This window comes from Klebsiella sp. BIGb0149 (genome assembly GCF_004362605.1).
Lineage (GTDB): Bacteria > Pseudomonadota > Gammaproteobacteria > Enterobacterales > Enterobacteriaceae > Klebsiella > Klebsiella terrigena.
Map to the genome: position 1 here is coordinate 279,816 of NZ_SNYG01000003.1, position 115,343 is coordinate 395,158.

Annotated in this window: 101 protein-coding genes, 4 pseudogenes and 1 riboswitch (2 of these 106 cut by a window edge); of the genes and pseudogenes, 48 read left to right on the plus strand and 57 right to left on the minus strand. The window is 57.7% G+C overall.

Going from position 1 to position 115,343, the window contains the following annotated elements; all coding sequences use genetic code 11:
• Positions 1–465, minus strand: the start of a protein-coding gene (locus tag EDF75_RS13185) for an isopenicillin N synthase family dioxygenase (RefSeq protein WP_133599716.1). It extends 564 nt beyond the left edge of the window; the window shows 465 of its 1,029 coding nt (coding positions 1–465); it begins with the start codon at positions 463–465; its stop codon lies beyond the left edge, outside the window.
• 289 nt (positions 466–754) lie between these two features.
• Here EDF75_RS13185 and EDF75_RS13190 point away from each other — a divergent pair, with 289 nt between their 5' ends.
• Positions 755–1,042 carry a VF530 family protein gene (locus tag EDF75_RS13190; RefSeq protein ID WP_045858189.1) on the plus strand — a complete coding sequence of 96 codons (288 nt, stop codon included), beginning with the start codon at positions 755–757 and terminating at the stop codon, positions 1,040–1,042.
• Positions 1,043–1,086: 44 nt separating this feature from the next.
• On the opposite strand, the gene EDF75_RS13195 is transcribed toward EDF75_RS13190, so the two are convergent.
• The 3 genes from EDF75_RS13195 to EDF75_RS13205 form a co-directional block, all read right to left on the minus strand.
• Complete coding sequence (locus EDF75_RS13195) at positions 1,087–1,437, minus strand: DUF6404 family protein (protein WP_133599717.1); 351 nt, start codon at positions 1,435–1,437, stop codon at positions 1,087–1,089.
• A gap of 2 nt (positions 1,438–1,439) precedes the next feature.
• Positions 1,440–1,874, minus strand: coding sequence for a hypothetical protein (locus EDF75_RS13200; RefSeq protein ID WP_133599718.1), 435 nt, complete (start codon positions 1,872–1,874; stop codon positions 1,440–1,442).
• A 116-nt stretch (positions 1,875–1,990) separates the two neighbouring features.
• On the minus strand, positions 1,991–2,947 hold the full coding sequence (locus tag EDF75_RS13205; RefSeq protein ID WP_133599719.1) for an AraC family transcriptional regulator: 957 nt from the start codon (positions 2,945–2,947) through the stop codon (positions 1,991–1,993).
• A gap of 109 nt (positions 2,948–3,056) precedes the next feature.
• Here EDF75_RS13205 and EDF75_RS13210 point away from each other — a divergent pair, with 109 nt between their 5' ends.
• Complete coding sequence (locus EDF75_RS13210; protein WP_133599720.1) at positions 3,057–4,256, plus strand: MFS transporter; 1,200 nt, start codon at positions 3,057–3,059, stop codon at positions 4,254–4,256.
• Positions 4,257–4,294: 38 nt separating this feature from the next.
• On the opposite strand, the gene EDF75_RS13215 is transcribed toward EDF75_RS13210, so the two are convergent.
• Positions 4,295–4,744 (minus strand): helix-turn-helix domain-containing protein, encoded by a 450-nt coding sequence (locus EDF75_RS13215; RefSeq protein WP_133599721.1) that lies wholly within the window; start codon positions 4,742–4,744, stop codon positions 4,295–4,297.
• A gap of 69 nt (positions 4,745–4,813) precedes the next feature.
• On the opposite strand from EDF75_RS13215, the gene EDF75_RS13220 reads away from it, so the two are divergent.
• A complete protein-coding gene (locus tag EDF75_RS13220) occupies positions 4,814–6,040 on the plus strand; it encodes an MFS transporter (protein WP_133599722.1) in 1,227 nt (408 codons plus the stop codon).
• Between the two features lie 15 nt (positions 6,041–6,055).
• Here EDF75_RS13220 and EDF75_RS13225 read toward each other — a convergent pair whose 3' ends face one another.
• Both EDF75_RS13225 and EDF75_RS13230 read right to left on the minus strand, forming a co-directional pair.
• Positions 6,056–6,949 carry a dihydrodipicolinate synthase family protein gene (locus EDF75_RS13225; RefSeq protein ID WP_133599723.1) on the minus strand — a complete coding sequence of 298 codons (894 nt, stop codon included), beginning with the start codon at positions 6,947–6,949 and terminating at the stop codon, positions 6,056–6,058.
• A gap of 49 nt (positions 6,950–6,998) precedes the next feature.
• Positions 6,999–7,889: a DMT family transporter gene (locus tag EDF75_RS13230; protein ID WP_133599724.1), complete on the minus strand. Its 891-nt coding sequence runs from the start codon at positions 7,887–7,889 to the stop codon at positions 6,999–7,001.
• Positions 7,890–7,993: 104 nt separating this feature from the next.
• On the opposite strand from EDF75_RS13230, the gene EDF75_RS13235 reads away from it, so the two are divergent.
• Positions 7,994–9,328, plus strand: coding sequence for an aminotransferase-like domain-containing protein (locus EDF75_RS13235; RefSeq protein ID WP_133599725.1), 1,335 nt, complete (start codon positions 7,994–7,996; stop codon positions 9,326–9,328).
• 24 nt (positions 9,329–9,352) lie between these two features.
• Here EDF75_RS13235 and EDF75_RS13240 read toward each other — a convergent pair whose 3' ends face one another.
• On the minus strand, positions 9,353–9,898 hold the full coding sequence (locus EDF75_RS13240; RefSeq protein ID WP_133599726.1) for a dihydrofolate reductase family protein: 546 nt from the start codon (positions 9,896–9,898) through the stop codon (positions 9,353–9,355).
• A gap of 188 nt (positions 9,899–10,086) precedes the next feature.
• Between EDF75_RS13240 and EDF75_RS13245 the strand changes: the two are divergent.
• Positions 10,087–10,280, plus strand: a pseudogene (locus tag EDF75_RS13245) (riboflavin synthase); the annotation flags it as partial.
• Here EDF75_RS13245 and EDF75_RS13250 read toward each other — a convergent pair.
• The 6 genes from EDF75_RS13250 to EDF75_RS13275 form a co-directional block, all read right to left on the minus strand.
• Positions 10,277–11,260: an NAD(P)H-quinone oxidoreductase gene (locus EDF75_RS13250; RefSeq protein ID WP_208113318.1), complete on the minus strand. Its 984-nt coding sequence runs from the start codon at positions 11,258–11,260 to the stop codon at positions 10,277–10,279. The pseudogene EDF75_RS13245 and the gene EDF75_RS13250 overlap by 4 nt on opposite strands.
• Positions 11,261–11,348: 88 nt before the next feature.
• Complete coding sequence (gene hchA, locus EDF75_RS13255; RefSeq protein WP_133599728.1) at positions 11,349–12,224, minus strand: glyoxalase III HchA; 876 nt, start codon at positions 12,222–12,224, stop codon at positions 11,349–11,351.
• 181 nt (positions 12,225–12,405) lie between these two features.
• Positions 12,406–14,067: an ABC transporter ATP-binding protein/permease gene (locus EDF75_RS13260; protein ID WP_133599729.1), complete on the minus strand. Its 1,662-nt coding sequence runs from the start codon at positions 14,065–14,067 to the stop codon at positions 12,406–12,408.
• 73 nt (positions 14,068–14,140) lie between these two features.
• Positions 14,141–16,588 carry a TonB-dependent siderophore receptor gene (locus EDF75_RS13265; protein WP_133599730.1) on the minus strand — a complete coding sequence of 816 codons (2,448 nt, stop codon included), beginning with the start codon at positions 16,586–16,588 and terminating at the stop codon, positions 14,141–14,143.
• A 93-nt stretch (positions 16,589–16,681) separates the two neighbouring features.
• Positions 16,682–17,662, minus strand: a complete 981-nt coding sequence (locus tag EDF75_RS13270; protein ID WP_133599731.1) for a FecR domain-containing protein — start codon at positions 17,660–17,662, stop codon at positions 16,682–16,684.
• The gene (locus tag EDF75_RS13275) at positions 17,652–18,209 is read right to left on the minus strand and encodes a sigma-70 family RNA polymerase sigma factor (protein WP_133599732.1); all 558 of its coding nucleotides are present in this window, start codon (positions 18,207–18,209) and stop codon (positions 17,652–17,654) included. Before EDF75_RS13275 ends, EDF75_RS13270 begins: the two co-directional genes overlap by 11 nt.
• 613 nt (positions 18,210–18,822) lie before the next feature.
• On the opposite strand from EDF75_RS13275, the gene EDF75_RS13280 reads away from it, so the two are divergent.
• From EDF75_RS13280 to EDF75_RS13305, 6 genes are all read left to right on the plus strand, one after another.
• The gene (locus tag EDF75_RS13280; RefSeq protein WP_133599733.1) at positions 18,823–19,053 is read left to right on the plus strand and encodes a hypothetical protein; all 231 of its coding nucleotides are present in this window, start codon (positions 18,823–18,825) and stop codon (positions 19,051–19,053) included.
• A gap of 82 nt (positions 19,054–19,135) precedes the next feature.
• Positions 19,136–20,587, plus strand: a complete 1,452-nt coding sequence (locus EDF75_RS13285) for a circularly permuted type 2 ATP-grasp protein (protein ID WP_133599734.1) — start codon at positions 19,136–19,138, stop codon at positions 20,585–20,587.
• A 5-nt stretch (positions 20,588–20,592) separates the two neighbouring features.
• Positions 20,593–21,537 carry an alpha-E domain-containing protein gene (locus EDF75_RS13290; RefSeq protein ID WP_133599735.1) on the plus strand — a complete coding sequence of 315 codons (945 nt, stop codon included), beginning with the start codon at positions 20,593–20,595 and terminating at the stop codon, positions 21,535–21,537.
• Positions 21,534–24,878, plus strand: a complete 3,345-nt coding sequence (locus EDF75_RS13295) for a transglutaminase family protein (RefSeq protein ID WP_133599736.1) — start codon at positions 21,534–21,536, stop codon at positions 24,876–24,878. The genes EDF75_RS13290 and EDF75_RS13295 overlap by 4 nt, the downstream gene beginning before the upstream one ends.
• A 159-nt stretch (positions 24,879–25,037) precedes the next feature.
• Entirely contained in the window at positions 25,038–27,449 is a 2,412-nt protein-coding gene (locus tag EDF75_RS13300; RefSeq protein ID WP_208113315.1) for a circularly permuted type 2 ATP-grasp protein, read from the plus strand.
• Positions 27,446–28,339: a transglutaminase family protein gene (locus EDF75_RS13305; RefSeq protein ID WP_133599738.1), complete on the plus strand. Its 894-nt coding sequence runs from the start codon at positions 27,446–27,448 to the stop codon at positions 28,337–28,339. The genes EDF75_RS13300 and EDF75_RS13305 overlap by 4 nt, the downstream gene beginning before the upstream one ends.
• Before the next feature lie 90 nt (positions 28,340–28,429).
• Here the strand turns inward: EDF75_RS13305 and EDF75_RS13310 are convergent, their stop codons facing one another.
• From EDF75_RS13310 to EDF75_RS13325, 4 genes are all read right to left on the minus strand, one after another.
• Entirely contained in the window at positions 28,430–29,191 is a 762-nt protein-coding gene (locus EDF75_RS13310) for an amino acid ABC transporter ATP-binding protein (protein ID WP_133599739.1), read from the minus strand.
• 8 nt (positions 29,192–29,199) lie between these two features.
• Entirely contained in the window at positions 29,200–30,300 is a 1,101-nt protein-coding gene (locus tag EDF75_RS13315; RefSeq protein ID WP_133599740.1) for an amino acid ABC transporter permease, read from the minus strand.
• A gap of 15 nt (positions 30,301–30,315) precedes the next feature.
• Positions 30,316–31,494, minus strand: coding sequence for an amino acid ABC transporter permease (locus EDF75_RS13320; protein WP_133599741.1), 1,179 nt, complete (start codon positions 31,492–31,494; stop codon positions 30,316–30,318).
• A 65-nt stretch (positions 31,495–31,559) separates the two neighbouring features.
• Entirely contained in the window at positions 31,560–32,585 is a 1,026-nt protein-coding gene (locus tag EDF75_RS13325) for an amino acid ABC transporter substrate-binding protein (RefSeq protein ID WP_133599742.1), read from the minus strand.
• Between the two features lie 611 nt (positions 32,586–33,196).
• Between EDF75_RS13325 and EDF75_RS13330 the strand changes: the two genes are divergently transcribed.
• Positions 33,197–33,799, plus strand: a complete 603-nt coding sequence (locus tag EDF75_RS13330; RefSeq protein ID WP_133599743.1) for a DJ-1/PfpI family protein — start codon at positions 33,197–33,199, stop codon at positions 33,797–33,799.
• A 181-nt stretch (positions 33,800–33,980) separates the two neighbouring features.
• Here EDF75_RS13330 and EDF75_RS27360 read toward each other — a convergent pair whose 3' ends face one another.
• Positions 33,981–34,280 carry a hypothetical protein gene (locus tag EDF75_RS27360; protein WP_241783546.1) on the minus strand — a complete coding sequence of 100 codons (300 nt, stop codon included), beginning with the start codon at positions 34,278–34,280 and terminating at the stop codon, positions 33,981–33,983.
• Here EDF75_RS27360 and EDF75_RS13335 point away from each other — a divergent pair.
• The 9 genes from EDF75_RS13335 to EDF75_RS13375 all read left to right on the plus strand — a co-directional run bounded on the left by EDF75_RS13335 (position 34,189) and on the right by EDF75_RS13375 (position 40,997).
• Positions 34,189–34,884: an amino acid ABC transporter ATP-binding protein gene (locus tag EDF75_RS13335; RefSeq protein WP_241723731.1), complete on the plus strand. Its 696-nt coding sequence runs from the start codon at positions 34,189–34,191 to the stop codon at positions 34,882–34,884. The two genes, EDF75_RS27360 and EDF75_RS13335, sit on opposite strands and share 92 nt — an antisense overlap.
• 10 nt (positions 34,885–34,894) lie before the next feature.
• On the plus strand, positions 34,895–35,593 hold the full coding sequence (locus tag EDF75_RS13340; RefSeq protein WP_133599745.1) for an ABC transporter permease subunit: 699 nt from the start codon (positions 34,895–34,897) through the stop codon (positions 35,591–35,593).
• A 9-nt stretch (positions 35,594–35,602) separates the two neighbouring features.
• Positions 35,603–36,358, plus strand: coding sequence for an amino acid ABC transporter permease (locus EDF75_RS13345; protein ID WP_133599746.1), 756 nt, complete (start codon positions 35,603–35,605; stop codon positions 36,356–36,358).
• Positions 36,345–37,190 (plus strand): transporter substrate-binding domain-containing protein, encoded by an 846-nt coding sequence (locus tag EDF75_RS13350; protein ID WP_133599747.1) that lies wholly within the window; start codon positions 36,345–36,347, stop codon positions 37,188–37,190. Before EDF75_RS13345 ends, EDF75_RS13350 begins: the two co-directional genes overlap by 14 nt.
• A 23-nt stretch (positions 37,191–37,213) precedes the next feature.
• The gene (locus EDF75_RS13355; protein WP_133599748.1) at positions 37,214–37,735 is read left to right on the plus strand and encodes an L-2-amino-thiazoline-4-carboxylic acid hydrolase; all 522 of its coding nucleotides are present in this window, start codon (positions 37,214–37,216) and stop codon (positions 37,733–37,735) included.
• On the plus strand, positions 37,735–38,487 hold the full coding sequence (locus EDF75_RS13360; RefSeq protein ID WP_133599749.1) for a VOC family protein: 753 nt from the start codon (positions 37,735–37,737) through the stop codon (positions 38,485–38,487). Before EDF75_RS13355 ends, EDF75_RS13360 begins: the two co-directional genes overlap by 1 nt.
• Before the next feature lie 13 nt (positions 38,488–38,500).
• Entirely contained in the window at positions 38,501–39,304 is an 804-nt protein-coding gene (locus tag EDF75_RS13365; RefSeq protein ID WP_133599750.1) for a pyrroline-5-carboxylate reductase family protein, read from the plus strand.
• Positions 39,305–39,325: 21 nt separating this feature from the next.
• On the plus strand, positions 39,326–40,213 hold the full coding sequence (locus EDF75_RS13370) for an alpha/beta fold hydrolase (protein ID WP_241721469.1): 888 nt from the start codon (positions 39,326–39,328) through the stop codon (positions 40,211–40,213).
• 235 nt (positions 40,214–40,448) lie between these two features.
• On the plus strand, positions 40,449–40,997 hold the full coding sequence (locus tag EDF75_RS13375; RefSeq protein WP_241721470.1) for a hypothetical protein: 549 nt from the start codon (positions 40,449–40,451) through the stop codon (positions 40,995–40,997).
• Here the strand turns inward: EDF75_RS13375 and EDF75_RS27090 are convergent.
• A complete protein-coding gene (locus EDF75_RS27090; protein WP_166646177.1) occupies positions 40,990–41,151 on the minus strand; it encodes a hypothetical protein in 162 nt (53 codons plus the stop codon). The genes EDF75_RS13375 and EDF75_RS27090 overlap by 8 nt on opposite strands.
• A gap of 206 nt (positions 41,152–41,357) precedes the next feature.
• Here EDF75_RS27090 and EDF75_RS13380 point away from each other — a divergent pair, with 206 nt between their 5' ends.
• The 8 genes from EDF75_RS13380 (at position 41,358) to EDF75_RS13415 (ending at position 48,429) form a co-directional block, all read left to right on the plus strand.
• Positions 41,358–42,719 (plus strand): YncE family protein, encoded by a 1,362-nt coding sequence (locus tag EDF75_RS13380; RefSeq protein WP_133599751.1) that lies wholly within the window; start codon positions 41,358–41,360, stop codon positions 42,717–42,719.
• A gap of 395 nt (positions 42,720–43,114) precedes the next feature.
• Positions 43,115–44,086, plus strand: a complete 972-nt coding sequence (locus tag EDF75_RS13385; RefSeq protein WP_133599752.1) for a phosphotriesterase family protein — start codon at positions 43,115–43,117, stop codon at positions 44,084–44,086.
• 9 nt (positions 44,087–44,095) lie between these two features.
• On the plus strand, positions 44,096–44,857 hold the full coding sequence (locus EDF75_RS13390) for a creatininase family protein (protein WP_133599753.1): 762 nt from the start codon (positions 44,096–44,098) through the stop codon (positions 44,855–44,857).
• Positions 44,829–45,263, plus strand: coding sequence for a PTS sugar transporter subunit IIA (locus EDF75_RS13395; protein ID WP_133599754.1), 435 nt, complete (start codon positions 44,829–44,831; stop codon positions 45,261–45,263). Before EDF75_RS13390 ends, EDF75_RS13395 begins: the two co-directional genes overlap by 29 nt.
• Positions 45,264–45,308: 45 nt before the next feature.
• A complete protein-coding gene (locus tag EDF75_RS13400; RefSeq protein ID WP_133599755.1) occupies positions 45,309–45,596 on the plus strand; it encodes a PTS sugar transporter subunit IIB in 288 nt (95 codons plus the stop codon).
• Positions 45,593–46,903, plus strand: coding sequence for a PTS ascorbate transporter subunit IIC (locus EDF75_RS13405; protein WP_128878179.1), 1,311 nt, complete (start codon positions 45,593–45,595; stop codon positions 46,901–46,903). The genes EDF75_RS13400 and EDF75_RS13405 overlap by 4 nt, the downstream gene beginning before the upstream one ends.
• Before the next feature lie 16 nt (positions 46,904–46,919).
• Positions 46,920–47,660 carry a sugar isomerase domain-containing protein gene (locus tag EDF75_RS13410; RefSeq protein WP_133599756.1) on the plus strand — a complete coding sequence of 247 codons (741 nt, stop codon included), beginning with the start codon at positions 46,920–46,922 and terminating at the stop codon, positions 47,658–47,660.
• 13 nt (positions 47,661–47,673) lie between these two features.
• Positions 47,674–48,429 (plus strand): GntR family transcriptional regulator, encoded by a 756-nt coding sequence (locus EDF75_RS13415; RefSeq protein WP_133599757.1) that lies wholly within the window; start codon positions 47,674–47,676, stop codon positions 48,427–48,429.
• Between the two features lie 71 nt (positions 48,430–48,500).
• On the opposite strand, the gene EDF75_RS13420 is transcribed toward EDF75_RS13415, so the two are convergent.
• From EDF75_RS13420 to EDF75_RS13475, 13 genes and pseudogenes are all read right to left on the minus strand, one after another.
• On the minus strand, positions 48,501–49,490 hold the full coding sequence (locus EDF75_RS13420; protein WP_133599758.1) for an ABC transporter permease: 990 nt from the start codon (positions 49,488–49,490) through the stop codon (positions 48,501–48,503).
• Between the two features lie 2 nt (positions 49,491–49,492).
• Positions 49,493–50,422, minus strand: coding sequence for an ABC transporter permease (locus EDF75_RS13425; RefSeq protein WP_133599759.1), 930 nt, complete (start codon positions 50,420–50,422; stop codon positions 49,493–49,495).
• Positions 50,400–52,040 carry a dipeptide ABC transporter ATP-binding protein gene (locus EDF75_RS13430; RefSeq protein ID WP_133599760.1) on the minus strand — a complete coding sequence of 547 codons (1,641 nt, stop codon included), beginning with the start codon at positions 52,038–52,040 and terminating at the stop codon, positions 50,400–50,402. Before EDF75_RS13430 ends, EDF75_RS13425 begins: the two co-directional genes overlap by 23 nt.
• A 9-nt stretch (positions 52,041–52,049) precedes the next feature.
• Positions 52,050–53,804: an ABC transporter substrate-binding protein gene (locus EDF75_RS13435; RefSeq protein ID WP_133599761.1), complete on the minus strand. Its 1,755-nt coding sequence runs from the start codon at positions 53,802–53,804 to the stop codon at positions 52,050–52,052.
• 20 nt (positions 53,805–53,824) lie between these two features.
• Positions 53,825–55,033 (minus strand): GNAT family N-acetyltransferase, encoded by a 1,209-nt coding sequence (locus EDF75_RS13440; RefSeq protein ID WP_133599762.1) that lies wholly within the window; start codon positions 55,031–55,033, stop codon positions 53,825–53,827.
• A 10-nt stretch (positions 55,034–55,043) separates the two neighbouring features.
• Complete coding sequence (locus EDF75_RS13445) at positions 55,044–56,264, minus strand: acyl-CoA dehydrogenase family protein (RefSeq protein WP_133599763.1); 1,221 nt, start codon at positions 56,262–56,264, stop codon at positions 55,044–55,046.
• Positions 56,265–56,291: 27 nt separating this feature from the next.
• Positions 56,292–57,443 (minus strand): LLM class flavin-dependent oxidoreductase, encoded by a 1,152-nt coding sequence (locus EDF75_RS13450; protein ID WP_133599764.1) that lies wholly within the window; start codon positions 57,441–57,443, stop codon positions 56,292–56,294.
• A complete protein-coding gene (locus EDF75_RS13455) occupies positions 57,440–58,846 on the minus strand; it encodes an LLM class flavin-dependent oxidoreductase (protein WP_133599765.1) in 1,407 nt (468 codons plus the stop codon). Before EDF75_RS13455 ends, EDF75_RS13450 begins: the two co-directional genes overlap by 4 nt.
• 22 nt (positions 58,847–58,868) lie before the next feature.
• On the minus strand, positions 58,869–59,720 hold the full coding sequence (locus EDF75_RS27625) for an ABC transporter ATP-binding protein (protein WP_463671432.1): 852 nt from the start codon (positions 59,718–59,720) through the stop codon (positions 58,869–58,871).
• Between the two features lie 18 nt (positions 59,721–59,738).
• Positions 59,739–60,509: pseudogene (locus tag EDF75_RS27630) on the minus strand (ABC transporter ATP-binding protein); the annotation flags it as partial.
• 12 nt (positions 60,510–60,521) lie between these two features.
• Positions 60,522–61,358, minus strand: a complete 837-nt coding sequence (locus EDF75_RS13465; RefSeq protein ID WP_133599767.1) for an ABC transporter permease — start codon at positions 61,356–61,358, stop codon at positions 60,522–60,524.
• A gap of 2 nt (positions 61,359–61,360) precedes the next feature.
• Positions 61,361–62,314 (minus strand): ABC transporter permease, encoded by a 954-nt coding sequence (locus EDF75_RS13470; RefSeq protein ID WP_045858055.1) that lies wholly within the window; start codon positions 62,312–62,314, stop codon positions 61,361–61,363.
• Positions 62,311–63,828, minus strand: coding sequence for an ABC transporter substrate-binding protein (locus tag EDF75_RS13475; protein ID WP_241721480.1), 1,518 nt, complete (start codon positions 63,826–63,828; stop codon positions 62,311–62,313). The genes EDF75_RS13470 and EDF75_RS13475 overlap by 4 nt, the downstream gene beginning before the upstream one ends.
• Before the next feature lie 371 nt (positions 63,829–64,199).
• Between EDF75_RS13475 and EDF75_RS13480 the strand changes: the two genes are divergently transcribed.
• Positions 64,200–65,525, plus strand: a complete 1,326-nt coding sequence (locus tag EDF75_RS13480) for an LLM class flavin-dependent oxidoreductase (protein ID WP_243733535.1) — start codon at positions 64,200–64,202, stop codon at positions 65,523–65,525.
• 144 nt (positions 65,526–65,669) lie between these two features.
• Here EDF75_RS13480 and EDF75_RS27365 read toward each other — a convergent pair.
• From EDF75_RS27365 to EDF75_RS13495, 3 genes and pseudogenes are all read right to left on the minus strand, one after another.
• Positions 65,670–65,871, minus strand: a pseudogene (locus tag EDF75_RS27365) (helix-turn-helix domain-containing protein); the annotation flags it as partial.
• A gap of 273 nt (positions 65,872–66,144) precedes the next feature.
• Positions 66,145–66,939, minus strand: coding sequence for a PD-(D/E)XK nuclease domain-containing protein (locus EDF75_RS13490; RefSeq protein WP_133599770.1), 795 nt, complete (start codon positions 66,937–66,939; stop codon positions 66,145–66,147).
• Between the two features lie 229 nt (positions 66,940–67,168).
• A pseudogene (locus tag EDF75_RS13495) lies at positions 67,169–67,967 on the minus strand (helix-turn-helix domain-containing protein).
• Between the two features lie 638 nt (positions 67,968–68,605).
• On the opposite strand from EDF75_RS13495, the gene EDF75_RS27095 reads away from it, so the two are divergent.
• The 3 genes from EDF75_RS27095 (at position 68,606) to EDF75_RS13510 (ending at position 71,606) form a co-directional block, all read left to right on the plus strand.
• Positions 68,606–69,259, plus strand: coding sequence for a hypothetical protein (locus EDF75_RS27095; RefSeq protein ID WP_166646171.1), 654 nt, complete (start codon positions 68,606–68,608; stop codon positions 69,257–69,259).
• A 242-nt stretch (positions 69,260–69,501) separates the two neighbouring features.
• Entirely contained in the window at positions 69,502–70,254 is a 753-nt protein-coding gene (locus EDF75_RS13505) for a response regulator transcription factor (RefSeq protein ID WP_133599771.1), read from the plus strand.
• Entirely contained in the window at positions 70,242–71,606 is a 1,365-nt protein-coding gene (locus tag EDF75_RS13510; RefSeq protein WP_243733536.1) for an ATP-binding protein, read from the plus strand. Before EDF75_RS13505 ends, EDF75_RS13510 begins: the two co-directional genes overlap by 13 nt.
• Here the strand turns inward: EDF75_RS13510 and EDF75_RS13515 are convergent.
• Complete coding sequence (locus tag EDF75_RS13515) at positions 71,596–73,437, minus strand: TonB-dependent receptor domain-containing protein (protein ID WP_243733537.1); 1,842 nt, start codon at positions 73,435–73,437, stop codon at positions 71,596–71,598. The genes EDF75_RS13510 and EDF75_RS13515 overlap by 11 nt on opposite strands.
• Positions 73,438–73,744: 307 nt before the next feature.
• Here EDF75_RS13515 and EDF75_RS13520 point away from each other — a divergent pair, with 307 nt between their 5' ends.
• Positions 73,745–74,848: an NADH:flavin oxidoreductase/NADH oxidase gene (locus EDF75_RS13520; protein WP_133599773.1), complete on the plus strand. Its 1,104-nt coding sequence runs from the start codon at positions 73,745–73,747 to the stop codon at positions 74,846–74,848.
• 30 nt (positions 74,849–74,878) lie between these two features.
• Here the strand turns inward: EDF75_RS13520 and EDF75_RS13525 are convergent, their stop codons facing one another.
• Positions 74,879–75,889 (minus strand): LacI family DNA-binding transcriptional regulator, encoded by a 1,011-nt coding sequence (locus EDF75_RS13525; RefSeq protein WP_133599774.1) that lies wholly within the window; start codon positions 75,887–75,889, stop codon positions 74,879–74,881.
• 202 nt (positions 75,890–76,091) lie between these two features.
• On the opposite strand from EDF75_RS13525, the gene EDF75_RS13530 reads away from it, so the two are divergent.
• Complete coding sequence (locus EDF75_RS13530; RefSeq protein ID WP_133599775.1) at positions 76,092–77,216, plus strand: aryl-sulfate sulfotransferase; 1,125 nt, start codon at positions 76,092–76,094, stop codon at positions 77,214–77,216.
• A 54-nt stretch (positions 77,217–77,270) separates the two neighbouring features.
• Positions 77,271–78,596, plus strand: coding sequence for a uracil-xanthine permease family protein (locus tag EDF75_RS13535; RefSeq protein ID WP_133599776.1), 1,326 nt, complete (start codon positions 77,271–77,273; stop codon positions 78,594–78,596).
• A 22-nt stretch (positions 78,597–78,618) separates the two neighbouring features.
• Here EDF75_RS13535 and pgtA read toward each other — a convergent pair whose 3' ends face one another.
• The 3 genes from pgtA to EDF75_RS13550 are packed head-to-tail and all read right to left on the minus strand — an operon-like array spanning position 78,619 to position 83,112.
• The gene (gene pgtA, locus EDF75_RS13540; protein WP_133599777.1) at positions 78,619–79,863 is read right to left on the minus strand and encodes a two-component system response regulator PgtA; all 1,245 of its coding nucleotides are present in this window, start codon (positions 79,861–79,863) and stop codon (positions 78,619–78,621) included.
• Entirely contained in the window at positions 79,844–81,856 is a 2,013-nt protein-coding gene (pgtB, locus tag EDF75_RS13545; RefSeq protein WP_133599778.1) for a two-component system sensor histidine kinase PgtB, read from the minus strand. The genes pgtA and pgtB overlap by 20 nt, the downstream gene beginning before the upstream one ends.
• On the minus strand, positions 81,853–83,112 hold the full coding sequence (locus tag EDF75_RS13550; protein WP_374756743.1) for an ABC transporter substrate-binding protein: 1,260 nt from the start codon (positions 83,110–83,112) through the stop codon (positions 81,853–81,855). Before EDF75_RS13550 ends, pgtB begins: the two co-directional genes overlap by 4 nt.
• A gap of 469 nt (positions 83,113–83,581) precedes the next feature.
• On the opposite strand from EDF75_RS13550, the gene pgtP reads away from it, so the two are divergent.
• On the plus strand, positions 83,582–84,961 hold the full coding sequence (gene pgtP / locus EDF75_RS13555) for a phosphoglycerate transporter PgtP (RefSeq protein ID WP_123707916.1): 1,380 nt from the start codon (positions 83,582–83,584) through the stop codon (positions 84,959–84,961).
• Positions 84,962–85,014: 53 nt separating this feature from the next.
• Here pgtP and oxlT read toward each other — a convergent pair whose 3' ends face one another.
• Positions 85,015–86,289, minus strand: coding sequence for an oxalate/formate MFS antiporter (gene oxlT / locus EDF75_RS13560; RefSeq protein WP_133599779.1), 1,275 nt, complete (start codon positions 86,287–86,289; stop codon positions 85,015–85,017).
• A gap of 316 nt (positions 86,290–86,605) precedes the next feature.
• Between oxlT and EDF75_RS13565 the strand changes: the two genes are divergently transcribed.
• The 3 genes from EDF75_RS13565 (at position 86,606) to ppk2 (ending at position 89,912) form a co-directional block, all read left to right on the plus strand.
• A complete protein-coding gene (locus tag EDF75_RS13565) occupies positions 86,606–87,043 on the plus strand; it encodes a GNAT family N-acetyltransferase (RefSeq protein WP_133599780.1) in 438 nt (145 codons plus the stop codon).
• 320 nt (positions 87,044–87,363) lie between these two features.
• The gene (locus EDF75_RS13570) at positions 87,364–88,974 is read left to right on the plus strand and encodes an inorganic phosphate transporter (protein ID WP_133599781.1); all 1,611 of its coding nucleotides are present in this window, start codon (positions 87,364–87,366) and stop codon (positions 88,972–88,974) included.
• 23 nt (positions 88,975–88,997) lie between these two features.
• Positions 88,998–89,912, plus strand: coding sequence for a polyphosphate kinase 2 (ppk2, locus tag EDF75_RS13575; RefSeq protein ID WP_045855495.1), 915 nt, complete (start codon positions 88,998–89,000; stop codon positions 89,910–89,912).
• A gap of 102 nt (positions 89,913–90,014) precedes the next feature.
• Here the strand turns inward: ppk2 and glgP are convergent, their stop codons facing one another.
• The 5 genes from glgP to EDF75_RS13600 form a co-directional block, all read right to left on the minus strand.
• The gene (gene glgP / locus EDF75_RS13580; protein ID WP_133599782.1) at positions 90,015–92,462 is read right to left on the minus strand and encodes a glycogen phosphorylase; all 2,448 of its coding nucleotides are present in this window, start codon (positions 92,460–92,462) and stop codon (positions 90,015–90,017) included.
• 186 nt (positions 92,463–92,648) lie between these two features.
• Positions 92,649–93,932 carry a glucose-1-phosphate adenylyltransferase gene (glgC, locus tag EDF75_RS13585; protein WP_133599783.1) on the minus strand — a complete coding sequence of 428 codons (1,284 nt, stop codon included), beginning with the start codon at positions 93,930–93,932 and terminating at the stop codon, positions 92,649–92,651.
• 129 nt (positions 93,933–94,061) lie between these two features.
• Positions 94,062–96,254: a 1,4-alpha-glucan branching enzyme gene (gene glgB, locus EDF75_RS13590; RefSeq protein WP_133599784.1), complete on the minus strand. Its 2,193-nt coding sequence runs from the start codon at positions 96,252–96,254 to the stop codon at positions 94,062–94,064.
• A 452-nt stretch (positions 96,255–96,706) separates the two neighbouring features.
• Positions 96,707–98,236, minus strand: a complete 1,530-nt coding sequence (locus tag EDF75_RS13595; protein WP_133599785.1) for an EAL domain-containing protein — start codon at positions 98,234–98,236, stop codon at positions 96,707–96,709.
• 199 nt (positions 98,237–98,435) lie between these two features.
• Positions 98,436–99,311 carry an AraC family transcriptional regulator gene (locus EDF75_RS13600; protein ID WP_133599786.1) on the minus strand — a complete coding sequence of 292 codons (876 nt, stop codon included), beginning with the start codon at positions 99,309–99,311 and terminating at the stop codon, positions 98,436–98,438.
• 158 nt (positions 99,312–99,469) lie between these two features.
• On the opposite strand from EDF75_RS13600, the gene EDF75_RS13605 reads away from it, so the two are divergent.
• On the plus strand, positions 99,470–100,225 hold the full coding sequence (locus EDF75_RS13605) for an SDR family NAD(P)-dependent oxidoreductase (protein WP_133599787.1): 756 nt from the start codon (positions 99,470–99,472) through the stop codon (positions 100,223–100,225).
• Between the two features lie 29 nt (positions 100,226–100,254).
• On the opposite strand, the gene EDF75_RS13610 is transcribed toward EDF75_RS13605, so the two are convergent.
• Complete coding sequence (locus tag EDF75_RS13610) at positions 100,255–100,848, minus strand: TetR/AcrR family transcriptional regulator (protein WP_243733538.1); 594 nt, start codon at positions 100,846–100,848, stop codon at positions 100,255–100,257.
• A gap of 73 nt (positions 100,849–100,921) precedes the next feature.
• On the opposite strand from EDF75_RS13610, the gene bdcA reads away from it, so the two are divergent.
• From bdcA to EDF75_RS13625, 3 genes are all read left to right on the plus strand, one after another.
• Positions 100,922–101,635, plus strand: a complete 714-nt coding sequence (gene bdcA, locus EDF75_RS13615; RefSeq protein ID WP_133599789.1) for an SDR family oxidoreductase — start codon at positions 100,922–100,924, stop codon at positions 101,633–101,635.
• A 139-nt stretch (positions 101,636–101,774) separates the two neighbouring features.
• On the plus strand, positions 101,775–102,218 hold the full coding sequence (gene parS, locus EDF75_RS13620) for a type II RES/Xre toxin-antitoxin system antitoxin (RefSeq protein WP_045855354.1): 444 nt from the start codon (positions 101,775–101,777) through the stop codon (positions 102,216–102,218).
• Positions 102,215–102,676, plus strand: coding sequence for an RES family NAD+ phosphorylase (locus tag EDF75_RS13625; RefSeq protein WP_133599790.1), 462 nt, complete (start codon positions 102,215–102,217; stop codon positions 102,674–102,676). The genes parS and EDF75_RS13625 overlap by 4 nt, the downstream gene beginning before the upstream one ends.
• Before the next feature lie 57 nt (positions 102,677–102,733).
• Here the strand turns inward: EDF75_RS13625 and EDF75_RS13630 are convergent, their stop codons facing one another.
• The 3 genes from EDF75_RS13630 to EDF75_RS13640 form a co-directional block, all read right to left on the minus strand.
• Entirely contained in the window at positions 102,734–102,979 is a 246-nt protein-coding gene (locus tag EDF75_RS13630) for a DUF2543 family protein (protein ID WP_133599791.1), read from the minus strand.
• Positions 102,980–103,153: 174 nt separating this feature from the next.
• The gene (locus EDF75_RS13635) at positions 103,154–103,645 is read right to left on the minus strand and encodes a GNAT family N-acetyltransferase (protein WP_133599792.1); all 492 of its coding nucleotides are present in this window, start codon (positions 103,643–103,645) and stop codon (positions 103,154–103,156) included.
• A gap of 95 nt (positions 103,646–103,740) precedes the next feature.
• On the minus strand, positions 103,741–104,418 hold the full coding sequence (locus EDF75_RS13640) for a transporter substrate-binding domain-containing protein (RefSeq protein WP_133599793.1): 678 nt from the start codon (positions 104,416–104,418) through the stop codon (positions 103,741–103,743).
• Between the two features lie 259 nt (positions 104,419–104,677).
• Positions 104,678–104,752: riboswitch (Fluoride riboswitch) on the plus strand.
• Between the two features lie 40 nt (positions 104,753–104,792).
• Here EDF75_RS13640 and EDF75_RS13645 point away from each other — a divergent pair.
• Positions 104,793–105,734 (plus strand): DHH family phosphoesterase, encoded by a 942-nt coding sequence (locus EDF75_RS13645; RefSeq protein ID WP_243733539.1) that lies wholly within the window; start codon positions 104,793–104,795, stop codon positions 105,732–105,734.
• A gap of 40 nt (positions 105,735–105,774) precedes the next feature.
• Here the strand turns inward: EDF75_RS13645 and EDF75_RS13650 are convergent, their stop codons facing one another.
• The 6 genes from EDF75_RS13650 to EDF75_RS13675 form a co-directional block, all read right to left on the minus strand.
• Complete coding sequence (locus EDF75_RS13650) at positions 105,775–107,058, minus strand: citrate synthase (RefSeq protein WP_133599795.1); 1,284 nt, start codon at positions 107,056–107,058, stop codon at positions 105,775–105,777.
• A 173-nt stretch (positions 107,059–107,231) separates the two neighbouring features.
• Positions 107,232–107,948, minus strand: a complete 717-nt coding sequence (locus EDF75_RS13655; protein ID WP_041145495.1) for an ABC transporter ATP-binding protein — start codon at positions 107,946–107,948, stop codon at positions 107,232–107,234.
• A complete protein-coding gene (locus EDF75_RS13660) occupies positions 107,945–108,820 on the minus strand; it encodes an ABC transporter ATP-binding protein (RefSeq protein WP_133599796.1) in 876 nt (291 codons plus the stop codon). The genes EDF75_RS13655 and EDF75_RS13660 overlap by 4 nt, the downstream gene beginning before the upstream one ends.
• A complete protein-coding gene (livM, locus tag EDF75_RS13665; protein ID WP_133599797.1) occupies positions 108,817–110,103 on the minus strand; it encodes a high-affinity branched-chain amino acid ABC transporter permease LivM in 1,287 nt (428 codons plus the stop codon). Before livM ends, EDF75_RS13660 begins: the two co-directional genes overlap by 4 nt.
• Before the next feature lie 10 nt (positions 110,104–110,113).
• Positions 110,114–111,028 (minus strand): ABC transporter permease subunit, encoded by a 915-nt coding sequence (locus EDF75_RS13670; protein WP_133599798.1) that lies wholly within the window; start codon positions 111,026–111,028, stop codon positions 110,114–110,116.
• A 107-nt stretch (positions 111,029–111,135) separates the two neighbouring features.
• Positions 111,136–112,194 (minus strand): branched-chain amino acid ABC transporter substrate-binding protein, encoded by a 1,059-nt coding sequence (locus tag EDF75_RS13675; protein ID WP_181955413.1) that lies wholly within the window; start codon positions 112,192–112,194, stop codon positions 111,136–111,138.
• A gap of 653 nt (positions 112,195–112,847) precedes the next feature.
• On the opposite strand from EDF75_RS13675, the gene EDF75_RS13680 reads away from it, so the two are divergent.
• The 3 genes from EDF75_RS13680 to EDF75_RS13690 form a co-directional block, all read left to right on the plus strand.
• Entirely contained in the window at positions 112,848–114,170 is a 1,323-nt protein-coding gene (locus EDF75_RS13680) for a glycoside hydrolase family 10-like protein (RefSeq protein ID WP_133599800.1), read from the plus strand.
• Positions 114,171–114,360: 190 nt separating this feature from the next.
• Complete coding sequence (locus EDF75_RS13685) at positions 114,361–114,933, plus strand: peroxiredoxin (protein ID WP_041145490.1); 573 nt, start codon at positions 114,361–114,363, stop codon at positions 114,931–114,933.
• A 15-nt stretch (positions 114,934–114,948) separates the two neighbouring features.
• Positions 114,949–115,343 carry the beginning of a protein-disulfide reductase DsbD family protein gene (locus EDF75_RS13690; protein WP_133599801.1) on the plus strand. Its footprint extends 838 nt past the window's final position, so the window shows 395 of its 1,233 coding nt (coding positions 1–395); the start codon lies at positions 114,949–114,951; the stop codon falls past the right edge of the window.

Here is a 115,343-nt window from a genome sequence, read left to right on the forward strand (position 1 = left end):
AAAGGCGCGCAGCACGGTAATACCGACCTGCGTCATCGCGCTTTGCCAGCTCAGCAGCGTTGGTTTCAGCTCAGGCAGCGCGTCCGGCCACAGGTTAGGTCCCTGCAGGCGCTGCCAGCGCGGCGCATCGTCGCCGAGGGTCAGAGCAGGGCGCTCGGCGCCAATATCGAACTGTTCGCGCCAGTCCGGCTGGCCGCGGGTCAATTCCGACGCGGCGCGGTTGTAGCCGCGAAAGTGCGGGGAGTGAATCATGGCGACCGGCTGCTTTTGCGCATCGGCCAGCGAAAAGAAGCGGCGGGAGAGCTGCTGCACGCTGTGCTGCAGCCGATCATCCACTCCGTGATTGATCAGGTAAAAGAAGCCGATATCGCGCGCGGCGTGGCGCAGCTCGGTAAGAAAAGCGGATTTCTCAGCGGGATCCGCGTAGCGCGCAAGATCGAGAATCGGCAGCGTGGTTGCGTTCATTGTGTTCTCCGAAGGCGGTGTGCGTATATTTTTGGCTATTCAGATTCAGGGTTCGGGGACAACAACAGCGCATAATCATTTCCTCAGTCAGGTGGTCAAACACAGCTTGCCCTAAGCGAAAATAATCAACCAATAACCTTCTTTTCTAATTTATGTCCGTCGGGGGTTCAGTGCTTTTGCGAATAGTAGATAAGGGCGATAGCGCGCTAAGTCCGCCTCGCGAGTTGCGCGGGGCGAAAGGAGTCAGTATGGTGTGCGCAATTTCTCAGGTATTTCAGGACAGGACATTATGCAGCCTTCAAAAGATCCCCTCCACGGCGTCACGCTTGAGGCGTTACTCAACGTACTGGTGGCGAAATATGGCTGGGCGGAGCTGGCAAAGCGCATCAATATTAACTGCTTTAAGAGCGATCCCAGCGTCAAATCCAGCCTGAAGTTTTTACGCCGGACGCCCTGGGCGCGCAAGGAAGTGGAAGAACTCTATATTGATAGCCTGGAAGATATTGCCGATGAGCGGGAGGATATGCCGACCGACGGCCCGTGGGCGAACTGGCAGAGTAAGAAAGAACGGCAGTAGCCTGCCGCCGTTCCCGCTCTGCACTGAGGGGGAACGGCGCGATCTCAGACCAGCTTATTCCAGCCCGGCAGTCTGTTCGCTTTGCGGCGAATGAAATGGTGGCCAGCATCCAGCAGGCCATAAATCAGCCCCATCTGCAGGCAATTACGCAGAATTTCCGGCCACTCATCGGGTACGCTGCGCCAGTTCAGGAGCAGCATAATCGGGATAATGAGCAGGCTAAAGCCCGCCGCGGAAAGCAGGAAGTTGCTCCAGAACGGGTTGAATACCGGCGGCGGGACCTTCCAGCCGGCTTTCCATAACAGGCGGTATAGCGGGGGAACGTACTCACTCCGCCTCATATTTCGCTCCGCCATGAGCGCGAAGGCGCGGCTTTTTTTCTCATCAAAGTTCATGGTTATTCCTGCTGATAGACGACGTCTGCCTGCCTGCGCATCTGCCGCCACTTCACGGTGTGATAAATAAAATAGCCGGCGGCTAAAGGCAGCGTCAGCGGCATGACGATAAAAAGATATAGCGCGCCAATTCGGTGGCCATCAATAACCTCAAACACGCGCGCTGAGGTCAGGCGGAGCAGCGTATCGTCAGCCCCTTTTTTCGCAAAGGGATACAGCAAAATAGAGACCCAGCCGAGCGCAATAAGCGGCCAGCCGACGGTATCGTATAAGTTGTAAATAAAAATACCGAAGAACAAAGCGCCACACGCCAGCTTACCGATAAACTCCGGACGCTTAATAAAAAGCACCGCCGGATGCACGATGTGGACCTTATTCTGCCGCGGCCTGCGGCTTCCCGTTTTCCGCGATCGACGGCGGCTGTTTTTTCTGCTCACTTCCTGTTAATTATCCTGCTTAGCCGGGGCGCAGCATGCCCCATAGTGATATTAACCGGCGAATTGAGCAAATATAATTCAGCCGCACTGCCAAAAAACGGGGGCGGATATTCTGCCTATATCTCTTCCCCGGATGAAATAGCGCGCAGGGCGCCGGGCGCCTGGCCGGTAATACGCTTAAACGCGCGGCTAAATGCGGCATGGGAGCTGTAGCCCAGCTTAAAGGCCACCTTTTCCAGGGCCTGGCCTTCATGGGAGATGTACTGAACCGCCAGCCGCATGCGTAATTCGGTCAGATAGCGCGCGGGCGTCGTGCCGGTCGCCGCCAGAAAGCGCTCGGCAAATACCGAACGCGAAGTTCCGGCCTCGCGGGCCAGGTCCTCAACCTTCCAGTTCACCCCGGGCTGCTGGTGCATCACGTAGATAGCTCTCGCCAGCTTCGGGTCGCGCAGCACCTGCACCCAGCCGGTGGCGTTGCCGCAGCCGCACTCCACCCAGCCGCGAACGATCAGCGCCGCCACCACGTCCGCCAGCCGCGCGAGGATCCCCGCATAGCCCGCCTGGCGGGTGAGGGTTTCTCGCTCCATCGCCGCCAGAAGAGGCTGGATCTCAGGCCGGGTGTTCAGCAGGCTGCTGACCATCATCACCTCCGGCATCGCCTTGACCAGCGGCTGCATGCCGCCGAGCTCAAAGTCCATACAGCCGCTGAAAATAATGGCGTTGTCCTGCGCCGGCTGCGGGCCCTCGTTTTTAATGCAGCACACCGTACTGCACACCGGCTCGGTAGGCAGCTGCTGTACGTTGACGATCTGCGCCCCGGCGTCGGACATCAGCGCGTGGCCGTCGCCGTTGGGGATAAACAGCGCGTCGCCGCTCTCCAGAGCCAACTGCTGCCCGCTGGCCATGCGCAGCACAACCGGGCCGCGGCTGATGAAGTGAAACTGCGCCTTGCCTGGCACATAGCTGAACGCCACCCCGAACGGGCGGCCGGACTCAATGCGCCGGTAGTTGACGCCTGAAAGGCGCATGCCGCGCAGCAGCTCGCTGGTGAGATCGATGGCCTGATGGGTCATAACGCTATTCCCGGACGAATAATCAATAATGGCAGAGTATGCATCATAGATCGTCCGAAGAGAAGTTTCTAAGCTGTGTCGGATTGTTAACTGTTCTGGAGAGATGTATATGAGTTCCTGCATTGTAGCCGATGAGAGCCAGCTAAACGCCAAACCCGCATGGCGGGCCGTTTATGCGCTGGCGCTGGGCGTTTTCGGCCTGATTGTTGCAGAGTTTCTTCCCGCCAGTCTGTTAACGCCGATGGCGACAAGCCTGGGCGTAAGTGAAGGGATGGCGGGGCAGGCGGTGACCGCGACGGCACTGGTGGCGCTGGTTACCGGGCTACTCATTACCCCGGCGACCAAAAATATCGATCGCCGCTGGGTGCTGATGTTTTTTTCGCTGCTGCAAATCATCTCCAGCATGATGGTTGCCTTTGCGCCTTCTCTGGAGTTTTTGCTCCTCGGCCGCCTGCTGCTGGGGATTGCCATCGGTGGGTTCTGGTCAATGTCCACCGCGACCGCTATGCGCCTCGTGCCCGCCGCGTTTGTGCCCAAAGCGCTGGCCATCATCTTCTCCGCCGTATCGGTAGCGACCGTCGTGGCCGCGCCGCTGGGCAGCTATTTAGGCGGGATGATCGGCTGGCGCAACGTGTTTATCATCTGCGCGCTGCCGAGCCTGGTGGCCCTGTTCTGGCAGCTGTGGGTTCTGCCCTCCATGCGTCCGGAAAGCGCGGGCAGCTTTGCGACGCTGTTTAAGGTTCTGCGCCGGCCGGGGATGCTGGGCGGCATGCTGGCAACCATTTTGATTTTCAGCGGCCATTTCGCCTTCTTTACCTATCTGCGGCCGTTTCTGGAAACCGTCGCCCAGGCGAGCGTGGAGGGGGTTTCCCTGATCCTGCTGGGCTTTGGGCTGGCGAACTTTGTCGGAACCTCGATTGCCGGGTATTTACTGGCCCGCAGCCTGCGCATGACGCTGGCGCTGGTACCGTTGGCGATGAGCATTCTGGCGCTGATGATGGTGACCTTCGGCCATCTGGCGCTGCTTGACGGTCTGATGGTAGCCATGTGGGGCTTTGCCTTTGGCCTGGTGCCGGTGGGCTGGTCAACCTGGCTTGCCACCACGGTGCCGGATGAGGCCGAAAGCGCCGGGGGGCTGCTGGTTGCCTCCATCCAGCTGGCCATCAGCGCCGGGGCGGCCGGCGGCGGGGCGGTGTTCGACATCACCGGCGCCAGCGGCGTCTTCACCGGCAGCGGTCTGCTGCTGCTCAGCGCGATGGTCATTGTCCTGGTCGGCGTCCGGGTAAAGCCGGTCCCGAGCGGAGAGTAAAAATAAAAGCGCCTGCGGGCGCTTTTTTCGTTTCGCCGTCAGGCGGGGCGCTTCAGCGATCGGCCGCTCGGCGCTTTTTTCTTTGCCGCCCTGGCGCCGCTTTTCCCCGCCAGCTCAACAAGACGCCTGAAGGTCGGGCACTCCATATGCGAAGGCGCCGGGCAGTCGGCGACGTGGCGAAGCGTATCGCGCAGGGCGGTGAGCTGCTGGATCTGGCGGTCGATGCGGTCGGCCTGCTGGTGCAGCCCGGCGCGCGGAAGGTCGGGAGATCCCTGTTTGCCGAACATGCTTGCGATCTCATCGAGCGAAAAGCCCGCCGCTTTGCCCATGGTGATGAGCTTCAGATGCAAAAGCACGTCGTGCGGAAACTGCCTGCGCAGCCCGTGCCGTGAAATCGACGCGATCAGGCCGATCTCTTCGTAGTAGCGCAGCGCCGAGGGCCTGATCCCGCTCAGGGCCGAAACTTCACCGATATCCAGAAATTTCATGCTTGACCTCAATTCGACTTGAAGTCGTAGCATGCTCCTGAACCGAATTTCCGGCAAGAGGGCAAGGCTATGGCACAGGTGGAATTACCGATCCCAACACACAAACAGGCGGCAATAACGACGGCGCTCGCGCTCTGTATGCTGCTGGCCTCGCTGGGCACCAGCATCGCCAACATTGCGCTGCCCACGCTGGCCGCGGCTTTTTACGCCCCTTTCCCGCAGGTGCAGGCGGTGGTGACCGTCTATCTGGCGGCGCTGACGATCTCGGTACTGGTTGCCGGTCGCCTCGGCGACAGATGGGGGCTGAAGAGCATGCTGATGCTCGGCCTCGGCCTGTTTATCGCGGCCTCACTGCTCTGTAGCCTGGCCGCCAGCCTGCGGTTTTTAACCGCGGCCCGGGCGCTGCAGGGGGCGGGAGCCGCTTTCCTGATGACGCTGAGCATGGCCCTTATGAGACAGGCCGCCGGGAAGGATCGCATCGGCCGGGCGATGGGGCTGCTGGGAACCACCTCGGCGCTGGGCACGGCGCTCGGTCCCTCCATCGGCGGGCTGCTGATAGCCTGGGCGGGATGGCGCAGCATTTTCTGGGTTCAGCTGCCGATCGCCTGCCTGGCGCTGCTGCTGGTGTTTATCGTCCTGCCGGCCGATCGCCGCGCGCGCGCCGAGGCGCGAACAAGCCAGCGTCCGGTGCCGATCGGGCGTCTGGCGCCCTGGCTGCTGGTCAATCTTTTGGTGGCCGCGGTGATGATGGCTACCCTGGTGGTGGGGCCGTTCTATCTCGGCATCGCGCTTAATCTGAGCACCGCGGAAGTGGGCTTCGTGATGGCCATCGGCCCGGTGGTCTCTATCTTTTGCGGCGTGCCGGCCGGCCGCCTGGTTGACGGCTGGGGAACCCGCCGCACGCTCTACGTGGGACTGATCGTGCTGACGGCAGGGGCCTTTATGCTGGCAGAGCTGCCGAACCGGACGGGCATTATCGGCTACGTGCTGTCGGTTATGGTTCTGACCCCCGGCTACCAGCTTTTTCAGGCCGCCAACAATACCGCCGCGCTGCTCGACGCGATGCCGGGCCAGCAGGGCACGGTCTCAGGACTGCTCAGCCTTGCGCGGAATATGGGGCTGATCGCCGGCGCGGCGGTAATGGGAAACGTTTTTTCGTTTGCCGCCGGCACGCAGGACCTCGTTCACGCTCCGGCGTCGGCCATCGGCGGCGCCATGCGGTTCACCTTCCTGCTTGCCGGCATCATGATGACCACCGCTATCGGCATCGTGCTCGCCTGGCGCCTGAAAAAGTAGCCCTGCCGCTGCGGGTCAATCCAGCCGCGGCAGCTGGCCGAGGACCTGCTCCAGGGCGCGCCGTTCCTGACCGCTCAGCGTCTGCAGGGGGAACGGCAGGCACGGTGCCGGCGCCGTGCCAAGGATCTCGGCGACGGTGGCGATCGCGCGCAGGCTTCCGTGGCGGTGATAGAAGGACCACAGCGGCGCAAGGTCTGCGCTAAGCCTCAGCGCCTCGTCTTCATCTCCGCGCAGCGCCGCCCGGGTCAGCTGCAGAGCGTAGCGGGGGAAAAGTCCGCCGAGTACGGAGTACCAGACGCCGCAGCCGGCAATCAGGCCCGCCGCGGCGCGGGCGTCGCCGCTGATGCCGAGCGTGACCTGTCCGGCGATCCGCCTCTTCAGGACCGCGATGCGCTGCGAGGCGGCGCTCCACTCTGCCGGAAGGTCGCCAAGTTTTATCGAACCGACGCGGTTGAGGTTCGACAGGGCGACCAGCAGGTCATCGGAAAAGTGAAACCCGGTGGTTGCCGGATTGTCGTAGACGCACAGCGGGACCGATAGCCCGGCGGTGACGCGGTCATACAGGCGAAACGCCTCGTCGGCGCTCAGTTTCTGATACGACAGCGGCGCCAGCAGCACGCCGCTAACGCCGGCGTTTTGCGCATCCTCCGCCAGCCTCATGACCTCATCCGCGCTGATGCTGCTGATGCTGGTCATCACCGGAATACCGGACGCGGCGCCGACGGCGAGGCGGGTGACTCTGAGCCGCTGCTCCCGGGTCAAATAGGCGTAGCTGCCGGTCGAACCCAGCGCGCCTATGGAATCCACGCCGGCATCGACAAGGTTTTCAATCAGTGACACAAACGACTTCTCGTCGATCTCCGCCCCCGCCAGCGGGGTGAGAGGGAATGCGCTCAGGCCTGTAAACATCGTTGATTCCTTTTTAAAAAATGGGAGTAGCCCAGGCGACCGCAGCGTTTTATCGGGCAAACTTTCGCGATCCGCTAACGCACAGAATAACGCCTAAGGTGACGAAAACCATTACCGGACTGACCGTTTCATGCAGCAGGGCCGCCGACAGCGCCAGGCCAAAGAACGGCTGCAGCAGCTGGAGCTGGCCGACGGCGGCAATCCCGCCGATAGCCAGCCCTTTGTACCAAAAAATAAAGCCGATCAGCATACTGAAAAGCGATACGTACCCTAACGCCGCCCAGGCCGGGGCGCTAATGCCGCTGAGGGTTGCCGGCAGGGTTATAGCGGTGCCGATGAGCATGAAAGGCAGGGCGATAATCAGCGCCCAGCCGATCGTCTGCCAGCCGCCGATGGCGCGGGTCAGCTTTGCGCCCTCGGCGTAGCCCAGACCGCAGACAACGACGGCGGCCAGCATCAGCAGATCGCCGGTCAGCGACGCCGAGGCGCTTTGCGCGAGCGCGAAGCCCGCAACCAGCAGGCTGCCGATGACCGAAAAGATCCAGAAGGCTTTTTTGGGCCGTTCACCGCCGCGCAGAACGCCGAAAATAGCCGTGGTCAGCGGCAAAAGGCCGAGAAACACGATGGAGTGTGCGGCGGTGACGTGCCGCAGGGCGAGGGCGGTCAGCAGCGGAAAACCCACCACCACCCCCAGGGATACGACGACCAGCGCGACGAGCTGCGAGACGTGGGGCCGTCGCTGGCGAAAGCACAACATCAGCGCGCAGGCCACGACTCCGGCAATAGACGCGCGCAGAAAGGTCAGAAAGAAAGGGGCCATCTCCAGCACCGCCACGCGCGTGGCGGGCAAAGAGCCGCTGAAAATAATCACGCCGAGCAGGCCGTTGAGCCAGCCGGAAACGGCGCTGGGGTCGGCTTTATGTACCGCTGAATTTACCACTGTAACCTCATCTGTTTGTTCTCGTTTACGGGCTTGAGCATGGGGTCAGCGGATGGTAGCCTCGCTCATCTAATACAATCAAATTATTGTCATGGATACATTTGATGAAAGCCCGCTACAAAGGCATTGTTGATCAATTCGCGGAGGCGATTCGCAACGGCGAGATGTCGCCGGGAACCCGCCTGCCGACGCACCGGCATCTCTCCGCACGGGAGCATATCTCTTTGGCGACCGCGACCCGGGTCTACAGCGAGCTGGAGGCGATGGGGCTGGTGAGCGGCGAAACCGGTCGCGGCACCTTTGTCAGAGAGCGGTCGCTGCCACCGGGCCACGGCGTCGATCAGCAGAGGGTGGCGACGGACGTGCTCGACCTGAATTTTAACTATCCGGCGCTGCCGGGGCAGGGAGAGATCCTCCGCGACGCGCTGCGGCAGCTTTCGGCGGCCGGCGACATCGAGTCGCATCTGCGCTATCAGCCCCACGCCGGCAGGCTCGGTGAACGCGAGATTATGGCCGGGCACTTTTGCCGGTACGGATTTCGGCCGACGGCGGACAACCTGCTGATCGTCAACGGCGCCCAGCACGGGCTCACCGTCACGGTGATGGGGCTGCTGAGGCCCGGCGACGTCGTCGCCGTGGACGCGCTGACCTATTCGGGGTTCAAAGCGCTGGCGGAGCTCTACCATCTTGAGCTTATCGCCATCCCGTCCCTCGCCGATGGCCCGGATTTAGCGGCCCTCAGGCAGATCTGTCAAAAAAGACGCGTCCGGGCGGTCTACGTCATGCCGACGCTGCACAATCCGCTGGGCTGGGTACTTAGCCGCGCCCAGCGCAAGGCGCTGGCCGGGATCGCCCGCGCCCACGATCTGCTGATCGTCGAAGATACCGCCTATGCCTACCTGGTGCGACGGCCGCCGCCGCCGCTGGCGTGCTATGCGCCAGAGCGCACCGTCTATATCAGCGGATTTTCAAAAAACGTGGCGACCGGCCTGCGGATCGGGGTGGTTATCTGCCCCGAAGGCTATCGCTCCGCGCTGGAGAGAGCGATTCGCGCTACGACCTGGAATACCCCTTCCGTGCTGACGGCCCTGGTCTGCGGCTGGATCCAGGACGGCACCGTCAGGCGCTTTGAAACGCAAAAAAGAGCCGATGCGCGCCGGCGGCAGGCGGTGTTAAGGGAGACGCTGGGCGATCTTCCCTGCGTGAGCCATCCGGACTCCTATTTTGCCTGGCTGCCGCTGCCGGATGAGGCGAGGGCGGATCGGGTGGTCAAAGCGCTGATGGACGATAATATTTCCGTTTCGACGGCGGCGCCTTTCTGCACCGCGCAAACCGTCCCCCAGGCCATCCGGCTGGCGCTGGGATCGGTCTCGACGGAGAGTTTGCGGCCCGCACTGGTTAAAGTTCGCGAGGCGGTGGAAGCAGAACGGTATCGCTAGCCGCAGGGCGGCCGCCCCGCGTGTCTATGCGGCTTGTGGCGTCAGCCGATAGTGCGACTGCACCAGACCCGAAGGGAAGCTGCGGCTTGATAACAGCGTCAAATCGATATCCTGGGGCAGGGATCCGAACAGCGGCTTGCCCGAACCGAGCAGGACGGGAACGGTCGTGATAATGATGTCGGAGACCAGCCCTTCGCGCAGGAACGACTGGATCAGCTGCCCGCCGTCGATATAGACGCGGCGTGCGTTGTGCGCCGCCAGGTCGTCCAGCACCTCCTTCGGCGCGCGGCGGGAGAACTGCACTTTACCCTTCAGCACCTCGGGCACGGGGGTATCGGCCAGCCGGCGGGAGAGCACCAGCACGGGTCGGTCATAAGGCCATTCGTCGAAGGCCAGCACCTTCTCATAGGTTCCCCGGCCCATCACGATCCAGTCTTTGTCCGCGATGAACGCCATATAGCCGTGATCTTCCGTCGGATCGTCGCGCTGCAGCAGCCAGCCGATATCGCCATCCTGCCGGGCGATGTAGCCATCAAGGCTGACCGCAATAAAAACGTGTGTGGTGACCATCGGGGGCTCCGTATTCAGGCTGCAGATTAAGTTGAGTTTAGCGGCCCTGACGAGGCGGGCATAAACGCAGGGAAAAACGCAGGCCTAAAAGTACGGAAAAATTCCGCCGAGGACAAGACGCTAAAATCGGTACTCAAGGGCGATTGGAAGGTGCGGGTGATGGTGCGGGTGATATTGGCGAGCGGGTCCGTTTCTGCGTGCGCCTGATCCTGAAGACGCGGCAGCGCACCACGCTGGGGGCGAAAAAGGTCGGTGAGCAGGTGAATATTGAATCGATCCGCAGACTCAGGCGACGATCGATACCGTGGAGCGCGTGCTGGCCGCCGTCGCCGAAGAAAAGGGGCGCCAGGTCGCCCCGTTTGCTGCCTGGCCGCACGCTTAGCCTGTCACCTGGAGCACAATTTTGCCTATGTGATCCCCGCGCTCCATCATAGCGTGCGCCAGCGGGGCATCCTCGAGCCGGAAAACCTGATCAATGATGGGCCGACACTGGCCCGACGCCAGCAGCGGCCAGACCTGCGCGCGGAGCTCAGCGGCGATGCGCGCCTTCTCCTGGGCGGTTCTTGCCCGCATGGTCGAACCGGTAATGGTCGCGCGCTTCAGCGCCATGGCCTGCAGGTCGACGCCGTCTGCGATGGCGCCGCCGAGGAAGCCGATCACCACCAGGCGGCCGTCGCGCGCCAGCGCGGTCAGATTCGACCTGAAGTACGACGCGCCCATGATGTCGAGAATAATATCGACACCGCGCCCCTGCGTCTGGCTGAGGATGACGGCGGCAAAATCATCGGTACGATAGTTGATGGGCTGCCCCCCGAGGGAGACAACGGCGGCGCATTTATCCTCCGAGCCTGCGGTGGCAAAGCACTCAATACCGAAGGCTGCGCACAGCATCAGCGCGGTGGTGCCGATGCCGCTGGTGCCGCCGTGGATGAGAACCCGATCGCCGCGTTTGGCCTTAGCCATTTGAAACAGATTGGCCCACACGGTAAAGAACGTTTCCGCTATCGCGGCAGCCTCGACCATGCTCACGCTCGTCGGGACCGGCAGGCACTGCGTCGCGGGTAGCAGGCAGTATTCCGCGTAGCCGCCGCCGTTGGTCAGGCCGCACACCTTGTCCCCGATAGCTATATCAGTGACGTTGTCACCTAGCGCCACAACGTTCCCGGCAACTTCAAGGCCGGGTACCGGAGTGACGCCGTCGGGCATAGGGTACTTTCCCTGCCGCTGTATCACATCCGGACGGTTTACGCCCGCGGCGGCAACCTGCACCAGCACCTCATCGGGGCCGGGCATCGGCAGGGGCGCTTTGCGAAGCCGGAGCACGTCAGGTCCGCCGGGAGCGGTTATTTCAACCTCGTTCATATATTCAGGTAATGGCATCGTTGTTCTCGTTGTCAGATTTCCGATTCACCGCGGCAGGGCGACTCAGCCTTTTCAGCATTGGCGTCGTTCATCGCGCCGCGACGTCGGCAAGCAGCGTTTCTGCGGCCAGCTTGCCGAGATGGTTGGAGGCCAGCGGGCTGTCGCCGGTCAACAGGCGTCGGTCTTTGTGGACTTGACCCGTGATATCGCTATTGAGGATCTTAACCCCCAGCTCGCTAAGGCGTTCACCGACCAGCCAGGGCATTGGGCCGGGAATATAGCCGATATCGATATTCGCGCCGGTATCAAGCGAGTCCGGGAAAACGCAGATTTCGTAACCGCGGTATAAGAAGTTCTCCTTGTCCTCGCCGAGGCCTGCCGCCAGCAGTCCGGCCGGCCCGTGACACAGCGAAATGACGTAGCGGTCGTGGTTATGGGCCCAGAGCAGCGCTTTTTTGACGTCCTCGCTGAAGGGAATGTCGTTAAGCACCCCGTGACCGCCCGGGATAAAGATGCCGATATAGTTGCCCGCATCCAGATCCTTCACCACCTCGGACAGTTTTTTGGGCTGCTTGAGCTGACGGCGATACTTCTCATAGGTGCCCTTGACCGCCTCATCCTCGCCGGGGAAGGCCCACATTTCGAGCTTTACCGGATCCCCGGACGGCGTCGCAACGTCGATTGCAAACCCGGCGAGATCCAGGTGGTGCATGGGCAGCAGCGTCTCCACGGGGTGGTTGCCGGTAGAAAAAAACTTCCCGTTTTGCATCAGCAGATAGCGTTCCTGAGACGCAATCATCAGCACCTTCCACTTGCCGCCCTTATAGGGTGCGGGATAGTGGGCGCCGTCAAAATCGGTCTTTGGCGAGGTGTATTGACTCAGAGAGTAAGGTGACGGAAAAAACGCGTTCTCTTCAGCGGCATCGGGGGTGGGATGACGATCGTCGGATGGTAAGCCGGTCATAATGATCTCCTTATGGGCGATTTACATTACAGCTTTAGCTTAGGTAAACCGCCCACAGGCCGCAATGAGGGATAGCCCTCAGCGGCTGACTCCCGGAATCTTCTGGACGCGCGGGTTAACGGCTGGAGATGAGGGCAGCCCGTTGTATCTACCCGCGATGTTAACGCGCAAGATAATTATTTTAGCCATGTTTTTCAATGAGATATTTTGTGCTCACTGAGTCTACAACCGCTTTTTGGTGGCTGACGACCATGATGATGCTCTGCGGGAGTTCGCGGCGGATAGCGCCTATCAGCGCTACGGCCGTTCCCTCGTCCAGGTGGCTGGTTGATTCATCAAGGCAAATAAAATCGGGCTGATTCACCAGGATGCGGGCAAACGAAAGACGCTGCTGCTCGCCGCCGGAAAGGATACCGCGCCATGACTGGCGCTCATTCAGCTGCCGGCATAAATGGTGTAGCCCAACCCTCTTCAGGCAGCTCTCCAGCCGTTGATTGCTGACTTTAGCTAAGCCCGGATACGTCAACACGTGGCTCAGGAGATCGTCGGGAAGATACGGTTTTTGCGGCACGAACAGGCTTTTGCCTGTCGGGTGGCTATAGACCCCGCTGCGGTATGGCCACAGCCCGCAGAGTACCCTTAAGAAGGTCGTTTTCCCACACCCGCTGGCGCCGGTAATCGCCACCGCCTCCCCGCGCCGTAAGTCGAGATTTATCGGGTTAAACAGGGGCGTACCATCAGCATGACGGGCGACCAGATGAAAACAGCGTAACGTTCCGGGCTGGCGGGAAAAGCGCGATTGCGCCGGCAGCGCGATTAAGCCTTGCTCAAACTGCCATAGCCTCTCTACCGTCGCTGACCAGGCCACTATCTGACGGTAGGAGTCGATAAACCAGCCGAAGGCGTCAAGGACGTAGCCGAAAGCGGCGCGCGCCTGCATGACGCCGCCAAGCGAGATCTGTTTTGCGATATACAGCGGCAGGACGGCAAAAATCGGGATCATCAGGCTCAGACGAAAATAGGAGGTGGTGAACGTATCCAGGCGAAACTCGCACGACATCAGCCGCTGCCAGTTCTGCGCAATCGCCGAAAAATGACGGTGTACGCGGCGCAGTTCGGCACGTTCGCCGCCGTAGAAGGCAATCTGCTCGCTGTTTTCGCGGATGCGCAGCAGGCTGGCACGGTAGTCCGCCTCGCTTTTTTGCCGCTCTATATTCAGCTGATGCAGCGGGCGGCCTATCCAGTGGGCCAGCAGGCTGCTAATAACCGCATACCCCAGCGCCACCCATACCAGATAGCCGTGCAGCGTGACGCTGTGTCCGGCGACGGTGAGGCTGAGCGTGCCCGAGAGCCGCCACAGAATAACAATGAACGACAAAAGCCCCGTGATGTTTTTTAGCAGCGACAAAAATAGCCCAAGGCTCTGCTCAACCAGCAGCCGAATATCCTCGGCAATACGCTGATCGGGATTATCGGGTTCAGCATGGAGGCTCAGACGGTAGTGATTATGTCGTCGCAGCCACAGATGGTGAAATCTCATGGTCATCTTCTGTCGGCCGCGAATGATCAGTAATTTTTTCAGCCAGTTCGAGCTGATAATAAACGTCACAAACAGCGCGGTATATCCGGCATAAGCGAGCGCCAGCATGCCGATCGACGCCTGCTGAAAGTAATCGCTGAGGGCATCGTAAAATTCCCGGCTCCAGTTGTTGTACTGAACGCTTATCCATACCACGCCCAGCGTGAGGGCGGTCAGCGTCAGCAATAAAAGCCATGAAAACCATTCGCGAGGGTGCAGCCAACAGGGGGCTATCAGCTGGTAAAACCGTTTCAAACTTTGCATAAAAAAGGTCGCACAGAGTGTGTAAAAAGCGTGACAGCCGCCCTCGCGGACGGCTGCCCATTATCCTTTGCGCTTAATAAGCCCATTTCACGTTGAACATGACGTTACGCGGATCGCCGTAGAAATTGTTGCCCCCGCGGTGGCGGTTGGAAACGCCGAGGTAGTACTCTTTATCCGTCAGGTTGTTACCGTTCAGGCTCAGGCTTATTTGTTTACTGTACTGATAGCCAATATTGGCGTTGAAAAGGGTGTATCCGCCCTGGGACACATCGTAGTTGGTGGTGGTATCCGTCTGCGCCGTCAGCCCTGCGCCGACGGACCATTTATCCCACTCTCCCGGCAGGCGATAGCTGCTGTACAAGCGGAAAAGGTGCTGCGGCGTGTGTTTGCTGTAGTTGGTGCCTTTCTGCGTGGCGGCGGCTTCGAGATATTTGCTGTTATTAAGCGTGTATCCGGCGTAGACCTGCCAGCCCTGCGCAAGCTGCCCGGATATCTCCATTTCAATGCCCTGGCTCTGCACCTTGCCGTCGGCAACGTAGCAGTCATCGCAGTCCACCCCGCTCATGGCGTTATTCGCCTGAATAATACGGAACAGGGCGACGGAGGCGTTCAGCCCGCCGTTGAAGAACTCCCCTTTGACGCCGGTTTCGTAGTTGCTGCCGGTGACCGGCGGCAGGAAGTTGCCGCTGGCATCCTGCAGGCTTTGCGGTTTGTAGATTTCGGCGTAGCTCAGATACCAGGTGTAGTCTTTGGCGAAATCCCACAGCAGGCCGCCGTAGGGGATGATTTTACCTTTCACCTTGTAGTTGCTGTGCGCGGTCATCGCGCCGGTTGTCAGGTTGGTGAAATAGGAGTCGTAGGTAAAGCTGCTGTAACGGCTTCCGAGGATCAGCTTCCAGTCGTCGGTCAGGCTCAGCCGTGTCGTGGCGTACAGGCCGCGCTGATAGACGTTGTACTGATAGCGGCGGGTGTAATCCCAGTCGGGTTCGGAGAGGCTTTCAGGGTCCCAGCTATAGATATTCACCGCGCTGGTATTGCTCAGCGAACCAAATAAGTTATTGAAGTTCTCCTTCTGATAATCACCGCCGAATACCAGCTGGTGGTCGCGATCCAGCAGCTCGAACGGCCCGCTCAGGCTGATGTTCACGCCGTACTGGCTGCTGCGGTTGTGTCGTTGCAGGTAGTTGTTGAGCTTCGCGCTGCCTGAATCATCCACGCCCTGAGTGCCGTTACCGTAAACGCCGATGAATTTGCCCTCGGCGCTGGCGGTCGTGTAGTTCAGCGAGCTTTTGGCGACCCATTCGTTATCAAAATAGTGTTCGAGCTCGGCGTAGGCGTTAGTTTTCTCGAAGGTGATGTTATTCCAGCTGGCCCCCAGGAAGGTCGAGCGGGGCAGACCCAGGCTGGAGTAGTTGGTGGACATCGGCACGCCGTAAAGATTGGGCACCGTATCGGTTTTCTGCCAGGAGATACCGGTTGTCAGCGTGGTCTGCGACGTCAAATCATAGGCGAGGGTACCGAACAGCACCTGGCGATCGCTGTGCACGTAATCGGTAAAGCTGTCTCTCTTTTGCAGTACGCCAACCGCGCGGCCGCGCAGCGAGGCATCGTCATTCAGCGGCCCGGAGACGTCCATTTCGCCGCGGTAGTTATCCCAGCTGCCGGCGCTGGCGCTGACGGAAGAGCGAAAATCGTAGGTCGGACGTTTGCGCACCATATTCACCGTTCCCCCCGGTTCGCCGCTGCCCTGGGTCAGGCCTGACGCGCCGCGCAGGACTTCCAGATGGTCGTAAATGGCCAGATCCGGCGATTCGGTGGAGGCTTCGGCATACCCCATTCCGGCGAGGCTGTTTTGAAACGAGGAGCTGATACCGTCTTCCTGAAGGTTATCCATCGTGAAGCCGCGCGACTGGTAACGAGTCTGGTAGGAGCTTTCGTTGATGACGTTCACGCCCGTGACCTGACGCATCGCGTCGTCCAGCGAGGTCATATTCCGATCGTTCATCTGCTGGCGGGTAACTACGCTGACCGACTGCGGCGTCTCCCGCGGCGAGAGATTCAGACGAGTCGCCGCCGACATGCTGCGGGTGGTGTAAGAGCCGGTGTCTTCAGTCATCGCACCGTAGTTAATATCACCGACCACCACCATTTCGTCCCCTTCAGGGATCGCTTTCAGGGTGTAGCTGCCGTTGGGCTGACGTTCTGCCAGCAGCCCGCGATCGGTCAACAGCCGGGAGAAGCCTTCGGCAAGGGTGTAGGTGCCGTTGAGCGCCGGAGAGGATTTACCGGCCGTCAGCCGCGCATCGCTCGCCAGATAAATGCCCGACTGCGCGGCAAACTGATTCAGCTGAGTCGCCAGCGGGGCGGCCGGGATCGCGTAGTCGTGCTTATCCGTCGCCGCTTCGGCGGCCTGCGCAGCGGCAAAGGTCAGTAGCGGCGCACAAAACATCATGCGCAGGAGGGCGGCCGTCGCCGTACGACGGAAAATCCGCGGCGGGCTGGTGCGTGGTGATGATGACATAGATTCCCCTGATAATTCCCAAAAGTAAAAGTGCTGCATAGGGTTAATCGGATGAGGGCACGTAAAGGGGAACCGATGAGGCGAATTTATTTGTTATTTATCGCGCGGGGCGACCGTCAGCCACCATGAGAAGCGGCGGTTGAGCTGCACGGGCAGCGCGTTGGTGAGCATGTCCAGCGCCATATCGGTATCATGCAGCGGGAACGTACCGGTGACGGTCAGCGCTGACACGGCCGGATCGCATCCCAGATAGCCGCGGCGATAGGCCGACAGCCGTTCGATAAATTCACCGAGGGGGAGATTATCGGCCTGTAGCAACCCGCGGGGCCAGGCAGGCTGCGCATTACGCAGCGGCGAGATCGGGCCAAAGGCATCCTGGCGGAAGGTCATCGCCTGACCGGCCTGCACGATCGACGCGTCGCTGATGGCCGCCGGAGAGACTTCCACCGCCCCCTGATACACCTGCAGCACGGTGGTATCGCCGAGCGCCTGCACGCTGAAACGCGTGCCGAGGGCGCGCATTTTGCCCTGCGCGGTGACGATGGTCAGCGGGCGATGCGGATCGGCGGCGGTTTCGATCATCACCCGGCCGTTCAGCAGCCGCAGCGCGCGCTGCGTCGGGGAGTAATCAACGTTCAGCGCGCTATCGGTGTCAAGCCAGATCCGCGAGCCATCAGCCAGCGTAAACGACCTTATTTCGCCGTGGGGGCTGTGATAATCGGCGTGCCATGCCAGTACCTGATTGCGCAGCGGCGTATGACGCCAGCTGCCCCAGGCAAGCAGGGTGCCGACGGAAATCCAGGCCGCCATTTTTAGCACCTGGCGCCGTCCGGCGGCGTGCGTTCTCTGGGTCAACGCGGTCAGTGCCGCCGTTTGTCGCTCATCACTTTCCCGCAGCGGCGAAAAGCGCTGGCTGATGTTCAGCACGTACCGCCACGCCAGCTGATTCTCCTGACTCTCGTCAAGCCAGCGCTGTAACGCGGCGGGATAGGTCTGCGGTGACGCGAGGTCCTCGACTTCGGCATACCAGTTTGCCGCCTGCTGCAGCGCGGCGAAGCCGGGTTTATGGCTCATCGTATCTGACCGCGGCGGGGGGGAGTGCATCGAGATACTCGACTTCAAGACTCAGGCAGTGAAGCATGGCCTGAGCCATATATTTCTTCACCATGCGCTCGGAGACGGCGAGCTCAGCGGCAATTTTTGCGTACGTCAGCCCGCCGATCTGCGACATCAAAAACGCTGCGCGGACTTTCTCCGGCAGCGCCTGCAGCATGGCATCCACCTGAAAAAGCGTTTCCAGGACGATCGCGCAGTGTTCTGCTGATACCGCGGTGGCCAGCGGTTGAGCCGCCAGTGTTTCCAGCCAGACGCGCTCGATTTCTTTTCTGCGCCACAGGTCAATACACATGCCCTGAGCCATCGAACCAAGGTAGGCGCGCGCGCCGGCAAGAGTGTCAAAGTTTCGCGGTTTTATCAGCAGGCGGAGGAAGACGTCCTGCGCGAGATCGGCGGCATCGCTGGCATTCCCAAGGCGTCGTCTGAGCAACTTTTGCAGCCAGTTGTTATGCTCGGAGAACAGCAGCACAATATTTTCAGCTGAACTAAAACCAGGAGATGACATGTCGCTCTAACCGCCAGAGGAGGGTAAACCAGGAAACATTTAGACATGAAAATTTACATGAGAATGATTTTCATTTCAACATTGAATGCGAAAAAATTACCCTCCGCGTATTACGCATACATAAAAGGGGGCCCTGAATAAGGGCCTGCTTTGAGTAAACTCACGCCCCTGCAACGGTGCGGTAAATTCGGCAACAACAAAGAAACAGTCATCTGCGTAATTAAATATAGCGAAAACCATCCGCCAGTGGATAATTTAACCGGATGAAAATAATCCCCTCCCGCGAGCGAAAAAAATAATCTGCGGATTGACGTGAAAGCCGGTAATAAGTAATCAGGCAGTGACTGGCTTGCACCGAAAGTAACCTGCGTCATGGTGCAAGGTTTATCTCAGGCTCCGTCAGATAAAAGAAAGACAATGTCTCATTTTGGTGCTTTTCAGTATCTTCCATGCATCATGATGATCCGTGCCCCATTGTGGTGCTCTATGGCTCCCCCGGATATCCTGTTGATACTTAATAAATAAATTAATGGCATGTTTTGTGCTTATATTTATACGTCAGCGTAAAAAATGAAAGCGATACACAGGTAAACTCCGGGGCAGCAGCAATAATATGCAGCTTGCATTATCAGTGCCGATATGGCAGGCCGGAAAAGGCTTTCAATGCGGTTATTATTTAACGCGCAGCCGATTTAAAGTTCACGTTGACGATGATTTCCAGGGGGGGTGTCCTGTACGTAATTTAACCCGCATTGATCAAGCCAAAAAATCATGCAGAGATAACGGCATTTATTATGCCGGGAATGATTTGTGCTGCAAAAAAATAGTACCTCCTTTGTTTTGAGAAACGAAAGGCAAAAGGCTTAGTTCTGTGAAAGTAAAGCATATACTGCCCCGATCGGCGGTTTGATAAGGATACAATGCTGATGCATAAACTCATAAAAAACTACAAAGCCGACGTCTATTTCGACGAACTGATCGACCATGAGGGCAATCCCCGCCGTTCAGCACAGAGTTTGATTCAGTGTCTGGATTCGCTTGCGCCGGATGAACTTGAAAAACGTCGCCTGACGGCAGAGGCGACAATACAGGAAATGGGAATTAGCTTTACGGTGTATACCGACAAAGGAAATATCGACAGGATCTGGCCATTCGATATTATTCCCCGCACCATTGATGCTCAGGACTGGACGATAGCCGAAACCGGCCTGAAGCAGCGCCTTACCGCTCTGAACCGCTTTATCAATGACCTGTACAATGAACAACATTGCATCAAAGATGGCATCATTCCCGAATATATTATTAAGGAGTCGAAAAATTTTCGCCCTGAGTGTGTCGGAATGTCGCCACCTTATGGCGTCTGGGCGCATATTTGCGGGACCGATTTAGTCCGCGATGAAACCGGGCAGTTCTACGTGCTGGAAGATAACCTGCGGGTTCCCTCCGGCGTCTCCTATATGCTGGAAAACCGAGCCATCACCAAGCGCGTTCTGCCGGAGTTGTTTGAACGTGAGGATATCAAACCCATTGACGCCTATCCGGCACAGCTGCTGGAAACCCTGACGGCCCTGTCGCCCCGGCAGATTGAACGCCCGGAAATCGTGGTGCTGACCCCGGGGATCTATAATTCTGCCTACTTCGAACACGCCTTTCTGGCCCAGCAAATGGGGGTAGAGCTTGTGGAAGGAGCCGATCTGTTTGTTGGCGACGACGACTGCGTCTACACCAAAACGATCTACGGCCCGGAGCGGGTGGACGTCATTTACCGACGCATTGACGATATGTTCCTCGACCCGGAAGCCTTTCATCCCGAATCTGTTCTCGGGGTGCCTGGCCTGATGCGGGCATGGAAAGCCGGAAACGTGGCGCTGGCCAATGCTCCAGGCGCCGGGGTGGCGGATGACAAGGTCGTCTATGCGTACGTACCGGCACTGATTCGTTACTATCTGGACGAAGAGCCTATTCTGCCGAATGTGGAAACCTTCCTCTGCCAGAATGATGATGAACGGGAATACGTTCTGCAGAATCTGGATAAGCTGGTGGTGAAACCGGCTAACGAATCCGGCGGTTATGGCATGCTGGTCGGGCCGCACTCGACCAAAAAAGAGCAGCAGCTGTTTGCCGAGCTGATCCAGGCGAATCCACGCAACTATATTGCTCAGCCGACGCTGAAGCTCTCTACCGCACCGGCGCTCATCGCGAAAGATTATCTGGAGCCGCGCCATCTCGATCTACGCCCCTTCATTTTACAAAGCAAAGAGACTTACGTAACAACCGGTGGCTTGACGCGGGTGGCGATGAAAAAAGGCTCATTAGTGGTTAACTCATCCCAGGGCGGCGGGAGTAAGGATACCTGGATCGTGGAGAGCAAAAGATAATGAACATGCTATCAAGAGTTGCTGCGCGCCTTTACTGGAGCGCGCGTTATCTGGAGCGCGCGGAGAATATCGCGCGATTAGTCAGCGTGTATGACGATCTGCTTTACGATCTGCCACGGGATATCGCCGTTTCCTGGTATAACCTGATCGAAATTAGCAGCGGCGTCGCCCTGTTTGGCCAGCGCTATAAGATTAAAGACGAACGCAATGTGCTGAAGTTTATGCTGGCCGACGAGAGCAACCCTGACTCGCTGCTGTCGTCATTAAAAATGGTCCGTGAAAATATCCGCACCAGCCGCGATGTGGTGCCGGGAGAGATGTGGGAGCTGATTAATGAACTGGATCTGTACGCCAGACAGAACATCCGCCAGGGGATCAACCGCTCCGAACGACATACGTATCTTAATAACGTCATTGAAGGATGCCAGAAAATTATCGGCCTGCTGACCGGGTCGATGAGCCGCGATGCCGGCTGGCATTTTCTGAACATGGGGCGCTATCTGGAGCGCGCCGATATGAATACGCGCATTCTTGACGCAGCAAATTCCCTGATGATGCAGGCGCGTGAGGAAGAGAGCATCAAGTTAGGCCAGGTGGTGTGGTCTAAGGTCCTGAAATCGCAAAGCGCCTATCTCAGCTTTCGCCGGGTAATGCGCTGTTCGATTAAAGGCTCGCTGGTGGTCACGCTGCTCCTGACGGATGGGCATTTTCCCCGTTCGCAGCGCTATTGCCTGCAGCAAATCAAGCTGGCCGCCGCTGAGCTGCCGCGGGCGTCGGCCGTTTCGGATCACATCGACAGTCTTCTGCTTGCAACCCGGGGCGTCGATAATTCTCACGATCTGAACCGCGAATTTAGCCTCTACCTCAATGAGGTTCAGCTCAGCCTGATTGCGCTTCATCACCTGATTACCGATAACTGGTTTCATTTCCTGCAGGGGGATGCCGTATGACCATCCGGGTTGCGATTCAACATACAACGACTTATGAATTCGATCGTTTGATCAACGTGGCGCCGCATATTTTGCGCCTGCGCCCGGCGCCTCATTCACGTACCCATATACATGGCTATTCCCTGAAAGTGACGCCCGGGGACCACTTTATTAACTGGCAGCAGGATCCGTTCGGCAACTATCAGGCGCGGCTGGTGTTTCCTGAAAAAACGAAACGCCTTGAGTTCGCGGTGGAGGTGATCGCGGACATGACCGTGATCAACCCGTTTGACTTCTTTATTGAAGAGTATGCCGAGCATTTCCCCTTTGCTTATGATTCTTTGATGCAGGAAGAACTCGCTCCTTACCTTAAGGTCACCGAGCAGAGCCCTGAACTGGACGCGTGGCTGGATACCGTTGATTGCGAGGAAATGGTGCACATCGTGACCTTCCTGGTGCAGCTCAATAGCCGCCTGGCCAACGAAATTGACTATGGTATTCGCCTGGAGCCCGGCGTGCAGAGCTGTCAGGAAACGCTGACGTTGAAAAAAGGCTCGTGCAGGGATACCTCATGGTTGCTGGTGCAGATACTGCGTCATTTGGGGCTGGCAGCCCGCTTTGCCTCCGGCTATCTGGTGCAGTTGACTGCCGATGTGAAAGCACTCGACGGTCCCTCAGGCCCGGAACAGGATTTCACCGATCTGCACGCCTGGTGTGAAGTCTATCTCCCCGGCGCTGGCTGGGTGGGGCTGGATCCGACCAGCGGCCTGTTTGCCGGAGAAGGGCATATTCCTTTAGCCTGCACGGCCGACCCGCAGTCTGCGGCACCGATTACCGGCGCAACCGACCCGTGCGAATGTGAGTTCAGCTATACCAACATTGTCACACGCATTCATGAAGATCCACGCGTCACGCGGCCTTACAGCGAAGATGAGTGGCTGAACATCAACGCGCTGGGCCGCGCCGTAGACGTTGAGCTGCAGGCCAACGATGTGCGTCTGACCATGGGGGGCGAACCGACGTTTATCTCCATCGACGATATGGACTCCGCGCAGTGGAACACTGAGGCGCTGGGTAAGGACAAATTACGTCTCGCGAAAGACCTGCTGCTGCGGCTACAAGCTCAGTTCGGTCACGGGGGACTGCTGCACTATGGCCAGGGTAAGTGGTATCCGGGAGAAGAGGTTCCGCGCTGGGCGCTGGGGTGCTTCTGGCGCACCGACGGAGAGGCGCTGTGGCACGACCCGGCGCTCGTTGCCCGCGTCGATCGGGATTACGGTCACGGCATCGCTGATGCGGAGCGCTTTGGTCAGACGCTGTGTCAGCAGCTAGGCGTCGACGCCGGCTATTTGCAACCCGCGTATGAAGATGCGCTCTACTACCTGTGGCTCGAGCGCGCGCTGCCGGAAGGGGCCGACCCGAGGAAGGCGAATCTCGAGGATGACCTTGAACGGCGCCGGCTGGCCAGCTTGCTCAGCCGCGGTATGGAAAACGCAACGGGCTACATTCTGCCCGTCGAGTTTGATGGTCAACGGTGGCGGAGCAGCCGCTGGCCGATGCGGGGTGGGCTGATTACGCTGATCCCCGGGGACAGCGCCATGGGTTACCGTCTGCCGCTCAGTTCGCTGCCGCCACTTACCGAAGATGAGCGCGTTATCGAACGCGATCCTTTCGAGCCTCGCGAACCGCTGGCGGTTTTTGCGATCGGGGAAGGGGCGGCCACCACCATTGCCCAGCAGGCGTTGCAGCAACAAAAATCGGCAGTTAACGGCAGTACAAGCGTGGTCCGCACCGCGCTGTGTCTCGAACCGCGCGAGGGTAAGCTCCATCTGTTCCTGCCGCCAGTCACCCATCTGGAGAATTATGTTGCCCTGATTCATGCCGTCGAAGCGACGGCCAGCGCGTTGCAGCTGCCGGTGGTGATTGAAGGGTATGAGCCGCCAAAAGATGCTCGCTTGCAGAAGCTGCTGTTAACCCCCGATCCGGGGGTTATCGAGGTCAATATTCACCCGGCCAGCCGCTGGGACGAGCTGGTCCGCAATATTGAAACGCTCTACGAGCAGGCGCAGCAGACCCGACTGGGGGCCGAGAAGTTTATGCTTGATGGCCGGCACACCGGTACCGGGGGCGGTAACCACGTGACCTTAGGCGGGGCCACTCCTGCCGACAGCCCTCTACTGCGGCGTCCCGACCTCCTGCGTAGCCTGGTGACGTACTGGCAGCACCATCCGGGTCTTTCCTACTTATTCTCCGGAATGTTTATTGGCCCAACCAGCCAGGCTCCGCGTCCGGATGAAGGACGGGATGAAGCGCTTTACGAAATGGAGATAGCCTTTCAGAACATGCCGGAAGGGCTGGTTGATACCCCATGGCTGGTGGACAGGCTGATGCGCAACCTGCTGGTGGATATCACCGGTAATACCCATCGCTCAGAATTTTGCATCGACAAACTGTACGCGGCAGGCAGCAGTAGCGGCCGTCTGGGGCTGCTGGAGTTTCGCGGCTTCGAAATGCCGCCGCACGCGCGCATGTCGCTGGTGCAGCAGCTGCTGCTCCGTTGCCTGGTGGCGCGCTTCTGGAGCCAGCCGTATCACAAGCCGCTGGTCCGTTGGGGCACCCAACTGCACGATAAGTTTATGTTGCCGCATTTCGTCTGGCAGGACGTAAAAGAAGTGGTGGATGACCTGCAGCGGCATGGCTATCCATTTAAATTGTCATGGCTGCTGCCGTTTGAAGAGTTCCGCTTCCCGCACTATGGTCGCCAGCAAATTGATGATATTGAGCTCGAGCTTCGCTGGGCGATCGAGCCGTGGCATGTACTGGGCGAAGAAGTGACGCAGTCCGGGACCTCTCGCTACGTTGACTCCTCCGTCGAACGCCTGCAGGTGCGCCTGTCCGGTCTGACTGAAGGACGCTATGTGCTGGCGTGCAACGGCCGCCGCGTACCGCTGCGAGCGACCGGCAAGAAGGGGGAGATGGTGGGGGCGGTGCGCTATCGGGCCTGGGCGCCGCCATCGGCGCTGCATCCAACTCTTGGGGTGAATACCCCCCTGGTGTTTGACCTGATTGATACCTGGAACGGTCTTTCCATAGGTGGCTGCAGCTATCGCGTCAGCCACCCGGGCGGACGTCACTATGAGACGCTACCGGTCAACAGCAATGAAGCTGAGGCAAGGCGCGTCAATCGATTCTGGGATCATGGCTTCACCCAGGGCGTTTTGACGCCTCCTCCCGCATTCAGCGCGTTAAGGACATTCTATGAGCATGAGCAGGTTCCACGCCCTATGGCTCCGCCGGATGAAGAGCCGGGCGATGAATACCCGCATACTTTGGATCTTCGCAGGAAGTATACTAGGATTTAGCTTTGAGCCGGGTAATCAGAATACATGACAGCTTCTTTTTCTGAATCAATCACGCCGGCCTGTGAGCCGGCGTCTTTCTCTGTCGAACTCTCTACGACAGACGTCTATAACGAAGCTTGCGATCCGGCGAACATCATCCGCCCACACTGGACTGAGGTCATGAACAGCGTCGGCGAGATGGGTATAGAAGGGATGGAAAACCGTCTTCGTCAGGCCAGGCGTATTTTGCGCGATGATGGCGCAACCTATAACCTCAATGGCGATCCGCTGTCGCCAAACGTCTGGTCGCTGGACATCATTCCAAATCTGTTGGCGGAGGACGAGTGGTTAACCGTTGAACGCGGGCTGGCGCAGCGCTCGCTGCTTTTCGACCTGATACTTAAAGATTTCTACGGCGAACAGCGGCTGCTGAAAGAGGGCGTTATCCCGTCAGAAATCGTTTTCTCTCACCCAGGCTTTCTGCGTCAGTGCCACGGTATACGTTTGCCGGGCGCGCATAATCTCATCTTCCACGCAGTCGATCTCGTTCGCGGCGGTGATGGACAGTTTGTGGCTATTGGCGATCGTACCCAGGCGCCGAGCGGCACCGGTTATGTTCTTGAAAACAGAATCGCCGTTTCTCGCGTGCTGCCGTCGCTGTTTCGCAACAGCAACGTCCGGCGGCTTTCCGGCTTCTTTCACGCGCTGCGGCATACGTTAGCCGGTCTTGCCAGCCACAAAACAGAGACCCCGCGGATCGTGGTGCTGACGCCCGGGGCATACAGCAGTACCTATTTTGAGCATGCTTATCTCGCGAACTATCTCGGTTTTCAGCTGGTTCAGGGCGGGGACCTGACCGTGCGTAACGGCAGGGTGTGGTTGAAGTCTCTTAATGGCCTGTCGGAAGTTGATGTGATTTTGCGCCGTATGGATGATACTTATTGCGACCAAACGGAACTCCGTTCCGACTCACGGCTGGGCGTGCCGGGACTGCTCGAAGTGGTACGCAGCGGTAACGTCGTGCTGGCGAACCCTCTGGGCTCGGGGGTTCTTGAGGCGCCGGCGCTGCTGGCGTTTCTCGCAGAAATTAGTCAGTGTTTGCTTGGCGAACCGCTACTGATCCCGACGGTTAAGACCTGGTGGTGCGGTCGCGCAGAGGATCGCGATTTTGTGATCCGTAACCTTGAGCACCTGATAATCAAACCGTCCTGGCGCAGCTTTGATAGTAAAAGCATTTACGGTCATAGCCTGGACGATCACAATCGGATGCTCACCATTCAGCAGATCACCGCCAACCCGCACAACTACGTGGCTCAGGTATATATACCCGGCTCGCGCGTTCCGGTCTGGGATAAGCAACAAATTGAATATCGGCCCGGCATTTTCCGCGCGTTTACCGTCGCCACCCCGGAGGGGTACTGCGTCATGCCCGGAACGCTATCACGGGTAGCTGAGTCCGCTGATGAATTTATTGTTAGCGATTTATCCGGCGCGCGCAGCAAAGATACGTGGATACTGGGGGAAAAACCCGATATAGCGCAGCAGCCGCTGACGGACTCCATTCCTCGTGATGAGGGAAATCTGCCCAGCCGCGTTATAGAGAACCTGTTCTGGTTTGGCCGCTATGCGGAACGTGCCGAAATGAGCCTGCGGGTGATACGCACGCTTTTCAAACAGCTCAACGGGGTTGAGCTGTTTATGCCTGAAAGCCGCGACGTCCTGCTGGGGGCATTATTTCCGCTTACCGGCACATTGCCTGAAACGGACGCTGGCGGTGACCAGAATCATGAGCTTTCTTCGTTGGTTTGTGATGGCCAACGCGCCGGATCGATTAAATTTAATATCCAAAGCATGCTGACCTGCGGCGAGCAGGTAAAAGAGATGCTCTCGGCCGATACCCGAATTATTCTTAATGAGTTACGCGATTGTATTCGGGCGGTGGAGGTGGCCTATCAGGATGGGCTGCCGGAACTGCCGGAAGAGTCGCTGGACAATCTGGTCACCTCTTTACTGGCATTATCCGGGCTGAACCATGAAAGCATGCTGCGGGGAATGGACTGGCGGTTTCAGGAGATTGGCCGCCGCGCTGAGCGGGCGCGTCTAACCGCCATTTTACTCAAACACACGCTGACCCACGCTCTTCCTGGTTTACAGCAACAGCAAATTTTAGAATCGGTACTGATGAGCGTAGAGGCATTGATCTCTTTCCGTCGCCGCTACCGAGGACGAATGAACATCATTTCTGGTCTGGATTTATTGATGCTGGACGCCAGCAACCCGCGTTCCTTGATTTATCAGATCGATCGACTGCGTAAATATCTCCTCGAACTACCGCGACAGGACGGTCAGACTTCCAGCCTGACGTCCGACATGCGTCCGATAATGAAATCACTGACCGATATTCAACTGGCCGAGCTGGAGATGCTGGCGCAGGTCGATGAACAAACGGAGCTGCGTGGACGGCTGGATGCGCTCATGACGCAGATAATCAGCCAGCTGGAGCAGTTTACGACCCTGCTGAGCGACAAGTATTTCGATCACGCAGATGGACCGCAGCAGTTGATTAACGCGCAATGGAAGACTGACTTATGAAATACCGGGTACGTCATCTTACGGAGTACCAGTACAATTCACCGGTGACGTTATGCTACAACATGACGCATCTTCTGCCGCGCGATACGGCGAATCAGCGCTGTTTACTGCGTCGGATTACGGTGACGCCGATGCCCGTTTATCAGAGCGAGGGGAGTGATTATTTCGGCAATCTGACGTTTTATTTCTCAATCCAGGTTCCACACGACAAGCTAACCATTGAGATGGAAAGCTACTTTGATATTGACGAAATAGACCGCGCGAACCTGCTATATGACCACCCGCTGACCTGCGGTGAGTATCGTCGATTGCTGCATGAGTCCGGGACAGCGGATCTGCGAATGGCGAAAGAGTATCTGCTCGACTCCGGTTTAATCCGCCGTTCCGAACGGCTGGCCAGCTATGCTGCCGATATTTTTCACGATAATGCTGGGGTGATCCAGGCGGCGATGGACTTTACGCATCGTATTTTTACGGAATTTACCTTCGACCCGGTTGCGACCAGCGTCACTACGCCACCCGAGCAGGTTTTAGAGGAAAAGCGCGGCGTCTGCCAGGATTTTGCCCATCTGGCGATCGCTTGCCTGCGCTCTGTCGGCTTACCCGCGCGTTATATCAGCGGCTATATTGAAACGCTGCCGCCAGAGGGACAGGAAAAACTCGTCGGGACCGATGCGTCACATGCCTGGTTTGCCATTTTTATCCCTGATATCGGCTGGCTGGAGTTTGATCCGACCAACGATCTCATGCCGCAGGGGCAGCATATCGTCACGGCGTGGGGAAGGGATTATGCCGATGTGACTCCGTTACAGGGCGTTATTTTCGATGGCGGGGCAACGCTGGCTCTGGAAGTGGCGGTTGACGTGCAGCGCGACTTCTCCCCTGATTGATCGTGATTTGATCGTGATGCGCTAAACGAACGCTTAAATACCCCTCAGCGTCGGCAGAGCGGGTATTTAAGCGGTAAGGTCCTTTAACGTTTAGTGAATAACCTGCGACAGAAACGCGCGGGTACGTTCCGATTTTGGATGGGCGAAAAACTCCTGCGGCGGAGCCTGTTCGACAATCTCGCCGCGGTCCATAAAGATAACCCGGTCCGCCACCGTGCGCGCAAAGCCCATTTCATGGGTGACGCACAGCATCGTCATGCCGTCTTCCGCCAGGCCAATCATGGTATCGAGCACCTCTTTGACCATCTCCGGATCAAGCGCTGAGGTGGGTTCATCCAACAGCATGATTTTTGGCTTCATGCACAGTGAACGGGCAATGGCCACGCGCTGCTGCTGACCACCGGAGAGCTGCCCCGGGAACTTATGCGCATGCTCAGCAATACGGACGCGCTGCAGATAGTGCATTGCCAGCGCTTCCGCTTCCTTCGTTGGCATCTTACGCACCCAGGTCGGCGCCAACGTGCAGTTCTGCAAAACGGTCAGGTGAGGGAAAAGATTAAAGTGTTGGAATACCATGCCAACTTCAGTCCGCACCCGTTCTATGTTGCGGACATCATCGTTGAGATGAATGCCATCAACGACGATACGCCCTTGCTGATGTTCTTCCAGGTGGTTGATGCAGCGAATGGTGGTCGATTTACCCGAGCCGGAGGGGCCGCAGAGAACAATCCGCTCGCGGGGCTTCACCTGCAGGTTAATATCTTTCAATACGTGAAACTGACCGTACCATTTATTCACATTTTCGAGCGAAATCATCATCGCTTCAGCAGAATTAGTCATAGAGTGTGTCATGTAAAACCTCAGTGCGATGTACGCCCGGTGTGAAAGCGCTTCTCCAGATACTGGCTGTAGCGCGACATGCTAAAACAGAAAATCCAGTAGACGAGGGCGGCAAAAACGTAGCCCTCCGTCGACATGCCAAGCCAGGTGGGGTCAACCGTTGCCTGCTGTACGCTGCTGAAAAGATCGAACAGGCCGATGATGATCACCAGGCTGGTGTCTTTAAACAAAGCGATGATGGTGTTGACCAGTCCGGGGATGGTGAGCTTGAGCGCCTGGGGGAGAATGACCAGAAACTGCGTTTTCCAGTAGCCCAGCGCCAGCGATTCGGCCGCTTCATACTGCCCTTTGGGCAGCGCCTGTAATCCGCCGCGCACCACTTCCGCGATGTAGGCCGACTGGAACAGAATAACCCCGACCAGCGCGCGCACCAGCTTATCGATGGTGGTGCCTTCGGCCATAAACAGCGGCAGCATCACCGATGACATAAACAGCACGGTAATCAGCGGCACGCCGCGCCAGAACTCGATAAAAATCACCGACAGAGTGCGAACGACCGGCATGGTTGAACGACGTCCCAGCGCCAGCAAAATGCCCAATGGCAGCGCCCCGGCAACCCCGACGGAAGCGATAATCAGCGTCAGCGTCAGGCCACCCCACTGGCGGGTCTCGACGCGATCGAGGCCCAAAAAACCGCCGTACAACAGGACCCAGACGAGGATGGGATAGGCCACCGCCCAGCAGGCGATATAGCGGCCCCGGCGCGGCATAGATTTGATAAACATCGGAATGATGGACAGAAGGCCAATCACCAGCGCGAGGTTGATACGCCAGCGGAGCTCGTGCGGATAGAGCCCGTACATAAACTGGCCAAAGCGCGCGTGGATAAACACCCAGCAGGCGCCTTCTTTGGTACAGTCGGCGCGGGTTGTACCCAGCCAGTTTGCCTTGAACACCAGCCAGTTCAGAGCCGGGGGGATCAGGGTCCAGATAATCCACAGGCACAGCAGCGTCAGCAGCGTATTGAACCAGCTGGAGAAGAGATGCTTACGTGCCCAGGCCCAGGCTTTACTCGCCGGGTTGGTGGGGGCCGGGGGAGTTTCATGTGTGGTAACAGACATAGTCATTCCGTTCTCTTAACGCTCAACCAGCGCGATTTTGCGGTTGTAGATGTTCATCAGCAGCGAAATTATCAGACTGATGATCAGGTAGACCGCCATGGTGATGGCAATGGTCTCGATAGCCTGGCCGGTCTGGTTCAGCACCGTACCGGCAAACAGCGAGACCATATCCGGGTAGCCGATCGCCGCCGCCAGCGACGAGTTTTTCACGATGTTGAGATACTGACTGGTCAGCGGCGGAATGATGACCCGCATTGCCTGGGGGATGATCACCTGCCGCATGGTCACCGGATTCGGCAAACCTAGCGAACGGGCCGCTTCACTCTGTCCGTGCGGGACCGACTGGATACCGGAGCGAATCACTTCAGCAATAAACGAAGAGGTGTAGATCGACAGCGCCAGCGTCAGCGAAGCCAGCTCCGGGATCATGACGAACCCACCGCGGAAGTTAAATCCGCGAAGCTGCGGGACATCCCAGTGGGTGGCGGCGCCAAACAGCAGATGGGCTATCAGCGGGAAGACGATAATCATCGCGGCGGCTGCGGGCCACGTGCGGCGCAGCTGCCCGGTCTTCAGCTGGTGCTGGCGGTTGTAATGCCGTAATCCGATGCTGCCGGCGATCGCCAGCGCCAGGGCGATAACGAATGGCCAGCTGCCTGGCGCATAGGTTGGCCACGGGATGTAAAGACCGCGGTTGCTGACAAACGCCAGATCGAATGCGCTTAATGCCTCGCGTGGGCCAGGGAGATTACGCAGCACGGCGAAATACCAGAAGAAAATCTGCAACAGCGGCGGAATATTGCGGAACGTCTCGATATAAATGGTCGAGAGCCTGCGCAGCAGCCAGTTATCAGACAGACGCGCGAGACCGACAAAGAATCCGAGAATGGAGGCAAAAACAATGCACAGCGCGGAAACCAGCAGGGTATTGGTTAACCCCACAAGGAAGACGCGCGCGTAGGTGTCACCTTCTGTGTAATCAATCAGGTGTTGGATGATGCCGAAACCGGCGCTACGCTCAAGAAAACCAAAACCGGATGTAATACCGCGATTGGCCAGGTTGATCACCGTGTTGTGGATCAGATATCCCACAACGGCAAACACGACGACAATGGCGGCTATCTGGTAAAGCCAGGCGCGAACCGTGGGATTACCGAACGAAAAATCCCTTTTTACGGTTGGGCGTTGAGACATGTTGAAACCTCAATGAAAAAAGCGCATTGGGTACCGCAGGGTGCGGTACCCGACTGGAAGGCAGATTAGCGTACCGGCGGTGCGTACTGGATGCCGCCCTGGTTCCAGAGCGCATTCTGGCCGCGCGCGATTTTCAGAGCGCTGTCTTTACCGACGTTGCGGTCAAAGCTCTCCTGGTAGTTACCGACCTGTTTAATAATGTTGAACGCCCATTTATTGTCGAGCTTCAGGTCTTTGCCAAAGTCGCCCTCAGAGCCCAGCAGGTGAGCGATGTCCGGGTTGGACGGTTTTGCCGCCATCTGATCGACGTTTTTCGAGCTGATCCCCATTTCTTCCGCATTGAGCATGGCGTACAGCGACCATTTAACGATAGTAAACCAGTCGTCATCCCCGCGGCGCACGACGGGCCCCAGAGGCTCTTTCGAAATAACTTCCGGCAGAACGATAAACTCATCCGGTTTGCCCAGCTTAATACGCAGCGCGTACAGCTGAGACTGGTCGGAAGCCAGGGTGTCGCAGCGGCCGCTGTCGAGCGCTTTAGCTGATTCGTCAGAGCGGTCGAAGGTCACCGGCGTGTATTGCATTTTGTTGGCTTTGAAGTAATCGGCTACGTTCAGCTCGGTATCCGTACCGGCCTGGATGCAAACGGTGGCGCCATCCAGCTCTTTAGCGCTTTTGAGGCCAGCCTTTTGATGGGTCAGGAAGCCGATGCCGTCATAATAGTTGACGCCCGCGAATATGAACCCCATACCGCCGTCGCGTGAAGAGGTCCAGGTGGTATTACGCGACAAAATATCCACTTCGCCGGATTGCAGGGCGGTAAAGCGCTCTTTTGCCGTCAGCGGGGTGTATTTAACCTTGCTGGCATCGCCAAACACCGCCGCCGCAGTCGCGCGACAGACGTCGACATCAATCCCGGTGAATTTGCCGTTAGCATCGGCGTAAGAGAAGCCGGGCAGACCATCACTGATACCGCATTGAACAAACCCTTTCTTCTTAATTGCATCCAAAGTGGTGCCAGCATGTGCCTGCTGTGCGACCACGAACAGAGAGGCCGCGGCGACAAGGGTGGAGAACATTATATTTTTCATAAATCATCCTGTGTGGATAAATCGTGTTGTTATGTGGTTGTGTTGAGCACTGTACCGTGCGTTTTTTCCAGTGGCGGTCCGCCGTTTTCGTTAAGGCAATTTTGATGCCATGTTTATAGATCGCTGAAATTCATAGGAAGAGCGCTTTGTTATCTGAATCATCAGCAAAGTTACGCTTACTGATGAGCACTAAAAGGGAACAAGACGAGTCATGGTGGGCAAAATGAGTGCAAAAGTTTCACGATAAGAAAGCAGCGTGCGTGGCGAAGAGGGGCGCATGCTGACGGGCGCGCGCGATTTACCGATAAAACCTCAGAGTATTAACTGCAACTATCGTTACCATTAAGAGGGTTGCTGTTTCATTAGTTGCGAATACAAAGGTGGCAACACGCCGGGTATCATCCGCGATAACTGGCATCAGTTCATGCCCAAGGTGCCAGGGTAATGTTTAATTCGTATTGGCAACATTCAGCACCGACTGATAATAATATCGTGAGTGTAAAGCACCGTGCGAAAGCTCGGTTAGAATTGCCGGTTTTAGCCTGGCGCTGATATTCGTTGGCGCAATAACTATTTTTCCTGTTTCTACGCACTATCGAGGGAGTTAATCTATGTCGATACAGGTCGGGATCTATATTTTTGATAATGTTGAAGTCCTCGATTTTGCCGGGCCTTATGAAGTCTTCACCTGTGCCTCCAGGGTTCATCGCGGCGAGATACCGTTGTTTAACGTCTTTACGGTAGGCGAAACGCGGGAAACCATACGGGCACGCGCAGGACTGAAACTTTCCCCTGAAGCCACGATAGATAATCATCCCCCCATAGATTGCCTGATTATCCCCGGCGGGATTGTTGATGCGGAGCTGGCAAAGAGTGGCGTCATTGAATGGATATACCAGCAGTCGTTAAAAACGGTAATTACCGCTTCAGTGTGTACCGGATCTTTTTTGCTCGCTAAATCCGGCATCTTATCCGCTAAATCCGCCACCACGCACTGGGAGGATATTGCAGATTTCCGCATGATGTTTCCACAAGTCAAAGTAAAAGAAGGGTTACGCTGGGTAGATGAGGGCGCCATTGTATCCTCCGCCGGGATTTCAGCGGGCATTGATATGAGTCTACATTTAGTCGAACGCTTTTCTGACAGAGCGCTTGCGGAGCTTACCGCGAAACAGCTGGAATTTGACTGGACCGAGAACAAACCGACGATTTAGGGTGCTGATAGCTTCGAGCCCGCAGGCTCTTTGCTGGGCTAATCGCCTTAGCCGGCGCCGGGTGACCGTAGCGGGCGCGGCAGTGAGCGGCTTAAAAAAGGATGTCACGCACGATCCGCGGCGATAAATAGCGGATCGTTCTTCTCTTCGCCTTTTATATCCTCGCAATAGTCTGAATATGCTATTTCCAGGAAAAATGGCAGGCGGCGGAAATCTGTTTTTCAACTTTCGATATGTTTTTTTCTTGTTTGTCTTGATGGCCTTCGCGGCAATATAGTTTTAGAAAAGAAATAAATGCCACCGTTGCGCATTTATCAGGGATAGCTCGCTGCGAAAATAAGATAATGATTGCCATTAATAAAATCAGCAAAAGTTTTACTGGCGAACCAATACTAAAAGAGGTTTCGCTTTCCATTAATAGCGGAGAAGTTATCTGCATTATTGGTCCGAGCGGCTCAGGAAAAACGACGTTATTGCGCACGCTGAATTTTCTCGAGCCCGCCGACAGCGGGAAAATAGAGATCGATGATGCGGTTGTCGACTGCGCGAAGGCCGGAAAAAAAGAGATTGAAAAAATACGCTCGAAAACCGCAATGGTTTTTCAGTCCTGGAATTTGTTTCACAATCTCACCGCGTTGCAAAATATCACCGAAGGCCTGATTTATGCGCAAAAAAGACCTCGTCAGGAGGCGGTGGCGGTCGCCGAACGTCTGCTAAAACAGGTCGGGCTATTGCATAAAAAAGACCATTATCCAAACAGCCTTTCTGGCGGGCAGAAACAGCGTATTGGCATTGCCCGCGCGTTGGCAATTAACCCGGCCGTGCTGTTACTGGATGAACCGACCTCAGCCCTCGATCCGGAAAAAGTGGGCGAAGTCCTGACGCTTATCCAGGAGATTGCCGCCAACGGACAAACGATGATTATCGTGACTCATGAAATGGAGTTTGCCCGGCAGGTCGCCTCCAGAGTGGTGTTTATGGAAAATGGCGAGATCGTGGAGCAGGGGCCGCCTGAGCAGATTTTTGGTGCGGCGTTGCACACGCGGACGCAGGCGTTTCTGGCCCGATTACGTTTTCACGCCTGAGGTCAACTCGATGAATCCACAACCGCTATTTACTCTCGACGATCTGCTGTTCATTGTGCCGAAATTACTGGAAAACCTGCCGGTTACGCTGGGTATTACGCTGGCCTCTCTGCTGCTCGGCCTGGCGCTTGGGCTGGCGGCGGCGGTCCTACAGTTTAGCCGTTCATCGCTATTGAGCTGGCTTGCGAAAGCCTATACCGATGTGCTGCGCGGGGCGCCGCTGGCTCTGTTAATCCTGCTGTTCTTCTTCGGCGGCAAGCTGATTCTCTCAGCACTTGAGCTGCCGGCGTTGCTGATTAGCGATATGACCTTTGCCATATTATCTATCTCGGTTGGCATTAGCCCCTATTTTGCCGAAATGCTGCGCTCGGCATGGAACGCCGTAGATCCAGGACAAAAAGAGGCGCTACGGAGTCTGAATATTCCCTGGTATATTGGCATCGCGCATGTCATTTTTCCGCAAGGGCTCATTATCGCCATTCCCAACTTTGGCAATCTTTTAATCAACCTCGTAAAGATGACCTCACTGGTTAATATTATTGGCATTGTCGATATTTTTGGCCGGACACAGAAAATATCGCAGAACAGCTATGGTGCGAAGCAGGTCGCGGCATTTATTAGCGTCATTCTTATTTACTGGTTGCTTAACGTTATTATCTTTTATCTCACTACCCGCATTGAGAAAAAGTATCAATATTTACTGGAGTAAAACACGACTATGTTTAGCATCGATTTTATCCGGGATAATTTCACCTTTATACTCAGCGCACTACCGATAACCTTGCTGATTACCTTTTTATCGTTAATTTTCTCGACGCTGTCAGGAGCCATTCTGGCCTGGGTGACGATCCGCGACGTGCCTTACGTGAAATATCTGGTCACGGTGTTTATCTCTTTTGGCCGCTCGATCCCCATGCTGGTGATGCTCTATTTTGTTTTTTACGTCTGGCCGTGGCTTGCCAACGGGCTTTTTGGCGGGCCGCAGGATACCCCGTTCAGCTACAAGCTCTCGCCGCTGGTGGCCGCGGTTGCCGCTTTTTCAGTGGTGTTTAGCGCGTACTTCGCAGAGACGTTTCGTTCGGCGTGGAATTCGGTTGAAAAGGGGCAGCGAGAGGCAGCATGGTCGATAGGCCTGACCGGCTTTACCCAGTTTCGGCGCATTATTTTCCCGCAGGCGGCGGTCTCCGCTTTACCCAACTACACCAGCGTCCTGATTGACCTGATCAAGGATACGTCGCTGGTTTATACCATCACGGTGGTTGATGTGATGGCAAAGGCGAATATTGCTGCAGCGCGTGGTTTTCATTACGTGGAGGCCTACTGCATCGTCCTGATTATTTATATTGCGCTCTGTCTGGTGCTTACCCGGATATTGCGACATATCGAGGAGTATCTCAGTAACCGGTGGAAAAACCATGTGCCAAAAGTGGTTCCATCTCACTCATTTTGGGGAAAGAAGTATGTTCAAAAATAAGGTGTTAATGTTGGGTTCGCTGCTGTTGGCAATGCAGGTAACGGTGGCCCAGGCGGCCGAAAAAAGCGCGAATGCGCAAACCGTTGAGGTGGTGGTCAACGCGAACGGATTCCCGTTCAGCTTTGTGGATGATAATAACAACATTACCGGCTACGACGGTGAGTTATTAAAAATCATCGATCGGAAGCTCACCAACTATAGGTTCCATTTTAATGCGGTCTCCCGGGATGCGATGATCGTCGGTTTGTCCACCGGCGCCTATACCCTCGCAGCGGACCATTTTTATCTCACGAAAGAGCGCGCGGCACAGTATGCGCACTCTGGCCAGCCTTCGGGTATCAGCGACCTGCGTTTAATTGTGCGTAACGATGAAAACGATATTCATACGCTGGGAGATCTTGCCGGCGGTAAGAAGAAACTGGTGCCGATTCATACATCTGATGCGCGCTATACCGTTATCGATAACTACAACAAAAAGCACCCCAGCCAGCAAATCAATCTCCAGCCGAACGGCGAGCAATCTGCAGCAGACATTTTCAAAGCCGTTGCCTCCGGAGAGTACGATGCGGCTATTTACCCGATTGGCGCATTATTGGCGTTAAACAAAGCCCTTAATCTTAATCTGAAAGCCTCTGAGTCCGTCGGCCTGTTCCCCAACGTCTATTTATACCAAAAGAGTGCTGATCCGAAGCTGATCGAAGCCATCGACAACGAGCTTGCAGCCCTCAAAAAGGACGGCACGCTCGCCGAACTGTCCCGCAAGTGGTACGACGAAGATGTTTACGCTTTACCGGGGGCGGAAAACGTCAAAGTGAACACCGACTGGGAATGATTGTTTAAGGGGAGTGCTGCCTGATGAAAACAAAACAGCCCGCTTCGGGGCACAACGCACCGAGCCTGGACGACGACGTTACCCTTGCGCTGCGCGCGATCACCGAAAAGCGCGCCGCGACGCTCGGCTATTTGCTTGATGAATCCCGGCTGCGCAATCAGCCCGACGATTATGCGCGTGACGCTATCCGCCGTTATGGCCGTGATATCGGGCATTCCGTCCGCGCGAAGATGCGTCGCAGCAACGATTTGCAGGAGTTTGCCGCTCTATTTACCCGCGGGCTGGAATCTCAGGTTTACGAAATGGAGACCGTTTCGGTCAGCCCGTCAGAGTTTATTGTGCTGTTCCATTATTGCCCTTACGTCAACTGCTGGCGTCAGCAGGGGCGCGATGCCCGCCAGATTGAGACGCTGTGCGACATCTGCATGGAAGGGGATCATGCGTTAACCGATGCGTTCGAGGGCATGCAGTTAGCGGTTGAGACCGCGCTGGCGCGGGGTGATGCCGCCTGCCGCCTGCGTTTCTCCCAGACTCAGGAGGCGTAATGACAACATTAAAATGGGATCACGTCGTTCAGTTTGTGAACCGGCCGGACGAGGCGATTGCCGCGTTTGCCGGCCACAAGCTCAGCGCACTTGCCGGCGGGCGTCACCCCGGCTGGGGGACCTGGAATGCGCTCAGCTATTTCGGGCTGACCTACATCGAATTTCTCGCCATCTACGATCGTGCCGAGCTGGCGTCGGCGCAGGCCGATTTTTTGCTCTCCCGCGACGCGGCGCGGCTGCTGCCGGAAAACCAGGCGCTGCATCGGGTGGCGCTGCGCACGGATGATATTGACCAGACGCATGCGGAGCTGCGCAGCAAGGGGCTGAATGTCTCTCCGATCGTCGACGGCCAGCGTAACGATCCGCAGGGCAGTATCATTCGCTGGCGTATTTTCACCGTCGATGGCGATTTTAACGGCCTGCCGTATCCCTTTATTCTGCAGTGGGGAGAGGGCGATGACGCACGGCTGACGCGGCTACGTGCTCAGGGGCTCGACGGGCCGCATCCCGCAGGCGAGGTCACATTGCGGAGCGCAGTTTTTGTGGTGCAGGACCCGCAGGCCGCGCGCGCGCACTGGCACGCGCTTTTCGGGTTCAATGAGCTGCCGGAGGGGCTGGCTGTGGGTCAACAGCGTTTTGTTTTTCTCCAGGGGCAGGACAACCGGCTAGTCGAACTGGTCTTTAACGTCGCTGACCCGGCGCTAAAAGGCCAACGTTTTCGCGTCGGTAACGGCGAATATCGCTTTCAATAAGGGGCTACTGCGCATGGCAAATGTACATTTTATTGGTGCCGGACAAATGGCGGAGGCCATTATTCGAGCCTCGCTGGCGGCGGGTACGCTTCGTGCGGAAGAGATTTCGCTGGAGGATATCGATCCGGGCCGTATCGCCGCGCTCGCTGAACGCTATGGCCTGGCGCGGAAACTGCCGCGAGAGGATGCGTTGCGCGAGGCCGAACTGGTGGTGCTGGGGATCCGCCCGCAGGACAATTTGTCGAGCGTGGCCGAACGTATTCGGCTCCATCTTTCTGCCGCAACGACGACGATCTCTCTGATTGCCGGGGTGACGCTGCACAAACTCGAAACCGTATTGGGGGCGGAAAAGCCCATTGCCCGGGTTATCCCTAATACGCTTACCGATACCGGATTTGGCTACAGCGGGGTGGTTCTGAACGCGCAGGCGCTCCCCGAAAGGGTAGAGCCTTTCCTGAGCGGTTTTGGCAAGGTGCTTTACCTGCCGGAACGGCTTATTGATATCTTTACCGGCTTCGGTGTCGCCGGGCCGAACTACATTTATTACTTTATCGAGTCGTTTACCGATGCGGGCGTGCTGGCCGGACTGTCGCGCGCGCAGGCAGCTGAGGTGGTTCTGGAAAATCTGCAGGGGGCGATAGAGATGCTGCGCCTGAGCCAGAAACACCCGAGGCAGCTACTCGACATCAACAACTCCCCGGCTGGCGTCGGGATCCATGGGCTGTATGAGCTTAACAACAGCGATTTCGCTGCAGGTCTGCAACGCAGCGTGCTGGCGGCGGTGAAACGTACCCGCGAGTTGGGTGAGACGCAGTAAACGTTATCAGGAGCGATCGCTATGAAGAGAAAAAACACGCTATTCCTCGCCGGACTCCTCTGCGTGATGGGGACGTTGGGCACCTCTGCGGCCTGGTCGGTGACCCCGCAATCCCCGCTAGCCTGGGGGGAGCGTTGGAAAAATTTGCCGCCAACGCCGGCACCTGTCGCCGCGCTAAAACCCGCGTATGCCAGCGTAAACGGGATCCAGCTCTATTACGCCACCACCGGAGAGGGTACGCCGGTGGTTCTGCTCCACGGCGGGCTGGCGAATTCCGATTACTGGGGTCAACAGGTTGCGGCGCTGGCGAAACATCATAAGGTCATCGTGGTTGATAGCCGGGGCCATGGACGCAGCACGCGTGACGAGCGCCCCTACAGCTACGACTTAATGAGTGATGATGTGGTGGCGTTGCTCGATCGTCTGAACATTAAGAAAGCGGATATTGTCGGCTGGAGCGATGGGGGAATTATTGGGATCGATTTGGCTATTCGCCACCCGACCCGCGTGAACCGCATTTTCTCTTTTGCCCCCAATACGAAAACCAGCGGCGTCAAACCTGATACCGAAAAGAATCCGGTTTTTGCCAGCTATATCGAACGGGCCGGTAATGAATATCGCAAGCTGTCAAAAACGCCCGACCAGTACGATGCCTTTGTCGAACAGATAAGCCATATGTGGGCAACACAGCCCAACTGGAGCGATGACGATCTCAAGAAAATCACGGCCCCGGTGCTGATTGTTGATGGCGATCGTGACGAGGCCATTGTGCGGGAGCATCTGGAATATATTGCTAACACCATCCCGAATGCCGGGTTGTTGATTTTACCCAGTACCAGTCACTTCGCGTTTATTCAGGCACCGAAAGAGTTCAACGAGGCTATCCTGAACTTTATCGATTACAAGTGAGAGACGTGGCGGTGAAAAGAGTACCGCGCCGTAAAAGCTGAAATGAGCGAAGGGTGTTAAAGACGATGACGATCCGGCATGGACGCCGTTTCGTGATGCAGAATATGCGGCTGAACTGCGCTATACAACCCGTATCGTGCATCTCCCGGGCGTGCTGAAGTATGCTAAAATTTGTACAGCTAAAAGCCCAGGACCAGCAGTCATCATACCAGCACCGTCGTCAATGTGAGGCAGTATGGATAATGCGCGATATAAACAGGATGACCGCCAACGATATCCCGCATGGCTGTGGTGCGGAAGTTTATTTCTGGCTACGTGGCACTGTTCTGCGGATGAAATAAACCTGTACTCACTAAATACGGGCTCATACGTATATCATTTAACCAACAACCACGGGCAGTATACGGAGAATTTTGAAAATAACTTCATCTCCGTGGAGCGTAAATTCTCAGATGAATCAAAATATAGTTTTGTGCTAGGTACGATGAAAAACAGCTTTGATGACCGATGCCTGGCTGCCGGCGTAAGAAGAGATTGGGTAGGGTGGGATAACGGCTGGGTTTTCAAGGGAATATATGGCTACGTAGGTGAGTTTTTTTTTGATGCATTCAGTGATTGCGGCGATCATGGGTCCTATCATGATTTTAAAAAAGCAACAGGAATAGGCTTTTCTCCCTATATCTATCATGGCTTTCAGTATAATTTTACCTCTTATTTTGGGATGGACGTTGGCATCATCATCCCATCCGTATTTGTCATTACGGCGCAGTGGAGCTTTAGGTAAAATCGGCGGCCTGCCATGCTTTCAGGTAACCGGCGATTTCGATCTCGCGAATCGCCGCTGAACCAGTCAACTCATCGTATCTTTCAACGTAGACCCGCGCGGTAACGGCATGGACGGGCGCGCGATTTTCGCACCTGCAGCGAATAACAACCATCAACCAATCCGGCCGCCCGAGCTTCCGGCTTTACCCCCGTCATAAATCACATCGCCATAAATAAGAATAATAATTATTTCCGTTAAGTAGTATGTTGTACTCGCTCATGACGATAAATATTTCATCATGGCGGAACATAAGACCACGAGTGGGCGCCGACGTTACCTGTGCTGAGGTGCTGCATCAATATAATTTATGGGGATAAAATGATAAGAGTATCAGTCCGCGCAGTGCTGTTGGCCTCCGCCGTTGCGATGTCAACCGCCACAACCGCATTTGCCGCCAGCCATTGGGAAACCGCGGATACGACCTTTCCTGGCAGTATCCGCGCCGGTTCAAGGGAAGTCCCTGTTAAGCCAGGCGATAAAACCGAAGTAACGATTAAGAACCTTCCGGCGGGGGCAACCGTCACCTTGCTGAATGGTGCTGAAGCCCTGACTCCTCAGCCACTGACCGCCGACGGGGCGGGAACGCTCAATATTCCGCTGACCGTTCCGGCCACTGCCGAGATTGGCCTTCATCCGCTCACCGTTATCACGCAAAACCCCGCGAGCGTCTCGCAGGTCATGTTGAAGCTGTCCAAAATCGTTCCCCCGAAAAACGCCGATACCTTCAAGCTGCAAACGGCTCCCGTCGGCGAGCGGGCGTACCAATCGGCCGTTTCAGCCGATGGGAAGCTGTTCGTGACCTCTGCGCGCGGGCCGAAGGACGGTAGCCGTCTACTGAGATTGAACGCCGCAACGCTGGCTGTCGAAGCGGAGGCCGTGCTGCCAAAAGATGAAAAGGGCAAACAAATTGGCGTCTTCGGCGTCGGTGTTGACAATGCCCATAAGCATGTCTGGACGACGAACACCCTTGCCGGGACGGTGACCGTCTATGATGCGAAGACGCTTTCCGTCGTCAAGGTCTTTCCGGAAGGTTCGGTCGCGCATCCACGCGATGTGATTATTGATGAAGCCCACAATCGGGCCTATGTCAGCGCTGCGCTGACCGGTTTTATCGAGGTATATGACACCAACACGCTTGAGCACATCGGTCAGCTGGAGTTCGTGGCGGACCGTGGCCGCGACCTGTTTTACAGTACGGATCTTACCCTCGACAGCAGCGGAGGGAAGCTCTACGGCGTCAGCCGCGATACGCCATGGGTAGGCTGGATTGATCTTAAAACGGGCAAGAGCACGACGGTGAAAGTACCGCAGGCGCAAGGTGCAACGGATATCGCGCGCGATCCGGCAACCGGCCGTCTCTACGTCACTTCCCAGGAGACGAACAACGTCGTGGTGCTTGATGCGAACGGTAAGCTTCTCGCTGATACCTACATCGGCGCCGGCGGCGTATCCGTCGTCTGGGATGCAGCGACGTCGCAGGTTTTCGCCGCGACGCGCGCGGGTGGAACGGTTGCGGTTCTCGATCGGGACGGCAAACTGGTCGCCAATATTCCGATGGATGAGACGCCAAACAATCTGACCGTCGCGCCTGATGGCGCCGTTTATCTGGTGTCTATGTATGGCAGCGTCGGGGATAAGGTCCAAACGGGCTCGGTGACGAAAATCACGCCCAGGCAGTGACGGCATGAATCGGCTGCGTGACTCGCGGCCCGCTGGGCCGCCAGGCCTGGCATAATGATGAATCCCCAGCCGGCTATGGGCTGGGGATGGGTCTGCGGCGACAAAACGCAGCCTTCAAATATTTATTTTCAATAACCTTTTCCAGCGTTTCCCCGAAGTACAGCGCCTCAATCGTACAATCCATTCATTTGGGGTCATTTTTGCTCTCCAGGTTCATGCTTAGACTTAACCTACACTATCTTCCGTTTCCCAAACGGAGCCCTTAATGTGTGAATTTCGACCAACCTCACAGATAATAATTTTATATGATTGATGTGAACTTGACCACTTGACTGGTCAAGTGACACTCGCCTATGTTGAAAGCACCTTCTTATCCATTCCGGGGAGCAAGAAACATGGGGATCATTCGTACCTTAAACGGCGATATTGCTGCTAATCAGCTGGGCGTAACCTACAGCCACGACCATATCTACTGTATTCCGCCATATTGGGCAGAGCGTCAGGATGACGATCTTTTACTGGACGACCCGCAGGCCTCGGAGCGTGAATTATGCGATTTCCGCCAGGCGGGAGGCGCTGCCATCTACGACGCCACCGCCCCAGACTACGGTCGCCGTGCGTCAGCCGTCGCCGGGATGGCCCAGCGTCAGCAGTTGCACATAATCGCCACCGCCGGTTTTAACAAAGGCTTTCTGTGGAGCAGTCAGCGTCCGGGCCTGACGCAAACTTTTGCCGAATGGATTGAAAATTCAGAGATTGATGAACTGGTTGAACACGTTTGCCGTGAGGTAAGCGAGGGAATAGAAGGCACTCCGCATCGGGCTGGCGTCGTGAAGTGCGGCACTGGCTACAACGCTATTTCTCCCCTGGAACAAAAAACCATGGAGGTTATCGTTCGCGCCCACCAGCGTACGGGAGCGCCGATGCACAGCCATACCGAGATGGGGACGATGGGATTAGAACAGGCTCAGATCTTGACAACATTGGGGCTTGATTTGTCCCGCTTATGTTTTGCCCATATGGATCGCAATCCCGATCCATGGTTGCACCGTCAGATCGCCAACACCGGGGCGTTTCTCTCTTTTGACGGTATCAGCCGCATCAAATATCACCCTGAACACATCCGCACCCAGGCCATCCTGGCGCTATGCCAGCGGGGTTACCAAAAACAAATCTTAATCGGCGGAGATTTTGCACGTAAATCGATGAGCGCGCATTACGGCAAAGGGGGGCTGGGGCTGAAGTTCATCCTTAGCGACTGGCGACCAAGGTTCATTGAAGAGGCGCGGGAGGCCGGGTTTGACGGCGAAGCGTTACTGCATGATTTCTTTGTCGAAAATCCTGCGCGTTACTTCGCCTTTGGCTAAGGAGTGGTGATGAAACTTCATCATTTAAATGAACACGAGGCCAGGCGAGCGCTACAAAAGGCGCAGATTGCTTTGCTACCGCTTGGTGCGGTCGAGCCACACGGCGATCATCTGCCGCTGGATACCGACAACCTGCTGGCCGAGCGCTTTTGCGCGCGGCTTGATGAGCAACTGGGTGAGTGCGCGCTGAGCCTGCCCGTTATTTCTTACAGCCAGGTGTGGTCGCTGCGTGGGCACGCGGGCGCCATTGATATCGGCAACGATCGGCTGACGTCGATGCTGGTGTCGCTGGCGGAGAATATGGCCAGCTACGGCATTACTACCACGGCGGTGATCAACGCGCATTACGGCAATTTTGACGCTATTAAAGCGGCTTCCCGCCAGCTTAAGGAGAAAGGCATCACGCTGCTCGGCTACAGCTGGGCGGGCATGGAGCAGGAGGTGAAAAAACGGCAACACTCGGCGGTGGCTTATCCCGGCTATATGCATGCCGATGAGGTAGAAACCTCGCTGATGCTGGCGCTGGCCCCGGAGTTCGTCACCATGGCGAACGCCCGTGCGCACTATCCGGTATTTCCGCCGAATTTCCGCTATCAACCAATACGCTGGACCGAGTTTTCTGATTACGCCGTACTGGGAGACCCCACCAAAGCCAGCGAAGAGAAAGGCAACGCCTTCGTTCAGCAGGCGCTGGAGACCACGCTGGCCTCAATCCGCCACCACCTCACGCAAGGAGCCGCCGATGATCGAAAGTCAATCGATAAACGTTGATTGCCTGGCCCGCAGTCCGGAGGAGGCAATCCGCGAAGCGGGGAACGCGCTCTGCCGCGCAGGAGCCTGTAGCCCGCAGTACGTTCAGGCAATGGTCGATAGCTACCATGAACTTGGACCTTATTTTGTCATCGCGCCGGGACTGGCGCTGCCGCATGCCCGCCCCGAACAGGGGGCAATTAAGGCGCAAATCAGCGCTGTCAGGCTGCGGGAGCCGCTGGCGTTTGGCCACGCGGAAAACGACCCCGTGCAGGTGGTGCTGGGGCTTTCGGCAACCAGCAGCGATGCGCATATCCATCTTATCCAGCATATCGTGACCGTACTGAGTGATGAAAATAACCTGCATACCCTGATGCATTCTGACGATCCTGAACAACTTTATCGGCTGTTAGCCAGCGCATCGTAGGCTGCTTTCAGCGTTTGTAGCTTGATTAACACGGAGTGAATAGCGATGAAAATTCTGACAGTCTGTGGTTTAGGTATGGGCTCCAGCCTGATTTTAAAAATGAACGTTGAAGCGGTGTTAAGGCAGCATGGTATTCAGGCTTCCGTTGAACATATGGATGTCTCATCCGCCGCTTCGGCCAATGCCGATGTGGTGATCACCAATGCGGAACTGGTCGACAATCTAAAACATCTGTCCTGCCCGGTGGTGGTGGTGAACAACTATATCGATAACGCAGAAATTACCACGGCGCTTGCGCAGGCGAAGATTCTGCCCCCAGGAGAGCCGTCATGAGCGAATTTCTTGGCGTGCTGCGCTGGATAACCATCAATATATTTGGTGAGGCCTCGATTTTAATTGGCCTGATTGTCCTGCTGGGCCTGGTGCTGCAAAAGAAATCCTTAGCAGACATTGTTTCCGGCACCCTGAAGGGCATTCTGGGCTTTCTGATTATCGGTGCGGGAGCGGGGATTATCGTTTCCGCGCTGCTGATATTTCAGCCTATCTGGACCGAAGTCTTCGGCCTTAGCTCAATGAACCTGACTAATATTATCGGTCAGGCGCGCTTTAGCGAACGTTACGGAAGCAGCGTGACGATTGCGATCGCCGGGGGATTCGCCATCAACCTGCTGCTGGCCCGGCTGACGCGTTTTAAATACATCTATCTGACCGGACACATGATGTTCTGGACCACGATGATTTTTGCCGGGGTAATGGTGAATACCGCACCCGGCATCTCAGCGGTGCAGCTGACGCTGATGCTAACGGTCATTATGGGTCTGTACTGGACGTTGCAACCCGCACTGGTCCAGCCGTGGGTGCGAAAAATTACCGGCAACGACAACGTGGCGCTGGGGCATACTTCGGCCTCAGTCGCGCTGTTGGGAGCGATTTTCGGGCAGATATTCGCCCGCAATAAAATCAGCTCCGAGGATATCAAAGTCCCGAAAAAGCTCGGTTTTCTCCGTGACTCCAACGTAGTGACGGCGTTAACCATGGCGCTACTGTTCTTTATCGGCACCTTTATTTTGCAGATAAAAGGCACGCCAAAAGCCGCTGAAATTCTTGCCCAATCCGGCGACCTCAGCTTCTACATCTACGCCCTGAAACAATCGCTGATGTTTACCGGCGGCATTGCCGTAGTGCTCCTCGGCGTGCGGATGTTTATTGGCGAAATGGTACCGGCGTTTAACGGCATCGGTTCGCGGCTGGTCCCCGGCGCAAAACCCGCGCTGGACTGCCCGATTCTGTTTAACTTTGCGCCAAACGCGGTGGTGCTGGGCTTTGTCGGCGCGTTTGTTGGTTCGCTGCTGTGGTTGACCCTGATTGGCCGCTACACCGGCTATGTGTTTATTCCCAGCATGATTGTGATTTTCTTCCACGCCGGAACGGCAGGCGTTTTCGGCAACATTACCGGCGGCTATAAAGGTGCGCTTCTGGCGGGATTTATCACCTCGACCGTGGTCGCATGGGGGCAGTATTTCTGCGTCACGGGTTTTATCAACAACACGATCCCCGACACCGCATTGTGGGCCGGCGACAGCGACATGTTCGTCATCGCGCCGTTCATTCATCTTTTGACCCGCTTGCTGACGTTCTGATATCAGGAGGAAGTCTATGAGTCAGGCACTGAAACAGTACTACGGGCAGATCCGCCAGAAGCTGGATTTTCTTGAGCAGCGCCCCGAGGCGTTAACCCAGGCGGCGGAAATCATGGCCCAAAGCATTCTGGCGCAGCGCAATATCTTCGTTTTTGGTGCCAGCCACGCCGGGATCCTGGCGGAGGAAATGAGTTATCGGGCAGGGGGGCTGGCCATTATCAATCCGCTTTTTACCCCCGCGTTGATGCTTAACGTCAGGCCGTTAACCCTCACCAGCGCGGTGGAAAATGTGGAAAATCTCGGACGGGTGCTGGTTGAGGAGTCGCCGCTGCGCGCGGGTGATACGCTGCTGATTCACTCTGTCTCCGGGCGAAACGCGATTACGATTGATGTCGCGCTGGCGGCGAAAGCCTGTGGGGCAAAGGTTATCGCCATTACCAGCCTCGTGACGGCGGCGCGGGTGACGTCGCGCCACTCCAGCGGCAAGCTGCTGGTCGATATTGCCGACATCACCATCGATAACCACTGCGAGTATGGCGATGCAGCCGTTAGCCTGCCGGGCCTGGCGCAAAAAGCCGCGCCGCTCTCCACCATTATGGGCGCGGCCATTGCTAACAGTCTGGTATTACTTATTTGTGAAATCATGCTGGAAAATGAGCGCACGCCGCCCATTCTCGCCAGCGCAAACATAGACGGTAATCAGGAGATAAATCAGGATATACTGAGCACATACAGGAGCCAGATACACTACCTCTGAGTGGAGCACAAGTATGTTTGAGTCGGATGGACTCCCTCTCTATTTAAGGATAAAAGACGTTATCCTGCAGCGGATCCTCTCTTTTACCTATGACGATAAGCTTCCCGGCGAGCTGCTGCTCGCCGGGGAGTTCAAGGTTGCGCGAGGCACTATTAAGCAGGCGATTGATTCGCTGGCCAGCATTGGCATGGTGTATCGGGAGCAGGGGAAAGGGACGTTTATCAACCGCGATGCGCTGCAAAAGTACTACACCGATCTCCCTGACGTACTGACAACCTTTGATGGAGACGGCACGGTTGAGGTGGAAGTGCTGTCGCTAATTTCGACGATGGCCGACCGCCAGGTGGCGGAGTCGATGGGGCTGGATTTAGGCAGCCAGCTGATGCGTCTGGAGCGGCTATTAGTGCAGGGGGAGCGACCGGTTGGCCACGTTCTTACCTGGCTAAATGGCCGTATTTATAATGATTTGAGCCACGTTGACGGTAGTCGGTCGCTGTATAAGCAGCTGCGGGAAACGTTCGGCTACTCGCCGGCTAACGCCACGGAACGCTATACGCCGGTTTGCTGCGATGCCCGCACGGCGGGATTATTAAATATTGAACCCGGTCGCCCTCTGTTTCGCATTGAACGTATCGCCCGCGATCTGGATGACGTGGTGCTTGAATACAGCGTCACGCATACCCTGGATGCCCGTCTGTCGTTACAGATAGCGACCAGCCAGAGCAGCGTGAGCCAACAGTGGAACTGTACGATTGATAAGGGGCGTTAATCCGCCCCCCAGGCGAGATTGAGCAGCGGTAGGGGTCCATAGCCACCAGGCATAGCGGAGTGCTTACACCCTCATTGACTCTGTAAAAACAGGCGATGAAAAAGATCGGTCAACAGGTTAGAGACAATAAACACGCAGGCGGCGAAAATGGTGGTGCCAATCACCACCGGGAAATCGCCGTCCAGCGCCGCATCAATCGCCAGCCGTCCGACGCCGTCGAGGCCGAACATCTTCTCGGTGACAATTGCGCCGCCCATAATCGCCGCCAGCTCCAGCCCGGTGAGCATCAATACCGGGCTAAGCGCTGGCTTTAACGCGTGATCGAAGTATACCCGCCACTCGCGCACCCCTTTTGCCCGCGCGGTACGGATATAGTCCTTGTGCAGCACGTCGAGCATACTGCTGCGCAACACGCGTTGAAAAATAGCTGTCTCCGCCAGCGTCAGCGTCAGCCACGGCAGCGCCAGATGCCGAGCCCACTGCCACGGGTCATCGCGCAGGGCCACATAGCCGCCAGCAGGAAACCAGTTTATGTTGTGCAGCGACAGCTGATAAAACAGGAAGAAGATAATCAGCATCCCGCTCAGGAAGGTGGGTAGCGACAGCGCGACGTAGGCGAAGAATGCCAGCAGGCGGTCGACGAAGCGGTCGCGGTAGCGTGCCGCCAGCACGCCGGTGAGCAGCGACACCACCGTCCAGATAACCAGCGAGCCCAGCGCCAGCGACAGCGTAACCGGCACCTTCTCCAAAATCAGCTGGGTGACCGGCGTCTGGAAACGGAACGAGTAGCCCAGCGCTGGCGGCCAATGCAGCATGCCCACCGGCGCGCCCTGGATCTCCGGGCCACGCAGCAGGAAATAGCGCAGCTGCTGATACCAGGGATCGTTGAGGTGTAACGCCCGGGCTATAGCCTCAACGGCCTCTGGCGTGGCGTTTCGCGGCGCCAGCATCACCGCCGGATCCTGATAGGCGATACGGGTGAGTGAAAAGGCGACGATCAGCACCAGCAGCAGCGTCAGGGCGCTACGCAGCAGCGTGTTAAACAGAGTGGAAAAAGTCATGACTATCGTCGCTCCAGATGAGGGTCCAGTACGTCACGCAGGCCGCTACTGAGGCAGTTAAAACCGAGTACGATGAAAAACAGCGCCAGCGCGGGTGCAGCCAGAAACCACGGCTGTACCTGATACATCGCCGAACGCTGCACGTCGGCAATCATATTGCCAAGGCTTGCGGCGGGTGCGGGAATACCTACGCCAAGGAAGGAAAGGGTGGCTTCAGCGATGATGTTGGTAGGTAGCTGGATGGCCCAGTACACGCCCATCGTCGGCAACACGCCGGGAATAATATCGCGCCACAAAATGCGCCACTGGCTTTCACCCATCAGCACCGCGGCAGCCACGAACTCCTGCTGGCGCAGATCCAGCACCAGCCCTCGGCTCAGGCGCGCAAAGTAGCCCCAGGAGAAGAAGGTAATCACAAAGATCACGACCCACACAGGGTCGACGCGCGGACCGCTCTCGCCGCCTTGATTCAGCGCCAGCAGGCTGAGCGCCGTGACCACGAACGGAAACGAAAGTACCAGATTGATCAGCTGTTGACACAGCGCGTCAATGCGCCCGCCGCGATAGCCGCCAAACAGCCCGACGAACAGGCCAATCAGCATTGCCAGAGTGGTGGCGGGGACGGCGATCAGCAGCGAAATGCGGGTGCCGAACAGGGTGCGCACCAGCACGTCGCGACCGTTATCATCCGCGCCGAGCGGAAACGCTGCACTCGGCCCTACGGGAAGGCCCATATCCGACAGCGCGCTATCACGAAACTGCCCGGTTTCGCTATGGCCTAGCCATGCGGCGACCATTGGCGCAGCTAGCGCCGCAAGTACCATCAGCGCCACAATCACCAGTCCACGGCGGGCGCTCGGTTCCCGCCATAGCCTCTGCCAGAACGTCACAGGCGGGAGGGCGAACGGCTCAGAAAGCAGCGGCTGACTCATAGACTACCTCCTCGCTAAAACGATGGCCGGTGCCGGGAATGGCCGCAAGCAGCAGGCGGGTCCATGCGTGCTGGGGCCGCTGGAAGATCTGCTCGGTGCTGCCCTGTTCGATAATGTGCCCTGCCTGCAGTACCAATACGCGGTCGCACAGCGCCGCCACCGCATCGAGGTCGTGCGAAATAAACAGAAGTGACAGGCCATAGCGGCTACGCAGTCGGGTAAACAGCTGAATGATGCGGTGCTGGGTGGTGATATCCAGCGCCGACACCGCCTCGTCGGCGACGATAAGCTTCGGTTTCATCGCCAGCGCACGGGCAATAACCACCCGCTGGCGCTGGCCGCCTGACAGCTGCGACGGGTAGCGCGAGGCCGCTAAAGCGGGCAGCTCCACCTGCGCCAGCAGATCGTCGATAGCCGCCCTTAGCGCCAGCGGCGACAGCGGCTGGCCGCGTTCGCGCAGGGCGGTTAGCTGCAGCGGTTGCGCCAGCGTGTCGTCAACGCGCCGCCGTGGATTGAGGCTGCTGTAGGGATCCTGAAACACCATCTGCACCGCGTGGCGTTCCGGGTGATGGCTACCCGGCTCCCTCCACGGCTGGCCCGCCAGCGTCAGCGTGCCGCCGTCCGGGCGGTCCAGTCCGACGACGATGCGCCCCAGCGTGCTCTTCCCGGATCCGGACTCGCCGACCAGGCCGAGAATCTCCCCCTCATGCAGATTAAAACTGATGTCATTCAATACCGGCGCAGCCGCTTTTCCCGGCCAGAGCCGCGAGGGTCTCACAAAGCTGCGCGAAACCTGACTCACCTCCAGCAGCGGCGTCGCCTCGTCGTAACGGAAGGGCGACGGGGCGCGCGGATGCCAGCCCGCCTGCAGCAGCGAGCGGGTATAGTCATGCTGCGGCGCGTCGAAAAGGGCGCGTGCTGCCCCCTGTTCGACAACCTGGCCGTGCTGCATTACCACGATCCTGTCGGCAATATCAGCCACCACGCGTAGGTTGTGGCTGATAAACACCAGCGCGCAGCCATGCTGGCGCTGGAGCCGCTTCAGCAGGCGCAGAATTGAGGCCTGGACGGTGGCGTCCAGCGCGGTCGTTGGCTCATCTGCGATAATCAGCGCTGGATTCAACGCAATGGCGATGGCGATCATCACCCGCTGGCGCTGGCCGCCGGAGAACTTCGCCGGACGTTCGTGATAGCGGCGGGCGGCATCCGCAATGCCTACCTCCGCCAGCAGCGATAGTACCTGCGTGCGTAGGGCTTTACGCCCCACGCGCCGGTGAGCGAGGATCGCCTCCTCGATTTGCCGCCCGACGCTTTTCAGCGGGTGCAGATTGCTTAGAGGGTCCTGCGACACGTAGCCTATCTGCGCGCCGCGCAGCTGGCGCTTTTGATTCGCCGTAAAGGCGTGCAGCGGCTGGTCGTTAAAGACAATCTCTCCCTGCACGCGCATCTGTGTCGGTAACAGGCCAAGCACCGCCAGCAGGCTCAGGCTTTTCCCCGACCCTGACTCGCCCACTACCGCCAGCGTTTCTCCCGGCTCGACGTGAAAACTGACGCCTTTGACCAGCGTACTACGCGGGTCAAGGCCAATTGTTAAGTCGCGTACATTGAGTAATGGCATGACGCCCCCTTAAGGCTTCAGCGCAATATTGGTGATATCGGCCTGGGTCGCCAGCGAAGACCACGTCCAGTTTGTGACGCGCTCAGACGTCACCGCAATGCGGCGTTTCTCAAACAGCGGGATCCACGGCAGATCAGCGGAGACCAGGCGGTCAGCTTCCTGCCAGATAGGGCCAGGGTTGTCCGAGCTGTAGGCCTGCTTCGCTAACTGGTTCAGCTTGTCGTTGCTGTAGCAGATGGCGTAGACGTTGCCGCGCCCGCATGGCGAAGCATCTGAATTCAGCCAGCCTCCGAGCAGCATGCGCGTCGCCGGACCTTGCCAGTCAGGGGAGGTCTGACCGAGTGCAAGATCCCAGCGGTTTTCCGGGCTTTGTAAATACGACATAAACTGCGGCGGCGGCACCGGGATCAGGTTCAGGCGAATCCCCGAGCGGGCCAGATCTTCTTTGAGGATCACCGCCAGGGTGCTGAACTGGTTATTGGCGCGATAGACCAGATCCAACGTCAGCCCATCCGCCAGTCCGGCCTCTTTCAGCAGCGCTTTGGCTTTTTCCGGGTCGCCTTTACTGTCCGTGGTGGCGTACGGATCGAACGGCTCATGGCCGAGCAGGGTGCTGGTGATAATCTGCCCCAGGGGCAGCGCGGCGATTTTCCCACCCTGCGCCTGCACCAGGTGCGACTTGTTCACCGCGTAGGCCAACGCCTGGCGCACGCGCAGGTCGCGCAGGGCTGTTGCGCCGGCGCTCTTCGCCTGCGGCTGAGCGTTAATGGCGATGAAGTTCGCCGCACCGCTGTTGGCGGCGTGCAGATACGGGCTCTTTTTCAGTAGATACTGACGAACCGCGGCCTGCGGCGGTACGTCAAGGTACAGCGACAGATCCGCATCGCCCGCCTGAATACGCTGCATCACGCTGTCTTCGTTGTTGCCGGTAAAACTCACCTCGATGGCGTCAACCCAGGCTTTACGCGCCGGATCTTCCGCGTGGTTGTAGTCTTTCACTTTGCTTAATACCAGCTTCTGGCCGCTGGCGTAGCTGGCGACTTCATATGGCCCGCTGGACGGAAAGTTTTTGCGAAACTCCTGTGAGTCCGGGAAGTAGCGCGAAGCGACCTCTTCCGGCAGCGGGGTGACGAAGTTCATCGACAGAATGTTGAGGAAGTCGTAGTTTTTGCTGTCGGAGCGCAGTACCAGCGTTTTGTCGTCTGGCGCGCTGACGCCTGCAATCTCGTGGCCGTCAATGAACGCCTTGCTGGCGGCAAGATCGCCGGTAGCGACTTTACCGAACGCCTGGCAGTAATCGGCAAACCCGGAGAAAGCGAGGTTAAAGTAGTTCACCGCCGCCACCTGCTTGTTGGGATCGCAGAAACGCTTGATAGCGTAGACGAAGTCTTTTGCCACAATGGGGCGCGTCGTCGGCCCGGCGAAGCGAATACCGTCGCGCAGGTGGAAGGTGTAAGTTTTGCCATCGGCGCTGACGTCCCATGATTTTGCCAGATCGCCAACCAGCGTGGTGTCATCCTTCAGGCTGCTGGTCGAGCCGGGGTAGGTGACCAGCTGGCGGGTGACCGCCCGCAGGATCTCCCACGAGTCAACCGAGTAGCCGGTCAGCGGATCGAAGGCGTCAAGATCCGGCTGTAATGAGGCAATCTTCAGCGTGCCACCGGGCTGCGGCGCAGCCTCTTCGGCAAACGCCGGAACCATTGCGCTAGTGATGAAGGCAACAAAAAGGGCCTGGCCCATCAGGGGCCAACGAATGCTGTGCATCAAAAAATCTCCAGAAAAAGTTAGAAGAAAATTCCCGACCAGGGATGTTCATGACAGGCCAGCAAGCGCGTCAAACGCGTGGTGGACTGCGAATGGTGAGGCTGAATACGGCGTGCGGCCACGAGCTGGTGAGCGGTGTATTCGCCGAGCAGCAGCATGGCAAGCGCATCGATACCCAGCGAGATATCCGCCTGGCCGGCGCTGCGCTGAATGCCGTTAGACGATAGCCGCCAGACGCCGCGGTTTGCCTCAATCAGAGGGTCATCAATCGCCAGCGTGAGCGCCTCGCCGTCGCCAAGGGCTCGGGCGTTAAACGTCCGCTCGACGTTGAGGATTCGCAGCCAGCTTTCGTCGATGCGCCTGACTTGCTGCACCGCGCGGGGATTTGCCAGCAGCAGCGGCAGGGCGTCATCCACCGGGCGGTGCGGCAGTTCGATATAGCGCGCGATATCAAGCTGCAGCAGATAGCCGAACAGCTGCGCGGCTATTTGCGGGTCAGCGGCGTGCAGATCGTCAACCACCAGCGTGCGCTCAGTGCTGTACAACCAGTTGTCGTCGGGCCTGGCGTGATAGCGCACAAAGCCCTGAGGCTCGCCATCCTTGAGCGCCAGCGCCACATAATGGTTCAGGCTGCTGTGCGCCAGACGATGCTGCTGGAGCGCCCACCACTGCGGCCAGCGGGTCAGCGTGCCGGCGTGGCGCTGCGGGTAGCGCGTCACGACGGTTTGTTGCGCCTCCCAGGCGTCGGCGTAAGGCAGCAGGCGAATATCACCTTCGGCGGCGGGCAGCGATGACAGCTCGCGTTTATCAACTCTAAGATCCTGAATAGCCGTGGCGATACCGTAGCCGAAGCGCCCGTAAATGGTGCCCTGCGAAGCGCGCAGCGTGGCGACGGCTACCCCCTGCTGGTAAAGATCGGCCAGCTGTTGGCTGAATAGCGCCCGCAGCACGCCGCGACGGCTGAAGTGGGGCAGGACGCCGACGTGGGTGACGGCGGCATGCGGCACGCGCTGGCCGCCCGGCAGAGTCAGTTCGCCGGGGAAACTGTTGCTGGTGCCCGCTAATTGGCCGTCGAACGAAGCGGTATAAACGCGCCCCGGCACCACGTAGCGTTCGGCCCACGCCTCCACCGGCGTGACGCCCCCGGGGAGGCCGAACATCGCCTGGCGAAACAGCGTCGCGGCAGCGAGCAGCTCGGCGGGGTCATAGATAATCCGAATCTCCGGCATCGTCGCTTCCTTAGCGTTTCGGCGGCGAGTAGACGCGCGGCGTCGGCAGCTTGCCGCTCAGCACGTAGTCGCCCACTTCTCGCGTACGATAGGTCACCGGATCGTGCAGCGTGTGGGTACGCACGTTACGCCAGAAAACGTCCAGCCCGTACTGATTGCTGGTGGATCGCCCGCCGGTCAGCTCAAAGATCTCGTTGCTGATTTTTAGCGCCACGTTGTTGGCAATGACCTTGGCCTGATCGGTTAGCAGCGCCAGTTCGCCCCATTGGGTTTCGGTGAGATCGTCGCCGGCATGGAAGGCATCCTGGAAGGCGTGCGCGGTTTTTTCCGCCAGCGCGATCCCGGCGGCGAGATCGGATGAGAGCTCGCCCGCTTTCAGCCGGTGATACGGGTCTTCCAGCGCGCTCTCCACGCCGGACTCCGGCCACGGGCGTACGGTGTCACGGAAATAGGCGGCGGCCTGCTTCAGCGCGCCTTCGGCAATGCCGAGGTAGAAGTGGACAAAAATCAACTGGCTGAACTGGTTGCGCAGGGCGTTGCGCAGCAGCGCGCTCTCCGGCTTCTCCTCCAGCCCGGTGAGGCGATCTTTCTCCTGAAGACGCACGCGGTTGAACTCCAGCGTACCGCTGGCGGTCAGGCGCTGGCCGAGGTTGTCCCAGTCATCGTTAAAGACGATCCCCGGCCGATCGGCGGTAACCTGGTACTGCACCAGCCGATCCTCTATCCATACAGCGATGGTCATTACCTGCGAAACGGCAGCGCCAGTGGCAAAAGTGCGACGCCCGGTGACGTAGAGATCGCTACCGTCCCATTCCAGCTTCAGGCGCGGGTCACGCGGGTTGCTGATGCTCGACTGGAACCAGCCTTCGTTGGCGACGCCGCGGGCGATAAACTCCCACTGCTCGCGGTTGCCGAGAATGTAGCTCCAGACACCGTTGGAGTAGTGGTAGGCGATCAGCTGGCCGATCGAGCCGTCGGCAGCAGAGATAATGCGGCCAATCTCCAGCGCCTGCACCAGATTCGCCCCTCCACCGCCCAGCGACTTCGGCACCGCCAGCTTGAGCAGGCCGCTCTGACGCAGCCAGTCTATCTCTTCAAACGGATGTTTATTGGCGCGATCGCGCTCCAGCAAGGTGGCATAGAGACGGTCCGCGACTTCCTGAGCCACTACTTTCCAGTGGACGAATTCCTGGTGGTTAAGTCCTGCATAAATGTCCTGAGCATGGCTCATAGTTCCTCTCTTAGGGGCGATGTTTTTTTATGGTTGGAGTGGTGAGTGCAGCAGTCCGCTGCGGCGTAGCAGGGCACCTGCGCCCTCGGCAAACCAGTAAGCTTCTTCAAGATGCGGCTGACCGGATAAAATAAAGTGTTCAATGCCCAGCGCGTGGAAGGCCTGGATCTTCTCCGCGACCTGCTGGTGGCTGCCGACGATGGCGGTACCTACGCCGCCGCGCACCAGCGCGTAGCCGCTCCAGATGTTAGGGGCGATCTCCAGCAGACGGACGTTTTCCGGCGTCACCTTCTCGGCCTGAATATCGTCAAGCAGAGCGCTCATGCGCTTTTGCCCGACGGATTCGGTGCGCCCCAAAAGCAGCTGGGCGCTTTGAATGCGCTCCGGGGTTATGCCGAGCAGCAGGCGGGCGGCCTCACGCCAGGCCTCTTCTTCGCTGTCGCGGCTGATGACGTGAAAGCGGATGCCGAAGCTCGGCGTACGCCCTTGGGCGGCGGCCAGCGCGCGCACCGTCGCCAGCTGCTGCGCGACCTGTTCAGGCGGTTCGCCCCAGCTAATCCAGGTGTCGGCCTGCGCGGCGGCAACCTGCTGGGCAGCCGGGCTGGAACCGCCGAAGAACACCGGCGGCACTGACCACGGCGAGGGTAGCAGGGTGGCCTGCTCAAGCTGATAGTGCTCGCCGTGAAAATCGAACGGCTGGCCGCTGTTCCTGGCGTGACTAACGCCTTTAAACGCGGCGATAAACTCGCCGCTGCGGGCGTAGCGCTGGTCGTGATCCAGCCGGTCGCCGTAGCGGCGCTGCTCAACCGGATCGCCGCCGGTGACGATATTGATCATCAACCGTCCCTCGGTCAGCCGCTGGAAGCTTGCCGCCTGATGAGCGGCCAGCGTTGGCGAAATAAAACCCGGACGGAAGGCAACGATAAACTTCAGCCGCTCGGTGTGTTGGCTAATAGCCATGGTGCTGAGCCATGCGTCTTCGCACCAGCTGCCGGTCGGTGTCAGTACGCCTTCAAAGCCCAGGCGCTCTGCGCTGCGGGCAATATCGATCAGATAATCGAGGGTGGCGGGGCGGAACTGGCCGCTGATGCCGCTGATGTGCTGAGAGTCATCGCCTGCGCCGACGATCCCCCGGCTGTCGCCATTGGTCGGTAGGTACCAGTGCAGATGGATGCTCATTGCACCTCCTGAGGATAGCCGTCTGTTAATTGACGAAAGCGGGTGCCGGGGTGATCGTCGCGCAGCCGCTGCTGCCCGCGACCCTGCAGGCGTTCGCGTAGGGTGAGCGACGTACCGTCCGCCCGACGCATGCGTCCCCGCGCCTGAAGTTCCGGCACCACCCAGCGGACAAAATCTTCGAAACTGCCGGGGCTGATGGCGTAGGCGAGGTTGAAGCCATCAACCCCGGAGGCGTCGGCAAAGGCTTCCAGCTGGTCGGCGACGCTCTGCGGACTCCCCACCAGCGTCGGGTGAATGCCGCCGATGCCGATGTAGTTACTGATATCGCCCACCGTCCACTGGCGCTCGGCGTCAATGCGCGTCAGCCCGGCCAGCGCCGAGCGGCTGGCGTTGGTTTCGATATATTTGAGCGGCTCGTCCAGCGACCAGTCGGACCAGTCCACTCCCGTCCAGGCAGAGAACAGCGCCAGCGCCGCTTCCTGACTGGTGTAGTTGAGGTAGTCCTGGAATTTGGCGTGTGCCCTGGCATCGTCCTCATCGACCACCACGCTGATGGCGGTGATAAAGCGAATTGCCTCGGCGCCGCGCCCCTGTTCATGCGCCAGGGTGCGAATTTTGTCGATATTCTGCGCGATCGACTGCGGCGTGGTGCCGCCGAGGAACACGACTTCGGCATTCTGTGCAGCAAACAGACGACCCCGGTCAGAGGTGCCTGCCTGGAACAGCACCGGCGTTCGCTGCGGGCTGGGTTCAGAGAGGTGCGCGTCCGGCACGGTAAACCAGCGCCCCTGATGGCGGATCGGGTGGACTTTGGCGGGGTCGGTATAGACGCCCGCCTCGCGGTCACGGCGTACCGCATCGTCTTCCCACGAGCCTTCCCACAGCTTGTAGGTCACCTCAAGGAACTCCTGCGCACGCTCGTAGCGTTCGTCGTGGTCCATCTGTTTTTCCAGCCCGAGGTTACGCGCGGCGGACTCCAGCACCGACGTTACGATGTTCCACGCCACTCGCCCCTTGGTCAGGTGGTCGAGCGTGGTGAACTTGCGCGCCAGCAGATACGGATGCTCGTAGGTGGTTGAAACGGTGATGCCAAACCCCAACTGTCGGGTGGCGGCGGCCATCGCCGAGACCAGCAGCAGCGGATCGTTGACCGGCGACTGCGCGGCGGTACGCAGCGCGGCATCGGGTTTGCCCTGGTAGACGTCTATCTGCCCCAGCGCGTCGGCGATAAACATAGCGTCAAAACCGGCCTCATCGAGCAGGCGCGCAATGTGCAGCCAGTAGTCGAGAGTCGTGTATTCGCTGGCTCGGTCATCGGGGTGCCGCCACAGTCCGGCGGAGACATGGCCGACGACGTTCATCATAAAGCCGTTGAATAACAGCTGTTTTTTTGCGGTTGTCATGGTGCGTCCTTATAAAAATGGATCAGGCAAAACGTTTTAACGCCGCGTCCGTCGCGCCCGTTGGCAGCAGGTAGCTGGCGGCCAGCAGCTGCCGGGTGATCGGATGACGATCCGCGGCGTACAGCGCGTGGCGCGGGAAATCGTCCACTATCTGGCCGCGGGCCATTACCACAATGCGCTGGCAAAACTGCGCGACCAGGGCCAGGTTGTGGCTGATAAACAGGCAGGTCAGGGCGTGCTGGCGATGCATGCGCGTGAGCAGCGCCATTACCTGCGCCTGTACCGTGAGATCCAGCGCGGAGGTGGGTTCGTCGAGCAGCAGGAAGCGGGGATTCACCGCCAGGGCGCGGGCGATATTGGCGCGCTGGCGCTGACCGCCGGAGAGCTGGTGCGGATAGCGCTGCAGCAGAGCGACGTCCAGCCCAACTTCGCTAAACAGGGACCTGGCGCGCGCTACCGCCTGCGGGCGCTGTGCGACCGTGCCAAGACGGAACTGCGGGCGAACCAGCTGCTCTTCCAGCGTCAGACGCGGGTTGAATGAGGCCAGGCTGTCCTGAAAGACGCACTGAAGCTGACAACGCAGAGTGGTGATGCTGTCCTTATCCTTGTTGCTCACCAGCTCGCCGGCAAAGCGCATTTCTCCGCGATCGCCTGGGATCAGCTGCGCCAGCAGCCGCGCCAGGGTGGATTTTCCGGACCCGGACTCGCCGATAATGCCGACAATTTCGCCGCGCTGAACGGCCAGGCTGACGTCGTTAACCGCCGTAACGGCCACCTTTTTCGGCCACCAGCCCCGCGTCTCCCGGCGCCAGAAATCTTTTCCCAATCCGTGGGTTTGCAGCAGCGGCGCGTCTTCGTCGTGGTATTCGGCCACCGGCGTGGTGTTCGGCCACGGTACCGCCGCCAGCAGCGATTGGGTATACGGGTGCTGCGGCGCGGCGATAAGGTCAGCCGTTGACCCCTGCTCAACGATGCGCCCGTGCTGCATAACTGCGACGCGGTCGCTTAACGCGGCCACCACGCCGAAATCGTGAGTAATGATCAGCAGCGCCATCTGCTGCTGCTGGCACAGCTCTTTGAGCAACTGGAGCACCTCGCGCTGCACGGTGGCGTCCAGCGCGGTGGTGGGCTCATCGGCAATCAGCAGCCGCGGGCGGCACATGGCGGCGAGGGCAATCAGGATACGCTGGCGCATACCGCCGGAAAGCTGGTGCGGATAGAGCGCCATTACCTGCTCCGGCTGACGGATTTTCATCCGGGTAAGCCACGTCAGCGCCTCATCACGCAGAGCGCGCCGCCCCAGCGCCGGATGCAGGCGGCGCAGATTGTGCTGCAGCTGCTTGCCCACTCGCCATGACGGGTCGAGCGTGGAAAGCGAGTTCTGAAACACCATCGCAATATCGTGTCCGCGCAGACGATTAAGCCGCGCGGTGGATTGGTGCAACAAGGGCTGGCCGTCAAAAGCGATGCTGCCGTTGACCGTCGCCTGGCCCGCGGGAAGCAGGCCGAGAATGGCGGCGGCGGTGACGCTTTTTCCGGAACCGGATTCGCCCGCAAGCGCCAGCACTTCGCCGGGAGCAACGGTCAGGGAGACATCGTCCACCGCCTGCACGTTCTGGCGGTGAAAAAGCACGTTAAGGTGGGCAATCTGCAGCAGGCTCATGGTTGCCGCTCCTTATTGGTAAGGGTCAAGGAGATCGCGCAAGCCGTCCCCCAACCAGTTAAAAGCCAACGACAGCAGCACGATCGCCAGGGCTGGGGCGGTAGCGACGTGCGGCGCACCGAGGATCATCATCTGTGCGCCTTCGCCAACCATGCGTCCCCAGTCCGCCTGCGGTGGCTGTACGCCGAGGCCGAGGAAGCTGAGGCCGGCCAGAAATACCACCATGCCGCCGAGCAACGAGGTGGTGTAAACCAGCAGCGGCGTCGCCACGTTGGGCAGGATTTCACGGAACAGAATGTCGACGGTCGACGCTCCCTGGGCGCGTAGCGCCTCGACGTACTCTTTCGCCGCCTCGGCGCGAGTATCCCGATAGACCACGCGGGTGAGGTAGGGAATGACGCTGCAAATCAGGGTGATGATGAGCGTCGGATAGCCGCTGCCCAGCACCGCCGAGAGGCCGATGGCCAACAGCACCATCGGGAAGGCGAACAGCATGTCCATACTGCGCATAATCAGTTCGGAAAAGACCGAGGCGCGAAAACCTGCCAGCATGCCGAGCGCGAGGCTAATCAGCGCGGCGAAGATAATCGGCAGCACCGAAGCCGTAAGCAGGCTACGCCCGCCCCAGATGATTCGACTCAGTACGTCGCGCCCCTGATTATCCAGGCCGAGTAAATGACCCGGCGTTCCCGGCGGCGCCAGGCGCAGGCCGTCAAACGAAGCGAGCGGGTCGTATGGCGAAAGCCACGGAGCCAGCAGAGAGACCAGCAGCGCGGTGAGAAAAATAAACAGGCCGAACAGTGCCAGCCCGTGTCGGGAGAGCCGGCGCAGGAACAGGGTCGTGGTCATGATTAGCGGGCTCCCTGGTGGCGCGGGTCGAGCCAATCCTGCAGGATGTCGCTGAGCAGGTTGACGGCGAGGAAGCAAGCGGCAATCAGCATTACCCCGGTCTGAATGGTGGGGTAGTCCTGGCCAGCCGCGGCGTTGTACAGCTGGGTGCCAATGCCGGGCCAGGCGAAAATTTTCTCGATAAAAATGACGCCGCTCAGCAGGTAGCCGATTTGCAGCCCGGTAATACTGACAATTGGCGCCAGAAGATTGCGTCCGAGATGCCGCCATAGCAGCAGCGCGGTGGGATAGCCTAGCGCACGGTAGGTGCGGATGTAGTCGGCATTCATAATGCCAATTACGCTGTTACGCACCTGACGAGCGAGGATCAGCATTGAGATCAGCGCCGTCGAAAGCGCCGGTAAAAACAGATGGTGCAGAAGATCGCCGAGTCCGCGATCGCCGCGCATGTCGTACATGCCGGAGACCGGAAACCAGCGCAGCTTGACGGCGAACAGCCAGATGAAAAACACCGCCAGCCAAAAGATGGGGACGTTGTGGCCGAGCTGCACCAACAGCATCACCAGACGGTCACGGCGGGTGTTCTGCCACAGGCCGCACGCCACGCCGACCGCCACGCCGGGGATCAGGCACATCAGCACCGCGGCGCCGGTAAGGATGGCGGTATTGGCGAAGGCGCTACTCAGTACCTCTACCACCGGCGCGCGCAGGGTCAGCGAAGTTCCCCAGTCACCGCTGAACAGATTTTTCAGCCACAGCAGGTACTGGACCGCCGCCGGTTTATCCAGTCCGTAGACGTGACGGATCTGCTCGATAGCTTCGGCGGAGAGCTGGCCGGCCAGCGCGTTGGCGATCGGGTCGCCGGGTACCAGCTTAGCAATCAGGAACACCAGCAGCGAGATCAGAAACAGCAGCGGGACGGCCTGTGCCAGCCGAAGCAGTACGATGCGTATCATGATTTCAGCCACACGCGGGTCAGGTCGTAGAAGTTCTGCGCCGGTACGTTAAAGCCCTGGACGGCAGGCGAGGTGGTAAACACGCGGTTCAGCTCCAGCAGCGGGACGAACGCCGCCTGCTGCTGGAACTGCTGGTTGACCTGGTGCCACAGGGTCAACGCTTTCTGACGGTCGATGGTGACGCTGGCCTCGGCAATCAGCGGCGCGACGCCGGTAATCACCTTTTCGCCTTTGCCCCGCGAAACCACGTAGTTTTTCCACGCCACGTTCAGCCACTGCGGGCTAATCAGCCCCCACTCCATGGTGAACAGCCCGGTATCATCGGCGAGGTTGGCCAGATGCGAGCTGTAGGTGATCCACTCCTGCGACACGACCTTCACGGTAATGCCGACCTTGCTGAGATCGCGCTGGATCCACTCGATAACCGGCTGGTTCTGGTCGTAAGTGATGATGGTGAAGCTCACTTCGCCGGGCTGGTAGCCCGCATCGGCCAGCAGCTTTTTCGCCCCTTCCGGGTCGTAGGCATAGTCTTTCTGCTCGGCCAGAAAAGCTTCATTAGAACGGTTGAGTATGCTGTAGCTCGCCACCGCGTGGCCGTTGAGCAGCGATTTCACCAGCTCTTCGCGGTTGATGGCCTTAATCACCGCCTGACGGACCGCCAGCTGGCTGGTATATTTATTGGCAAAGTTCCAGCCGAGGAACAGCTGGTTGGCCTCTGTGCTGTCGTGCACCGTATAGCCGCTTTGTGAGAGCAGATCTACCGCGTCGGTCGGGGTACGTGACAGGATATCCACCTGGCCCGATTGCAGCGCGCTGACGCCAGTACTGCCGTCGAGAATTGGACGGAAGATCAGCCTTTCCATATACGGCTTTTTGCCCCACCAGTCGTCGTTGCGAACCAGCTCGGTGCGGTCGTTGCGTACCCGCAGCACAAAGCGGTACGGGCCGGTGCCGGTAGGGTGCTCAGCCAGCCCGTCCTGACCCCATTTTTTCAGCGCCTCCGGGCTGAAAATACCGGAAACCCAGTTGCCCTGCGGCAAGAAACGCAGGAAATCAGGGAAAGGCTGGTTGAAGGTGTAGCGGACGGTAAGCGGATCAACGACCTCAATTGCTTTCAGATCGTGATAGACCTGAGCCATGGTGGCCTGTGAGCGGGCGTCATAGTATTCAAACTGTGGGTCGGTATAACGGCGCACGTTAAAACGCACCGCTTCGGCGTCAAACGACGTGCCGTCATGGAACTTGACCCCTTCGCGGAGATGGAAGGTAAAGACGGTTGCATCATCATTGATTTCCCAGCGGGTCGCCAGTCCGGGGACGATCGGCGGGGTGCCCTGCGCCGCGGGTACGGAGAGATCTTCTGCGACCAACGACTCATAAATATGTTTATCAACCCGGTAGGTTTCATAAGAATACTGTCGGTTAGGATCGTAAATCGTCGGTTCCAGAGCCTGACCAATAATTAATATTTTGCCATAACGAGATTTCTCAGCGCTATCCTCAGCAAAGGACAAACCGGGCAGCCCTAATCCCATTAATAATGTGGTGGATATAGCCGTAAGCTGTAATAGCTTACGACGAGATAATAATATCCCGGATGGAAATTTATTGTTTTTCATGGCGATGTCCAATTTTTTGAATGCAGGTCTTTGTAATATTTGCCTGAATTTTATGTCTTTCCATCAGGTCTGAAGGCGATGTTAGCACTGGAAAAAAAAGAGCATAAATGCGCATTTGTGATTTTATATTCTATTTTTTAATTTGCGGTTTTCGACTTTGGATTGCCGGATTTAATAATTGTCGATAAGAATGGTTTTATTTATTGTCAGTTCTTTTTATTTCGGTAAATGACATGCGCAATAACATTATTCTCAGCGGGTTTACGATGGCGGCAGTTTCACATATTAACTACGGTATGTGGCGCGACCCGCAGGACCAAAGCCATCGTTATACCGATATTGAGTACTGGGTAGGTCTGGCGAAGCTGCTGGAAGAGAACGATTTTGACTGCCTGTTTATTGCCGATGCGCTGGGGCTGATTGACAGCTGGCAGGGCAGCCCTGCGGCCTCGCTTAAGCAAGGCATCCAGTCTCCGCTTATCGATCCGCTGCTGCTGGTCTCCGCCATGGCGGCACAGACAAAGCGGCTGGGGTTCGGTATCACCGTCTCCACTACCTATGAGCAGCCTTACCTGCTGGCGCGAAAATTTACCACTCTCGATCACCTGACCAATGGGCGTATTGCCTGGAACGTCGTGACCTCACAGTTGGAGAGCGCGGCGCGCAATCTCGGACTGGAAAAGCAGATCGATCATGACGAACGCTACGAGCGTGCCGACGAGTTTCTGACAGTTAGCTACAAATTGTGGCAGCACTCCTGGGAGCGGGCGGCGCTGAAGCGTGATAAGACGGAGGGTCTTTATACCGACCCCGCCAAAGTCCACCCGATCCGCCATCAGGGGCGCTGGTTTACCGTGCCGGACGCGCACCTCTCTGAACCCAGCCCGCAGCGGACGCCGGTCATTTTTCAGGCCGGGGGCTCGCCACGCGGCATTGATTTTGCTGCTCGTCATGCGGAGGTGGTGTTTGTCGCCGGGCTGGACGCCAGCGGCGTCCGTCGACAGGTCACGGCCATTAAGTCGCGGGCGGCGGAGTTTGGCCGCTCGCCGGGGGCAATTAAGTTTATCAGCGCGGTAACGGTCATTACCGCAGAGACCGAGCGTGAAGCGCAGCAGCGCTATTCAGAACGACGCGCGCGCTATGATTTACAGGGCGCGTTGATCCATTATGGCGCCAGCACCGGCGTCGATCTTTCCGGCCATTCGCTGGATGCGCCGCTGGCATGGCAGCAGACCAACTCTAACCGCTCGCTGCTGAAAATGGTCGCCGGCGAGGATGGACAACCGAGCCGCACGCTGCGCGAAGTATTTCATCCTGAGCAGGGGCTAGGGCGGCAGAAGACCTTTGTCGGCAGCGGTGCCAGCGTTGCCTGGCAGTTGGCGCAGTGGCTGCAAGAGAGCGATACCGATGGCATTAATCTTGCGCAGTGGCTTTCTCCAGGCTGTTTTGAGGATTTTGCCCGCTGGGTGATCCCGGAGCTGAAACAGCGCGGCCTGTTAGGGAACCCGACTGAGACACCGACGCTGCGTCAGCGGCTATTCCCCGAAGGCGGTGCCGAGCCTGCTGCCGATCATCCGTCGCAGCAAAATTAATACACGGAACGACTCGTTCTCCCAGTCGGTCGTAAGCGATAAAGGGCAGGGAAGTACCGTTGGCCCGGAGCTCGATAGTGCCATCGCGAGCCCGTTCATGAAGATTTTAGTTTATTAAGATGTTTTCTGTACTGTGGGCTTTATGCTCATACCAGATTGTCGGCGGTTAACCAGCGATAGCGGTCCGTGTTCGATAGCGCTCGAGTACCCGGCGGCAGTGCCTGTCAGAGATCTCAAGTCGGGTTGCTGCAAGACGCGTGGTAAGACGCCGGTCGATAACGTCCTGCAGGATCCTGAGTCGGTTGACATCGTTCATCGAGAAAAACTCCGTTCCGTATGCCGTCATGAGTCTCATCCTTTGAAAGCAGCGATCGCGGTGGCGAGACTGTAGAGAGCGGATATGTCTATATTTGGTCAGAGACGGATATCTCAATTTAGCTGTCATACCTTTTGTCAAAGCTCAGTGAAAATGTCTAATCAATGGCTCATTAGAAATGTCCATATGTTGGAAAGGCCGCTGCGAGAATCTCTTCTGCAGCGGCCTCTTTAGCATAACGTCATTGTGCGTACCAATTTTTAGTGCTGATCTTTACTGTTTATTCTAAGCATGTCATCACTATTATTTTGGTGAGATTATAACTTTAACATTAATGGCATTTGTACAGCGTTCTAAATCATTCTCGACACCTATTGGGTTCGCTATTCGTCCTTCAGGATCATAAACAAAGCATATTAGTGTCTTACAATCTGGATGAGTTTGATAGTGTGCAATATCAATAATTAATTGCTCTCCTACTTCTTTTTGCTTCAGGCCTTTTCTTGTCTTTTTTAATTCAATAATTATTTTTTCATTTTTAAGAAGAAAATCAACGCGCGTCGAAGAACCAGCATAGCTTGGCGTATATTCTTCAGGTCTGACATCGTCAAAGTGTATCTTTAACAGCGCATGAAACAAATCCTGAACATCATATTCATCATTTATTTCAATAGTTTGCCTGTCAGCGTGGCGCTGTTGAAGTTGTCTTGCAACTTTATGGAATTGATGGCAGATTAATTGAACAATATCGACTGGTTCATTCTTTGTTTCCATGAAGTTACCACTTATCCCATACTCTTTTATCTCGGCTATCATAGATGTGAGTAGTGATGATGCCTCATCCAAACCATGACAAAAAGCGTTATCAAAAACAGAATCTGGAGTATCTCCAAAAAATGCCATAACGCTATAGTTAATTGAACTAAATTCTTTTTTATGGTCTGAATCCTGACCAAATATTTTTGATATGGCTGTTTTAGTATTACGATCCCATAATGTGAAACTCGGGTTTTTCCCCGTGCTTCTTCTTTCTTGCTGAATAGTGGGAATCTCGGCCTTTTGTCTTTCTAATATTTCAACTGCTTTTTCTGGTGTCATCTTTTTTCCTTGAAAATAAAGCCATGAACATGGCACATCATGGACGCCACGAAGCGGTTCGGGGTTCTGTGACACTCGAACTTTACCTCGGTTTCCTATTTTATCCTTTGTATATAATATCATTGAAGTTATTTGTATTTCTCAGAAATTTTCTCAGGATTTGATTGCAGTAACTGCAAGATAGCGCACACATCGCCGCTAGTCAGTAAGTACGAGGTTTCCCTCATGTTCACCTTTTACCAAAGATGGTCTCAGAGCTCCCTTGAAGCTTTATCATGGCTTCAAGCAGGTCATCTTCGTTCAGCGAGCGCTGGGATTTGTTGATGCTAGGGGCGTGCCGTCTGCGGGAAGGCTCATCACCAGAACAAGGTAACGATTGTGAACGATTATTGTCCCGTTTTTTCTGGATCTGACGGGCAATATCCAACACATGGCCAAGTCTCTTGTTATCCGCAATTGCGACGGGATCTACCTCAGACAATCGGTCATAGGTGGAGTAGGGCAGCAGCACGCCATTTAGTCGCAGCTCCTTATGTCCGTCAGGATAGTGCCAGACATCAATATTGATGGTCACAGCCGTCAATCTGTATCAGCTCGCCAGTACAGGGCCGCCGGTAACGGGGCTGATGAATTTTCGGTGCGCGTTGTCTTCGGGGGATCCAGAGTCCGGCTTTTATCATCAGGCGCCTGATGGTTTCCTTGCCCAGGACCAGACCGTGAACTTCCTCCAGCTTTTCCCGGGCCAGCGTGGGGCCAAAATCGCGGTAGCGTTCTCGTATGATACTCAGTGCCAGGTCAGTCAGTGATGTGGGCAACAGGCGGTTGCCAGTGCGACCGCGACTCTGGTTGTTCATACCAAGCGGTCCGGACTGGCGATAACGCTTCAGCAGACGACTGCAATGACGTGGCGTGATGCCGAGCATCTCAGCAGCCTGACCAGGACGCAGGTTACGTTCTATGACATCCTGAAGGATTTTGAGGCGGTTGATTTCTTTCACGGTGAACATCCCGGCGTCATGCATAGCCATAGAAAACTCCTCATCAGGAAAAGTGAGTCGTTGACCAGACATACAGGTCTGAGAACTATAGACTGGACATTCCTAAATGAGCCACAAATAGACATTAGCATTGAGCCTCTACACCTTTGGTACGCATAATGTATATTATGTTAAATGATATTCATGGGTCCATTACTTCATGGTTCGCTCATGCGGCCACAGAAATCAGCATGTTGTTAACTTTGAGATACTTCCCTTTTATTGCATTAGGTCTGTCGTACATTTACTTCATCTCATCAAGTAACGTTGACAGATGGCCCAGATAAAAGTCATCGCCTCTGAACGATCCATTGTTTTTGGGGATTACCTCTCCCCCGGTACCACCAATTCCATGACGCGATGCGAGACCAGGCGATTCGAAGCTGTTTGCTGTAGCAGTGTTTAGTCTGTCGTTCATTTAGTTCATAACCGGCCGCAGATTACGATTAATCATACACTTACCCATCCCCCATCTTCCTCTTGCAGGACGTTATGACAGACTTTTTTCATTATCTAGAATCTACGTGGCTGGCTACCATTGAAAGTGGAGCTATATTTGAAACTAGATACGAAATGCTTTGCATACTGCTCCGCCATGACACACTGCTGCGCTCGTCTGAGAGGCAACCATGAACCATAAGTTATCCCGCTATGCAGCCCAAACACGTGAGAAACCCGCAGAATCTGCCGATACTGCTGCTAAAGCGACCATTGCCTTTGAGATAGCCCAGACTGACTACGAGCAGATGTTTGCCAGTTGCCAGATCCGGCCTGAACGGCAGGACGACGTGGCTTGGTACGTCGCCCGGCTGGTTAATTATCGGCCGCGTTACGAGAATGTCAGCAATCACGTCGGAATACCGTGGTGGTTCATTGGGATCATCCATGCTCTGGAGTCAAGTTTCAATTTCGCGACGCATCTGCACAATGGCGACTCCCTCAAAGCTCGTACCTGGCAGGTACCAAAAGGACGCCCGCTAAAATGGAACCCGCCGAATGACTGGGAAAGCAGCGCATTGGATGCTCTGACCTACCAGGGCTTCACTGGTAAGCCGGACTGGTCGCTGACGGCGGCGCTTTATCGCTGGGAGCGCTTTAACGGCATGGGTTACCGCAAGAAAGAGATAGACATTCCCTCTCCTTATTTATGGAGTTTTTCCAATCACTACAGTAAGGGGAAATTCGTCAAGGACGGGAAGTTCGATCCAGAGAAGCAGTCCCAGCAATGTGGCGCGGCTGTCATGCTTTTTGCGCTGAAGAAAGCAGGTCATGTCCAAATCTGAATAGCTGCGCGTAATATCAAAACAACCGGTTTTGAACACCATTTCGTTGGTTATTTTCTCTGCTCTCTGGTCGCGAAGGATATCCGTTAAGGTTTCCTGCGGTTTACCACCAAGAATAAGACGCGTATGGACGTTGGGTGAAGCGGGAATTTCGCTGCCTACATGGTTATTGAAAATAACAATTATTCTCATTACATTGTTGAGTTATTATTCCCTTCGCCAGGTCTTAACAGGCAGTCTTAATGGATAGTTTTTCTCTTTCTGTCAGAGTGTTAGTTGTCGACGATCACCGAAAAATTCGCGAGCCGCTTGCTGCATGGCTGAGGCGTCAGAGCCTCAATGTCATCACGGCTGATAATGCCACCTCAATGTGGTCGATGCTGCGCTCCAACACCTTTAACCTGATCGTTCTGGATGTCATGCTGCCTGACGGTGACGGCATGCTGCTTTGCCAGCAGATTCAGCGCAAATACAAAACGCCCGTTATTCTGCTTACGGCGAAGGATGCCCTTGATGACCGCGTCAGTGGGCTGGAGATGGGGGCCGATGATTACGTGGTAAAGCCATTCGAGCCGCGTGAGCTGCTTGCCCGCATCCATACCGTGCTGAGGCGCGCAGGGAGAACGGATGGGCCACAGCATTCGGCTCACCAACTGCCCGATCGGGCGATGAGTTTTTCCGGGTTGATCTACAGGTCGGTCAACCGCACGGTCACCAATCCACAGGGGATAACGCAGAAGCTGAGCACTGTCGAGGCCAGGCTTCTGACCGCTTTTCTCTCCAGCCCGGGTAGTGTACTCAGCCGTGAAGTGCTGATGGATCGCTGCATAACCCCCGGAAATGAGGTTTTTGACCGGGCAATCGATCGACAGGTCAGCCGTTTACGAAACCGCCTGCAGCAGCTGCTTCCAGGCGTTGTGCTGCTGGATACGGTATGGGGAGAGGGTTACCGTCTGGTTTCGCAGGTTGAGGCGCATAGCGAATGTTTCAGCTAAAACGCCTGCTGCCGCAGCGAATGATGAGCCAGCTTGGTTTGCTGATGGTTTCCGCAATTGTGATTGCCAATCTGCTGGCGGTGGGCGGCCTTCAGCTGATCGGTAATTTGCTCTCTCCTGCCACGCGTAATCTGGCTGTAGAACGTATTGAGCTGGCCTATCTTACCAGCCAACTGGCTCCAGGCTCTCCATTACCTGTTCTTCGCCAGGACGGCGCCAGGTTCTGGATTGCCGATCGCGCTGAAGTGACGCCCTTCCCTATGCGGCGTGAAGAGCGGCGCCTGCGTGACGCTGTTTTGAAATTAAAGGGATTTACGCCGGACGTGCAGGTGACGTTTCAGCTCGAGCGCTCCAACGGCGGGCCGGCGCGCTGGCATCTTTTTAGTACGGAGAATAGCGAACCTTTAAGGCTGCGTTCGACCCTCTCTTTGCCTGACGGGACTTATCTAAACGGCATACAGCCGCTTGATCCGGCCTATGCATGGATACAGCTGCTCTCCCTGTCGCTGATAATCATGACGGTTCCGCTGATCCTGCTGAGTCTTTACTTTACCCACCGCGTTGTCAGGCCGATTCAGCGGCTTGCCGCCGCCGCTGATGCCCTGAGTCGTGGAGACTGGACCGGCAGTCTGCCGCTGGTTGGCCCGCGGGAATCGAAAGACCTGACGGGCAGCTTTAATCTGATGCAGCAGCGTCTTGCCCGGCATCTGGAAGGCAAGACCCGTATGCTGGCCTCAATGAGCCACGACTTCAACACGCCGCTGACGGAACTGCGCCTGCAGATAGAACTCATGGAAGCCGGAGAGGCTCGCGATGACATGCTGGAAAGTCTCATTGAACTGCAGAGTATGGTCAGTGAAACGCTGAACTTTATCCGCGATGAAACGCCGCAGGAGAAGACCTGTCGCTGCGACCTGAGCAAGTTACTGAGCGATCTGACGCATCGTTACGGCCAAAAAGGCGAGTCAGTCACCTGGCAAGGAGAGGACGGGATTACGATCACTTGCCGACCGCTGGCGATAAAACGGGTACTCAGCAATCTTATTGAGAACGCATTGAGCTATGCAGGCGAGGCATCCGTCAGACTGACAGCGGAGAACAACATGGTCAGGATCGATGTTCTGGATAGCGGTCCGGGTATCCCGGAGAAACAGCTTGAACAGGTCTTCGAACCCTTCGTTCGCTTGAATGATAATCGCGCCGCCCGACGCCACTTTGGCGGCGGGCTGGGTTTAGGTTTATCGATTGCCCGTGCCTGCGTCCATGCCCACGGCGGCGAGCTGAGCCTGAAGAATCGCTCGCCCGCCGGCCTATGTGCAACGATTTTGCTGCCTGGAGCGATCAGAAGCTGAGCGTCACTCCCCCCCAGAAGGTTCGGCCGTAGTTGACCGTACCGTAGGTTTCATCGTTCAGACGCTTATCGCCAATGTTGTAAATAGCCCCGTTGAGAGCCAGATTCCGGCTAAGCTGATGCGACACGCCTACATCTGCCGTCAGGTAATCGGGCGCCGGTTCAGCGGTAACGGAGGTGCCGTACTCTTTACCATAATAGTTAGCCGCTGCCCAAAACTGGGTTTCTCCCGTGTAATCCCATTCGCTGCGCAGGCTGGCTTTATGCTTCGCCGTTAAAGCCAGCGGAGCCCCCTTATTGCTGCCGCTTTTCTGCTCTGAATCCAGGAAGGTATAGTTAGCTTTGAACGATAGCTCAGGCGTTATCTTCCAGCTGCCGGTCAATTCCGCGCCTCTGATGATCGCTTTATCAATATTGATACGCTCCATCACGATATAACCGTTCCAGCGTCGATCCGTCGTTAGCGTGGAAAGCTTGTCCTGGAAGTCGTTGTAGAAGAGCGTAGCGCTGGCAGAAAGATCGTCCCGATTCGACCACATCGCGGAAAGCTCGTAATTAGTACTGGTTTCAGGCTTCAGGTTGGGATTACCGAGCATGGCCCAGGTATTGCGGCGCAGCACCGCGTAATCGTCAATCACCGCGCGAATTTCCGGGGCCTTAAAGCCTCGCGCGACGCCGCCTTTCAGAGTCCACTCATCACTGACGTACCAAACGCCATATACGCGCGGGCTGTAGTGATTGCCGTACTGTTCGTGATTATCAAGGCGTAAACCACCGGTGAGTGAGAACGCCTCAGCGAGCCGCCATTCGTCCTCGATGAACAGCGCTCGTTGCACCACGCTATAGCGATGATCCTGGCGCGTACCATCTCCCTGGTTCCAGTCTTTTAGCTCGTTTTCCTGCCACTGGCCCCCCAGCGTGGCGGTATGGTACATGGTTGGCACGATCAGTTTTGCATCCAGCACGCTATTTTTGATGGTGGGTTTACGGCCGTAAACGTCACTTTGTGAAGGGCTGGCTAATCCTTCCCGGCTGGTCTTTTCCTGAGCAAAAGAAACCGTCGATGTTCCCCAGTCCCAGCGGCCGTCGTAGCTGACAGACCAGTGATCGCGGTTATTTTTTTGTTCGCGCGTCGCCCAGTTTGCGCTCTCGCCGTCACCGTTTTTCAGGCGACTGACGCCGCCTTCAAGCTGCAGCTCCTGATTATCGGTAGGCGCGAATGACAGCCTCCCGGTTACGTCCCTATGGTCGGCTTTGCTAAAGCCGTTGGTGTTCTGCACATCATCATCGGCCTGACGATCCAGATAGCGCCCCCATAGCTGTAGGCCCAGCTTGTCATCAACCAGGGGACCTGCAAGGTAAAACTGCGTGTTCGCCGCATTACCCTGGTCGTCATGCTGACGAGCAGCATAGTCCCAGGAGAGCGACCCGCCCCACTGCTTACTGACCTTACGGGTAATGATATTGATAACTCCGCCAATCGCATCTGAGCCGTAAAGCGATGACATTGGCCCGCGGATCACTTCAATACGTTCAATGGCGGCAGCCGGCGGGATAAAACTCTGCTCATAACCGGCATTGCCGTTCACCCGGGAGTCGCGACCGCTCTGGCGCTTTCCGTCAACAAGGATGAGCGTGTAGTCTCCCGGCATGCCACGAATGGAGATGTCATTTTCATTGGCGCCGCCGATGACGGCGACACCTTCAACATCGCGAACGGCATCCGCCAGGTTTTGGATAGAACGCTTGCGGAGGTCGTCGCCTGAAATCACGGTCACTGACGCAGGGGCATCTTCCAGCCGCTGTTCAAATCCGGATGCGGTGACCACCATCGTCTCTGTCTCTGCTGCGTTGGCCGCTGAGGTGAATAGCAGGATCAGACTGGCTAATTCAGTCCGTTTAAATTTAATGATTGAGTTGCACATGATTGATTAACGCCCTGGGTAGAAACGTTAATAGTAATCATCCGCATTTATTAAAATTGGACAAAGTAAGACAGATAAGTGACCCTTGGACCAAAGACGGCGCGCGCATGCCACGCATAGTCTGGATGTTCTTTTACAGACAGCTATGCGTTATGTTGATAAGCATTCGTGCATAAAATTGCTACATTACCAGGACCAATCTGGAGCGACATATATGTCTAACCCGAAGCTGTTTACACCGTTACGCATCCGTAATCTTGAGCTTGAAAACCGTATTGTCATCGCCCCTATGTGTCAGTATTCCGCAGAAGATGGCTGTATGACTGACTGGCATACGCTCCATCTGGGTCAACTGGCACAGTCAGGTGCCGGCTTGCTCACCATTGAAGCGGCAGCCGTCTCGCCTGAGGGGCGAATTACCTATGCAGATGTCGGGCTCTATGATGATAAAACTGAGCAAGCGATGGCTCAGGTGCTCACCGCTATTCGCAAATGGTCACCGATCCCCGTTGCTATTCAACTGGCGCATGCGGGCCGAAAAGCGTCAACTTACAAACCCTGGGATAAACACGGTCAAATACCGCCCGATCGGCAAGGCGGCTGGCAAACCTTAGCGCCCTCCGCAGTGCCTTATAGTGACGGCTATACGATCCCTACCGCCCTCGACAACAGCGGCCTGGCCGAAATTCGCCGCCAATTTGCTGAAGCCGCAAAACGTGCGGCAAGACTTAATATTGATCTTATTCAGATCCACGCTGCGCATGGCTACCTGCTGCATCAGTTTTTATCACCGCGGTCTAACCACCGAACGGATAATTACGGCGGCTCGCTGGAAAACAGAGCCAGGTTTCCGCTGGAAATAGTCGATGCGGTGCGCGAGGCATTCCCTGCAGATAAAGCAATCAGCGTGCGTATTTCCGCCACCGACTGGTTCGACGGCGGATTTAGCCTCGAGGAAGCCGTGGCGTTTTCTAAAATGCTGGAAGCACATGGCGTCGATGCCATACACGTCTCCAGCGGTGGTCTGCACCCCGCCCAGCAAATTGATGTTTATCCCGGTTATCAGGTTCCGCTGGCACGAGCGGTTAAAGCCGCAGTGGGTATCCCCGTTGTGGCGGTTGGGCTCATTACCGAACCGGAGCATGCGGAATCTATCGTCGCAAGCGGGGATGCCGATATCATCGCTATTGCCCGTGGCGCGCTCTATAATCCGAGATGGCCCTGGCATGCTGCGGCAGCGCTTGGTGCTCAGGTTCATGTGCCTAATCAATACCTTCGCTGTCAGCCCCATACGCTGAAGAACTTGTTCAAGTCCTGAATAGGTACGCCTTGCCGCCAGCACGGCGGCTTAGGATGCTCTGCTCGAGGTTCTGACCACCAGTTCCGGCCTCTGTCCGCGGCTGCCGCTCACGCGATGGCCGGCCAGCACTTCAAACAGCAGCGTGACGGCCTGACGAGCGACCTCGTCGAGGTGCATGTTCACCGCCGTCAGCGGCGGCTGGGATTCCCGGGCGCGAATACCGTCATAGCGGGTGGCTAAGCGCATCCGCTGCGGCATGGCGATCGACGCATCGTGAAAGGCGCGCACGGCGCCGCTGGCAAAGGTATCAACCACGACCAGGACGCCATTGACTTCGGGATGCTCATGCAACATCTGACTCGCCGCCTGATAGCCAGCCGCTTCCCCTTCCTGCTCATCAAGGTAATAGATAACCGGCGCCTGCCGCCCTTCGCACCAGAGGCGATAGGCGGCCTCGGTTTCCAGTGCGGAAGTCCGCGGCGTATGCCCGACGAGGAGCGCGCAACAATCGGCGCCTTCTGCCTGCAGGTGGCTCAGCAGCAGTTTCGCCGTCGCCGCCGAATGCAGATCCACCCAGGGTACCGGCGTCGGCGTTCCCGGCGTTCGGCCGATGGTAATACAGGGGATCCCCGCCTGCTGCAGAGCCCGCAGCTGCGGATCGTTTTCGGCGGGCTCCAGCAAAATGGCGGCATCAAAGGTCACCATGTCCAGCGGGTTCTTCCCGGGCGGGACCAGGATCAGCGCATGCTGCTTCTCCAGCGCGATAATCGCCGCCGTAAGCGCGACCTCCATCATAAAACCCAGCTTTGAGGCTCCGGAAGCGATGGTCAGCGGCAAGGAAGAAAGAAGCGCAATGGTGTTGGTTTTCCCGGTACGCAGCTGGCGGGCGCGAATATTCGGCGTGTAGTTCAGCGCCTGAATCGCCTCCTCAATGCGCTGCCGGGTCTCAGGTTCGACAAAACGGGTGTGATGTAACGCATTAGACACGGTGCCGGGCGATACGCCGGCAAGGCGTGCAACGTCAATGAGCCTGGCGCGTTTTTTATCGTGAGCAGTCATCTGGCTGGCGGTTCCTCCCGAGATTTTACGCTCAGGGTAGCACATTTCCAGGGTATGAATTTCGGCACTATTACATAACAAAATCATATTAAAAAAGTGGCCGTTTACCGTAGCTCTCTGGCGAGCATTCCTATCTAATGTTGCTTAATTAAAACGTTTTAATGGCGTATTTCGCCAGGAAATCATCTCTTAAGGAGGCTACGTGGCGCACTTATCTCAGGACCCTACCTTCACCCTCGGGCGTCGCCCGGGCGGGCTGACCCTCGCCAACATGGAGAAAAGCTTCGGCGGCTATACGCTCTTTGCCCCACAAACCGCCGAAGGGCGGGTCTATCTGGTTGATGAGCGGGGAGAAGTGGCGCACCAGTGGCAGCTCCCGGTGCGGGCAGGACGCGATGCCGTGCTGCTGCCTAACGGTAACCTCGGTTATAACGGCAGCCACCGCACGTCGGCCAGCCTCTATCCGGCCTGGGATCTCTGGCACGGCGGCGATTTTTATGAAGTCACTCCGGATAACGAAGTGGTCTGGCATTATGAGGATATCTTCCATCACCACGACGCGCAGTGGCTGGCGAACGGAAACCTGCTGTATACCGCGGCGGCTCCGCTGCCGGCTGACATCGCTGCCCGCGTCACCGGCGGCGATCCGCGCCGCGATGCGCCGGACGGCATCATACAGAGCGATGTCGTCAAAGAGGTCAATCGCGACGGTGAAGTGGTATGGGAATGGCGCGCCTGGGAGCATCTGGCTCCGGAAGATTTTCCGCTTCATGAGATCTTCGACCGCCGCCACTGGCCGATGATCAACGGTCTGTCGGTCACCCGTGACGGCCTGGTGCTGATGAGCCTGCGCACCACTTCCGGAGTGATTGCCGTCAATAAAGAGACCGGCAGCGTGGTCTGGCACGCGGGTCCGAACGTTGTCGCCCAGCAGCACACCCCGATCGAGACGGATAGTGGGTCGATTCTGGTATTCGATAACGGCAACCTGCGCCCCGGCGTAACCTCTCCGCACTCCACGGTGCTGGAGTTCGACCCGCACACCCAGGCTATTCGCTGGCAATATCGCGATATTTTCCCGCCGGCCTTTTTCTCACCCTACATGGGAAGCGCCCAGCGCCTCGGCAACGGCAATACCTTTATCTGCGAGTCCGCCTTCGGCCGCCTGTTTGAAGTCACGCCGCAGGGAGAAACGGTGTGGGAATACATTATTCCTTACTTCAATGAGTACCCGGAGCATCTTAGCAAGGGGATTATTCCCGGTAAGCAAAACAGCGCCTTCCGCGCGCATCGCTACGCCGCCGATGCGCTACCGTGGCTGAAATAATCGCTCTTCGCCGGCGCGGTCGGCGGGGATTTCTCACGTCTTTGGGAGGCATTTATGCCCTATTCTGACTCCTTCGTGCCGGAAAACGAAGCCTTGCGCTGGCAAACTAAGCTGCTGCTGGCCCTGCAACACGTGCTGGTCGTGGCCGCAACGCCGATCGCCGCCGTTTTTCTCATTGCCCAGGCGCTTCACTTCAGCGATGGCGTTACCACATCGCTGCTGAGCGCCACCTTTCTGATGTGCGGGCTGGGGGCGATCCTGCAAAGTCTCGGTATCGGCAGCTTCGGCGCGCGTCTGCCGTTTATTATGGTCCCGGGCGGTGCGCCGATCGCCCTCTTCATCGCTATCGCTTTGCAGACCAATATCCAGACGGCAATTGGCGCGGTGATCTTAACATCGCTGTTTTATTTTATTGCCCTCCCCGTTTTTCGCCGCTTTCTGCACCATTTCCCGCCGTTTATCATCGGGATTATGCTGCTGCTGGTCTCCATCAACCTGATTCGCCTGTACGGCGGGCTCATTATCGGTCAGCCGGGGAGCAGCAACTTTGCTCAGCCAGCAAACATTATTCTGGCGCTGGTGACTATCCTGATTACGCTGATCTTCGCCCTGGCGTTCACCGGCATCCTGCGTCAGCTGTCGGTTATGTTCGGCCTGCTGGCAGGCACCCTGCTGGCAATCATGCTCGGCAGCGCCGATTTTAGCGGCGTCAGTCACGGACCGCTGTTCAGTCTGCCGCAGCTGTTTCCGTTCGGCTGGCCAATCTTCAACCTTTCAGCGTCGCTGCCGCTGCTGATCTATGCGGTGATATCTATGGCTGAAGCGACCGGGCAAACGATTGCCACCGCGGAGATCGTCAAATCGACACAAAACGTCCATCAGGCCATTCCCCGCACCATCCGCGGCGATGCCGTTATCTCGCTGCTGGGCGGCGTTTTCGGTACCTCATTGATCATCACCTCCGGCGAGAATATCGGCGTGGTGCGGACCACTAACGTCAAATCACGCCACGTTACGGCGCTCGCCGGGCTGCTGTTAATCCTGATTGCGTTATTTTCGCCGCTGGTGCGCTTTGCCGCCTGCCTGCCCGGTCCGGTGGTCTGCGGGACGGCGGTGATTGTCTTCAGCATCATCGGGGTCATCGGCATCGATATGATTGCCCGCGAGCCGCTGCACAAGCCGGGTAAAACCTACGCCTTAGCCACCGGTTTAGCGATGGGGATGCTGCCGATTCTCGTGCCCGGCCTGTACCAGAATTTCCCCGCCGCAGTGCAGATGGTGCTGGGTAACGGCATGGCGGCCGGTACGCTCACTGCGATCGTCGTTAACTCGTTATTCCTGGTGAGCGAAAGGCGGGCCGCCGTGCGGCTAAAAGGCTGAACCGACACCCCGCTTTAGCCCGTTAACGATAGTGATGTTTGTTCAGACCAAACTTTTTCATCCGCAAATAGAGTTTTTTGCGCGGGATCTGCAGATACTCGGAGACATCGTTAATGCGGCCCTGGTGGATATTCAGGGCCTCGACAATAATCTGCCGCTCGTACTCTTCGACCCGCTGGTCAAGCTGAACAGGCTCAGCGGCGTGCAGCACGGGGTTCGGGATATCGGCCAGCGGCATCACCCCGACGGCAAACAGTTTGGCGGCATTGGCCAGCTCGCGAACGTTATTCGGCCAGGGGCGCGCGATCAGTTTCTTAGCCAGCGCCGGTGGAAGTTCGGGTACAGGGTTGTTCAGGCGCAAACAGGCCTGTTGCAGGTAGTGCAGGAACAGCGGCTCGATATCGTCAAGCCGCTGCGCAAGCGGCGGGCAATGCTGCTGGGTCATGGCAAAGCAGTAGTATAAATCGGGGATAATGCGGTTATTGCCGGCCATGGCGATCGGCGGCTGTAGCCCGATGCCGACCAGGCGAAATGGCGGCACGTCTTGCCCCTGCAGATGCGCCAGCATATGCTGCTGAGCCTGGGTCAGGAACTCGATATTGCGCAGAACCAGCGTCCCGCCCTGCGCCTGAGCTATCCATTCATTGAGGGGCGCGTCCTGATCTTCGAGGATGTCACCGAAGATAATCGGCTGCGCATGGCGTGAGCTGAGGCGATGCATGTAGCACGCCGCCAGCGTACGCCCGGTGCCCCGTTCGCCATGCAAATAGACCGCGATATCGGTTTCTGCCAGCTGCCGCAGCCTGTGCCGCACCTGCATGACCCATTCGCTACGGCCGATCAGGTTGTCCTCCAGCTGCTCCTTTTGCCACTGCCGCCGCACGACCTGCGCCTGGCGCTGGGCCAGCGCTTTATCAACCAGGCCTAACAGCTGCTCCGGGTTTACCGGTTTTTGCAAAAAATCCCATGCCCCTTTTTTGACGGCGTCGACGGCCATCGGGACGTCGCCGTGGCCGGTAATCAGCATCACCGGCAGATGAGGGTCATGTTTCAGCAGGATCTTCAGCAAATCGATACCGGAACAATGCGGCATACAGACGTCGCTCAGCACGATACCCGCCCACTCCTCGCTCACCAGATCCTGCGCCATCAGCGGATCGCGACAGGCATACACCCGGTGTCCGGCCTCCGTCAGCAGCTGAGCGTAGGCATCCAGCACGTCGCTGTCGTCGTCAATCAGCAGAATATTATGTTGATGTGTGAGCATGGTTGACATCCGTTGGTAAGAATTGCAAAACAACGCAGGCATGCTGACTCAGCGTCGACGCCAGCCGTAAATGCCCGCCCATCTGCCGCATCAAGGATTCGCTGATCGACAGACCGATCCCCAGCCCCAGCTGCTTGCTGGTGACAAACGGTTTCAGCAGCGAGTCGGCCAGCTCCAGCGGCCAGCCGCAGCCGTTATCCGCGATCGTTACCGTCCAGCCCTCCGCTGACGCTTCCCATGCCACCCTAATGTCGGGTGCGCCCTGCGCCGCATCCAGCGCGTTGGTCAGCAGGTTGACCAGCACCTGCAGGATCCGCACCTCGTCTCCCAGCACCTGCGCGGCGCCTGGCGGCAGATGCAGCGCGCCGTGCAGCGGCTTATGTCGCAGGGATAACAGCTCCCAGGCGGCGGTAAAAGCGTGGCGCAGATCGACGGGGCTGGCGGGGGCATCGACCTCCGGTCGGCGGGTAAACTGCCGCAGATTGCGGATAATGGCGTCAATGCGGCCAATCAATCCCTCGGCTTTACTCAGCGTCTGACCGGCGCTATCCGCCTGCCCGTTTCTGATGGCGCTGCGCGCGCTGTAGAGATACATCGACAGCGCGTTGAGCGGCTGGTTTATCTCGTGCGCCAGGGTGGTCATGGTCTGGCCAACCACCGCCAGCTTGGCGGTCTGTACCAGTTCATCCTGGGTGGTTCGCAGATGCGTTTCCACTCTTTTTCGTTCGGTAATTTCCCGCTCCAGCAGCTGACGCTGCTGATTTAACTGGCCGAGAGTATGGCGCAGAAGTTTACCAATGCGTCCCAGCTCATCCTCGCCGTAAACCGGAATATCGGCGTTAACGTCACCTAACCCGATGCGGACCACCGTCTGGTTAAGCTGGTTAAAGCGTTTCACCAGCCGCGAGCGGATAAAATAGTGGTTAAGTAAATAGGCGAGGATCAGCGCCAGCAGCGTGGCGACCAGAATCAGGCTCCCGCTGAACCACATGGTATGCTCCAGGCGCTGATTGAAGGCGCGCATTTTGCCGTGGCTGTCGCTGAGCTGAGATTCCAGCTGGGCGCGAAAGCGGGCCAGCGTCGTTTCCTTATCCTGCGTCACCTGCGACAGCACGCGCTGTGCGCGAATATATTCGCGGATCGCCGCCGGCATTTTATTTTCGGCAATCCCGATATCGAGGAGTTCATCAATCGTCTGGCGCAGGGTTATGGTACTGGGATAGCCTTCCAGCAGGTGCATGTTGTCGTCGGCGGTTTTTTTCAGATAGGACAAATAGCGGATATGCCCTTCTATATTGCCGCTGCCCTCCGTGCTGGACTGCACCTCGGTGAGGCGGTCGCGCAGGTCGCTGATAATCTGATTTTCAATACGCGCCAGGGTATAGACCTGCTGCTGCTCTCCCTGCACCGCCCGCAGGTTGGCCTGCAGCCGGGGGATGGCGCTCCCCGGTTTTGCCTCCATCTGATCGAGCAGCGCGCCCTGCTGCCAGCTGAAATCCTGCACCAGAGAGTTCATCTCGGCGGTAAAATCCTCATGCAGCCAGTTAATCCGCGCGGTGGTCTCGTTGACCTTCTCGCGGGCGATAAACATGCTGTACAGCGAACGATCGAGCCTGGTGAGGAGCTGGCGACTGTCCCTCAGCGTCAGTTCGATCTGCCGGCGCTCCGGCGCGTCGAGACGCTGGCTGAGTGCGGCAATTTGGTCGAGGTGCTGCAGGATCTGGTTGCGCAGCTGCAGTCGCGAGGTGGTATTGGCCGCCAGCAGAAATTCGTTAAGCTGATCGACGACGGTGTTCAGGTTGTTTTCAATCAGAAATGAGGTTTGGATCCGCGGGAAATAGTCATTCAGGGCATAGCGGATTTGCGAACTTTGCTCGTGCCAGGAGTAGAGGCTAACGCCGCTTACGATTAGCGTCAGCAGGGCCCCGGCGAGGAAGGCGCCGCGCAGGCTGGCGCTGATGGTCAGGCTTTTAATAAAATCGGGGAGCCTCATTTCAGATTCTCCAGCTGCTCAATCGCCTGCCGCTGCTGCTCCTGAAAAAAAAGCTGCCACTCCATCATCAGCTGCTCGGCCTGATCTTTATTATCCAGCTGCTCGAGGTAGCGCCGATCGCTGCTTTGCCGGGCGCTTACCGGCATGGCGGTCAGCAGGGCGCGGATCTCCGGCAGCGGTCGCTTAAGCCGGGCTTCGGCATTATGCAGCGCGCGCCAGGCATCTTTCAGCTGGGACAAGCGGAAGCTGATGGCGGTGTCGAACAGCGTTTGCACCAGGCTCTGGCGCTGCAGGATCAGCTGATAATTGAGGGAGGGCTCGCTCAGTAGCTGATGCTGCTGCCGCGCACGCGCGCCGTTGCCAGGGTCCGGGATAATAGAATACTTCCCGGTATTGGTATCCGACAGCGCCTGCTGCCCCTCCGGGCTCAGCAGAAACTGAATAAAGCGCCGGGCCTCCGCCGGGTATGGGTTATGGCGAATCAGCGCCACATAGGTTGGCGAGGCGGCCGAGTGGGGAAAGTAGCGAAACGTCAGGTTCGGGTCGTCAAGCAGCAGGTTAGCGTAGTTATCAATGACCGGACCGACCGAGCCCAAACCGCTTTTAATTTTATCCGCCACGCCAAAGCTGCGGCTGGAAATGGTTATCAGGTTCCCTGCCACGCTCAGTATGGTTTCCCATCCCCGCTGCCACCCCTCCTGCTGCAAAAGCGACTCTACCATCAGATGGTTGGTATCGGAACGGGAAGGACTGCTCATCAACAGGGTTCCCTGATAGCGCGCCTGCATCAGATCCTCCCAGCTGGCGGGCAGCGGCAGATGGCGTTCGCTGAGGTTGCGCTGGTTAATTAACAGCCCAAAGCCGGAGATGGCCACGGCTACGGCGGTGCTGCGGATTGATTCCGGTACCAGCTGCTGGGACTGCGCCGGCGCATCCGGGTAGGCCGCCAGACGCTGATGTTCCTGCAGATGCTGCAGCAGCATCGGCGAAGAGGTCAGCACCAGATCGATATTCTCCCCTCCGGCGCTATCCAGCAGCTGTTCCAGGGAGGCGCTGGTACGGTTAAGGGTGCGAATAATCACCGACTGCGGCTGGGTTTGCCAGCGGCTGATGATATAGGCGGTGGCGTCGGGCGAAAAGGTTGTGGCAATCACCAGCTCACTCTTTTTGGCCTGTACGGGAAATACCGTCAGCAGGCTGAGAAATAAACCAACGACAACCATACCTCGCTGCTGTTTATTTGAACGGTTACCCATATTGCGTCCTTTTGGCTGCCATCGTTTTGTGATCATTTTCATAAAACGGGGAAAATAATAAATAAAACCGCGCGCCGGTTTGTGACAAAAAAGTTCATTTATAGATAGCACCGCGATTAATCGCGGAGAAAAGCAATATTCTGTTTAATCTCCGAAAAGAGACGCTAGCCTACCACCCTCATTAAAATCATACTGTTAAGACGATCAAACTAACGAGCGCCCGGTTATTTCCCCGCAAGGATATGGCGGAGCGTCAAGCCCACAACAATTATCCCTGAATGATAAGGCGAAGGCAAAAATACATTTTGAGTCAAAAACCGCCATCCTGTTTTTGTATTTGAGTCAAATCTGACTCAAATAGGTCTGATTGTTTTGTTGATCTATTTTAACCACAATCCATTTCGCATTCCACACCACCAATTTTGATCGTCATGATTCATTACCGATAACCTAATATAGGTACTTAAACATGTTTTCATTATTAAAACAAAAGGTCGCCGCGGCGCCGGTTCCTGCGCAACAAATAAGGCCAACTTACCAACGCTATCGTATCCAGGCATTACTCAGCGTGTTTCTTGGCTACCTCGCCTACTACATTGTGCGCAACAACTTCACGCTGTCGACGCCGTACCTGAAAGAGCAGCTCGATCTCAGCGCCACCCAGATAGGGATGCTCAGCAGCTGTATGCTGATCGCCTACGGTATCAGTAAAGGCGTGATGAGCAGCCTGGCAGACAAGGCCAGCCCAAAGGTCTTTATGGCCTTTGGCCTTGTCATGTGCGCCATTGTTAACGTTGGTCTGGGTTTTAGCAGCGCGTTCTGGATTTTTGTCGTGCTGGTGGTGATCAACGGGCTGTTTCAGGGGATGGGCGTTGGGCCCTCGTTCATTACCATCGCCAACTGGTTCCCACGCCGCGAACGCGGCCGCGTCGGTGCGTTCTGGAATATCTCGCATAACGTCGGCGGCGGAATTGTCGCCCCTATCGTCGGCACCGCGTTTGCGCTGCTCGGTTCAGAGCACTGGCAAACCGCCAGCTATATCGTACCTGCGGCGGTGGCGGTACTGTTTGCGCTGGTGGTGCTGGTGCTCGGTAAAGGCTCGCCGCGCAGCGAAGGGTTGCCGGCGCTGGACGAAATGTTGCCAGAAGAGAAAGTGCTGCTGAATACCGGTAAGGTCGAAAAGGCACCGGAAAACATGAGCGCATGGCAGATTTTTTGTACCTACGTGCTGAAGAATAAAAACGCCTGGTACGTGTCGATGGTCGACGTCTTTGTCTATATGGTGCGCTTCGGCATGATCAGCTGGCTGCCCATCTACCTGCTGTCGGTGAAACACTTCACCAAACAGGAGATGAGCGTCGCATTTCTGTTTTTCGAATGGGCGGCGATTCCGTCCACCCTGCTCGCCGGCTGGCTATCTGATAAGGTATTTAAGGGCCGCCGAATGCCGCTGGCGATGATTTGCATGGCGCTTATATTCTTCTGCCTGCTGGGTTACTGGAAAAGCGACTCGCTGTTTATGGTCACGGTGTTTGCCGCCATCGTCGGCTGCCTGATTTACGTGCCGCAATTTTTGGCCTCGGTACAGACCATGGAGATCGTTCCGAGCTTCGCGGTCGGCTCCGCCGTCGGCCTGCGCGGCTTTATGAGCTATATCTTCGGCGCCTCGCTGGGCACCAGCCTGTTCGGGGTCATGGTCGACAATCTGGGCTGGCACGGCGGCTTCTATCTGCTCATGGGCGGGGTTATTTGCTGCATCCTGTTCTGCTATCTGTCGCATCGCGGCGCGCTGGAGCTGGAGCGCAAGCGTCAGCAGGCGGCCGAAGAGCAGGAACTGGCGCTGGCATAAGCATTTAGCAAACATCCCCCGACGACGGCGATAGCGGGTCGTCGGGGGACGCGTTAGCGCATCGCGGAATTTGCGCCGTGCTGCCTGATAAACCGCGCTCGCCACGGTTTCAACAGGCCAATAGCCAGCGCGGCGGTGACAAAATCAAGCGCGATCGCACAGCTGAAGACCACGTGCCAGCCGTGAGTATGCTGGTACAGCAGCGCCGCCAGCGGGCCGCCGAATATCGATCCAATCCCCTGCGAGATATACAGCCAGCCATAGTTTGCGGCCGCATATTCGCTGCCGAAGGTGTCGGTCAGCGTCGAGGGGAAGAGCGAGAAAATTTCACCCCAGCCGAAGAACACCACCCCGGAGAGCAGTACAAACAGCAGCGGATCGTCGCGGCACGCCAGCCATAGCATCATCGCTACGCCTTCCAGCGCGAAGGCGATGAACATCGTCTGCTCCCGACCATAGCGATCGGAGATAAAACCGAACAGCGGCCGCGTCAGGCCGTTGGTGAAACGATCGATAGTCAGCGCCAGCGGTAACGCCGCCATCCCGAACACCACCGCTTTGCTGATGCCGAAATCTTCGGCAAAGACCGCCATCTGCGAGGTCACCATCAGCCCGGAGGTGGACATCATTGCCATCATCGCGAACATCAGCCAGAACAGCGGCTGGCGCAGCATTTCACGGGAGGTGAACTGTCGGGTGCTCTGCGCCACGCGCTGGCTAACCGGCAGCGCTCCCCGATCGGGGGGAAGCCTCAGCCCCTGGCTGGCCAGCAGACCAACGGCGGCAAAAATAATGCCGAAGATGGTCATGGTCTGTTCGAGTCCGTTGCTGACCAGCGAGAGGGAAATGGGAAAGGTGGTCATAATCGCTCCCATCCCATACCCCGCGGCGACGGCGCCGGCGGCAAAGCCTCGGTGCTGCGGAAACCACTTCACCATCAACCCGACCACGCCGATGTAGACGATCCCGGTACCGAGGCCTCCCAGACAGCCGTAGACCAGATACAGCGCTGCCAGGCCATTGACCTGCGCAGACAGCACCCAGCTGAGCCCCGCCATCACCGTGCCGAGGGAGATCAGCAGCCGCGGGCCGAATTTCTCAACCAGCCGTCCCTGGAACGGGGAGAAGAAAGTCTGCAGGATAATTAACAGCGAGAAAGTCACCTGTAATTCCGCTAATCCAACCCCCAGCTTCTCGGTCAACGGTCTGGTCAACAGCGTCCAGACATATTGCGGGCTGGAAATCGAGGCCATGCAGATCAGGCCGAGCGTAAGCTGGGTCCATTTACCCCATTTTGCAACAACTAAAGGTTCTCTGAGAACGGTCATCGGCAGCTCCTGTGTTCCATTAATTGCACCTTGCGAAAAGTCTCCGCGCCCATGGCGCTCCCCGGTCTGCTCTCTGTTGGTACGATCTGCGCCACTGCATTTCTCCTCTCTGCGCTAATACTTACACTGCTAAGCATTAAGCATGCCAGGATTTATAATTGTTATTTATCAGTAGGTTAAATAAGAATATAGCAAGAGGATAACGGGGCGCGGGCGTTCACTGCACCTCAGATGTGCGGGGCCATGTTTCAGGCATGTGCACAGAGAAAGCGGGATCCGATATACTGGCGAATCCGCAGACCCAGGGAGAGAGAGCATGATTATTGCCGTTCGTCAGGCCACTCGACACGACTGGCCGGCTTTACAGCGCCTGTTTCTGGTATCGCGCTGCCGGACCTTCATCTGGCTCAACGTGAGCGATTTTCGCCTGAGCGATCTGGACAAGCAGACCGAGGGAGAAACCCTCTGGCTGGCGCAGGATGCCCAGGGCGAAGCGGCTGGTTTTATCTCGGTCTGGATGCCGGGGCATTTTATTCATCATTTACACGTCGCTACGGCATATCAGGGATGCGGCGTCGGTAAAATGCTGCTACAGGCCTTGCCCGGGTGGGAGCAGCATGGCTATCAGCTGAAGTGCCTGACGCGCAATGACCCCGCGCTGGCCTTCTATAAAGCCTGCGACTTTGTGATGGTTAGCGCAGGAACAAGCGACGAGGGAGAGTATCGCCTGCTGGAACGTAGGGCGGCCTGGTAGCCCTCGCGCAGTTTACTGTGCCGCTGCGCCTCGAGGCGGCTGGAACCCTGAACATGACCGCTGCCTGGCGGGACTAACACAATGCGTATGACTGAATTTGGTTTAGCCATAAGATTATTAGCCCGACGGCCAACCATAATGCAGTGCTAAATTTTAATTCCATCCGCCTGTTCAAGTCATTTAATCAGCCGCTGACGGGCCAACATGCTTTTTATGCGCAATTAATCCGTCTGAAATAAAACAGCAATGTTACTTAATAATAATCTCGCCTGCAGGCTGCTTTAAAAGCATATGTGGATGCGATTTTAAAAAGGTAACTTATGAGTGATAACAGCGCAGTTCAATCCAAAATGGATGCCGCCGGCGGCCTTCCTAAAATACACCAAAAGAACAGCAAGTTAGCTGTTCTTTTTTTTGTTTCATTGTTAGTTGCAGGCATAGCATTCGCCGGGGTGAATTTATTTAATGATGTCCATGATGCGGGCGCAGTATATACAAGCTATATTCCTTTCCTGCTGCTGGGATTAGCGCTTCTGATTGCCTTAGGCTTTGAATTTGTTAACGGTTTTCACGACACCGCTAACGCAGTGGCGACCGTCATCTATACCCACTCGCTGTCGCCCATGGTGGCGGTGGTCTGGTCCGGGTTCTTTAACTTTCTCGGCGTGCTGCTCTCCAGCGGCGTGGTGGCCTTCGGCATCATCTCGCTGCTGCCGGTTGAGCTGATCCTGCAGGCCGGTACCGGCAACGGCTTCGCGATGGTCTATGCCCTGCTGTTCTCCGCCATCATCTGGAACCTCGGCACCTGGTGGCTCGGGCTACCCGCCTCCTCATCGCACACGCTGATCGGCTCGATTATTGGCGTCGGCGTGGCAAATGCGCTGATCCACGGCCGTACCGGCACCAGCGGCGTTGACTGGGCGCAGGCCATAAAGGTGGGCTACGCGCTGTTGCTATCCCCCGTCATCGGCTTTGTGTTCGCCGCCCTGCTGCTGCTGGTGCTAAAAGCGTTCGTTAAGAACCGTCAGCTGTACACCGCCCCGAAGGGAAATATGCCGCCTCCCCTGTGGATCCGCGGTCTGCTGATCCTCACCTGCACCGGCGTTTCTTTCGCTCACGGGTCCAACGACGGGCAGAAAGGCATGGGGCTCATCATGCTGATCCTGGTAGGCACCATGCCGATTGCCTATGCTCTGAACCGCGCGATGCCTCCGGAGCAAATTCCGCGGGTGGCCGCGCTGGCAGAAGTCACCAAAAACGATCTGCTGCAGCAATTTCCGGCTGTCGGCCAGATACCTCCCCGCGAGGTGCTGACCGGTTACGTACGTACCAGAGAGCTCACCCCGGACGTCGTTCCGGCACTGGCTCAGCTGACCGGCGCTATCGGCGATCAGATTCGCCAGTACGGCTCGGTCGATAAAATCCCCGTGCAGTCGGTCTCCAACACCCGCAACGATATGTATCTGGCGTCGGAGACCATCAAACATCTTAAATCTGAAGATCAGCTGCAGATTTCCACTAATTCGCAGCACAACCTCGACGCGCTTAAAAACGAGCTGGACAGCGCCACCCGCTTTATCCCGTTCTGGGTAAAAGTGGTGGTGGCCATTGCCCTTGGCCTCGGCACCATGGTGGGCTGGCGGCGGATCGTCGTGACCGTTGGGGAGAAGATCGGTAAATCCCACCTGACCTATGCCCAGGGCGCCAGCGCCGAGCTGGTCGCGATGACCACCATCGGCGCGGCGGACGCCTTTGGCCTGCCGGTGTCAACCACCCACGTGCTCTCCTCCGGCATCGCCGGCACCATGGCAGCCAACCGCTCCGGCCTGCAGATGTCCACGCTACGCAACCTGCTGATGGCCTGGGTGCTCACCTTACCTGTCTCAATACTGCTGTCGGCCACGCTTTACTGGGTCTTCACCCATTTCTAAAAAGACTAAGACGGGAAATGATTATGTCTATACATGAATTTGACCGCGACGAAACCTTCAACCAGCGCCTGCTGCAGGAGTTCTACGACAGCTATGATGAAGAGCTGGAGATGGAGCTGGACGATTTGCGTTTTAACGACGCCGAAGTGGACAGCGATCGGAAAAAGGCCTGGCGCAAGCAATACTTCCGCGAATTGCTGCGTCTGCAGGGCGAGCTGGTAAAACTGCAGGACTGGGTCATCCGTACCGGCCACCGGCTGGTGATTGTCTTCGAAGGGCGCGACGCCGCCGGTAAAGGCGGCGTGATCAAGCGGATAGCTCAGCGCCTCAACCCGCGCACCTGCCGGGTGGCGGCATTGCCGGCACCGAACGATCGCGAACGTACGCAGTGGTATTTCCAGCGCTATATCGCCCATCTGCCGGCGGCCGGTGAGATGGTGCTGTTCGATCGCAGCTGGTACAACCGCGCCGGAGTGGAGCGGGTGATGGGCTTTTGCAACGATGAAGAGTACGAAGAGTTCTTCCGCAGCGTGCCGGAGTTCGAGAAAATGCTGACGCGCAGCGGCATTCAGATCGTCAAATATTGGTTTTCAATCACCGATGACGAACAGGAGCTGCGTTTCCTCAGCCGCATTCACGATCCGCTCAAGCAGTGGAAGCTTAGCCCTATGGATTTGGAGAGCCGCAGCCGCTGGGAGGACTACACCGAGGCGAAAGAGGTGATGCTGGAGCGCACTAACATTCCAGAGGCACCCTGGTGGGTGGTTCAGGGTGTCGACAAGAAAAAGGCGCGACTGAACTGCATCAGCCATCTTCTGCAGCAAATCCCGTATACGGAAGGCGATGGCAGCGTTATCACCCTGCCGCAGCGTAAGCGCAACCCGGAATACCACCGTAACCCGGTTCCGGATAATATGATTGTCCCCGAGATATATTAAATAAACAGGGGCTTATGAAAATAAGCCCCTGCACTTCCCTCCCCGAGTTCTCCGGCAGTCTTACCGCGCGTTCCCGGCGCGCCCTGGCTGGTGGCGACGGGCTCAGAGCTGCGTTTTGTCGATATACCAGATCTTTTTCGCGTACTCCTGTACCGTGCGATCGGACGAGAAATAGCCCATGCTGGTGATATTGAGCATCGCTTTTGCGGTCCACTCTTCCGGGGTTCGGTAGAGCGCGTCCACCCTCTCCTGACAGTCAACGTAGCTGCGGTAGTCCGCCAGAACCTGATAGTAATCGCCGAAGTTAATCAGCGAATCCAGCAGACCGCGATAGCGGCCCGGCTCCTGCGGGCTGAACGCCCCGGTCCCCATCTGGGTCAGCGCCTGGCGCAGCTCTTCATCCTGCTCGTAGTAATCGCGCGGCTGATAGCCGCTGCTGCGCAGCGCCTCGACCTCTGCCGCGGTATTACCGAAGATAAAGATGTTCTCCTCGCCCACGTGCTCCCGCATCTCAACGTTGGCGCCGTCCAGGGTGCCGATGGTCAGCGCGCCGTTGAGGGCGAATTTCATGTTGCTGGTCCCGGAGGCCTCGGTTCCCGCCAGCGAAATCTGTTCAGAAAGGTCCGCGGCCGGAATTATCATCTGCGCCAGAGTAACGCTGTAGTTAGGGATGAACACCACCTTAAGTCGATCGCCAATCTGCGGATCGTTATTGATGACTTTGGCCACGTCGTTAATCAGATGGATAATCTGTTTTGCCGTGTGGTAAGCGGACGCGGCTTTGCCGGCGAAAATCACCACCCGCGGTACCCATTCGGCCTGCGGGTCCGCCTTGATGCGGTTATAGCGGGTGATCACGTGCAGCACGTTCATCAGCTGGCGCTTGTATTCATGAATACGCTTAATTTGCACATCAAACAGCGCTTTCGGGTTGACCACCACGCCCAGCTGGCGGGCGATGTAGTCGGCCAGCCGCTGCTTATTCGCCAGCTTGGCTTCGCTGACGGCCTGGTTAACCAGCGGATAATCCTGATACTCACCCAGTTCGCTCAGCTGGCTTAAATCCGTCCGCCAGGTCTGGCCGATATAGCGGTCCAGTACCCCGGAAAGCGCCGGATTGGCGGCGGCCAGCCAGCGGCGCGGGGTGACGCCGTTGGTCACGTTGGTGAAGCGGCGCGGAAAGATTCTGGCGAAATCGGCAAACAGCGACTCCACCATCAGCCGGGAGTGCAGTTCCGACACCCCGTTAACCTTGTGGCTGACCACCACCGCCAGCCAGGCCATCCGCACGCGGCGGCCGTTGGATTCATCGATAATCGAGGTCCGGCTCAGCAGGGCAATATCATCGGGATAGTGCTCCTGCATGGTTTTCAGAAAATAGTCATTAATCTCGAAGACGATCTGCAGATGGCGCGGCAGGATTTTCCCCAGCATATCGACCGGCCAGGTCTCCAGCGCTTCGCTCATCAGGGTATGGTTGGTGTAGGAGAAGACCTGGCAGGTCACCTCAAAGGCTTCATCCCAGCTGAAGCCATGTTCGTCAATCAGCAGGCGCATCAGCTCCGGGATCGACAGCACCGGATGGGTGTCGTTGAGGTGGATAGCGATTTTATCCGCCAGGTTGTCATAGGTTTGATACAGCTGGTAATGGCGGGCGAGGATGTCCTGCACCGTCGCCGAGACGAGGAAATACTCCTGTCGCAGGCGCAGCTCGCGCCCGGAATAGGTCGAGTCGTCCGGATAGAGCACGCGGGACACGTTCTCGGAGTGGTTTTTATCCTCCACCGCGGCGAAATAGTCACCCTGATTAAATTTACCGAGGTTTATTTCGCTGCTGGCCTGGGCGCTCCACAGCCGCAGGGTGTTGGTGGCATCGGTATCGAAGCCCGGGATAATCTGATCGTAGGCCACCGCGATGATCTCTTCGGTTTCCAGCCAGCGCGAGCTTTTGCCCTCATGCTGAATGCGTCCGCCAAAGCGGATGGTGTAGCGGGTTTTATGGCGCTCAAACTCCCACGGGTTACCGTACTCCAGCCAGTAGTCCGGCGATTCCATCTGCCGGCCGTCGATGATGTTTTGCTTAAACATGCCGTAGTCATAGCGGATGCCGTAGCCGCGTCCCGGCAACCCCAGCGTAGCGAGAGAGTCGAGAAAACAGGCCGCCAGACGACCGAGGCCGCCGTTGCCCAGCCCAGGATCGTTCTCCTCGTCAATCAGCTCTTCCAGATCCAGCCCCATGCCTGCCAGCGCCGTTTTCACATCCTCATAGATGCCCAGCGACAGTAAGGCGTTAGAGAGAGTACGGCCAATCAAAAACTCCATCGACAGATAGTAAACCTGCCGTGCCTGCTGCGAGATCCGCGCCCGGTGCGCCCGCAGCCAGCGCTCTACCAGCCGATCGCGCACGGCGAACAGCGTGGCGTTGAGCCATTCATGCTTGTTGGCAAGTGAAGGGTCTTTACCAAGAATAAACATGAGCTTATAAGCGATAGCATGCTGCAGCGCTTCTTCATTCAGCCTGGGTGAATTGTAACTTATGCGTGGTTCCATTTTTCTTATCCGTAATATTTAAATAATGCGCTGTTCGAGCGAACAGTCGGCGACGGAATCGGCCTGGCCGCCCGTTTTTAACAGTGGGAACATCTCTGCTTCAACATGTAAAACTTGCATGTATGCTCCTTATTGTTCATCCACAGAGACGACCCGCGTGCCAGCCGCGTTTTTACGCAAACGGGCTCATAGATCAAGTCTGTCCAGCATTTCCTTGGTGACCAGAACGATGCCCTCTTCCGAGCGATAAAAGCGCCGCGCGTCCTCAACGGCATTTTCGCCAATCACCATGCCCTCCGGGATCACGCATCCCCGGTCGATCACGCAGCGTCGTATCCGGCAAGAGCGGCCAATCCACACGCCCGGTAGCACAACCGACGAATCTATATTGCAGAACGAGTTAATCCGCACTTTGGAAAATAGAACCGACTGCACCACCACCGAACCAGAAATAATACAGCCGCCGGAGACCAGGGAATTCATCGTCATGCCGTGGCTGCCTGTACGGTCCTGAACAAATTTGGCGCTGGGCAGCGACTCGACGTAAGTCCGGATCGGCCAGTTACGGTCATAAACATCCAGCTCAGGCACTACGGAGGCTAAATCCAGGTTGGCTTTCCAGTACGCCTCGAGGGTTCCGACATCCCGCCAGTAGGGTTCGGCATTATTATCGGACTGCACGCAGGAGCGCGGGAACGGATGCGCATAGGCTTCGCCTGCCGCCGTTATTCTGGGGATAATATCTTTGCCAAAATCATGGGTGGAGTGCTCATCCCGATCGTCTTCTGCCAGCAGCTGGTAGAGATATTCCGCGTCAAATACATAAATACCCATGCTGGCAAGCGAGCGGGTTTTATCCCCCGGCATGGTCGGCGGATGAGCCGGTTTTTCAACAAACTCAACGATCCTGTCATTCTCATCAACCGCCATGACGCCAAACGCCGTCGCCTCTTCTACCGGCACCGGCAGGCAGGCGACGGTGCAGCGCGCGCCTTTTTCAACGTGATCGAGCAGCATTCGCGAGTAATCCTGCTTATAGATATGGTCACCGGCCAGGATCACGACATATTCAGCGTCATAGCGGCGGATAATATCCAGGTTCTGCGTCACGGCATCCGCCGTACCGCGATACCAGTTCTCGCCATGCACCCGCTGCTGCGCCGGTAATAAATCCACGAACTCGTTCATTTCTTCATTAAAGAATGCCCAGCCGCGTTGAATATGCTGAACCAGGGAGTGCGACTGATATTGGGTAATGACGCCAATACGTCTTATGCCTGAGTTAATACAATTCGATAAGGCAAAATCAATAATTCTGAATTTACCGCCGAAATGCACCGCAGGCTTGGCGCGGATAGTGGTCAGGTCTTTTAAGCGGGTACCGCGTCCGCCGGCGAGGATCAGGGCCACGGATTTAAGCGGCAGCTGGCGCGACAGCATTAAGTTGTCAGTATATTCAATTTTACTCATAATTAAGTCCTGCTATTAAATAAAAGCCATCAAAGAAAATAATGAAGAAAAAGCATTCCTCTTCTGTAAATAAATGCAGAAGTGGTCTCCTCGGGTAATAACTGGATTGCGGTAAATCAGTGCTCTGTTTTATTCGCCGGCAGATTCCCGTACCAGCCAGACGGTTGCCAGCGGCGGCAGGGTAATCGACAGCGAGTGCTCGCGGCCGTGGCTGGCGATCGCCTCGCTTGCCACTACCCCGCCGTTGCCGGTATTGCTGCCGTGGTAGTGCATCGAGTCGGTATTCAGCTCCTCCCGCCAGCGCCCCGGCTGGTTAATCCCGAAGCGATAGCCGTGGCGCGGCACCGGCGTGAAGTTGCTGGCAACGATGATCTCATTCCCCGCCTTATCGCGACGGACGAAGACAAACACCGAGCGCTCGTGGTCGTCCACGACCAGCCATTCGAAGCCGTAGCGGTCAAAATCAAGCTCGTGCAGCGCCCTGTGACGACGATAGGTATGGTTCAGGTCGCGAACCAGACGCTGGACGCCGTGGTGCCAGTTATCGCCGCCTTCCAGCAGATGCCAGTCGAGGCTGGCGTCGTGGTTCCACTCCCGCCCCTGGGCAAACTCGTTGCCCATAAACAGCAGCTTTTTACCGGGGAAGGCAAACAGCCAGCCGTAGTAGGCGCGCAGGTTGGCAAACTTCTGCCACGCATCGCCGGGCATGCGGTCGAGGATCGACTTTTTGCCGTGGACCACTTCGTCGTGGGAGAGCGGCAGAACGAAGTTCTCGGTGTAGTTGTAGAGCATGCCGAAGGTCATCTTGTCATGGTGATGACGGCGGTGAACCGGATCGAGCTTCATATAGTCGAGGGTGTCGTGCATCCAGCCGAGGTTCCATTTGAACCAGAAGCCGAGCCCGCCCGTCGAGGCGGGACGCGACACGCCGGCAAAGTCGGTGGACTCTTCCGCCATGGTGACCGCGCCGGGAGTCTGCTCGCCGAGCACGCGGTTGGTGTTACGCAGGAACTCAATTGCTTCCAGGTTTTCCCGCCCGCCGTACTCATTCGGCACCCACTCGCCCTCTTTACGGCTGTAGTCGCGGTAGATCATCGACGCCACCGCATCGACGCGCAGGGCGTCAATGCCGAAGCGCTCAATCCAGTACAGCGCGTTGCCCACGAGGAAGTTGCTGACCTCCCGGCGGCCGTAGTTGTAGATCAGGGTATTCCAGTCCTGGTGATAGCCTTCGCGCGGGTCGCTGTGTTCGTACAGCGAGGTCCCGTCAAACGCCGCGAGAGCAAAATCATCCGAGGGAAAATGCCCCGGTACCCAGTCGAGGATCACGTTGAGGCCCGCGGCGTGCGCGGCGTGAATGAAGTAGCGGAAATCTTCGCGGGTGCCAAAGCGTCGGGTCGGCGCGTACAGCCCGGTGGGCTGATAGCCCCAGCTGCCGTCAAACGGGTGCTCGTTCACCGGCAGCAGCTCCAGATGGGTAAAGCCCATCCATTTGGCATAGGGCACCAGCTGGTCCGCCAGCTCGCGATAGCTCAGCCAGAAGTTGTTATCGGTGTGGCGACGCCAGGAGCCCAGGTGAACCTCATAAATCGAAATCGGCGCATCGAACTGGTTCGCCTGCTTGCGCGCCGGCGGCTGGTTAATTTTTTCCGGCAGGCCGCAGATCAGCGAGGCGGTGTCCGGGCGCATCTGCGCCTCAAAGGCGTAAGGGTCGGACTTCACCCGCAGGTGGCCGTGCGCGTCGATCATCTCAAACTTATACAGCTGGCCGTTCTGCGCGCCGGGGACAAACAGCTCCCAAATCCCCGACTCTTTGCGCAGGCGCATCGGGTGGCGGCGGCCGTCCCAGTAGTTGAACTGGCCGACCACGGAAACCCGGCGGGCGTTCGGCGCCCACACCGAGAAGCGCGTGCCGGTGATGCCGTCCATCGTATCGGCGTGGGCGCCGAGGGTTTCGTACGGCCGCAGGTGGGTACCTTCGGAGAGCAGCCAGACGTCCAGATCCTGCAGCAGCGGGCCAAAGCGGTAAGGGTCATCAATCAGATTGAGCTGACCATGCCAGGTGACGGCCAGCTGATAGCGAAAAGCATTTTTTCGACGCGGCAGAACGCCGCTAAAGAAACCGCGCGAGTCGAGGCATTCGAGCCTGCCGACTTTGCGTCCGGTTTTCGGTTCAATGACCCACACGTCGGTGGCATCGGGTAACAACGCGCGTACTTCCAGCCCGGCATCGGTGGCGTGCATGCCGAGCACGGAGAATGGATCGGAACAATGGCCTGCGAGAAGTGCTGAAATCACACTTTTTTCATTATAATCAGACATGTCAGTCACCCTACTATCATCCTGCGGAAAGAAATAAACCTCTCTTTCTGCTTTATTGACCCGGTAATATTCCGCTGCAACGTGCGCATTGAAATATCAACCCGTTATTCCAGAGCCTTAAGACATGTCGGTGGTCCACAAATATAGAGTAATTAACCTCCTGAGAAGCAATTAAATGTGCCGTACGTATTTTGTATTAGCTATCTTCAGAATAATTAATTCTGATTTCCTTTCTGTGAGTAAACACGCATTTCTATATTCGCAGGAAAGCAAGCAATGATATTATTATGCGCATCACATTAACGAACGGCGCTGCTCGCAAGGACAGGATACGTCTACGGTTGAGGGGGCAGCCGGCCCCGGCGGGTATCAGACCTTTCTCAGTCGGTTAAATTTTGAGCAAAACTCATCATTGAGATCGCGGGCGGCATAAAATTCATGTGCTGCTTATCTTAGGCCCCGGCTTTCGCTGCAGCGCCTAATGCGCGGATATAGTCGTTTACCGGCACGGGTCGGGAAAAGTAGTACCCCTGAAATATCTCTATCCCCAGCGTCCGCAGAACCTGCAGCTGATTATTATCCTCGACTCCTTCCGCAATGATGCGGCAATTAAACTTCCGCGCCAGGCTCACCATGTTTTTAACCACCAGCGCCGAGGCCTCGTTCGTCCCGACGTTGGACGTGAAGACCTTGTCCACCTTAATGAACTCCGGCTGAAACTGCTGCAGGTAGCTGTAGTTCGCGTAGCCGGTACCAAAATCATCGAGGGAAAACTGCACCCCGAGCTGGCGGAGCTTGCCGGTCACCGCGTCGGTTTGCAGCGTGTTTTCAATCGATTCACGTTCTGTAATCTCGAGCACCACCCGCACGTCCGCGCCCTTGAGCTGCGACTGAAAGCGCGTACATAGCGCCACGATGTCATCATCCTGGAAGTTGACGGCGCAGGCGTTAAAGCAGATATACAGCCCTTCCGGCAGCCGCGCCTGATGTTCACGCAGCTGGCGGATCACCTCGTTGAAGCAGATGGCCGTCACGCCTTTAATCAGGCCGGTTTGCTCGGCCACCGAGATGAATTTGTCCGGAGGAATAAAGCCAAGCTTTGGGTGCTCCCAGCGCACAAGCACCTCCCCGCCGACAATCCGCCCCTGCTCCCCCGCCACAATCGGCTGGATGTAGGGCTTCAGCTGTTTATGCTGTATCGCCTTGCGGAGCATAAACTCTAGCGTGCCGCGGTAGCCCAGATAGCTTCTGAATAGCCAGGTCAGGAGCATCGATACCACGAGAATGGCAATAAACAGGTTCTGCTCATAGTGGATAAACGTGGAGAGACCGGCGAGGCCGCCGCGGTCGGCAATAACGCTGTAGCGGAACTGCCCGGAGTCGAGCGCCACCGGGATGGCAATTTGCGCCGCGCTGCTGACCTGGCCGTTGCGGTCCAGGTAGCGCTCCCCCACCTGCAAATACAGGTGCGAGTCGCCGTCCAGCACCCGCAGGACGTTATACAGATAGTAGCCGTCAATACCGATAAGCGCGCTATTGCCGCTTCGGTCCTGCAGGGTGTAGACAATCAGCGATTTGGCAGGCGTGATTTGATTGCCGCCCATCAGAATCAGCGAACCGTCCGGATAGGCGGCCTGATTGAGGCCAAATGTCTTACCGCCAAAAACGGAGGTGCAGTAGATTTCATCCCCTTTTGCCATGCTCACCGTTCTGACGTCCGGAATGGTGGCCACAATGGTGCGCAGGCCCGTCAGGACTTCCTCACCGCAGCTTTCGCCCAGATATCCTCTGGCGCGTTCGGCCGCCAGCTCGGCGTGACCGAGCGTGACGTCGAGGCTGCTGATGGCCTGCTTCAGGCGGGAATGGATATCCTTATCCAGGGAGTGTTGCATCTGCAGATAGCACAGCGCGGTGCCCAGACTCATAACCAGCAGGAAAAACGCCAGCAGCAGAGGGCGATGGTATGCCGGAGGTCTTTTCATTAAGAAATTCCAGTAAAGGGTCTGAGCGGAAAGTGATTTTTTAATACCGGTACGCCTGAGGTAATGATAATTCAACGCATGAAAAATGCCCGCCCCCGCGAGCAAACGAAGTCACAACCGCTGATAAATCGTACGTTTCAGCCGAAAGCCAAAGGCATCACAGGCCTGGGGCTGCCCGCCCCCCGGTCGCGTTGAGCAATCAAACCTCCTTCGCAGCCCGCATATCACGCCCCGGGGGCGTGCCAAACATACGGGCATATTCACGCGTGAACTGCGGAATGCTGGCGTAGCCAACCGCATACGCCGCCTGGGCGATGCCCGTCCCGTCGGCCAGCATCAGGCGACGGGCGTGAATCAGCCGCAGCTGCTTCTGAAACTGGAGAGGCGACGTCGTGGTGATCGCCCGAAAGTGCTGATGGAACGCGGAAATGCTCATGCCCGCCGCGTCGGCGAGCTCTTCAACGCTTATCTGGCGCATAAAATCTTTACGCAAAATCGCGACCGCGCGGCTAATTCGTCCGGAATAGCTATCCGCCGCGCCGAGAGCGCGAATGGCGGCTCCGTGTACGCTGCGCAGCAGCCAGTAATGCAGTTCGCGTCGTAATCCTTCTCCCAGAACGCTCATCGCCTCCCGCTGTTCAAACAGCCTGACCAGCCGATAGGCGGCATCCGTAACCTCGGCACCGATCGGCTCAATCCCGACGCGGGGCGTTTCCCCCTGCTCTGTCGGCGCAGCGTCCTGAAGCTCGCGCAGGATCGCGGTGTCCAGTTCCAGCACCAGGGAATAGTAGGGATGGCGCAGGCTGGCCTGGGTAATCTGGCTGGTCGTCGGGACATCGGCGGCAATAACCATGGCCTCGCCCGGCCCATACTCAAAGCTCCTGCTGCCGGTGGTCACGCGTTTACGCCCCTGCAGCAGCATCGCAATCAGGGGCCGGTTAATGGCCGCCTGTAGTTCGGCGGGACGTAAGGCCCGGATAATCGTCAGCCCCGGAACCGGCGTAACGGCAAGCCCGCTACGGTCGGCATGAGCGTCGGCATAACGGCGGCAGAGATCGAACAGAGCGGTGCGCATAACATCCTTTCAGGCAAGTTTTTAAACGCCATTATGCGGTAAATCGCAGTGGAGTGAACGCCAAAAAGAGAAATGAGCAAAAAATAGCAAGGATCGGGCAAGTTGCACCGGCGGGCAGATTCTATTGTAGGGGCACCACCAAACAGAGAGGACATATCATGACTAAAATCGCACTCATCACCGGCGCCAACCGCGGACTTGGCCGCAACGTCGCGCTCGCCATTGCGCAACAGGGAGGTGACGTTATCGTCGCCTACAGAGGGAACGCGGAACAGGCCAACGCGGTTGTGGCGGAGATCCGCGCTCTCGGCCGTAAGGCGGTCGCGCTTCGGCTGGATATGGCGCAGACGGCGAGCTTCCCGGCCTTTGCCGACGCGCTGCGCGCGCAGCTTGCGGAGGTCTGGGGACGCGACACCTTCGATCGCCTGATTAACAACGCCGGTCACGGAGAGTATGCCGCGGTGACCGATACCAGCGAAGCGCAGTTTGACGGGCTGTTCAACGTGCACGTCAAAGGCGTCTTTTTCCTGGTTCAGGCGCTTTTGCCGCTGCTGGCCGACGGCGGGCGGATCGTCAATTTTTCATCCGGGCTGACCCGGGTGTCATATCCAGGATTTTCCGCCTACGCCGCGGCAAAAGCGGCGGTGGAAATGCTGAGCGTGTACATGGCGCGCGAGCTGGGCGGGCGCGGGATTACCGTCAATACCGTCGCGCCTGGCGCCATTGAAACCGATTTCGGCGGCGGGCTGGTGCGCGACAACGACGAAGTCAACGCCCAATTTGCCGCGATGACCGCACTCGGACGGGTCGGCGTCCCCGACGATATCGGGCCGATGATCGCCAGCCTGCTGCGGGACGATAACCGCTGGGTGACCGCACAGCGTATCGAGGTCTCGGGCGGGCAGACCATCTAGTTCCTTATTTCTCTCGCCAGGGTCTGGCCTCAGCGAGGCAGCAGCTGTTCCAGCGCCAGACCCGCCAGGCGTACGGTTTCCTCAAGCCGCTCCGGACTATCCCCCGCCCGCGCTTTTGCCGAAAGGCCGACCATCAGGGTACTGACAAAGTCGGTCAGCCGCACGGCGTCCTGCGGATAGCGCCGGGCGATATAGGCCCGAATATTATCCTCCGCGGCGGTATGCAGCTCGCTCGCGGCCTCGCGCGCAGGCCGGTCGTTACAGTGGATCCCCTCCAGCACCAGGCATCCGGCGGCCGTCGGGTCGGCAACGTAGCGCCTTGCCGCCTCGTGCAGCACGGCCATCAGACACTGCGCCACCGGACGGTCATCGCGCAGAAGCTCCGCAAAGGGAATCGCCCCGATGCGGCTATAGCGATCCAGCACGCGGTTATACAGCCCGAGCTTGCTGCCAAACGCGGCGTAGAAGCTGGGAGGATTGATGCCGAACGCCTTTGTCAGGTCGGCCACGCTGACCGCGTCGTAGCCCCGGGAGTGAAAAAGCCGTTGCGCGACCTCAACGGCCTGCAGCGGATCGAACTGGCGGGGGCGCCCCGGGGTGCGAACCTGTTTTGTAGCACTCACTATATTACTCCTTGACAGCGTGATTTGCCGAAGCATATTGTAATCCTCACTACAATATCATGAGGAACGAATTATGGCAGCATCACAGCAGAAATCGGTACTGGTTTTAGGCGGAAGCCGCGGCATCGGCGCGGCTATCGTGCGGCGCTTTGCCGCAGACGGCGCCTCGGTTGTCTTTAGCTACGCCGGATCGGCGGAGGCGGCGGCTACCCTGGCGGCAGAAACCGGCAGCATCGCGGTGCAGGCGGACAGCGCCGACCGCGAGGCGGTGATCAAGCTGGTGCGCGACAGCGGCCCGCTGGATCTGCTGGTCGTCAACGCGGGTATCGTCCTCTTCGGCGATGCGCTGGAGCAGGACAGCGATGCCGTCGATCGTCTGTTCCGCATCAACATTCACACCCCCTACCATGCGGCTGTCGAAGCGGCGCGTAAAATGCCGGATGGCGGACGCATTATTGTTATCGGCTCGGTGAATGGCGATCGCATGCCCATCGCAGGAATGGCATCCTATGCCGTCAGCAAATCAGCGCTGCAGGGGCTGGCGCGCGGCTTAGCGCGTGATTTTGGCCCGCGCGGGATTACGGTCAACGTCGTTCAGCCCGGCCCTATCGACACCGACGCTAACCCGGAGGATGGCCCGATGAAGGAGCTGATGCACAGCTTTATGGCCATTAAACGGCACGGCCGTCCTGAAGAAGTGGCGGGCATGGTTGCCTGGCTGGCAGGCCCTGAGGCTTCCTTCGTCACCGGCGCCATGCACACCATCGACGGCGCGTTTGGCGCATAGGCCGATTAAGGCCACCGCGGGTGGCCTGTTCCCTCTTCCCTGAGAGTTGTTGACGATCCTGGGCGCGAAATGTTGGGCGTCAACGCTGGCCGAACGCATTCCATATGGTATAATTTTTGTACCAAATGGGAGGTTTGCCATGAAAGTCTATTCCCCGACCGAGAGCGCAGAAAAAAATCTCAGCCCCTGGCACGCCATCGGCCTCGACGCCGAGGACGGCATTGCGCTGATGGGTAAAATTAGCCACGGGCTGGAAGGTTCCGTCGCCCGGCAAATTTCCGCGTGGGCGGAGATCACCCCTGCCGAACTGCGCAAAATGTCAGGTATTGCGAATACCACCTTTAACCGCAGCATTAAATCGCGCTTTTCCGCCGACCAAAGCGAGCGCCTGGTGCGCATTCTTCGCGTTATCGAGCGGGCGGTGGAGCTGTTCGAAGGCGATAAAGAGGCGGCGCAGAAGTGGATGAATGAACCCAACCGCGCGCTCGGCTGGAAAACGCCGGCCGAGGTGGTCTCTTCTGAAACCGGCGCGCTGGAGGTGATGCGCCTGATCACGCGCGTGGAGCACGGGGTTTATTCGTGATCCTCTACCGCCTGACTAAAACCCGCTTTCTGACGACCGCCTGGTCTGGTTTTGGGGCGAAAGAGGCCGGCGGCCGCTGGAACAGCGTTGGCACGGCGATGGTCTATTTGTCGGAAGCCGCCTCCCTGACCATGCTGGAAACGCTGGTGCACATCAATGCTCCGCAGCTGCTGGATGATTTCACGCTGCTGAGCATTGACGTACCGGACGACCAGGTGCTGACCGTCGATCCGCACTCACTTCCCGCGGACTGGGCCCGCGAGGATGCGCCAGCCCGGCTGGCGCGCTACGGTGACGAGTGGGCCGCGAGCGCGGCATCAGCGGCATTACGCGTACCGAGCGCCCTGTCGCCGGTGGAGTATAACTATCTATTCAATCCTCAACACCCTGCCGTTTTCGATCTGCTGGCAAGCGTAAAAAGGATCCCCTTCCGCTTTGATACTCGTCTTAAGGCGTAATAAACCGCATCCCGCAGTCGCTCCCGCGCTAGACATTACAGACATCACAGAGAGCGGCTACTCGTTGCCCCATTGATTGAGAAATTCCGCAATATCATCGATCCGCGACTCCGCTACCCCGGCCTCGGCGGCCAGCTCTTTCTGCGCGTCTTCGCCGATCTCTTCGTTAGCCATCAGGCGAGTAATCAGCGCCTGGAAATAGGCGGCAAGCGAATCGCGTTCGGACTCGCTGACCGGTTTAGCTGATTCAGTCGCATACTCATCCACGATGTCATAAAACTTCAGCGGTATTTCATTGGTCATTACGTCTTTCCTCATGGGTTGATATTGATTGACTGAACGCCCGACGCGTAAACCGGCCTCTTTTACCCGGCGCAGGCTTACGCCCCGTCGGACGATTCTACCCTATAATTCAACGGCGCACGCCCTTCTCTCTGCGCATCAGCCGCAATGTTAACCGCCGGGGGGCAATGAAGATTAAAGCGTAAGCATCATTTCATGCCACGCCATGCCGCCATGATCGGAGGCCGACGGCTTGATGTACTGAAAACCGAAGTGGGCGTAGAGATCGACGTGACGGTCCTTGCACATCAGATGAACGGTCTTCTTATTCATCGACCGCATCTGCGACAGAAATTCGCGCATCAGCAGAGACGAATAGCCCTTACCCTGGAAATCGGGGTGCACTACCACCGACATAATCACCACGTTGGGCGCTGCGGCATCGTGCCCGGCCAGCTCCTTAAACTCCTCATCGGACATCACCACCTCCCAGGCACAGCCTGCGTTGATGAAGCCAACGATTTCACCCGCGATCTCCATGCACAGGAAGCCCTGCGGATATCGCGCGATGCGGGTCGTGATTTTTTCTAACGTCGCGGCTTCATCGCCCTCATAAGAGGTGATTTCAATCGCGTAGCAGCGGCTGGCATCGGCGAGCGTCGCCTGGCGTAAAACGGGGGTAGTCATGACCTGAACCTCTTTATACTCATGTGGTTGCGAGCATAATACGCTGCAGGCGGCCGCTTTGCGCGGCATTCTCGATGCCACAGAGCCATTCGGGCCTACTGCTCGGCCAGATGGCGGTCAATCATCCGCTGCACCGAGCCGTCCTGCTGCCATTGCGTCAGCAGAGCGACCAGCCGTTGATAGGACCCGTCCCTGCTTCGAGGAACGCAAATCGCCTGGTTTATCTGAACGAAACTGTCGGCCAGCACGCGAAAGCCTGGGTCCCCGGCGGCGGCGCGCTCGAGCGGCTGGCGGATGCCCGCGGCCATATCGCCTTCGCCGCTGATAAACGCATCGATGGCCGCCTGCGACGAGGCCAGACGGTTAAGCGTGGCGAAGCGCAGCTGCCGCGTCAGGTGCAGATCGTAAGCCGCGCCCTTGCCGACGTTAATCACCACGCCCTCCTTGTCCATTTCAGCAACGCTCTGCCACGGGCTCTGCGCCTTGACCAGCACGGTCCCCTGAATAGTGATATAGGGCTGGGTGAAGCGCAGCGTCTCTTCGCGCGCAGGATCGATCGCCAGAAAGGCAATATCCCAGATATCATTTTGCGCATCGTCCACCACCTTGCCCGCCGCCGGATAGGTGACAAACTGCGGCGTCGCGCCCAGCTCTGCCGCAATACGCCCGGCAATCTCCGGCGTAATCCCACCCGGCTGCCCGTCGGCAAGGGTTTTTGCCAGAACGGCGTTGCCGAGGTTAATCGCGAAACGTAGGGGTTTGGCGGCGCTCATGTCGTATCTCCCTGAAGCGATAATATTGAAGGGCTGAATTTCACCGGCTACCCGGCCTGAAGCGCGAAGTCCGGCCATCACGCAGCGGCAGCCGGCGATGCTAATTACGCTTAGCGCCCCCAAAATATAGCGTTATTTGCGCCCGTCGTGCAGAGCCGCAGTCCGGCTATTTCGCCTAAAAAGCGCGGATCGGCGTGCTGGATCGCTTCCGATTCATCATCGCCGGTGATTGATTTCTCTTTGCGCCTCGGATAAGGTTTGCCGACAAGGTGATGGTGTTCCACCTTTCCCAACCGCCGGGGCTGTCGAACCGGATGATGACGCCTGATATACAATCATTTCTGTTCCCCACGGGACGTATGTCAGGAGCTGCTATGCACAATCAAACCGCTTTTTCCGTACCTTCGATTATTCACGTCTTTGGTCATCGCAATCCCGATAGCGACACGATCTGCAGCGCGCTGGTTGTCGCCGACTGGCTCAACTATACCGCCAGGCCGGCGCGCCCTTTCCGCCTGGGAGAATTAACCCCGGAAACGCGCTATATCCTGCAGTCAGCGGGAGTCGCGCCGCCGGATTTACTCCACGACGATCTGACCGATAAAAAGGTGTGGCTGGTTGACTTCACCGACGTTGAGCAAGGTCCGCTAACGCTCCCCGACAGCGATGTGATCGGTATTATCGACCACCATCGCGTGGGAACCCTGGTGACCAAAAATCCGCCGGACGTTTGGATCCGCGCGGTAGGTTGCTGCGCGACGGTTATTCTCACCATCCTGACCACGGAGAGCCCGATGCCGCTCAGCGCGGCCCAGGCCACCCTGCTGCTGGGAGCCATACTCAGCGATACGGTTGCCCTTAGCGGCCCCACCACCACGGCGCGGGACCGCGAGGCGGCGGCGATTTTGCGCGACATTGCCGGCGTGGATTACGACGCCTTCGTCGCCGGGCTGCTGGCGGCGAAGACCTCTCTGGCGGGCCAGTCCGCCGCGCAGCTGCTTCATCGCGATGCAAAAAATTACCGGATCCACGGCGTCTCTCTGCTGCTCGCGCAGATTGAGGTGCGCGATATGGCGGATATCAGCCCGCATTTACCCGGGCTGAAGCAGGAGATGGAGCGCGCCAGACTCGATCTGGGGCTGGAGATGGTTGTGCTGATGCTAACCGACATTACCCATCCCCACTCCGTCCTCTACTTCACGCCCAACAGCCTTATCCCCAGCCAGCAGGTGTCCCTCCCGGGCATGACCAGCAGAAAAAAGGAAATTCTGCCCTGGCTGACCGAGCGCCTGGCCGCAGCGGATGAGCGATCGTAATATTTAACGGACGCCGCCCCGCTCAGGAGGCGGCGTGGGATTATGCCTCGCGGCGGGAGACGTAATCTCGCGGGGCTTCGCCGGTGTAGATCTGCCGCGGGCGATAGATATTCAGCGGCGCTTCGTGCATCTCATTCCAGTGGGCCACCCAGCCCAGCGTGCGGCCAACGGCGGTCACCACCACAAACATTGATGAAGGTAGCTTCATCGCCTTCAGGATCACCGCCGTATAGAAGTCGACGCTGGGCGACAGGCCATTTTCAACAAAATAGGGGTCGGTCAACGCCACCTCTTCAAGGGCCATCGCCACCTGCAGCAGCCGATCCGACATTCCCAGCTCCGCAAGCACCCGGTGACAGGTATCGCGCAGGATCGCGGCGCGCGGGTCCAGGTGACGGTAGCGCGAGTTACCGAAGCCGAGGCGACGGAAGGCCTGCGGGTCGCGCTTCGCCTTACTCAGGAACAGGGGCACCTGATCCACGGTTTCAATCTCTTCCAGCATCCGCATGCTGGCTTCGTTGGCCCCGCCGTGCATCGGCCCCCACAGGGAGGCCAGTCCCGCCGCCACGCAGGCAAACAGGTTCGCCCCCGAGGAGCCGGCGGCCCGCACCGTGGTAGTGGAGGCGCACTGGCCGTGATCGGCATGCAGCACCAGAATCTGGTTCATCGCTTCCTCAATGACCGGATTGACCACGTATTTCTCCGCCGGCACCGCAAACAGCATATGCAGGAAGTTCCCCGCATAGGAGAGATCGTTGCGCGGATAGGGTGCGGGCTGCTCGATGGCGTACTTATAGCTCATGGCCGCCAGCGTCGGCATTTTTGACAGCAGTCGCGTGGCCGCCAGGGCGCGGTGTTCAGGGTTTTCTACGTCCAGCACGTCATGGTAGAACGCCGCCAGCGCCCCGACCATCGCGCACATCAGGGCCATCGGATGGGAGTCGCGACGAAAGCCGCTGCACATCCGCGACATCTGTTCATGCACCAGCGTGTGGCGGGTAATGGTATTGCGGAAAGCCTGATAGCTGGCTTCATCCGGCGCCTCGCCCCGCAGCATGATATACGCCACCTCGAGGAACTCGCACTCCCGCGCCAGCTGCTCTACCGGGTAGCCGCGGTGCAGCAGCGTGCTGTTGTCAGTATCAATATAGGAGATAGCCGACCGGCAGCCGGCGGTATTGGTAAAACCTGGGTCGAAGCTGCAGAGCTCCGACTGATTGAGCGCGCGGATATCAATCCCCACGCGGCCCAGCGTCCCGGAGACCGTCTCCAGGGGAATAGGCTGTTGCCCGGCGAAAGAAAGCGTTAGCGGTTGAGTGGCCATCCTGTAAAGTTCCCCCTGTACAACAAACGAGTCATAAGCCTGAACCGATTCTTCAGGCGCAATCTTCAACATAGCCGCAGCGCGGCCGCTATTCTTTGATTTGAATAGCTAAAAGGGGTAATTATTACCGCTATCAATCAATAGCCGCCGCGGATCCGTGACAGCGTCACCGGTCAAACCATCCCCAGATAGGCGTTCCTCACCTCCGGATTGTCGAGCAGCTCCCTCCCGGTACCGCTGAGTCGGATCTGGCCGTTGACCATCACGTACGCCCGGTCAGAGAGCTTCAGCGCGTGGTGGGCGTTTTGCTCCACCAGAAAGAGCGTCATTCCCTGCGCCGTCAGCTCGCGCAGGATCTGAAAGATTTGCTTCACCACCAGCGGCGCCAGGCCGAGGCTCGGCTCGTCGAGCAGCAGCAGCTTCGGCCGGCTCATCAGCGCCCGGGCAATCGCCAGCATCTGCTGCTCGCCGCCGGAAAGCGTCATCGCCCGCTGCGTTCGCCGCTCTTCAAGGCGGGGAAACAGCTGATACATGCGGCGCTTATCCTCTTCCTGATAGCGGCTGCCAATCGGGATGGTCCCCATCAGCAGGTTCTCTTCGACCGTCATATCCGCAAAAATCCGCCGCCCCTCCGGCGCCTGCGCGATGCCGTTGCCGGCGATAAAATGGGTGGATTTGCGGCTGATATCCTCCCCGCGATAGAGGATCTGCCCTTCGGCGATGCGCGGCTGACCAAAAATGGACATCAGCAGCGTGGATTTACCGGCGCCGTTGGCGCCGATCAGCGCCACCGTCTCGCCCTCATTGACCGTCAGCGAGACCTGGTTCAGCGCCTGAATCTGACCGTAAAAGACGTCCACCTGGCGAAACTCAAGCATTGGCTGACTCATACCGCAATCTCCTCTTCATCCGCGCCCAGATAAGCGGCGATAACGCTGATATTCGACTGGATCTCCTGCGGGGCGCCGCGGGCGATCACGTCCCCGCGGTCGAGGACGATAATATGATCGGAGATCTCCATCACCATCCCCATATCATGCTCGATCAGCAACACGGTGATGCCGTGATGCTGGCGCAGGAAGCGGATAATACGGCTCAGGGCGTGCGTCTCCGCAGGGTTCAGCCCCGCAGCGGGCTCATCCAGGCAGATCATCTCCGGGCCGGTGCACATGGCGCGGGCAATCTCCAGCCGCCGCTGCTGGCCGTAGGAGAGCGTGCCGGCCAGCCGGTTGGCGCAGTCCACCAGGTCCACCACCTCCAGCCAGTAGAAGGCGCGGTCGAGGGCCTGATTTTCGGCCCGACGATAGCCGCGGGTGTTGAGGATGCCGGCCAGCAGATTACGGTTTACCTGCATATGCTGGGCCACCAGCAGATTTTCGATAACCGACATCTCGCGAAACAGGCGGATATTCTGGAAGGTCCGCGCCAGCCCGGCCCGGTTCACCAGATGCGTGCCACCGAACATCTTGTAGTAGATCCTCGACCCCAGACGCGCCGGGTGCAGAAAATCATCGGGACGTATTTTTTGCCCGAGGACCTGAATCACGTCGGTCATCGCCGCGCGGGCGTTGAGCACAATCGCCCCGCCCGTGGCGCGATAAAACCCGGTCAGGCAGTTGAATACCGTAGTTTTCCCCGCGCCGTTCGGGCCGATCAGCGCGGTTATCGATCCCCTTTCCACGTCGAGATTGACGTCGTTAAGCGCCTTGATACCGCCAAAATGCATCATCAGATGCTCTACCCGCAGAATGCTGTCGCTCATGGTGCCACTCCCTTGCGCACGGTAACCCCCATGCGGCTGGTGCGCACCAGCCCGCGCGGCCGCCAGATCATCATCAGTACCATCAGCACGCCAAACAGCAGGACCCGATACTCATCGAAGCCGCGCAGCAGCTCGGGTGCAACGGTCAGCACAAAGGCCGCCAGCACCACCCCCAGCGTCGACCCCATGCCGCCCAGAACCACAATCGCCAGAATCAGCGCGGATTCAAAAAAGGTGAAAGACGTCGGGTTAACAAACCCCTGGTAGGTGGCGAAAAAGACCCCGGCAATACCGGCGGTCGACGCGCCGAGCATAAAGGCCGAAAGCTTCACCAGCACGTGGTTGAGCCCCATCGCGCGGCAGGCAATTTCGTCCTCGCGCAGCGCTTCCCACGCGCGGCCGATAGGCATCCGCGTTAGGCGATGTTTGATAAACAGCACCAGCACCACCACCAGGCACAGCACGCCATAGATAAAGATAAACTTGAGGTTGGGGTTGTAGCTAAGGTGGAGAAACTCATGGATTGGCACCCCGCCGTCCTTCGCCCGGCGCCCGAACTCCAGCCCGAACAGCGTCGGCGCCGGCACGGAAATGCCGTTCGGCCCGCCGGTAAAGCTGACCCAGTTGTTCAGCACCAGGCGAATAATTTCGCCGAATCCGAGGGTGACGATCGCCAGATAGTCCCCGTGCATGCGCAGTACCGGAAAGCCGAGCAGCGCCCCCGCCAGCGCCGCCATGACAGCCCCCAGCGGCAGCATCGCCCAGAACCCGAGCCCCAGATACTGATAGCCCAGCGCCAGGCCATAGGCGCCAATGGCATAGAACGCCACGTAGCCCAAATCAAGCAGCCCGGCGAGCCCCACCACGATATTCAGCCCGAGCCCGAGCAGCACGTAAATCAGCCCGAGAATGGCCACCGTCAGCAGATACTTGGTGGCGATAGCCGGAAAGATGAGCGCCGCCAGCAGCAGCAGCGGCACAACCCAGCGCAGCCGCGAGCGGTAGCCGACCGGACGAACGTACACGCCGTCATCGGCCCCTTCAAAACGGGCGATAAATTTGCGTCCGCTGCGGCTTTGCAGCAGCAGGCTCAGCAGCAGCCTCCCCGCCATCACCACCGCGACGATGACCGCCACCCGCCGGGTAGAGAGTTCAAAACTGTAGCCTTTCAGCACAATGCCGACGATCGGTCCAAACACTATCAGCGCACACAGCCCAGCCAGCACGCTATCAATCAGGCTTTTTTTAATATCCAGCCCTTGCCTGCGCGATACTTCACCCATGTTTTACCCCTTAAACCTTTGCGACCATCGGACGACCCAGCAGCCCCTGAGGGCGAAAAATCAAAATTGCCACCAGCAGAGCGAAGGAAAACACGTCTTTGTAATCAGAGTTCACCATCCCGGCAAACTGGGCCTCAGCCACCCCCAGCAGCAGGCCGCCGAGCATCGCACCCGGCAGGGAGCCAATCCCGCCCAGCACCGCGGCGGTAAAGGCCTTAATGCCAATAATGAAGCCGATATAAAAATCGAAGGTGCCGTAATTCATCGTCACCAGCACCCCGGCCAGCCCGGCCATCGCGGCGCCGATCATAAAGACCAGCGAGATAACCCGGTCGGTATTAATGCCGAGGATTGCAGCCATGCGCCGATCCTGCTGCGTCGCCCGGCATACCCGCCCCAGCCGGGTATGATTAATGACCCACGAGAGGATCATCATCCCCACCAGCGCGGCGACGAGAATAAATATTTTGGTCCACGTAATTTGCACCACGCCGTCGCCAACCTCGAAGCGCAGCACCCCCGTCAGCAGGGTCGGGATCCCCTGCTGGTTCGGCCCCTGGCTGATTTGCACATAGTTCTGCAGGATAAGCGACATGCCGATTGCCGAGATGAGCGGCGCCAGGCGGGTTGAATTGCGCAGCGGCCGATAGGCGATACGCTCGATAGTCCAGCCGTAGACGCCGGTCACCACGATGGTGAACACCAGGGTGCCGAAGATCAGCAGCGGAAAGGAGTGAATGCCAAACCAGGAGAGCAGCGCCAGGCCGATGGCGCAAAGGTAGGCGGAGACCATATAGACTTCGCCGTGGGCGAAGTTAATCATCCCAATAATGCCGTAAACCATGGTGTAGCCGATGGCAATTAATCCGTAAACGGCTCCCAGCGTCAGCCCATTAATCAGTTGTTGCAGAAAAAATGCTTCCATAGAAACCATCCTGCCAGTAAGCAGGCAGCGACCGGCAGGCTCCCGCCGTGCGCTGCCTTCAGTAGTACGACGCCCTTTTTTATAGGGACAAAGAGTTCAGCAAACGGCTACAGCTGGTGATACTTGCCCTTATCATCCCAGGCGTAGACCACATAATCCGACACCTTCAGGTCGCCTTTACCGTCCCAGGCCTTTTTGCCCATCACCGTGTCAACGCTATGGCTTTTTAGCCACTCGCTGGCCTTGGTATTGTCGGCGCCCACCGCGTTATAGGCCGCGGCGATAGCCTGGATAGACGCGTAGGCGTACAGGGTATAGCCTTCCGGTTCGAAGCCGCTGGCGCGGAACTTCTCAATCACCGTTTTGCCCTCAGGAATGGTGCGCGGATCCTTACCAAACGTCATCAGCACGCCGTTGGTGAACTGCGGGCCGCCGGCGGTGGTTACCAGCTCTTCGGTCACGATGCAGTCGCCGGAGAAGAATTTCGCCTGCAGCCCCTGCTCCCGCATCTGCCGCACCAGCGGACCGGCCTCCGGATGACAGCCGCCGAAATAGACCACGTCAGGCTTCAGCGCGCCAATTTTGGTCACCAGGGCGTTGAAGTCCTTCTCACCGCGAGACAGCCCTTCGTACAGCACCTCTTTGGTGCCGCGTTTGGCCAGCGCCGCGCGGGTGGCGTCGGCGAGCCCCTGACCGTAGGTATCCTTATCGTGAATGACGGCAATTTTCTTCGCCTTCAGCACGTCCAGCATGTAGTCCGCGGCAATCGCCCCCTGCTGATCGTCGCGCCCGCACATGCGGAACATATCCTTCATTCCGCGCTCGGTGATCAGCGGATTAGTTGACCCCGGCGTAATCGTCAGGATCCCCGCCTCGTCGTACACTTCGGATGCCGGCATCGTCGACGATGAGCAGAAGTGTCCGACAACCGCGGAAACCCCCGACTCATCAACCAGGCGGTTGGCTACCGCTACCGCCTGCTTCGGTTCGCAGGCATCATCCCCCTGCACCAGCACAATTTTTTCACCCTTAATTCCTCCCGCCGCGTTAATGTCTGCTACCGCCTGCGACGCCCCTTTCCAGTACTGGGCGCCATAGGAGGCATTGGGTCCGGTGAACGGCCCGGCAACGCCAATCTTCACATCCGCCTGTGCGTAAAATGCCACGCTCATACAACCTGCAATCGCAAAATGAAGAGTCAACTTTTTAAGTTTCAGAGACATTCAGATATTCCTCAGCGATTTATAACCTGGCGCCATTAAATGACGCGGAAAATATCACTTACCGTTTTGTTTGCCGAAGGCCGTTAACCAGCCGCAGCGGCTAAAGGTGGAAGAAGCAAAAACCCCGCCAGGAAGAAATGACATGACAGATCGCTTACTAATAGATGAGAGCAACGCGTAACAGCCGCGGTCACCGCCACCGACCAACGTGCATTTCAGGACAAGTCAGGAGATAGGTTGCCATCACGTGGCGAATTGAGGACTGCGGCATCCGTTCCGACCCGCGAGCTAAACATAGTTGTTCTTTGCAGGCGTTGCGCACCGGGCTGGTGCAAAAGTGCGAAAACGATCATGGGCGTGAAAAATTTTGTTGCAATATTGTGAACAAGATAGCAAGAGCGATCGTTTCGCCCCGCGGTTTCACTACGTAATGCAAAAAATAGATTACGCATGCCCAAACCGCAGCCAATTTAACGCCGACCCAAAAAGCGAAAGGCCGACGCTGGCCCGGATAATTCCCTCCATAAAGAATTGACTTAACAACGCATAATACGAAAATGCTTCTTTTACGCGACCAACAGAATAAGCCCACGTCTATGATTATCCGCTCCCGTCGCTTTTTTATCGCTACCCTGGCCGCATCCGCCGCGGCGGTGGCGACCGCCTTTATCCTCGCCAGCTGCAGCAGCCAGCCGCCCCGTTCGCTGGTGACGCCGCTGCCGCCGGCGGTTAAGCAGGCGGCGCTGCCGAAAACGCACGAGCCGGTACGCGGCGTCTGGTTGACGACGGTCTCGCGCCTCGACTGGCCGCCGGTGGGATCGATCATTGCCAGCAGTCCGGAGAGCCGGATTAGCCAGCAGAAGGTGGCGCTGATTGCCAAGCTCGATAATCTGCAGCGCCTCGGGATTAACACCGTGTTCTTTCAGGTCAAACCCGACGGCACCGCGCTGTGGCCGTCAAAGATTTTGCCCTGGTCAGATATGCTGACCGGCGCCATTGGCGAAGATCCGGGCTACGATCCGCTGCAGTTTATGCTCGATGAAGCGCATAAGCGCGGGATGCGGGTTCACGCCTGGTTTAACCCCTATCGCGTGTCGGTGAACACCCGGCCGAAAACCGTCGCCGAGCTCAACCGCACGCAGTCGCAAAGCCCGGCCAGCGTCTTTGTCCTGCACCGCGACTGGATCCGCACCGCCAGCGACCGCTTTGTCCTCGACCCGGGTATTCCGGAGGCTCGCGACTGGATAACCCGTATCGTCGCCGAAGTCGTCGAGCACTACCCGGTCGACGGGGTGCAGTTTGACGACTATTTCTATACCGAAACGGCGGGCTCGGCCCTTAACGATAGTCAAACCTTTCGGCAGTATGGTCAGGGGTTTGCCAGCAAGGCGGACTGGCGCCGGCACAATACCCAGCAGCTGATTGAGCAGGTGTCGCGCACCATCAAGCAGATTAACCCCAGCGTAGAGTTTGGCGTCAGCCCGGCCGGCGTGTGGCGCAATCTTTCCCACGATCCCGCCGGCTCAGACACCCGCGGCGCGGCGGCCTACGATGAGTCCTACGCCGATACCCGCCGCTGGGTACAACAGGGGCTGCTCGACTATATCGCGCCTCAGCTCTACTGGCCGTTTGCGCGCGACGCCGCCCGCTACGACGTACTCGCGAAATGGTGGGCGGAGGTCGTCAAGCCAACCCATACCCGGCTCTATATCGGCGTGGCGCTCTACAAAGTCGGCGAACCGTCAAAAAATGAACCCGACTGGATGGTTAACGGCGGCGTACCGGAGCTGAAAAAGCAGCTCGACCTCAACGATGCGATCCCCGAAATTCAGGGCACCATTCTGTTCCGCGAAAACAATCTCAACCAGCCCCAGACCCGGCAGGCCGTCAACTATCTGCAGAGCCGCTGGGGAAATTAACCTCTGCCGCCTGCGGAACCCGTTTCGCAGGCGCTTTCTCTTCACCTCCTCGGCCCCGTGCATGCGCGATGAGCCGGGCGCACTTTTTTTTTCACCTGCGCGCAACTTTTCCCTGCGCTGCGGCGAATTGAATAGCTGAGATGAATGAGTTTGGCCAAACCGGCACTCCCCCAAATCGCAGGAGCAGATAATGACACGCATCAAAAACCTCATCCGTACCCTGACCGTAACCGCCGCCCTCGGCCTCTCCGCCACAGCGTTCAGCGCCAGCGCGGCGCTGCCCGTGGGCGCGAAAGCCCCGGATTTTAAGCTGCAGGGCGCGCTTGCCGGCAAGCCGATGACCTTCTCCCTGCAGCAGGCGCTGCAAAAAGGGCCGGTGGTGCTCTATTTCTTCCCGGCGGCCTTTAGCGCCGGCTGCACCATTGAAGCCCATGACTTTGCTGAAGCCACCGACAGCTTCACTAAAATGGGGGCCACCGTGGTTGGCGTAACCGCGGGTAATACCGACCAGGTCAGCGACTTCTCTAAGCTGGAGTGCCGGGATAAGTTCGCCGTCGCGGCGGACCCGGGCGCTAAGGTCGCCGCCCAGTACCAGACGCTGATGGAGATGAAAGGTAAAACGCTCTCCGATCGCACTTCGTACGTGATTGCGCCGGATGGCAACATCCTGCTGAGTTACACTGATAGAAACCCGGATGCACATATCGAGAAGACGCTCGCTGCCGTTAAGCAGTACGATGCCTCTCATCCGCAAACCCATTAAGTAAAGAGGCCAGCGATGTTAACCGCGATGCTGGCCGCCTTTATTGGCGGCATCATTCTCAACTTTATGCCCTGCGTTTTTCCGGTGATCTCCCTGAAGGCGCTGGGGCTGCTGCGTCACTCTGATAACGCCGCCAGCGCCCGCCGTGAAGGCCTGGCGTTTTTGCTCGGCGTCGTTATCACCATGATGGCGCTGGCGGGCATTCTGCTGGCGATTCGCGCCGGCGGCACCGCCGTCGGCTGGGGCTTCCAGCTGCAGTCGCCGCTGGTGATCGCGCTGCTCTCCCTGACGATCCTCGGCGCGGCGCTCAATCTGCTTGGCGTCTTTGAGGTCGGGCTGACGGCGCAGCGCGTCGGCGGGCTGGATATCGGCCGCGGCGCGTTTATTCGCTCGGCGCTCACCGGCGCGCT

Coding starts and splice junctions, on each gene's coding strand:
- EDF75_RS13190 (WP_045858189.1), top strand. CDS start 755: ATGCAGCCTTCAAAAGATCCCCTCCACGGCGTCACGCTTGAGGCGTTA.
- EDF75_RS13195 (WP_133599717.1), bottom strand. CDS start 1,437: ATGAACTTTGATGAGAAAAAAAGCCGCGCCTTCGCGCTCATGGCGGAG.
- EDF75_RS13205 (WP_133599719.1), bottom strand. CDS start 2,947: ATGACCCATCAGGCCATCGATCTCACCAGCGAGCTGCTGCGCGGCATG.
- EDF75_RS13210 (WP_133599720.1), top strand. CDS start 3,057: ATGAGTTCCTGCATTGTAGCCGATGAGAGCCAGCTAAACGCCAAACCC.
- EDF75_RS13215 (WP_133599721.1), bottom strand. CDS start 4,744: ATGAAATTTCTGGATATCGGTGAAGTTTCGGCCCTGAGCGGGATCAGG.
- EDF75_RS13220 (WP_133599722.1), top strand. CDS start 4,814: ATGGCACAGGTGGAATTACCGATCCCAACACACAAACAGGCGGCAATA.
- EDF75_RS13225 (WP_133599723.1), bottom strand. CDS start 6,949: ATGTTTACAGGCCTGAGCGCATTCCCTCTCACCCCGCTGGCGGGGGCG.
- EDF75_RS13235 (WP_133599725.1), top strand. CDS start 7,994: ATGAAAGCCCGCTACAAAGGCATTGTTGATCAATTCGCGGAGGCGATT.
- EDF75_RS13240 (WP_133599726.1), bottom strand. CDS start 9,898: ATGGTCACCACACACGTTTTTATTGCGGTCAGCCTTGATGGCTACATC.
- EDF75_RS13250 (WP_208113318.1), bottom strand. CDS start 11,260: ATGAACGAGGTTGAAATAACCGCTCCCGGCGGACCTGACGTGCTCCGG.
- hchA (WP_133599728.1), bottom strand. CDS start 12,224: ATGACCGGCTTACCATCCGACGATCGTCATCCCACCCCCGATGCCGCT.
- EDF75_RS13260 (WP_133599729.1), bottom strand. CDS start 14,067: ATGCAAAGTTTGAAACGGTTTTACCAGCTGATAGCCCCCTGTTGGCTG.
- EDF75_RS13265 (WP_133599730.1), bottom strand. CDS start 16,588: ATGTCATCATCACCACGCACCAGCCCGCCGCGGATTTTCCGTCGTACG.
- EDF75_RS13270 (WP_133599731.1), bottom strand. CDS start 17,662: ATGAGCCATAAACCCGGCTTCGCCGCGCTGCAGCAGGCGGCAAACTGG.
- EDF75_RS13275 (WP_133599732.1), bottom strand. CDS start 18,209: ATGTCATCTCCTGGTTTTAGTTCAGCTGAAAATATTGTGCTGCTGTTC.
- EDF75_RS13280 (WP_133599733.1), top strand. CDS start 18,823: ATGCAGCTTGCATTATCAGTGCCGATATGGCAGGCCGGAAAAGGCTTT.
- EDF75_RS13285 (WP_133599734.1), top strand. CDS start 19,136: ATGCATAAACTCATAAAAAACTACAAAGCCGACGTCTATTTCGACGAA.
- EDF75_RS13290 (WP_133599735.1), top strand. CDS start 20,593: ATGCTATCAAGAGTTGCTGCGCGCCTTTACTGGAGCGCGCGTTATCTG.
- EDF75_RS13295 (WP_133599736.1), top strand. CDS start 21,534: ATGACCATCCGGGTTGCGATTCAACATACAACGACTTATGAATTCGAT.
- EDF75_RS13300 (WP_208113315.1), top strand. CDS start 25,038: ATGAACAGCGTCGGCGAGATGGGTATAGAAGGGATGGAAAACCGTCTT.
- EDF75_RS13305 (WP_133599738.1), top strand. CDS start 27,446: ATGAAATACCGGGTACGTCATCTTACGGAGTACCAGTACAATTCACCG.
- EDF75_RS13310 (WP_133599739.1), bottom strand. CDS start 29,191: ATGACACACTCTATGACTAATTCTGCTGAAGCGATGATGATTTCGCTC.
- EDF75_RS13315 (WP_133599740.1), bottom strand. CDS start 30,300: ATGTCTGTTACCACACATGAAACTCCCCCGGCCCCCACCAACCCGGCG.
- EDF75_RS13320 (WP_133599741.1), bottom strand. CDS start 31,494: ATGTCTCAACGCCCAACCGTAAAAAGGGATTTTTCGTTCGGTAATCCC.
- EDF75_RS13325 (WP_133599742.1), bottom strand. CDS start 32,585: ATGAAAAATATAATGTTCTCCACCCTTGTCGCCGCGGCCTCTCTGTTC.
- EDF75_RS13330 (WP_133599743.1), top strand. CDS start 33,197: ATGTCGATACAGGTCGGGATCTATATTTTTGATAATGTTGAAGTCCTC.
- EDF75_RS13340 (WP_133599745.1), top strand. CDS start 34,895: ATGAATCCACAACCGCTATTTACTCTCGACGATCTGCTGTTCATTGTG.
- EDF75_RS13345 (WP_133599746.1), top strand. CDS start 35,603: ATGTTTAGCATCGATTTTATCCGGGATAATTTCACCTTTATACTCAGC.
- EDF75_RS13350 (WP_133599747.1), top strand. CDS start 36,345: ATGTTCAAAAATAAGGTGTTAATGTTGGGTTCGCTGCTGTTGGCAATG.
- EDF75_RS13355 (WP_133599748.1), top strand. CDS start 37,214: ATGAAAACAAAACAGCCCGCTTCGGGGCACAACGCACCGAGCCTGGAC.
- EDF75_RS13360 (WP_133599749.1), top strand. CDS start 37,735: ATGACAACATTAAAATGGGATCACGTCGTTCAGTTTGTGAACCGGCCG.
- EDF75_RS13365 (WP_133599750.1), top strand. CDS start 38,501: ATGGCAAATGTACATTTTATTGGTGCCGGACAAATGGCGGAGGCCATT.
- EDF75_RS13370 (WP_241721469.1), top strand. CDS start 39,326: ATGAAGAGAAAAAACACGCTATTCCTCGCCGGACTCCTCTGCGTGATG.
- EDF75_RS13375 (WP_241721470.1), top strand. CDS start 40,449: ATGGATAATGCGCGATATAAACAGGATGACCGCCAACGATATCCCGCA.
- EDF75_RS27090 (WP_166646177.1), bottom strand. CDS start 41,151: ATGGTTGTTATTCGCTGCAGGTGCGAAAATCGCGCGCCCGTCCATGCC.
- EDF75_RS13380 (WP_133599751.1), top strand. CDS start 41,358: ATGATAAGAGTATCAGTCCGCGCAGTGCTGTTGGCCTCCGCCGTTGCG.
- EDF75_RS13385 (WP_133599752.1), top strand. CDS start 43,115: ATGGGGATCATTCGTACCTTAAACGGCGATATTGCTGCTAATCAGCTG.
- EDF75_RS13390 (WP_133599753.1), top strand. CDS start 44,096: ATGAAACTTCATCATTTAAATGAACACGAGGCCAGGCGAGCGCTACAA.
- EDF75_RS13395 (WP_133599754.1), top strand. CDS start 44,829: ATGATCGAAAGTCAATCGATAAACGTTGATTGCCTGGCCCGCAGTCCG.
- EDF75_RS13400 (WP_133599755.1), top strand. CDS start 45,309: ATGAAAATTCTGACAGTCTGTGGTTTAGGTATGGGCTCCAGCCTGATT.
- EDF75_RS13405 (WP_128878179.1), top strand. CDS start 45,593: ATGAGCGAATTTCTTGGCGTGCTGCGCTGGATAACCATCAATATATTT.
- EDF75_RS13410 (WP_133599756.1), top strand. CDS start 46,920: ATGAGTCAGGCACTGAAACAGTACTACGGGCAGATCCGCCAGAAGCTG.
- EDF75_RS13415 (WP_133599757.1), top strand. CDS start 47,674: ATGTTTGAGTCGGATGGACTCCCTCTCTATTTAAGGATAAAAGACGTT.
- EDF75_RS13420 (WP_133599758.1), bottom strand. CDS start 49,490: ATGACTTTTTCCACTCTGTTTAACACGCTGCTGCGTAGCGCCCTGACG.
- EDF75_RS13425 (WP_133599759.1), bottom strand. CDS start 50,422: ATGAGTCAGCCGCTGCTTTCTGAGCCGTTCGCCCTCCCGCCTGTGACG.
- EDF75_RS13430 (WP_133599760.1), bottom strand. CDS start 52,040: ATGCCATTACTCAATGTACGCGACTTAACAATTGGCCTTGACCCGCGT.
- EDF75_RS13435 (WP_133599761.1), bottom strand. CDS start 53,804: ATGCACAGCATTCGTTGGCCCCTGATGGGCCAGGCCCTTTTTGTTGCC.
- EDF75_RS13440 (WP_133599762.1), bottom strand. CDS start 55,033: ATGCCGGAGATTCGGATTATCTATGACCCCGCCGAGCTGCTCGCTGCC.
- EDF75_RS13445 (WP_133599763.1), bottom strand. CDS start 56,264: ATGAGCCATGCTCAGGACATTTATGCAGGACTTAACCACCAGGAATTC.
- EDF75_RS13450 (WP_133599764.1), bottom strand. CDS start 57,443: ATGAGCATCCATCTGCACTGGTACCTACCGACCAATGGCGACAGCCGG.
- EDF75_RS13455 (WP_133599765.1), bottom strand. CDS start 58,846: ATGACAACCGCAAAAAAACAGCTGTTATTCAACGGCTTTATGATGAAC.
- EDF75_RS13465 (WP_133599767.1), bottom strand. CDS start 61,358: ATGACCACGACCCTGTTCCTGCGCCGGCTCTCCCGACACGGGCTGGCA.
- EDF75_RS13470 (WP_045858055.1), bottom strand. CDS start 62,314: ATGATACGCATCGTACTGCTTCGGCTGGCACAGGCCGTCCCGCTGCTG.
- EDF75_RS13480 (WP_243733535.1), top strand. CDS start 64,200: ATGGCGGCAGTTTCACATATTAACTACGGTATGTGGCGCGACCCGCAG.
- EDF75_RS13490 (WP_133599770.1), bottom strand. CDS start 66,939: ATGACACCAGAAAAAGCAGTTGAAATATTAGAAAGACAAAAGGCCGAG.
- EDF75_RS27095 (WP_166646171.1), top strand. CDS start 68,606: ATGAACCATAAGTTATCCCGCTATGCAGCCCAAACACGTGAGAAACCC.
- EDF75_RS13505 (WP_133599771.1), top strand. CDS start 69,502: ATGGATAGTTTTTCTCTTTCTGTCAGAGTGTTAGTTGTCGACGATCAC.
- EDF75_RS13510 (WP_243733536.1), top strand. CDS start 70,242: ATGTTTCAGCTAAAACGCCTGCTGCCGCAGCGAATGATGAGCCAGCTT.
- EDF75_RS13515 (WP_243733537.1), bottom strand. CDS start 73,437: ATGGTGGTCACCGCATCCGGATTTGAACAGCGGCTGGAAGATGCCCCT.
- EDF75_RS13520 (WP_133599773.1), top strand. CDS start 73,745: ATGTCTAACCCGAAGCTGTTTACACCGTTACGCATCCGTAATCTTGAG.
- EDF75_RS13525 (WP_133599774.1), bottom strand. CDS start 75,889: ATGACTGCTCACGATAAAAAACGCGCCAGGCTCATTGACGTTGCACGC.
- EDF75_RS13535 (WP_133599776.1), top strand. CDS start 77,271: ATGCCCTATTCTGACTCCTTCGTGCCGGAAAACGAAGCCTTGCGCTGG.
- pgtA (WP_133599777.1), bottom strand. CDS start 79,863: ATGCTCACACATCAACATAATATTCTGCTGATTGACGACGACAGCGAC.
- pgtB (WP_133599778.1), bottom strand. CDS start 81,856: ATGAGGCTCCCCGATTTTATTAAAAGCCTGACCATCAGCGCCAGCCTG.
- EDF75_RS13550 (WP_374756743.1), bottom strand. CDS start 83,112: ATGGGTAACCGTTCAAATAAACAGCAGCGAGGTATGGTTGTCGTTGGT.
- pgtP (WP_123707916.1), top strand. CDS start 83,582: ATGTTTTCATTATTAAAACAAAAGGTCGCCGCGGCGCCGGTTCCTGCG.
- oxlT (WP_133599779.1), bottom strand. CDS start 86,289: ATGACCGTTCTCAGAGAACCTTTAGTTGTTGCAAAATGGGGTAAATGG.
- EDF75_RS13565 (WP_133599780.1), top strand. CDS start 86,606: ATGATTATTGCCGTTCGTCAGGCCACTCGACACGACTGGCCGGCTTTA.
- EDF75_RS13570 (WP_133599781.1), top strand. CDS start 87,364: ATGAGTGATAACAGCGCAGTTCAATCCAAAATGGATGCCGCCGGCGGC.
- ppk2 (WP_045855495.1), top strand. CDS start 88,998: ATGTCTATACATGAATTTGACCGCGACGAAACCTTCAACCAGCGCCTG.
- glgP (WP_133599782.1), bottom strand. CDS start 92,462: ATGGAACCACGCATAAGTTACAATTCACCCAGGCTGAATGAAGAAGCG.
- glgC (WP_133599783.1), bottom strand. CDS start 93,932: ATGAGTAAAATTGAATATACTGACAACTTAATGCTGTCGCGCCAGCTG.
- glgB (WP_133599784.1), bottom strand. CDS start 96,254: ATGTCTGATTATAATGAAAAAAGTGTGATTTCAGCACTTCTCGCAGGC.
- EDF75_RS13595 (WP_133599785.1), bottom strand. CDS start 98,236: ATGAAAAGACCTCCGGCATACCATCGCCCTCTGCTGCTGGCGTTTTTC.
- EDF75_RS13600 (WP_133599786.1), bottom strand. CDS start 99,311: ATGCGCACCGCTCTGTTCGATCTCTGCCGCCGTTATGCCGACGCTCAT.
- EDF75_RS13605 (WP_133599787.1), top strand. CDS start 99,470: ATGACTAAAATCGCACTCATCACCGGCGCCAACCGCGGACTTGGCCGC.
- bdcA (WP_133599789.1), top strand. CDS start 100,922: ATGGCAGCATCACAGCAGAAATCGGTACTGGTTTTAGGCGGAAGCCGC.
- parS (WP_045855354.1), top strand. CDS start 101,775: ATGAAAGTCTATTCCCCGACCGAGAGCGCAGAAAAAAATCTCAGCCCC.
- EDF75_RS13630 (WP_133599791.1), bottom strand. CDS start 102,979: ATGACCAATGAAATACCGCTGAAGTTTTATGACATCGTGGATGAGTAT.
- EDF75_RS13635 (WP_133599792.1), bottom strand. CDS start 103,645: ATGACTACCCCCGTTTTACGCCAGGCGACGCTCGCCGATGCCAGCCGC.
- EDF75_RS13640 (WP_133599793.1), bottom strand. CDS start 104,418: ATGAGCGCCGCCAAACCCCTACGTTTCGCGATTAACCTCGGCAACGCC.
- EDF75_RS13645 (WP_243733539.1), top strand. CDS start 104,793: ATGCACAATCAAACCGCTTTTTCCGTACCTTCGATTATTCACGTCTTT.
- EDF75_RS13650 (WP_133599795.1), bottom strand. CDS start 107,058: ATGGCCACTCAACCGCTAACGCTTTCTTTCGCCGGGCAACAGCCTATT.
- EDF75_RS13655 (WP_041145495.1), bottom strand. CDS start 107,948: ATGAGTCAGCCAATGCTTGAGTTTCGCCAGGTGGACGTCTTTTACGGT.
- EDF75_RS13660 (WP_133599796.1), bottom strand. CDS start 108,820: ATGAGCGACAGCATTCTGCGGGTAGAGCATCTGATGATGCATTTTGGC.
- livM (WP_133599797.1), bottom strand. CDS start 110,103: ATGGGTGAAGTATCGCGCAGGCAAGGGCTGGATATTAAAAAAAGCCTG.
- EDF75_RS13670 (WP_133599798.1), bottom strand. CDS start 111,028: ATGGAAGCATTTTTTCTGCAACAACTGATTAATGGGCTGACGCTGGGA.
- EDF75_RS13680 (WP_133599800.1), top strand. CDS start 112,848: ATGATTATCCGCTCCCGTCGCTTTTTTATCGCTACCCTGGCCGCATCC.
- EDF75_RS13685 (WP_041145490.1), top strand. CDS start 114,361: ATGACACGCATCAAAAACCTCATCCGTACCCTGACCGTAACCGCCGCC.